Here is a 115,343-nt window from a genome sequence, read left to right on the forward strand (position 1 = left end):
CAGGTTTGACGCAGTCTAGAGTTCCTAACCCTAACCTTAAATGGGAAACTACAAATCAGCTTTCTATTGGAGTGGATTTAGGATTCTTTAATGACAAATTGAACATTACTGCGGACTATTTTGATAAGGTAACGAAAGACATTTTGGTTTATAACTCTGTGCCTTTGACCTATGGTGGAACAAACGATGGACAGTGGATTAATGATGGAAAAATGAGAAACCATGGTATTGAAATTGACTTGAACTATGCAGACCAAATAGACGACTTAGGTTATAGCGTTGGATTTAATTTGACAGGCTTGAAAAACGAATTGACAGAGCTTAACAATGTTACATATTTAGGAATTCCAAGTTCTACACTTCACTCTGTGAACTTCGACCAAGAGGTTACTAGAAGTACCGTAGGTCAGCCAATTGGTGCATTCTTTGGCTACCAAGCAGACGGTCTTTTCAAAAATACTGGAGAAGTAGAAAGCCATGGCATTCAGCCAAATGCTGTTCCTGGTGATATTCGTTTCAAAGACGTGAACAATGACGGTGTTTTAGACGACAAGGACAGAACCTACATTGGCACGCCTCATCCATCTGTATTATTGGGATTGAACTTAAACTTCGATTATAAAGACTTTGATTTGGGTCTTTTCTTCAACGCAAGTTTAGGTAACGATATCTATAATTTGACCAAGTTTAACGGAGAGTTTTTTAACCAAGCAGCTTATAACAAAGACGTGAGCGTTTTAGATGCATGGACAGAGAGTAATGTGGATGCTACTATTCCAAGACTTTCTTTAGATGACCCCAATAATAACATCAGACCTTCTTCTTATTTCATAGAGGATGGCTCTTATTTAAAATTGAATAACCTTCAATTAGGATACACGCTTCCTGCTGCGAAAATAAAAGGTGCAAGCCTTAGAATTTACACGCAAATGAGCAATGTATTCACTATTACAAAGTACACTGGCCTTAATCCTCAAATTGGACTTCAGAGCTATTCTTCTAGTAATAGAAACTTGGATATCGGAGTAGATAGAGGACTTTATCCTCCATCAAGAACCATCATGCTAGGTTGTAATTTGAACTTCTAACAAACAGAAAAAATGACTTTTAAGATAAAGAATTTAATAAAAACGGCTAGCCTTTTTTCTTTGGCAGCCCTAAGCATTTCGTGTAGCGAAGACTTCTTAACGGAGGTGCCTTATGGCGAAGTTTCTCCTTCTGAAATAACAAAAGCAGAGAATGTAGAGCGAGCAATAGTTTCTGCTTACAGCGTGCTAAATGGTCAAATAGACGGAGCAAGTAATGCTTATAACTCACCGGCTTCAAACTGGAGTTTTGGTGATGTAGTCTCTGACGATAGCTATAAAGGTGGTGGAGGTACTGGTGACCAAAACAACATTCACCAGATGGAAATTTTCAATACTACAGCTACCACTTTTGACATAAAACGCAAGTGGATGGCTCTGTACGAAGGAGTAAAACGTAGTAATGAGGCTCTGAAATTACTAAACAATTCAGAAAACTTTGATGCTACATTGAAAGCTCAGCGTACTGCCGAGTTGCACTTTCTTCGTGGTCACTATTATTTCGAATTAAAGAAGACGTTCAACCAAATTCCTTACATAGATGAGACTGCTGAAACGGCAGAAGACTATGCAAAGTCTAACGTGGAGTTTACTTCAGAACAGCTTTGGGAGAAAATTGAAAAGGATTTTGAATTAGCTATCAGCGGTTTGCCAGAAACGCAGTCTGAAGTAGGTAGGCCTACAAAAGCTGCAGCAAAAGCTTATTTAGCAAAGACGGCATTGTTTCAAAATGAATGGCAAAAAGTATATGATTTGACATCAGAAGTAATGGGAGGTAAATATGCTCTATTGCCAGATTTTCAAAATGTATTTCTTCCAGAGAATGATAACAGTGAAGAAGTTATTTTTGCGGTGCAATATTCTGTTTTAGATGGCCAGCCGAGTAATTATAATGGAAGCATTGGTGACCGTTTAACTGCTCCAGGTGGACCATTTTATTCGCAATATGGTTTTCACAGACCATCTCAGAATTTGGTGAATGCGTTTAAAGTAACTGCTACGGGTTTGCCAGTGGAGAATAACGTGAATTTGACCACGGAAGATGCAGTAGACCCAAGATTAGACATCACTATTGCTCGCCCGGGAATTCCTTACAAAGACCTAGGCGTAAATTATGAAGAAAACTGGGCGAGAGATTTGTCTACCTACGGTGAGTTTTCTCCTAAGAAGAGAATTGTTTCTGCTAAATCGCCTTTCCATACATTAGTTTGGCCTTATGTAAATGCCATGAATTACTACGTGATAAGATATGCGGAGGTGATTTTGTGGAGAGCAGAAGCTGCTGTAGAATTAGGTAAATTAGAAGAGGCTAGAACTTTAGTAAACCAAATTCGTACAAGAGCTAAAAACTCTACTTATGTCAAAACTTTAGACGGAACTGCCGATGCTGGTCAATATGCTATTTCTACCTATGAAGCTGCATGGACCAGTGCAGAAGCAGCAAGAGCAGCGGTAAGAACAGAAACTAGGTTAGAACTAGCCATGGAAGGCCACAGGTTCTTCAACCTGGTTCGTTGGGGCGTAGCAGATAAGGTTATGAACGACTACCTAGCGGTGGAGAAAACAAGAAGGACGCATTTAACTAATGCAAGCTTTACACAAGGGAAAAACGAGTATTTCCCTATTCCACAAGAGTATTTGGATAATACAAAAGACAAAGAAGTGGTTCAAAACGCCAATTACTAGTCTATATAAAGAAAAGGAGAAAGAGGTCAACTGCTTGTCGGTTGGCCTTTTTTGCTATAAGATTGTTACATTTAAGAAACAATTCAACCTTAAAGTAATATGCGTCTAGTTCAGCTTTTAAACCCAAACAATGATAGGAAAGTAGCCCAAGTAAAGGGAGACAAGCTTCTTCTTTTGACTAATTATATTACAATTTATGATCTTGTTATGGATACTGTTAAAAATCAAAAAGAACTTGCCGCTCTAGTCAAGGAGGGCATAGGTTCAGAATGGCTCGATTATCAAAAAGTTTGGGAGGGGAAATCACCTTGGAAGTGGCTTCCATGCTTTGACCATCCGAGAGATGTGAATAACTGCATGGTTTCTGGAACCGGTTTGACGCATAAGGCAAGTGCAGAGAATAGAGACAAAATGAATGCTGCTGGTGAAAGTCAGACCGATAGTATGAAAATTTACTTTATGGGTGAAGAGAAAGGGAAACCAGCAAAGGGGGAAATTGGCGTACAGCCAGAATGGTTTTATAAAGGAAATGGTACCGTTTTAAAAGGTCATTTAGACAAATTAGATGTTCCTCTTTACGCTCTAGATGGTGGAGAAGAACCTGAAATTGCAGGTGTTTACGTGATAAATGAAGAAGGAGTTCCAGTAAGAATTGGTTTTGCCACGGGCAATGAATACTCTGACCATGTGATGGAGAAAATCAATTACCTCTACTTGGCACCTTCTAAAATTCGCTCATGCAGCATTGGTCCAGAGCTAGTTATTGATGAAGTTATTTTTCAAGACATTTCTGGAAATGTGAAGATAAAAAGAGATAAAAAAACTTTATGGGAGAAAGCCGTAAAAACGGGTGAGGCTAATATGGCTCATAGTTTAGAGAATTTGGAATACCATCATTTCAAATACGCCAATCATAGAGTTCCTGGTCAAGCACATATTCACTTTTTTGGGACGGGAGCTTTTAGTTTTGGTGATGGCATCAAACTAAAAGACGGAGACGAAATGCTAGTGGATTGGCCTCAAATGGGCAAACCACTAGTCAATAAATTGGCAGAGCATAGTGCTCCTGAAACGCTCATTAAAGTTGTTCCGATAAAGTAGCTGCCAAATCTTCCAAACGGAAAATAGTGGTGTCAGACTTTAAGGTAGGAACCTGATAGTTTCCAGTGTCTAAAACCGTATTCGGGAAATTATTTTGAATGGTTTCCCATTTGTTTAAATCTATTTCCGTTCTGAAAAGATATAGGCTTCTTAGTTTTTCTAGTGACTTAAGATGCTCCAAATCTGCTTCCGTTATCTTGGTGTTGTTAAGGTTTAGCACACGTATTTCCGTTAGCTGAGCTATGCTTTTTAAAGCCTCCGTATCCACATTGGTTCCGCTAATATCTAAGGTTCTTAGGTTTTTAAAATTAGCTAAAGAACGCAATCTTTCAGGAGTGAAATTTGTCTCTGCAGCTTTCATAGAAACTATATTTTCAGAAACAGTTTCTAAGCTTTGCCAAACGCTATCTGCTAATGTTTTTCCTAATAAATTGACCGTAAGGTAATTTGAGTTTTGTGCTAGGGGCAAAATTGTAATACGGCTTTCTTTAACTTTTTCAAGTGTCGAGGCATTGGCAGCTTTGATTTCTATCTCAGGGAAATCGGAGACGCTGACTTCCGTTTCTTTATTTGCTAAACGTTTTAAAATGGATTTGATTTCTGGACTTTGTTCTAACTCCGCCACTTTTTTGTCAAACGAAACGCCAGCGTCTATCCACCAGGCAACTAGCTTCACTTCATCTTCGCTTAATTGTGGTTTTCTGGATGGTGGCATGTGTTCATCATCGCTAGTGTCGATCACTAATCTTTGATAAAGGTCACTGTCGGCACTTTTGTGAGGAATTAGCAAATCTCCCGTTTCTCCACCTTTAAGAATCCATTTTTCACCATCTAACCTAAGTTCTCCTTTTTGTTTTTTCGCCGAATGGCAAGCCCAGCATTTTTCTGCAAAAATGGGTTCTATAACGTCCGTATAAACTAAGGCATCATCTACGTTTTCTATGACGGGTTTTTCATAAACCTTATTGCTAAAACTAAGATAGTCTTCCCCGTGTGTAAGGCTTCCACCCCAGTGGCCTGTGACAAAAAGAATAGGAGCGGAGGCTATCCACAGCCCATTTCTGACTTTAATGGAGTGCTCATTTTTGATAAACCAATAAAGAACACCTGAGATAAGTGTAAGAGCTATTCCTGCCCATTTGTGATTATTGACCAGTTCTTCTTCATAAGCTCCGGAAAGAGATAAGAGGTAACCACTCAGCGAGGTAAAAAAAGAGCTTATAAAAATGACAATCAGTAAAACAGGCAGAGTTTTATCATAGATAGAATCTTGTTTTTTAAGAGAAAGCCATTTGAATAAAAAGGCCAAAGCCCAGATGCCAATAGGTAAATGAAGAATAAGCGGGTGAAACTGACCGAAAAACTGACTCATTCTTTACGCAATTATATCTTTAATAACATGCCCCTCCACATCTGTCAGTCGGAAAGGCCTGCCTTGAAAATCATATGTTAACTTTTCATGGTCAAAGCCCAGTTGATTCAGAATGGTGGCCTGAATATCAAATGGCGTGACTTTTCCACTTAATGCTCCATACCCTATCTCGTCTGTCTCACCAAAACTAGCTCCCTTTTTTATACCACCACCAGCCATCCACATCGTGAAAGCTTCTGCATGATGGTCACGGCCTTTGAAGGCATTAGGTTTTCCCTCTCTGTTTTCTGCCATAGGCGTTCTTCCAAATTCTCCGCCCCAAACCACCAAGGTATCTTCTAAAAGCCCTCGCTGTTTTAGATCTAATAGGAGTGCCGTAACGGCTTTATCTGACTGCCTACATTTGTTTACCAAACCTACGTCTATAGAGCCGCCTTCGCTGGTGCCGTGTGTATCCCAACCCCAGTCAAATAGCTGTACAAAACGAACCCCTTTTTCGACCAGTTTTCTAGCTAAAAGGGCATTATTGGCGAATGCCGCTTCCCCAGGCTTAGTGCCATACATTTCATGAATATAGGCCGGTTCGTCATTGATATTCATCACTTCAGGTACAGAGGTTTGCATTCTGAAAGCCATCTCATATTGACTTATCCTGCTGAGTGTTTCTGGGTCGCCATATTCATCATATTCGGTTTGGTTAACCTTATTAATAGCATCTATGGAGGCCTTTCTTAAATCGCTGCTCACGTTTTTAGGATTGTCCAAAAACAGAATGGGGTCACCTACGGAGCGGCATTGAACACCTTGATAAACAGACGGCAAAAAGCCGCTACCCCAAATACTCTTTCCTGCGTCAGGGTTGTTTCCTCCGGAGGTTAAAACCACATAAGCTGGTAAATCGGAATTTTCTGTCCCTAAGCCATAAGTTACCCAAGAGCCCATGCTTGGTCTGCCTAATCTTGCACTTCCGGTTTGCATCAATAATTGAGCAGGAGCATGATTAAACTGGTCGGTAGTTACGGCTTTCAAGAAACTGACCTCATCTACCACCGACTGAAAATGCGGTAAATAATTACTTACATAATGGCCACTTTCACCATATTTCTTAAAACTTGCTTGTGGTCCTAGCATTTTAGGCACCCCCCTTATAAATGCGAATTTTTTACCTTCCAAAAAGGAAGGAGGGCAGTCCTGACCATCCATTTTATGAAGCTCTGGCTTAAAATCAAAAAGCTCTAATTGTGATGGAGCACCCGCCATATGGAGGTATATGACGGACTTTGCTTTAGGTGCAAAATGTGGAGCTTTAGCTGCCAAAGGATTAGCAGGGTCAAAGATATTAGCCGAACTAGTTTTAATGGGGTTTCCACAAGCACCCAGCATAGAACCCATGGCCAAACCACCCAAGCCCATAAAAGATTCTTTTAGGAAATTTCTTCTGGTTTGGTTGAGCAGTTTTCGCTGAACCGCCTCATTAAAAATTCTATCTTTATTATGACTCATTAGCTTTTGGTTAGGACTTCGTCTAGGTTTAAAACGGCATTATATACCAATACCATGGCGTCTTTTTCTGGCTGATTAGCCTCGCTTTCTTGATAACTTTTTAGGGCAGTTTTATATAATTCTAAGAGAGCAGCGGTTCTTTCTGCATTGATGCTTCTTCCGGTTAGGTTTCTATAAACTATACCTATGTTTTCTTCTGGTTTTTCAAAGCCAATTTGCTCTGCCATTTGCTTGGCAATATCCACATAGGCTTCATCATTTAAGGTGGTCAATGCCTGCAGTGGCGTATTGGTTCTGATTCTTCTAGAAGAACAAACTTCACGGCCTACGGCATCAAAATTCAACATAGAAGGGTAAGCACTTGTCCTTTTCCAATAGGTATAAACAGCCCTTCTGTATTTTTCATCGCCTTCGCTTTCTACCCATTTGGCACCATTATATGGAGAAAGCCAAATACCATCTGGCTGCATAGGCATTACGGGCGGCCCATACATTTTTGGGTTTAATATGGTAGTGGCGGCCAAGGCTTGGTCACGAATTTGCTCCGCACTTAATCTTATTCTAGGACCTCTAGCCAGCCATCTGTTTTTAGGGTCTTTCTCTATTTTTTCAGGGGTGACTTTGGAGTCTTGCTGGTAGGCGGCACTCATAAGTATTTCTTTCAGTAAAGGCTTTAATTTCCAATCATACTCATGCATGAGTTTCCAGCTTAAATGGTCTAAAAGTGCTTGGTTTGATGGCGTTTCGCCTTGAGTTCCTAAATCTTCTAGCGTTTCTACTATGCCAAAACCCCAAACCTGCTCCCAAAGTCTATTGACTATAGTTCTAGCGGTTAATGGGTTTTCATTTGATGTCATCCATTTGGCTAAACCGAGCCTATTTTTAGGGTATTCTTCAGAGAAATCATTGAGTAAGTCTGGTGTACCAGGGTTTACTTTTTCACCCAAAGAAAGCCAACTACCTCTTTCAAAAACACGTGTTTCACGACTCATGGCAGGAGTGTTGTCCACCATAATTGGTGTGCTTTCTGTTTTAGCTTCAAGTAAATTCCAGAACAAGTTTTTACTGCCTTTATCAGGAAAGCTGTTTGTGAAATGAAAGAAATTGAAATTCACTCCACGAGCTGTAGGGTTCTTTATTGAGGGGTTAGAATAAGATAGATATAAGTCGTCTGAGGTATTAACTGGGTTCAATTTTACTTCTGCAAATTCCCAACCCTTCGTCTGGTGGTTTAAGGTCAATTGACCAATAACAGGTCCTTGCGGACTTCCCTGATGAAACAGTAATTTTCCTCCAGGTATTTTGGAAGAGTAGCTCATGATTAGATTATTTGTACCTGCCCATGGAACATTTGGGATTCTAGCCGAAGAATTGTTTCGCATGGACAGCCATTTGGTGTCATTTAGCTCGGCATTAATAAAATTATCAGACTCTAAAGAGGCTATGGATGGCTGAAGTGTTTTAATAAACGTTACTATTTTTTGAGTCTCAGCTTCGCTTGTTTTTTGTTTTAGCCGTGCGGCCAATTCGTTTAATTCGGTCTTCTGTTTTTGGTCAAAATGACGAATCAATGGATAATCTTCATAAGAATCTACATCACGGGTATTATTAAAGAAACCCATAAACTCATAATATTCTTCATGCTTAAAACCATCGTAAGGGTGGCTATGGCACTGCACACAGGCAAAGGTGGTGCCCATGACAGTTTCCCAAGTAGTGTTTACTCTGTCCATAACAGCTGCTACCCGAAACTCTTCATTATCTGTTCCACCCTCATCATTAGTCATGGTGTTTCTGTGAAAAGCCGTGGCAATGTATTGTTCCTCCTTTGGGTTTGGAAGTAAATCACCCGCTAGCTGTTCTGTCAGAAATTGGTCGTATGGCATATCGGCATTAAAGGCATTGATAAGCCAGTCTCTGTATCGCCAGATATTTCTACCTCCATCTCTTTCATAACCTTTAGTATCTGCATAGCGTGCTAAATCTAGCCACATGGAGGTCCATTTTTCACCGTAATGTGGCGATGCCAATAAGGTATCAACTAATTTTTCATAGTTAGCTGGTGTTGGATTTTCTAGATAGCCGTCTTTGGTAGCTGATTCTTTTTGAAAACCAATGATGTCTAAAGAAAGGCGTCTTGCCAATATTTCTGGTTTTGCCGCAGGTGATATTTCAAGTCCATTTTCACTGGCTTTATGAAGTACAAAATGGTCAATATCATTTTGAACCCAATCAGATTCAGTTTTCAGGACTGAAGTTTTTTCAACTTTTTGATAAGCCCAGTGTTCACCCCATTTGGCACCTTCTTTTATCCATTGGCTTAGTAATTCTATTTCTTCTTGTGGTAAAGCTTCATGCTCAAAAGGCATTCGTTCTTCTGGGTCGTCTAAGGTCAAACGGCGAATCATTTCGCTGGCTTTTACATCACCTGGAACTATCGCATATTTTCCTGACTTTAGTTTGGCTTTAGCCTCTTCTTCAAAAAGCAAAGACCAGCCACCTTGCTTTTTCACGCCTCCATGACAAGCAATGCATTTTTTGTTAAGAATAGGCTTTATCTGTGTGCTATAGTCTACGGTCTCTTGTGTTTTACAGGAAGTGACCCAGTACATGGTGAGGCACAATGCACCTGATGTAAACCAGAGCAAGGTTTTCTTAAGCATTTTCTAATTTCATAGGTTTGGAATATGAAATTAGCTTTTTTAAGTGGAGGTTCAAAAGGTGAGGGCAATTTCCAAAGCCTACAAATGAATATTGCCAGCCAAAAGTGGTGAAAAAAGGGTGGTTTTGGCTGCGGATATATTTATAAGAGTTGGAATAATCTGTTTTTGGTGTCAAAGGAAATCCAGCTTAGCGTGGAGGCTATGCTTATCATAATACAGATTTTACATTGTTTAAAGAATTAATGAAACGTAAAACACGAATGAAATGATCAAGCCTTTCTAGCTGTTTGATTTGTTCATTAAAAAAGGTATTTGTCAATGAGTAGCATGAGTTCAAATCTGGTACGCTTGAGTTTTACAACTAAATGCCCTACCAAATATGTGTGAATTTTAAAATTAATTTAATCCGTTTTATTATGACTTTATTTAGTTAAACCCTTAATTTAGAGTAAGATAAAAAATTGCACAATGAAATTAAGACTACTCTTTCTACTATCATTTATTTCGGTCTTTACTTTTGGCCAAATAAAAATTACAAACTTCACTAATACTTCAGAATCCCTATCATGGGATTTTGAAAATGTCAGTGTAGGCGAATACTTGTATTTAAAATCAAGAAAACCGGGTGATTCGCAATTTGAAATATGGAAATTTAAGAATAATAAGGTAGAAGAAATTATCAAGATGCAGGCGGAGAGTATAAGGCTATATGCTGGAGAACTCAATGAGGAAGAACTTTTTATTGGAACTGATAAGGGTTTGTTTGTGCTGAATGTGGCTGAAACTGATCCTGTTTATATAGGAGACTTGGAAAATGCGACAAATAAGCAGGCACATTTTACATTGGGGAATACCTATTTGACAGATAAAAATTCAATAACTACTATTTCTCGAAGTCATGAGCTTACAAAAAAAAGTGTAAGTGGTGTCAATTTAACGTTTCAAACCTTCAAAGAGCAGCTGTTTGTTTTAGATCAAGTTATCGGAAATGAATTGGACTTACTTTCAATTTACGATGGTCACACCATGACCCCATTTGCTACCGGAATGAATGTCTCTATAGTTTATAAAAGCGATAATAATTTGATTTATACCGATTATAAAGATTCAAAACAGGGGTATTATTTTTTAAATTCAAATTTTGAGTCATCCTATTTAGGAGATTCTTGGTTTAGAACTACCGACAGTTTTTTGTATACAAGAAATGCAGATAATATGGATTTGGTAGATATGTTAACAGGTGAAATTCTTTACCGACATCCAATTAATCAAAATTTACAGTATTCAACTACAGTAAACGGAAAGCACATTTTTTATGAATATGATGTAGAAAATGAAAGAACAACCAATTACCATATAATAGAAGGAGGCTCAGAGGAAGTTGTTGACATTCCTAAGCACTTTAATGCTCTAAATACAACTTACTTAAATGATAAGGGTATTCTAGGGAAATTAAGTTATCAACTAGACGGACAAAACCGTACAAAATTCTCTTTTTTTAACCTGGAGTCAAAAAGCTTTCAAGAAATATTAGATGTCTCAGGTTCAGCGTATTCAACAGGATTTGATGATGTCATTTTATTAGATGTGAACCAATTAGGAAAGGATAGGGAATGGCAATATTGGTCTCTAAGCATGGAGAAACCTTTAAAAGCATTTAAGTATGCAGGAGAGGGGCAATTTTCATATCCAATTTTCTCGAATGCCATTTATACTAAAAGTGCGGAAGGGGGCTATGGCATTTATAAAATAGAGGATGGAAAACTTAAGGAACCTTTCTTTTTTAAAGATTACCCTTTATTTAATCCTGAATGGATGCCGAAAAATCGTGACAAGCTTTTTTATAAAAAATTGAGCCCTGAAACAGGCTTCGAAATAGGTGGTTTTACTGTTGATGGGTTAGAGGACTACGATGAAATTGCCGAAGGCGAAGAGGGTATTTTTCATGATGGATATGAGCCACGTATTTTTAGGCATTTGAATGATTACTATATCTTGGCACATACAACCAATGATGGATGGCAAGTTTGGAATTTAGATGCTGAAGTCGAAGTTAGCTTGGGTTTATCAGAAACAGATTTAGTTGTTTTTCCAAACCCATCTACCGATAAATTAAATATTAAAATGGATAATGAGTTTGCTACTTACTCATTGTTTTCTTCTGATGGGAGAAAAGTGAAGAGTGCTAATTTTGAAAAGGGGGAGTCTGCAATAGATGTTTCATCCTTACAGCATGGTCTTTACTTTATTAAATTAAAGGTGGGAGATAAGACTGTAGTTAAAAGGTTTTTGAAAAAGTAAATGATTCCAAAAGCATGGTTTTTCTTTTTAACCGGATTTTAGTGTATAGTTTCCTGCTTTTAGCTAATAGGAGTTTGTCTTAAGTTCCGTGGGAAAAGCAAGTTCTATTCTACTCATTAAAATTATAAAAATCACACTTAAGATATTGGCGTATAAGCATTTCAAGAATTGCTTGTTATAAACAAATATTATTCAAGAGGAAAAGCTATTTATCTGTTTATTAGGTGAGTATATGAGGATAGTGCAGGATGGTGAGGGGCTATTTAGAAGATAGCTTTGAGGAATAATACCTAAATAACAAAACCAAATAAAGCAGGCTATGAATCTAAAGCACCAGACCTTAGGCGAATTTGTCATTGAAAACCAAACAGCTTTTCATAATTCTACCGGAGAATTTTCAAAATTATTAAATGGCATAGGCCTGGCAACAAAGCTAGTAAATCACGAAATTAATAAGGCTGGCCTAGTTGACATTCTTGGTGGCGTAGGTGATATTAATGTACAGGGAGAGGCACAGCAAAAGCTAGATTTAGTAGCTAATAATTTATTTATAGACACCCTTACTAAAAGGGAGATTGTGTGTGGAATTGCTTCTGAAGAAGAAGAGAGCTTTATCAGTATAAATAGCCTAGATTTTCAGAATAAGAACAAATATGTGCTTTTGATTGACCCACTGGATGGCTCTAGTAATATTGATGTAAACGTTTCTGTGGGTACTATTTTTTCTATTTACAAAAGAGTTACACCTGAGGGTTCACCGGTTCAGCTAGAAGATTTTTTGCAAAAAGGGAGCAAGCAAGTGGCAGCAGGTTATGTGATTTACGGAAGCTCTACCATGTTGGTTTTTTCCACGGGGCATGGAGTCAATGGTTTTACCTTGAACCCTGCTATTGGTACTTTTTACCTCTCGCATCCAAATATGCATCAACCCGAAGACGGAAATATTTATACCATTAATGAAGGAAATAGAGACTTCTTTTCAGAGGGCATGAAAAACTATATTCGTTACTGTCAAGCTGGAAATGATGATAAACCGCCTTATAAAGCTAGGTATGTAGGTTCGTTGGTAGCCGACTTCCATAGAAATCTAATAAAAGGGGGAATCTATATGTACCCATGTTCTGCAATGGACCCAAAAGGAAAATTAAGGTTACTTTACGAATGCAATCCAATAGCATTTCTTGCCAAACAAGCAGGAGGAGGCGAAAGCGATGGTAAGCAGTCTGTACTGGATATGAAGCCAACCGAACTACATCAAAGAGTACCATTTTTCACAGGAAGTAAGAATATGGTGAAGAAGCTAGAGTCTTTTTTAGAGGGCGAGTAATATAGGTTTGCTCACATTTTTGACAACTTAGCTCGCTTTAAAGTAAAGTTTGTTTTACTTTTAGTCTTACAAACAAGTCTAAAAAACATGAGCACCACAAAATCTCAAATCTTTTTTTATCCTTCATGGGTAAAATTTGCTGGCCTTGCATTGATAGTATTAGCAATCGGGATTTTTGTTTTCCGTATAGCCCAATACGGTATTACAGATGTGGTTGGTTTAAGTGCTCCGGTGGCTTTTGGTCTAATGATGGTTTTCTTTTCAAAAGAAAAAATCATGGATGAGCGATGCGTCTTTTTGAAATTCAAAGCATTGGCGGTTTCATTGCCCGTTACTGCTGTTTTAGTTTCGGCGTATAATTACAGTAAAAACTTCAATGGTTATTCTATAGAAACAGATTCTTGGTTTTCTGTATCTGCATTTGAGGCTTTAAGTGTGCTTTTGATAATTGCTATTGTCCATTTTTACTATTTTAACGCCAGAGACTAAGGCATGAAGAATACCATAAAAGTAGAAAGAGCAAAGAAGGATTACACTCAAGCCGACCTGGCAGAAAAAGTGGGCGTTTCGAGGCAGACGATAAATTCCATAGAAAAAGGGAAGTTTGTACCCTCCACATTGCTTTCTCTTAAAATTGCGGCTGTCTTTGAAGAGAGGGTTGATAATATTTTTACGTTGGAAGAGGGGGATTGGTAGATTATAAATTCATTCCAAGTTTTCTGTCTATTTTTGGGTTTTAATTCCACGTCTATTAACATGAAGTATGACTTTTAAAACGCTTAAGAATTTCTTATTTCTCTCAATAGTTTTTTCACTGAATCTTTCAGCCCAGACGACTACTTCTGAGTTTTTTCTAAAGTCTGATAATGGGAAAAAGACATATAATTTAACCGGGAAGAAATTAACAGTAGAATTTTTTGGAGAAAATAAGAACCCAGACCTGATAAATAGGACTAATATTGAGGGAACTGTTCTTAGTAAAACGGATAGTTCCATTTTTCTAGAACTTTCTCATTCTCATGTCAGAGTGTATGATGGAGAGGAAGCATTGGAGCAATATCTTATCTACCGTAATGGGGAAGACAATTTGATAAGGATGTCTGTACCACTTAATAAGATTGATTATATTAGGATTCCATACCCCAAATTGGAGCCGGTTGACAAATTTGGAACATTTCTTTTTGTCTCGGGCTTAATAGGCTTGGGGTCTTTTGGATTATTGGCTGCAATTAAGAATGAGAATGTCCCAAAATATGTAGGAAAAGGTCTTGGCTATTCTTTAATTGGAACAGGTGTGGGTATGAGTCTTGGTACTATAGTTATGAAGGGAAAAAAAATCTCCTTTAATAAAAGGGGACCTTGGCAGGTTTTTCAAAAGTGAATCACCCCACCCTAACAATATGATTCTTCTTCCCTTTACCTATCAAAAGGTATTTGTCGTTTAGTAATGCCAATTCGGATACAGCAAGTTTTTCGTCTTGTAGTTTTGTTTTATTGACGCTTACAGCGTTTCCTTTAAGAGCTCTTCTGGCTTCGCCTTTTGAGGCGTATATGTTTCCGTTGGTAGTAACTGAAATCAGATCTAAAAGCGATTCACAGGCATCAAAATCTGCTTTTGAAATATTCGTTTGCGGTACGCCATCAAAAATACTGGTGAACGTTTTTTCGTCCAGTTCTTGAAGCATTTCTAGTGTAGCTTTTCCGTAAAGCACCTGAGAGGCTTTTACTGCTAAGTCGTACTGCTCTTGACCATGAACTCTAACAGTCACGTCTTCTGCAATAGCTTTCTGCACCACTCTTAAATGTGGGGCTTCGGCTTGCTGAGCTTCTAGTTTTTCTATTTCTTCTTGAGAAAGAAGCGTGAAAACACGAATAAGTCTTTTGCAGTCTTCGTCAGCTTGGTTAATCCAAAACTGGTAAAACTGGTAAGGTGATGTCAATTCTGGATCTAACCATACATTTCCAGACTCAGACTTACCAAATTTGGCACCGTCTGCCTTGGTAACTAAAGGTGTGGTTAAGGCAAAAGCAGTATATTCTGCCTTTTCTGGGTCTTCAGCATCTGCATTTTCTTTTCTTCTGATAAGTTCAGTGCCCGTAGTGATGTTCCCCCACTGGTCTGAGCCACCCATTTGCAGGCGAATGTTCTTGTTTTTATACAAGTGGTAGAAGTCATACCCCTGTAATAATTGATAGGTAAACTCGGTATAAGAAATACCTGTTGTCAATCTAGTTTTGACAGAGTCTTTACTCATCATGTAGTTCACAGAGATGTATTTACCTACTTCTCTAAGAAAATCTAAGAAACCAAATTCTTTAAACCAGTCGTAATTATTGACCATTTCGGCAGAGTTTTCACCGCAGTCAAAATCTAAGAATCTTTCAAGCTGTGCTTTAACACCCGCCTGGTTTTCTTTTAGTACATTTTCATCTAAAAACTGTCTTTCGGCAGATTTTCCAGAAGGGTCTCCGACCATACCTGTGGCTCCGCCAACTAGTGCGTAAGGTTTATGACCAGCTCTTTGCAGATGCACCAAAAGCATTACGGTGGCTAGGTTTCCTATATGTAGTGATTTTGCCGTAGGGTCAAAACCTATATAAGCGGAGGTCATTTCTTTTTGAAGTTGCTCCTCTGTCCCTGGCATGGTCTGATGAAACATGCCTCTCCACTTTAATTCCTCTATAAAATTCATGATTGTAAAATAGCTATGAGTTTTGAGCAATATTAGCCCAAGCCAGTCAGATTATTTCTTCTTTTTTTTAACGCCGTGCTTTTTCCACCATTTATAATATTCAGAGAAATTATAAGTGATACCCAGCTGAACAGTTCTGTTTCTATAGGTGGTTGCACTGTTTAAGTCGGTTCCACTGGTGGTTACGTCGTCTAGGCCTTGTACATATCTTATGTTTACACTAAACATAGAAAACATATCAAGGAGGTCTATTCTAGTACCTAATACTAATGCTTTATCTGTTTTGGCGTCAGGTCCAAACTGTTGGATTCCTTCTTTCTTCCAGCCTTGATTAAGTGCCCAACTAAATTCTGGGCCTATTTCAAAAGTGAGTCCTTTAAGAGGCTGAATACCTAAAAGTATAGGTGTACTTATGTATCTGTAAGTGTGTTTTTCATCAGGGGTACTGAGTGAAGAACCCTTGATTTGAAAAATAACTTCTGGCTGTAAGCTTATTTTTCCCTTGCTAAACCTTCCGAAAACACCCGCATGGTATTGCATCTGTAGTTTATTGGAAGTGCCGTCTGTATTATTATATATCTTAAGGTTATTAGCCTGAAGTCCAATTTTTGGCCCAAAAACAAATGGCCCAGTCTTCATTTGAGAAAAGACTGCTTGAGAAACCAAAAGACTAATTAAGAGTAATTTATATTTCATTATTTTTTATTTCTAGAACGTAACCGAGAGCCGGTTAAGTTTAAAGAGGGGCAAAAATACAGAAAGGCTTAGTCAGGTCAAAAATTCCTTTAGACTCAGTTGGTTAAATTTACTTAATTAGACATTCCATCAAAGCCGTTTTGCTCTCTATTGCCAATTAATTTTGTACCCATAAGCCATCTAGCTATTCCTTTGCTGCGTTTTGGTAGTTGTCAATGCTGTTTCAGGAGCAACTTATTTTCCAGTTAATGCCGAACCTGTCAAGACAAATGCCGTAATAGGAGCCCCAGAACTGGTCAGAAAGCGGTAATGTTATTTTTCCTCCTTTTGATAAAGCACGGAATAATCTATCTGCTTCCTCTCTGTTATCGGTGCTCAGAAATAGCGAAAAGTTATTTTTTGTCTCTTTTTTGTTGGGTTCAATAATGTCGGCTCCTAGTAAAACCGTTTCTTTACTAATGGGCAAAGCCACGTGCATAATTTGCTCATCTGTACAGTTTGGGAAATTTATTCTAGCTGCTTCAGGAACATCTTTATAGCGACCTAAATATTGAAACTCCTTTTTAAATACGGCTTTGTAAAAGTTAAACGCCGACTCACAATCGCCATTAAAATACAAATAGGTATTAACTGTAGTCATAAAATTTATTCTCTAAGCTCCAATTTACGAGCTAATTACCTAATCTAAGTCCCAAATTCAAATTTCAGACTGGCATTTACACCAAAGTTCTTAGCAGGCGTAAAGTAATCAGCTTGTCTAAAGGCGAAATCAAAATAAGGGGTAAGCTGGCCTACAAAATTTCCGTATTTATACTGCACACCCATTCCGTAGAAGAGGTTATTGAATGTTTTTGGTTTTCTTTTAGCTTCAAACCTATTTTGAATTTGCTGCCCAAGTGGTCCACTAGCGTAATCAACGTTTTGATAAACAGACAAATCAAGCTTTGTGCCTGCCGAAATCATAAAATTAAACCTGCTCCAAGTATTGATATAATAGTTAAAATATAATGGGAGTTTTATGAATGACGTTTTAATAGAAATGTCTTCTATTAGCTCTGGTCTTTGATTGACAAAGCTGTTAAACTCTTTGTCAAACTCTTTGCCTGTGTTTTTGTTGAAATCCTTGGCAAAAGGGTGTTTGGTTTCTACCTGGCCAGAAAAAATAGCGGAAGCATTAAAACTTAGTTTGTCTGAAAGGAAAACTTCGGCTGTTGGGCCTGTGGCTAAAACCCTTAAACCCAAGTAGTCAGAATTTATTCCGAAACGCATTTTGGGCCAATTGATTTTTTTCTTCGCCTTTTCTGGGTCTGTTCTTTCTGTCGATACTATTTCTTCCTCATCGTCCTTAATTTTCTCTAAGGTTTCTGCAGATGATTCTTCGCTTTCTTTCTTAGAAACATCTGCGACCAAAGCTTCATCATCAGTAACGTTTAGATTACTTTCAGTTTCTATAGCGGCCTCGTTATTAGTGTCAATTGGAGTACTTTGCTTCTCTTTTAAGGTAGTTCCATTCTCTGCAATTATCTTATCTTGAGCCTTTGAAGAGTTTCTGTTTTCGATGAAATTGTTTTCGTCAACTGGAGACTGAACAATAGTTCCTTGAGAATCATCAATGTTACTGCCTGTCTTCAGGTTTGTTTCTTTTGGCCTTTGAGCGTTTAATGCAAGATTTTCTTTCCTCAGTTTTTCTAGCTCCGTTTGTAAGTAGGCTACATCTTTTGATGCGTTCGCATAGCCTTGGTTTAGCCCTTTTTGGAAAGACTCACTTTCTGATCTTTCCACACGAATATATTTATCTATTTCTCGGGTAATATAAACAGTGTCAGCTTTTTCTAGGCTATAGAGGTTTTGCTGCGGGACCTCTTTTTTTTGTAATTCTATTTGATTTGTAAGTGTAGAAATCTCGCCATTCAGTCTTTCGGTTTTAGTGTTAAATAGATATACTGTAAAGAGCAGTGCAGCGGTGCTTAGCCCACTTACTGTCCATCCTAAATTTGTGGTAAACACTGTGGTGTACCATGGAGCGGGTAGCAACTTGCTAAAGTTTTCCCAAGAGCCTGAATCATATTTCGGAATATGATTAACGAGTTTTTCTCGTATTTTTTTATCAAATGACATTTCTATAGTTATTTATGTCTGATGAATATCTTTTTACTAATTCCTGCATTTTTACTCTAGCCTTAGAAAGGTTTGAACGAGAAGTTCCTTCGTTTATTCCTAACATTTTTCCTATTTCGGCGTGGTTATAACCATCCACAATAAATAAAGAAAAAACGGCTCTATAAGAAGGCGGAAGATATTTCATTAAATCTAAAATTTCTTCAGCCGATAGTTTTTCAAGAAGATGGTCTTCATAGGAAAGATAGTGTAGATCATCAATATCAACCATACCAACCCTAGAATGGTTTTTCCGGTAATAGTCAATGCAGGTTCTGACCATGACAGTTTTAAACCAAGCCTCAAATGATTGATTTCTGTCGTATAACTCCAGTTTGGCAAAAATTTTCAAGAAACCATCATTCATCATTTCTTGAACCTCATCACTGCTGGAAGCATAACGCATAGCAATACTCTTGGCAAATCCGTAGAATTGCTCATAGAGTTGCTTTTGGGCAGAGGACCTCTTTTTGAGGCATCCGTCCAAGATCTCATCTAAGTTTAAATTTTTCTTCTTTCTGTGAAACACGAAAAGGGGTTTGGTTAAAAGAATTAAACGCCTTCCTGATTAATAATACGCAAAACTGTGCCACCAGCGTTGCCTCTTATTTTTTATTTTATTCTTAGGCAACGAAACGCAGCTGAGCCGACGTATTAAATAATTGAAAACACGAACAGGACGGTTAAGTCTATCAAACGCTTTTTTAGTTAAACCCTAATTAAAAACAAATTTGAAATAAATCTACTTGTAAGCTCTGCTTACTACTAATCTTTTCATAAAAATTAACATTTAAAAAAATGAGAAATTTAAAACTTACTTGGCTATTCGCACTTGGAATGGTGGCTTTCATGACTTCATGCGATAAAGAAAATGTGGCTATTTCATCAACAGATTCGGATCAAGCCTCCGCTTTAGTAGACATGATGTTTTTAGCTTCCGCCGACGACTCTACTGTTGCGTCAACGGAATATGGTTACAGAGGTAAATGTAGCGTAACCGAGGTATCGGTAGAAGACCTTTCTGTAACTATCACAGATTATATTACTGCAAACTATGCAGATGCTACCATAAATAGAGCGGGTACAAACGACAATACAGGAAATACTTATGTAAAAATTACGCTAAGTGATGGTACAGGAGCTGGTTTGGTTTTTGATGCCGACGGTACTTTTGTGGCGGAGAGAACTCGCCGTTCAAAAGGAACGAGTGTAGTAGAAGAAGATTTGCCGGTATCTATTACAGATTATATAGCGGCTAATTATGAAGGAGCCACAGTTAAAATGGCAATGCTTCAATCTGATGGCTCTTACGGTGTACTGCTTATTTTAGCCGATGAGACTTATCAGGGAGTTGGTTTTGATGCAGAAGGTGCTTTTGTAGCAGAATTTAGCATGAAAAATAAAGGTGGACATAAGCATGGCCCAGGTAAAAGAGGAGGCCACTAAGATTATAATTCTGGCGTTTAAAATGTTGTAATAGTTTAGCAAAAGGCCTCGATTTTTTTCGAGGTCTTTTTTTGTTATGCAATGAAATGAAAAAGCCCAAATCAATAAAGACTTGGGCTTTGGTATTCAGCAAGATGTAATTTGGCTTATAAATTCCCTTTCTTCATTTCTTTCACAGCGTAATCTACCGCACGGGCAGTAAAAGCCATGTATGTCAATGAGGGATTCTGCGTAGAGGTAGAGGTCATCATAGCTCCATCTGTCACAAAAACGTTTTTACATTCATGCAGTTGATTGTATTTATTAAGCAATGAGGTTTTAGGGTCTTTACCCATTCTTACACCACCCATTTCATGAATGTCAAGTCCTGGAGCTTGTTTAGAATCTGAGGTACGAATATTAGTGAAACCAGCTTTCTCAAACATGTCTACCGTGTTTTCCAAATAGTCTTTCACCATTTTCTCATCATTATCGTCATAGTCTAAATCAAAATGAATTAAGGGAATTCCCCACTCATCTGTTTTAGATTTATCAAGTGTTAGTTTACTGGAGGCCTTTGGAATAGTTTCACCCATCATGTGAGATCCTACATGCCATGCTCCACCGGTTTGGCGGTCTAGTAAATTGTTTTTTAAGTCAGCACCTACACCATCTCTTCCAAAATACTCACCTTTTCCTGTAGAAAAACCGGCCGCATAGCCACGGATAAAGTCGGTTTCTTGTTCGTAAAGGTTTCTCCATCTTGGCATATAACTACCGCCTACTCTACGGCCAGAGGTTGTTTTATCCGGGAAGCCTTCATAGGAACCGCTTACACGTGCTCGGTAATTATGGAAAGCAATGTGCGTTCCCATCAGTTCATTATCGTTTCCTATGCCATTAGGGAATCTGCTAGAGGTACTGTTCAGTAATAGTGCCGTAGTGTTCATAGCTGCTGCATTCACAAAAATGATATCAGCAAAGAAGTCTATCTCTTCCTTGCTTATTCTGTCAATCACTTTTACACCAACGGCCTTGCCTTTTTGCTCATCATAAATGATAGACTGTACCACAGAGTCTGCTCTTAAAGTACAGTTTCCAGTGTTTAAAGCCCAAGGAATGGTAGAGGCATTACTACTAAAATACCCACCATAAGGGCAACCTCTTTGGCAAAGGTTACGGTGCATACACCTAGCTCTTCCCTGCTGCGTATGAATATCTTGAGGGTCTGTTATATGTGCCTTGCGAGCAATAATAGCTCTACGGTTTTCATAGTTTTTTTGAAGAAACTTATCAAAGTATTCTTCTACACAGCTTTGCTCAAAAGGCTTCATAAACTCGCCATCAGGTAAGCTCTCAAGCCCGTCTTTATTTCCTGTAATACCAGCAAACTTCTCCACATAGCTATACCAAGGAGCTAGTTCATCATAGGTTACGGGCCATTCTACTGCGAATCCGTCACGTCCTGGTCCTTCAAAATCTAGGTGACTCCATCGCTGTGTTTCACGAGCCCAAAGCAATGATTTTCCACCTACTTGGTAGCCACGAATCCAGTCAAAAGGCTTGTCTTGTACATATGGGTGCTCTTTGTCTTTTACCACAAATTGTTTCGCATCTTCTTTGAAAATGTAACATTTAGAGGCAATTGGGTTTTCTTCTCTTTCTTTCAGAGGTAGATTAAGACCGTGTTCAAAGTCCCAAGGTTGCATGGTGGTAGTGGGGTAATCAATGATGTGTTTTACATCAGGACCACGCTCTAAAATTAAGGTTTTTAAACCTTTTTCTGCTAGCTCTTTTGCGGCCCATCCGCCACTAATTCCAGAACCTATGACTATGGCGTCATACTTTCTTTTCTTTGATGATTTATCTTTATTGGTCATTGTTTTTCTCTTAATTATTGTTCAACATCCACACAGCCATGGCCGTAGCCTGGGGCGTATTCATAGCCTGCTTTTTCGGTCATATACCATTCAGAACCGGTATAGCCTTGAATGCTGTAATTTTTTAATGTTTTAAAGAATTTTTGAAGTGTGGCATCTTCATTTTTCTCAATCATGCCCAAGCACTCCACCTTTTCATTGGTCGATAGGCTAGAAAAAGCCGAGCCTTGTTTTCTTTTTGCAAAAGCATCTACCACTGGAATTTGAGCATAAAAGACCCTTTGGTCATCCTCCGTATGCATGGTGTCTATCATAGCTTTGACAAATTTATCAACGCCAACTTCAATAGCACCCGGAGTATCTGTTTTAGGAATTAAGGTGTCAATGATGTCAATAAATAAAGCCTCATCTGAAGGTGCCAGTATTTTCCCGGTTGGGAGGTCGTTTGCCGACCAATTCTTTGCCCAAGCGGGTATGGCCACCATGGCAGCTGTACCGAGGGTCAAATTTTTTAATAAATCTCTTCTTTTCATAATGTTTATATTAAGTTCCCTGTCCATCGGGAGAGGGCGGAGGGTAAGGTCAATTTTGATGAAACGAGTCTGAAATAAATCTTAGTACCTCAGGCAAAGCAGAACGCCAGTAAGACCATCTGTGGCCGCCGTCTCTTACTCTGTATTCATGCGTAATATCCTTCTTTCTCATTTCAATATGCATCAGAGAGTTTCCTTCATAAAGAAAATCGTCATCACCACAGTCTATATACCATCTTACGCTTTTTACTTTTTCCACATCGGCATTTGCCAAAAGGTTTAAAGCATTATAGTTTTCAAAGTAAGACTTTACCTGAGCATCTGTAATGTTGGGGTTTCGTCTTTTCATGCTTTGGTCTGCTTGCTCTAAAGTCAATGGGCCTACATAAGCACTTAAAGGACAAGCCGAAGAAAACATATCAGGATGGCGTAGTGCATACATAAAGGAGCCGCCACCGCCCATAGAGAGTCCAGCTACCGCACGGAATCTCTTAGTGTTTCGGATTCTATATTTTTGCTCTACATGTGGGATGAATTCTTCAAAGAAAAAATCTTCATAATTATAGTCAGGAACATTAAAATAGCCCATCACTTTGGTGTCGGCGTCTGGCATAATGATAATCATAGGAGTGGCTATTCCTTCCTGAATGGCCTTATCTGTAATATGTAAAACCTCACCAAACTGTACCCAACCAGTATGATTATCTGTGGCACCATGTAACAAGTATAATACGGGATAAGAACGCTCAGAAGTTTCATAGCCTGGTGGCAAATAGACGGCATAATTTCGCTCCATTTTCAGGATTTTGCTGTCCATTTTTAAATTGTCCATCACTTTTCCAGACTGTGCATAAAGTAGCACAGGGAAAAGTAAAGCGATTAGAAAAGTTATTTTTTTCATAGGGTAGGTTGATGTAATTCTTGACAGCGAATCCGTCAAAATTGTTCTACCCAAATTTAAGAAGAAAACAGATGCATTAACTATTAAGTAGGCGAATGTAGTCTTTTGAGTGCATGAAGTGGATAAAATACGTCAGGAGTATAATAATTGCTATTGTCTCGGGTAAATAAACCTTCGCAAAAAGTTATTTGAAATCGTCTTTGCGAATAATGTTATTTTGTCTGAGCTCCGCTACTTTATTTTCAATTTGAGTATGGTCTACCTCCAAATCTTCAGAGAAGTATACCCAGTCTACTAACTCTTGGTAGCTTCTGGTGCTAGTGTCGTCAAGAAGGCGACCAGCAATAAACCAAAGGTTAAAAGTGATGCTCATATCTTGTTCGGGGTAATATTCTCCACCATGTGTGGCTCTCAATATGCCATCTACATAATAGTTAATTTCGCCATTTCCTACGGTAGCACTAACAGTGTGCCAACCTTCAAAGCTTTCGTCAATTTCATCGGTTTTAGAATCTTGAATATATGGAGATTCTTGATATGTTTCCCATGAGGTCATCCAAAAAGTAGGCTCACCAGAACCCCATCCGCCATTTGGAAGGTATTCTGCAAAATCTAGTTCACTATAATTACTGTCTAAAGGGTATTCTAAAGGGGAAATGGCAAAGAAAGTTTGATTCACCTCATCTCCATCTATACCTTCTGAAGGACTGTCAAAAAAATGAATCCTAGCTGCGTATGTTCCTTCAAGATAGGTTTGAGTATGGTAAATTTCGGCTTGATAGGTATTTCTTCCTTCTCCATTCGTAGTAGATGTGAGCCGGAGTAGTTTATTGTCAGGAATCACTTGGTCATCAATAAAATCAATATTTTCTTCAAGCCAGGTAGTTCCAGACTCTCCTGGTCCACCACGTCCTGTTCTTACGGTCCATCCAAAATTTTCTAAAACGGGGTCTGTACTGCTTTCATAGTTGAAATCATCAAACATTATTTTGGCCTGCTGAACAGTAATGCCATCTTTTTCAGTACAGCTGAATAATACAAGAATTAGGAATAATGGAAGTCTTGGCAATTTTTTGAATTTAGGTTGTCGAATAGAGTATACCTGATTTTAGGTAAGCAATAATTTAGCCAAGGATGGTTTAATGAAACCTGTAGTTGTGATGATTGACTTTCAAAATTGATTCAAGTTCAAACCAAAAAGGCAAGTAAAACGGTTTGGCTCCAAACCGTTTTACCCTAGACCTCCCTGCTGATTGTAACAAAATATGTCTTTGTGTTCGTGAAATTGCTTTATTTAAGTGAAATATATATTGTAAAGATAAGGTTGTTGAGTGCTTATAATAAGTAGTTTATGTTGTGCTTTTTGAATGCGTTCGGTTTTATTTTAGCATTTACCGCAAGTTTTTTTCAGGAAAGACCTCTAACTAAGAGAAGAATAATAATTAATAAAGAGAGAATGAGAAATTTAGTAATAACCACTGCTGTTGCCCTTACGGGTTTGTTTACCTTTTCAGGCTGTGATGATAATAGTGAAGATCCTGTAGCCGATGTCACAAGTAGCTTGAGTGCTGCTTTTGCTGAATTCGATGAAGACAATACGGACATTTATTTAGATGGTTCTAATGTAGTTATTGAAACCAATGGCTTGCCAAATCATACTACACCTTACTGGGGTGAAGGAAATGCTTTATATGTAGAACCTCAAGAGGGCTTTGTGTCTACGCCAAGTCTACTTACAGGATATGATGGCTATGCTACGCTAACAGTTTCAGCTAATCCTGCTAAAGCATCTAAAACCACAGCGACCAGTTTAGGGGCAATTGGGATTGCGGTAAGTGGTGCTGCCATTTTTAATGACCAAGAAGGAAATGGTGCTTTAAGCCAAGCGGCAGTAAGTTTGGACTATTCTGGTGCCCACATTGGTCCAGCCGAATACCATTATCATACGGAACCTGAAGCTTGGACAAAAGACGACGAAAACCTTGTTGGAATTATTGCCGACGGCTTTTTTATCTATGGAAGGAAATGTAACTCAACAGGCACTTACCCTACAGACTTAGATGAGTCGGGAGGTCATACTTCTACTACGCAGCACTCTACGGAAGCTCTTTATCATTACCACATAGAAAACGAGCTTTATATAAATAAGTACTATATAATTTTCCCAGGAGCTTATCAAGGAACACCAAGTTCAATAAGATGATTATGATTTCCATTTTCTCATTGTGGGTTCTTTTTGGATGGCAGAGTCTGTCTGCTGAAATTTCTGTTCCAAATATTGAAATTGAGGAGGATAAACTGCTATTGAATCAGAATAAAGGTCAATGGCTTTTAGATGGCAAAGCTTACAGTGGTTATGCGGTAAAGCTTTATCCAGACGGTTCATTGAAAGAAAAGAAATCTTTCTATAAGGGCAAAAAAGAGGGGTTAGTTCAGAAATGGGACACGGCAGGCACTTTAAGATATGAGGCGAAGTTTAGCTCAAATAAAAGAGAAGGTGTGTCAAAAGCATGGTCTAAAGACGGTGTTTTAGTGTCAGAATCTAATTTTCTTAATGGCGTGGTTCATGGAGTGCAAAGGAAATGGTACCCAAGTGGTAAGATTTTCAAGAAAATGAATATTGTCAATGGTCAGGAGGAAGGCTTACAGCAAGTTTGGTGGGAAAATGGGAAGCTTTATGTGAATTATGAAGCTAAAAACGGAAGGATTTTTGGCTTGAAACGTTCCGCTTTATGTTATGAATTGCAAAATGAAATTGTTCAGAAGTAAATATCTTGTTCTTATTCTCTTGGGTCTAGCTTCTTGTAAGGAAGAGGGGACGCAAAATGGAAGTAGGGTAGAAGAGCTTCCTTATTTTGAAGAGGCTTCCTTTACGCCTCAATGGATAAGTTTGGATGCCGATTCGCTGAATGACTTTCATGTTATTCCAGCGTTTTCATTAATAAATCAGGAAGGCGACTCCGTTAGTCAGGAATCATTGGAAGGGAAGGTTTATGTAGCCAATTTCTTCTTTACTAGCTGTCCGGGTATTTGTCCTCAGATGAACGACAATATGGGAATGCTTCAAGAAGAGTTTATAGATGATGACCAAGTTATGCTTATTTCTCATTCGGTCACGCCAGACAGAGACACAGTTGAAAAACTAAAGGCTTATGCGGCAAAAAGAAATATAAATAGCAAGAAGTGGTATTTGCTGACAGGAGAAAGGCATGAGATCTATAATTTAGGAAGGAACGCCTATTTTGTAGAAGAGAATATGGGCATAGAAAAGACCGTGGACGACTTCTTACATACGGAAAATTTTGTTCTCATTGATAAAAATAAGCACATCAGAGGAATTTACAACGGACTGAATAAGACGTCAGTTAACCAGCTGATTGCTGATATAAAAACACTAGAAGGAGAAATTTGATACGGTAAAGGTTTTTTAGGTCTTTACCGTATCTTTATTAAAGCATAATTTTCTTTCCGCCAGCTTCTGCCGACTCATAAATGGCGGTAATGATTTTCATATCTTTCAAACCTTCCACACCAGAGCAGTGGTCTGGCATAGGGTCTGAGCTTAGGAATAACTTACCCATTCCGTTCATTTGATATGTTTGGTGGTATACTACTGGCATATCCATTTTACCTTTTGAAGTGTTTCCTACAATAGGTCCATAGCTAAAAGCAGGGCCCATTTCTACCCAACCTTTATCACCATACGCCTGAAATTTTTCTACGTTGGTATTATAACTAGTGAAGCCCGTGAAAACAGTATCATCAGGAAACTCCATGTGCCATGAAACGGATTCTTCTACTTCGCTGAATCGAGCTTTATCGGTAACAGGGCCAAAGTGAGCTACTACAGAGCGAGGTTCCATTCCTTTGGTATATCTGGCGGCATTGATGCTGTAAATTCCTACATCCATCAGAGGGCCTCCTCCGCCTAATTCTTTGTTCAAACGCCACATTTTTGGATCGCCAGCAGTCCAGCCAAACATACTTTGGATATAATTTAACTTACCAAAAGTCTTTTCTCTGCCGTATCGCATAAGTTCTAGGTTGAAAGGCTCAAAATGACATCTATAACCTACCGCCAGTTTTACATTATTATCGGCACAAGCTTTTATCATATCCATACACTCTTTCACTGTATTTGCCATTGGCTTTTCGGTAATTACGTGTTTACCTGCATTGGCGGCCTTGATAGAGTATTCGGCGTGCATGCCATTTGGAAGGCAAACATATACTACGTCAATATCAGGGCAGTTTGATAGATTAGCATAGTTGTCATAGTTAAGTATATTTTCATCCTTAAGGTTATACTTTTCTTTTAATGCAGGAATTTTTGAGGGCGTTCCTGTTACTATACCTTTTAATTCCCAATACGGAGATTCGTCAATACCTGGAAGGATTTTATGTACGGCATAGTAACCAAGGCCCACTAAAGCTATGCCTAACTTTTTGCCATCATAAGTTTCACTAGGCTGTGTTTGTCCTTTGTTTGATAAGAAGGGAAGGGCTATAGCACCACCACCCATTTTCTTAATAAACGACCGTCTGTTTTCTTCAATACTCATTTCGAAGGGTTTGTTTAGGTTGAAATCTGTCACAAATTAGTAAAAATAATGGCCTATTTTTGGGCAAATGATGATAAAATAAAAAGAACAGCCATGAAATCAGTTTTGGTGTATTGCGGAGCAAACCCAGGTTTAAACCCAGTTTATAAAGAAACGGCAGTAGCCTTAGGTAAAGAGTTAGCAAAAAGAGGTATTAGGCTAATTTATGGTGGTGGTAGTTTAGGTTTAATGGGTACAATTGCCAACACGGTTTTAGAGAACGGGGGAGAGGTAGTTGGTATAATTCCTTCCTTTTTAGATAAAATGGAGGTCGGCCACCCAAACTTAACTGAAACTCATGTGGTGGAAACCATGCATGAGCGTAAGGCTCTTATGGAGAAGATGTGTGACGGAATTATCACGCTTCCAGGTGGCTTTGGAAGTATGGATGAACTTTTTGAGATTCTTTCTTGGGCACAGTTAGGCCTACATAAAAAGCCAGTAGGCCTTTTAAATATCAATGGCTTTTATGAGCCGCTAATAGCACAGTTGGATTTAATGGTTAGGGAAGGCTTTTTAAAACAAACGAACCGAGAAATTGTTCAAATCTCAGGTTCGATTGAAGGGGTTTTTGAATTAATGTATGCTTATACTCCCGAATTAAGTCCAAAATGGCTAGACAGGGAGAATATTTAGAATTGAGAACAGTCTAAATCTTCATAGGTAGAAGCGTCAACACCTAAACCTATTGTACAGCCTTTAACAGCAGCCTCTAACGTTGTTTTTACTGTTTCACAATTTGCTTGAGTTTGTGCACTTACAAAAACGGATATGGCATTACTATAATCCTCTGCTTTTTTATCACAATTGTTAGCAGGGTTTAAAACGGAAGCTTTTTTACAGCCCAAAGAAAAGCAGGCTAATAAGCCTAAAAGTAAAACGGGTTTCATGAAAAATAAAGTTTAGTCTGATAAGTTAGTTGTAATCGTTACAGTCAAAATCATTCTGAAACTCTTCATACGCTTCCCTGTCGGTTACAGCCAATGCGGTACAGCTTTTATATAGTTTATTTATTGAGCTTTTTACCGCTTCGCAGTTTCCTTTTGTTTGGTTATTTATAAAGGTGCTAATGTCTTCAGAATACCTTACAGTATCGGCAGCACAAGACAACGGACCTCCTTTTTTCTTGCAACTTGATAAAGCAAGGGTTAAGGTACCTATTAGAAGAAGCGAGAGAAATTTGGTTTTCATTTATTTGAATTGATTTGAAGCCAAATTTATCCTAAAATGAATCCCACCTCCAAATAAAATGTGAGTGTTTTATTTAACGGCTTTTAGGCTTAAGTCCAAACTTTTGATACTGTGGGTAAGATATCCCATAGAAGCATAGTCAATGCCGCAGTCGGCGTAAGAACGGATAGTTTCAGGAGTAATGCCGCCAGAGGACTCTACAGGAAAACGGCCATCAATAATAGCAATGGCCTTTCTAGTGTCTATATAGTTAAAGTTGTCAAGCATGATTCTTACCACGCCTCCTATTTCTAAAACCTCTTCTAACTCTTTAAAGTCTCTTACTTCTACTTCTATAGGCAAATCTCTTCCCGTGTCCTTTAAGTACTTTTGGGCAGAGAGCATGGCGTTTTTGATACCACCGGCATAATCCACATGATTGTCTTTTATAAGTATCATGTCATAAAGCCCAGTTCTGTGGTTTACACCACCACCTATTTTCACCGCCCATTTCTCTGGTAAGCGGAAGTTAGGCGTAGTTTTTCTGGTATCGAGCACTTTGCATTTAGTGCCTTCTAGCTTTTTGACAATAGCTTTTGTGGTAGTCGCTATCCCGCTCATGCGTTGCATGCAGTTTAATACTAACCTTTCAGCGGTAAGAATAGACTGATCTTTTCCGGTCACATAAAAAGCGATGTCGCCATATTTGATTTCATCACCATCATTAAGTAAAATTTCTAATTCAAGTTCAGGGTCTACTTCTTTAAAAATGGCTTTGGCTAGTTCTATTCCAGCTAAAATACCATCGTCTTTCACCAACAATTTTGCTTTGCCCTGTGCATTTGCCGGAACTGTAGATAGCGAGGTATGGTCTCCGTCGCCTACGTCTTCTCTCAATGCTGCTTGAATAAATGCTTTTACCTCTTCTGGTTTGATTTCCATTTTGTCTTTTTTATTGCTTCGCAATTTGTAGAAAAAAAACGATTTCTGTTAATTATTGATTTATGAAAAAATGACAAAGTCTTTGTCGGTAAATTGACTTAAAATACTTTTGAGTCATGAAACAATCTTACCCTCTTTTTTCCCACGAATATTTTATGTCAAAAGCCATGGACTTGGCTCATCAAGCTTTTGAAGAAAGGGAGGTACCCGTAGGGGCAATAGTGGTAACGGAGCAAAATCAGATTATAGGAAAAGGTTATAACCAAACGGAAAGGCTAAAAGATGTTACAGCTCACGCGGAGGTCTTAGCAATTACTGCAGCCGCAAATCATCTAGATGCAAAATATTTAAGAGAATGCAGGCTTTATGTAACCCTGGAGCCCTGTGTGATGTGTGCAGGAGCTTTGGCTTGGAGCCAGGTAGACCATATTATTTTTGGAGCAAACGATGTAAAAAGAGGCTACTCAAAATATTCTAAGGCTATCATAAATGCTAAAAAGGAAATCACCTCAGGAGTGCTGGCTACAGAGTCAGAACAGCTTATAAAGCAATTTTTTGAACAATTGCGAACATAATGAGCATTGATTCCGTTATCCTACTAGAACAGTAAATTAGAAAACTTAAAATAATAATAATATGGCTTTTGAACTTCCAGCATTACCATTTGCAAACGATGCATTAGAACCTCATTTTGATGCAATGACTATGGAGATACACCACGACCGTCATCATAACGGATATGTGAATAATCTTAATAACGCCATTGCAGGTACAGATTTAGAAGGAAAGACTATAGAAGAAATTTTAGCTGTAGCAGGTGCTAGTGGTGCAGCAGTGAGAAACAATGGAGGAGGTCACTATAACCACTCTCTATTCTGGTCAATCTTAGCTCCTCAGGGAGTAGGTGGAAACCTTTCTGGACCTTTAAAGGCTGCTATCATTGAAACATTTGGTTCTGTAGATGAGTTTAAAGCGGAATTCAAAAAAGCTGCTGGAACACGTTTTGGTTCTGGATGGGCTTGGTTAGGCGTTAAAGCTGACGGTTCTCTTTGTGTATGTTCTTCTCCAAACCAAGATAATCCTTTAATGGATGTAGCTGAGTGCCCATGTACTCCTATTTTAGGTCTTGATGTTTGGGAGCACGCATACTACTTAAAGTATCAAAACAAGCGTCCTGATTACATTGACGCGTTTTGGACTGTAGTAAACTGGAACGCAGTAGAAGAGCGTTATGCCGCTGCAAAGGGATAATAATAAGCCTTAAGATATATGAAAGCTCGGCCCTTGGTCGGGCTTTTTTTGTTGAAAAATGGTCAAAATTTTACTAGCTTTATTTTCATGGACATAGATTTGATAGACGTATTACGCTCTAAGTTGAAAGAACTTCCTGTCTTAGACAAAACGGGCAAGCGAGAGGAGATTGAACAATTTTTGAATGGCTTTAAAGAATTAACGAGAAAAGAAGCTTTCGATCTTTTAGACGAAGAAGAAAAGCTTGATTATGGTCTTTTGCTTAGTATGAGAGAAGTGGATAGAACTAACTTTGTTTCTAAGGAGGAGGTTTTCAAAGTACTTAATGCTTAATTCCATTTTTTTTAAATCTATAATTGATATTTCAATTTTCCTTTCTAGTTTTACGGCATGAACAATCAAAGCAGAACAAATTCTTGGTGGTGGCTTTCTACTCGAACGAGTTGAACAGAGTTTGCTATGCTTAAAAAATATTCGCGGCTTTCTGTTTGACAGAAGGCCGCTTTTTTTGTGTCAAAGCGTAGCCATTGACCAATTAAAAAACATTAGAAAAACAAAATGAGTAAGATATTTAATATAACCACCCGTTCTAAAAAACAACTGGCAGACACTTTGACACCGGTTGGAATTTTTATGCGACTTCGTGACCAGTACAAGTACTCTGTTATGCTAGAAAGTGCAGATTACCACGCCATGCAAAACAGTTTTAGCTATATAGGCTGTGACCCTGTGGCAAGTATTGTGATTGACAATGACGAAGTAAAACAAAGTTTCCCTGACGGAAGTACAGAAAACTTCAAACTAGAAAATAGAAAAGATGCCGTGGGCGTTTTGAAAAGTTTTGCGGCTAGGTTTGAAGCTCCAGAAGGTAAGAATGGCTCTATAAGCAATGGCCTTTTTGGGCACATGGCTTATGATGCCGTGCAGTATTTTGAAGATATCGAGATTCAAGAAAAAAACGAAGAGAATAAAATTCCATCTCTGATTTACAGGGTTTATAGGTATGTAATAGCCATAAATCACTTCAAAAACGAGCTGAATATTTTTGAACATACATACGGAGGAGAGAAAAACCCGGTTGAAAACGGATTAGAGACTATCGAGATATTTGTGAATAGTCCGAAGTTTAGTAGTAAGAAGTTTAAAGTTACTAGCGAAGAAGAAAGCAACGTGACTGATGAGCAAATGCGAGCAACTATCAATACTTGCATCAAACATTGTCACCGTGGAGACGTATTCCAAATAGTGCCTTCTAGGAGGTATTCTAAGAAATTTGAGGGCGATGATTTTAATGTTTACAGAGCATTGCGTAGCATCAATCCTTCACCATATCTGTTTTATTTTGATGGTGGAGATTATAGTATTTTTGGCTCATCGCCAGAGAAGCAAATTCATATTGACGGCGAGCGTGCGGAAATTCATCCTATAGCGGGTACTTTCAAAAGAACTGGCGACGATGTAAAAGATGCTGAATTAGCTAAGCAGCTTGATGCCGACCCAAAAGAATCTGCCGAGCACGTGATGCTGGTAGATTTGGCAAGAAACGATTTGAGTCGCAGCTCAGAACAAGTGAAAGTGGAGGTTTTTAAAGAGGTTCAATATTACTCCCACGTGCTCCATTTGGTGTCAAAAGTGACGGGCAAAATGATGAAGGGGACAAACCCACTTCAGCTAGTGGCTGATACTTTCCCGGCTGGTACGCTTTCAGGCTCGCCAAAACACATGGCCATGACTATTATCAATAAATTGGAAAACACCAATAGAGGTATCTATGGTGGAGCTATTGGTTTTATGGATTTCAAAGGTAATTTTAACCATGCTATTGCTATTAGAACATTTTTAAGCAAAGGCAATACGCTTTTTTATCAAGCAGGAATGGGCGTGGTAGCTAAGTCAAATGTTGACTTAGAAATGGCAGAAGTGGGTAATAAACTGGGGGCTTTAAGAGATGCCATGGAAATGGCGGAAGGGATATGAGGTTCTCGACTTCGTTCCCTGTCAGCCGGAGGCGGAGAACTGACAGTTGTATAGTTAGTCGCCATGGGGGTCGGGAACTGATATAAAGTAGAAGACAAAATGAACGTATTACTAAAAAAACTGAACTTCAAGACGCAAGAATCTATTTTGATTCTTAGTGCTCCTGCGGAGTTTAGGGAAACAATGGAGGATTTTGGTAAATACTTAGCCGTGGAAACCAGTCTGTCAGAAAAAACGATTGCCTTTTGTTTGACGTTTTGTACTAAGCTCTCAGAAATAAAGGAGCTGGCTCCAAAAATAGTAGAACCGTCAGAAGAAGACGCTTTGCTCTGGTTTGCCTACCCAAAGAAAAGCTCAAAGAAATATCAATGTGAATTTAATAGAGATAAGGGCTGGCAGGTTTTAGGAGATTTAGGTTTTGAAGGCATAAGAATGGTGGCAATAGATGAAGATTGGTCGGCAATTAGATTCAGAAAGGCCAAACATATAAAGACAATAACAAGAGACCCAAGTTGGATTATGTCTGAAGAGGGTAAAAAGAAAGCAAAGAAATGAAAATATTAGTACTAGATAATTATGATTCTTTTGTGTACAATTTGGTATACATTTTAAAAGAATTAGGTGGCGATGTAGATGTGTTTCGTAATGACAAAATATCGGTAGAAGATGTTATGAAATACGATAAAATCATGCTTTCACCAGGTCCAGGAATACCTGAAGAAGCGGGAATCATGATGGATTTATTGGCAGAATATAAAACCACAAAAAGTATTTTTGGTGTCTGTTTAGGGCATCAAGCCATTGGCGAGGCTTTTGGCAGTAAATTGGAAAACATGGGCGAAGTTCTCCACGGAGTTACCACACCATGTGAAGTGATAGACGAGAACGAACTACTTTTCAAAGGCATTCCAAACCGTTTTGATGTGTGTAGATACCATAGCTGGACGGTGTTGCCAGATTCTATGCCGAACGAACTAAAAATTACCGCCAAAGATGATAATGGCTACGTAATGGCAGAAGCACACCAGAAGTATGATGTGCGTGGCGTACAGTTTCACCCAGAAGCTTATCTTACTCAGCACGGTGTTAAGATGGTGGAGAATTGGATGAAGAATTAGTATATTGTAATAATTAAATTTTTTCGGTATGACATTTATTGCAAAGGAGAGACCAATTAATGAGTTACAGGAGAGTATCTTACGGTTAATAGATCGTGGTATTCCGGATGAAGACTTGTTGGAAATAAAAGATATCATCGTAAAGTACCTTTCTGAAAAACTTTTGGATAATGTAGACAAAGTGATTGAGGAAAAGGGAATTACTGAGCAAGACTTTAAAGAATTAGAAAATAGACACTACCGAACTAAGAAGTCTTGATGGGTCTACCAATTGTTGTTATAGATACAAATGTCCTTATAGCTTCTCTAAGTAAAAAGAGTATTTCTCATGGTATATATAAAGCTTTTATCGAACGGCAGTTCTCTTGGCTAGTGAGTTCTGAAATACTTAATGAGTATGAGGAACAACTTGCTCTATATTTTGACGAAGATACAGCTCGCTTTGTTTTAGAAATTCTTCTTACTGCGTCAAATACAATTCTTTCTGAACCATATTTCAGGTGGAGTTTAATTACCGAAGACCCTGACGATAATAAATTTTCTGATTTGGCAATTTCTGGAGGAGCCAACTGTTTAATAACCTTTGATAAACATTTCAATATTTTTAAAGAGATTCAATTTCCTAGTCTAAATATTATGACTCCTAAGGAATTCTTGAACTAAAAGAATACTTGCCACATTACCCAAAACCGTATATAAATTTTCTAAATGAAAACCTATCTAAACCAATTAATTCAACATCAATCACTTTCAAAAGAAGACGCTTTTCAGGCTTTGTCTAAAATAGCGGCTGGTGAAGTGAACACTTCGCAAACGGCTGCTTTTTTGATGGGAATTCAGCAAAAAGGAATTACACCAGAAGAACTGACAGGCTTCAGAGATGCTATGTTGGCGGTAGCTAATAAAATAGATCTAACCGACTTTGACGCTATGGATGTTTGTGGCACCGGAGGCGACGGAAAAGACACTTTTAATATTTCTACCACATCGGCTTTTGTGATTGCGGGAGCGGGACAAAAAGTCGCAAAACATGGTAACCATGGTGTGAGTAGTGCGGTAGGTAGCAGCACGGTTTTGGAGCATTTGGGGATAGAATTCACAAATGATGCTGACTACCTTAAAGATAAATTAGAAACGGCAGGTATGTGTTATTTACACGCTCCGCTTTTTCACCCAGCCATGCGTCATGTAGGACCTATCAGGAAAGAGTTAGGCATGAAAACCTTTTTTAACATGCTTGGGCCATTGCTAAATCCAGGTGAAGTAAAGAAACAATTGACAGGCGTTTACGACCTCTGTGTTTTTGAGCTATATGAGCAGGTCTTTCGCCAGACAGATAAACAGTTCGGTATTATTTTCGATTTGGCAGTTTATGACGAAATCTCATTGACTGGCGATTTTATGTTTTCTTCTCATTATCCTTCTGCTGATGAGGGAGAGCTATTCAGTCCTTCGGCTTTTGGCTTAAATACTTTTAAAGCAGAGCAGCTTTATGGCGGCGGAGGTTTAGAAGACTCTGCTAAAATGTTGCTTGATATTCTTGAAAATAAAGGTACAGAGGCTCAAACTTCGGTGGTTTTGGCGAATGCGGCAATTGGTCTTGGCGTAGCAAAAAACATAACGCTAGAGCAAGGTTTGGCAGAAGCAAAAGAGTCTTTAGAAAGTGGCAGAGCAAGAGAAGTTTTAAAGAAGATGGTTTCTTAATTTATTCTACTGTTTGATTTTTTATTAGACTTTGTCAGAGATTTGGGGTATTAAATATCTGATTATGATTCGTTTTTTATACTTCTTATTTGTCCTAGCTTTTGTGGCGGTTTCTTGTAGTGAGAAAAGTGATGTTATTACAGAGAAGAGCCCCTACATAAAGGTTATTACTGACGGAGATAAAACATGGTTTTTCGAATATGATGAAAATAATCAAATTTCGAATTTTAAGCACACCGCTGCTTCAGGTTCTTTTAGTACTTCGTTTGTTTATAATGAGAAAGGCTTAGTAAGTGGCACTACACTTTCTGCCACAGAGGTTCTTTCTACTCAAAACTATGAATACGATAGCAATGGATATATGACGGCGATATTCCAAAAATCGGAAGCGGGAGAGTACGCGAAAACGTCTGAATTACTTAATGAATCTGGTAGGATTTGGATAAAACCAACTAATGCTTCGGAAATTGCTGGTGACATTTATTATTTACAAGATGAAAATGTTGTTTCATCTTCATGTTTTGATTGCCCTTTATCTTCATTTAAGTTCGAATACTATCAAATCGAGTCTATTATTCCAAAAAACTTAAGAAAGTATTGGCATGTTTATAATCACAACATTAGCCCCAAAATTCCTTTTTTACATAGCTCTTTAAAAATTGGGTCAAAAAATCTTATTGAGCGTTACTATTTACTTGACAAAAGCTTACTGCCAATTGCGGTTAGGAATCAGGTTAACCTTGATGAGAATACAGGTTTACCGACTAAAATTGAAGTAATCGTGGAGGAAGGTTTGACGCTCCCTAAAGATTTGAAGGTTGGAGACCTCTTAAGTACCTATTTTATTGAATATGTTTATCTCTAATCTGTCCTCCTTGAAGCAGCCAATCCAAAGCACAATACACTGCAAGCGAGCAGGTAATGGTAAACGTCAATGGCGTTTTCTTGATTTGAAACAAAACTATCTCTGAAAGTAGCCATTGCGGCAAATAGAACACCCAATAGCAGCCAAGTTCCGAGTGTTCTCCGTCCTTTAAGCAAAGCAGCTACACCTGCTGCAGCCACTAAAATCATAGCTATTACTGGTATTATTGAAATAACTAAAGGAATTCCGATGGTTTGATGCAAGGCAAAAATGATAAAGCCAATAGCCAAAACTATGGAGCCAATTTTGCCATCAAGGGTGTCGTCTTCCCATATTTTAAACCAGGCTGCCACCACTAAGCCTAATGCCCCTACAGTTGCAGAAAGGTTTTGAAAGAAGCCAGAAACTAGTGCTGCCTTTTCAATTCCAGCAAACTTTGCCGCCCCAGCGAAGGCCGCCATAGAGACAGAAAGAATAAAAGCTTCCCAAAGCAATGTTTCAAAAAGGTCTAATTTCAAAAGGTATTTGAAGAATACAAATACGCCAACTAGTCCTAAGATGATATCCGAAATTATATGAGAGGTTTCCATTGTTTGTTAAGAGGGTTACTAAAACCAAATTAGATAATATTTACTTCGGCATGAAGATTAATGCCATATTTTTCAAGAATCGAGGCCTGTATGTCTTTAGAAAGTGCTTGAATATCAGCACCTTTTCCTTTACCATAATTGACCAAAACTAATGCCTGATTTTTATGCACACCTATCTCTCCTATGGTTTTACCTTTCCAGCCTGCTTGGTCTATCAGCCAGCCCGCAGGTACTTTTACAGAGTTTTCATCTACAGGATATGACGGTATCGCGGGGTACTTAACTTTTAGTTTTTCAAAGTCACTTTTGGCAATAACCGGATTTTTAAAGAAACTACCAGAATTTCCAATTTCGGCAGGGTCAGGAAGTTTTGACTGCCTAATTTTTATAACAGCTCGGCTTACATCATGTATGCTTGGTTCAGTCACTTCTAATTCATTTAATGTATCTTTTATAGCACCATATTCTAGATGCAATTGTGGGTTCTTTTGAAGCCTGAATGTAACATGCGTAATGAAATATTGATTTTTATAAATGTTTTTGAAAACACTTTCACGGTATCCAAAATCACAAGCTTCATTATCGAATTTTTTGATTTCCTGGGTGTTTCTATCAATAGCTTCTAAGTCTACAAAGACATCTTTTATCTCCACGCCATAGGCTCCAATGTTCTGCATAGGAGCGGCACCTACTGTGCCAGGAATCAAAGAAAGGTTTTCAATACCGCCATAATTTTTATCAACACAGTAAAGTACAAAAGCATGCCAAACCTCACCAGAACCCACTCTAATGGTTACCTCATCTTCGGTTTCTTCTATTAGCTCAATACCCTTAATGTTGTTTTTGATAACCAAGCCATCAAAATCTTGTGTCAATAGTACATTACTTCCGCCGCCTAAAATCAGAATTTCATTTTCTTTAAACTCATCGCTGTCAAGTAAATAGAGTAGTTCATTCGTAGAGTTTATCTCCACAAACAGCTTGGCATTGGCTTCTAAACCGAAGGTGTTATAGGCTTTTAGAGATGTATTTTTAAGTATATTTGGCATTGAGCATTGTAGTATTTCGATGCAATTTACCCAAGACTAATCATAAAGCATGAATATCGTTTTTTTAGATTCATTTACTAGCACTCCTGAGGAGCTAGACTTATCAGAACTAGAGCAAATTGGCAACCTGAAAATGTACGACAGAACACCTTATGAGCAAATACTGGAGCGAGCAAAAGATGCCGAAATAGTGCTGACAAATAAAGCGGTGCTTGACGAAAAGATAATTAGTCAATTATCTAAATTGAAATATATAGGTGTTACTGCCACGGGTTATAATGTGGTAGATTTAGATGCTGCCGCAAAACGCGGAATACCAGTGACCAATGCTAAAAACTATAGCTCTATGTCTGTAGCACAGCATGTTTTTGCCATGTTGTTAAGTTTTACAAACCGAATAGCAGAACACAATAATCCTGATAAATGGGTAGCGAGCCCAGATTTCTGTTACTATGATTATACATTGACAGAGCTCGCAGGAAAGACTTTGGGTTTGGTTGGGATAGGAGATATTGGAGAAAAGGTGGCTAAAGTAGCCGAAGCTTTTGAGATGAATGTTTTGGTTAATCGTAAATCGAATACACCTCATCTAAAATACAAGACCGTAGACTTAGACGAACTTTTAAGTCAATCGGATTTTGTTAGCCTTCACTGCCCATTGACAGAAGAGAATCAAGGTTTTATCAATACAGAAAGTCTGTCGAAAATGAAGAAAACGGCCATTCTGGTCAATACAGGAAGAGGGCCTTTGGTAAATGATGATGATTTAAGAAAAGCACTTGACAATGGCATTATAGCAGGAGCGGCCATTGACGTGGTTTCTCAAGAACCACCAACAAACGGTAACCCGCTCTTTGGAGCGAAGAATTTAATTGTTAGTCCACATGTGGCCTGGGCCACTTTAGAAGCCAGAAAAAAACTGTTCAAAATAGTAACAGATAATATCAAAGCTTGGCAGGCTGGTGAGGCTGTTAATGTGGTTAATGGCTTATAAACGCTTATGTAAAGAAAACGCCGTTTCCTTTACATATTGATTCCCTTATGTAAAGAAAATCGAAAAAGCTTTACATAAGGGAAGCTCCTTACAACCACTTCTTCCTTCTAAAATAAAGTAGCATCAAACCAGAGACAACCGCCATAACCCCTAAAAGCACAAAGTAGCCGTTCCTGTACTGTAGCTCAGGGATGTGTTGGAAATTCATGCCGTAAATGCCTGCCAAAAAGGTTATAGGGACAAAAATGGCTGTGATAATGGTTAAGAATTGCATGACTTTGTTCATTTTCATACTCATTTCGGAAATATGAATTTCTTGTACACCAGAAAGTATATCACGTAAAGTGTCGAGGCTATCTACTACCGAGATGGTATGGTCATAAACATCCCTTACATACAGTTTCGTCTTTTCCTCTATATCATCAGAGTCAGATTTTGAAAACATGTTTAATGCTTCTCTTAGGGGAGCTACCACTTTTCTAACTTTTAGCAAATCTTTTTTCAGTGGAAATACTTGTGACCTTTCAAAAGAGTCAATATCTGTCATTAGAGCTTCCTCTAATTTTTCTGTTTTGATTTCTATCTCGTCCAAAACATTGAAATAATTATCAACCACAAAGTCAATGATAGCGTAAGCCAAATAATCGGCTTTTTTAGCTCTGATTTTACCCTGAGCATTCTGAATTCTATGTCTTAGGAGTTCAAAAATATCATCTTCGTGTTCTTGGAAAGTTAGGACAAACCCTTGGTCAAAATAAACAGAGACGTTCTGAATATGAATTTCACCTTTTTGATACTGCAAGTACTTTAAGGAGATAAAATGTCCGTTTAAAAACTCGGTATATTCGGGTCTTTTATACACATCGGCTATATCTTCCAAGGCGAGAGAGTGTATCTCAAATACGTCACCAATTTGCTGAATAAAAGCCTCATCATGGAGCCCTCTGATGTCATACCACTGTGTGAAATTATCGTTTGCTTTATGAATAAAAGCCTTACGAACTTCCTCAAATGTTTCTGTGTGAAAAGTTTCTAAATTGAACTCTATATAGTTAAGTGTTAGCGGTGTCCCACCTTTTTTACCAGTATATTTTATGGTTCCAGGGGGTAGTCCAACTTTCGTTTTATGCTTCATATTAACAATTTATAGAATCAAATTTACTCAAGAATAATTGGAATGCTAATGCATAAAAAAAGACTTCGCCGTTTGACGAAGTCTCATTTATAATAATGTTATGGCCTTATTTTACAGCCACAGAAGCTTTTGTGTCGGCCCAGGCAATAACTAAATTACCACCTTCTACAGAGATTTTCATCTGTTCTACATTACTGGCAGTTTTAGAAGTTTTAGCCATTACGTGTGGCAAGTCTGCACCTTTAATTTCGCCATACTTATAAGCACCCCATTGTTTTAAAGTAGGGTTTAATATTACTGTCCAATCGCCATCTTTTTTAGGGATGGTAAATAAAGTGTAGGTTCCAGCTTTTACAGGCTGACCACCTATGCTACCGTCTTTTGCAAAAGTAATTTCAGTGGCATTGTTGGCTCCAGTTCTCCATACTTCGTTATAAGGAACTAAGTCGCCAAAAATGACACGACCTTTGACCGAAGGAGCACCATAAGTACCAGATATATTACCTTCAGAGAAAGTCATTTTAGGACTTTTTTGAGCGAAAGAATTCGATGTGCCGATAAAAAGTAGAGCGGCTGCTAAGAACAATAATTTTTTCATTTTAATAAATTTGAATTGTTAAGAGAACGATTTTAATAATGAGCTAGAATAAAAAACTATTCCAAATGCTTTCCATGGCTGAATTAACGTAGCTCCGAACGTTTTAGATTTTTCTACCTCCATTTTAAAGACACCACTATTCTTTCTCCGCTGCAAGCTTGGCCGCCATTTCTCTTGGGTTAGTAGGGTTTTCGTTCCTAATATCAGACTCTACCAGTCCATCTCTAAGCCTTATTATTCTATGGGCATATTGGGCAATGTCCTCTTCGTGCGTTACCATGATGATGGTGTTACCTTGGGCATGAATATCCTCAAAAAGCTCCATTATTTCATAAGAAGTCTTGGTGTCCAAGTTCCCAGTAGGTTCATCGGCTAGTAAGATAGAAGGATTGTTAACAAGAGCCCTTGCTACAGCCACACGCTGCCTTTGCCCACCAGAAAGTTCGTTTGGTTTATGATGAGAGCGGTCACCCAGTCCCACACTTTCTAAAACGCCTTGAGCTTTCTCTGTTCGGGCAGATTTACTAAAACCAGCATATATAAGTGGTAGAGCTACGTTTTCAAGGGAAGACTGACGAGGCAGTAGATTAAACGTTTGAAAAACGAAACCAATCTCTTTGTTTCTAATTTCTGCCAATTCGTTTTCTGTCATGTCAGAAACATCTTTGCCATTTAGTGTGTAGCTTCCGCCAGTAGGCGAATCTAGACAACCAATAATGTTCATCAAAGTTGACTTTCCGGAACCAGAAGGACCCATAAAAGCTACATATTCCCCTTTATTGATAGAAATAGAGATGGTTTTTAAGGCATCTACTATTTCAGTACCCATGATGTACCTTTTAGAGATATTGTCTGTTTCGATTATTTTCATGCTTCGCAATATGATTTTGAACCTATACAAAGGTAAGTTTTCACATCAGTTCCTTTTAAGTTTTTATACCAATGTGGCTGCTTCGTGATGGATGGTCAAGAAGCTTGCCTGAGTGGATTTTTAAAAAGTATCTCGTTCTCTTTCAAGCCTCGTTCTTTCCGCCATAAATGATTTTGAAAATGCGGTATAGTCTGCCTGAGACATTAACTTTTTTAACTTATTAAGTCCATTTTGGGCATAATCAGGGACACCATTTTTTAGGGCTAAAAGTGAATACTTTTTCCAAAGTTCAATATTACTGTCATTAAACTCAAGTGCATCAAAAACTAGCTGATACGCCTCAGAAACCTTTCCGTTTTCGGTTAAATAATCTGCAATATCTGAAAGCAAGTAGGGGTTAAATGGAGCTTCGTTATAAAGTTTTTGGTAAGTGTCTTGATTTAGCTCTATTTGTAATAATTCCTCGGCCTGCTGAAACTGCTTTAGCTGTAAATGAGTTTTGAAATTATTCTCTTCTAGAACTTGGGCAGAAGCACGGTCGCCAGAAGCGGCAAAGAATACTACTGACCTTTCATAAAGCCCTTCCTTTAGATACCATAAGCCTAGTTTTCTTCGGTACATTAAAGCCGTTTGGGTGCTATCTTGGGCTAAATAGGTAAGTTGTTTTAGGGCTTTTATTTTTTCTCCTTGCTTATAAAGTTGAAGTGTTTTTAGATATAGAAGGTCTTCTCTAACACCATAATTAGCAGGATTGTTAGCATAGATATCCCAAACAGTATCCGATTCAGTAATTTGGTTTTCAGGCAAACTAATTTGATTGTAGATCTCGGCAAATTGTGAAGTATTCAAGTCTCTTTCGCTCGGAAGAGATTGTAACTGGTTTTCTATATTCCCAGTCATTCGGCCTATGGCTAATTGATTCGCTAGATTGGAAGGGTTTGATGCATCAATTAGTTTGTTGCTAACCGAATCTAGTTTTGAAGGCAAAGCATTTTCAATCCAAAAAGCCTGAAGGTTTACCTTCTCTGTTTCACACTTACGGCAGTCTTGAAATGCGTTTTCTAAATATAAATAAACACTGTCTCTAGCGTTTGCTTTTTCTAAAAGGTGAGCGGAATTTGTTTTCAAAATGGCACTCTTTGGGAACTTGTCAAGACCCTCTCTCAATGTAAAAAGAGCATCAAAATAAAGGTCTTCGTTTTCTAAGTTTTGACTTAAACCCACATAAGCAAACTCGCTTGGATTTTTCTGGATGGCTTGTCTGAAGAAATAAGCAGCCGTTACCCCGTCACCTACCTTTTTGGCCATTGATGCTAGTGCGTAATTGGCTTTATGATTGAAAAAGTCATAATTGGTAGATTCTTTATAATAGGTTTCGGCAGCGGTGTTATCACCTTCGGTCAAATAAAAATCGGCGATAGCATTGTTTAGGCCTGCTCTAAGTTGATTATAGGCGTAAATGTCTTTTTGAATCAAGAAAAACCCCATGATAAAAACACCTAGTATTTTAGCCAAAATAAGGTTACTAAACTTTGGTTTATATAAAACTAAGCAGGCATTAAGGCCTTTCTGAAATACGCCAATAAAATTTAAAATAACATGTCCAAAGAAAGCTATGCCAAGAGAAAGATGGGCGATGGCTATGTAATCATTAATGAGTTCAATCAAAGGGTCATTTGCGGTAGCATAAACGTATGCTATGGTAGCTAGAGAAATGATTAACAATCCAAAGTAGAGCCAAACGCCAGTTCGCTGAAAACTGAAAAAACCAATGTCATCACATTGTTTTCTAAAACCCCAAATACCTAAAATACTGGACACCGCAAAGAGTAAAAGCGGACTAACTACCATCAAACTATCATCAATGAGCCTAATGTTCTCTAAATAAATTAGCAGGCAGTTTAGTAGGTAGATTAAGTCAATGCCTAAGTAGGTCTTAAAAGAGTTTTTTCCTTTTTCGGAAGAATTAACCACCGTAAATATAAGACCGACCACAATCTCATGAGCAATAAAAAAAACGAAAACAGCTAGGCATAGTAAAGCGAATAAAAGGCTGTAGCTACTAAGAGAAATTATTGGGAAGTTTAACTTAGAGTAAGAGATGGATAGGAAAAGGAGCCCAGTAAAGACGGATAAAAGCGAAATGAATCTAATCCAAAAGCCTGTCTTTTTCAGGAAGGAGTTAAATGTAAATATGGTTAAACTTACCAAGCTAAAGCCAATAAGAAAGGAAATGTTATTGGTAGCTTGGAAAATCACTTCTGTTCGTGCTAAAATAAAAAAAGCTGCAATAATCACTAAGCTTCCTAGAAACCAAAGGTTGTTTTGAAACGAAAGAGAGGAAGTTATAAGACTAAGCCCTAAAATAAGAGCAGAAACTAGAACAAAAGGAGCGTAAGTATTTAGCTTACCAGCTGATGGTAAATACCATTCTTTGAGGTAATAAATGAGTTCATTATTAGTAAAGCGTAAGCCCTTTTCTACAAAAGCCTCGGAGGCTATAAACTTTTTGTGAAGCTCGGTAGCTACGTCCCAAGCGTAAAAGTTGTCAATATCATTTAGGACCCAAAAGGAGGTTAAGCCAGCTAAACCAATGATTATTAATAAGAAAATGCCGAGGGCTATTTTTAAAGAGTTTGGCCAAATACGCCAAAATTGCACGTTTGAAATCATCAAAATCTGATAGTGTTTGCTCTGCAAATAACGCCAAAATATTGTTGGAACGTATAAATCGAAATTGCCCTATTATATTTGTCATATAAAAATTACCAACAAAACGATGACACTTCATAAAGAAGGCAAAGCCACTATACTTATTTCGCTATTCGGCACAGTAGCTATTTATCTTATAATAAGATTTTTACTGCCAGATAATGATTGGCTGCAAGTGCTTTGGTTGGCCTTTAGTTTGTTCATCATGGTAACGGTGCTTCAGTTTTTCAGGAAACCTACAAGGCATACTGTTTTGAATGCTAATCACATTATTGCCCCAGCAGATGGAAAAGTAGTGGTGATAGAAGAAGTAGTAGAAACAGAATATTTCAAAGGGCCAAGAAGGCAAGTTTCCATTTTTATGTCGCCTATTAATGTACACATAAACTTCTTCCCGCTTTCTGGTGTGGTGAGTTATTGTAAGTACCATGCAGGTAAATATTTGGTAGCATGGCATCCAAAATCAAGTACAGAAAACGAGCGTAGCACGGTAGTAGTAAAACATGAAAACGGCACAGAAATACTTTTTAGACAAATAGCTGGAGCTATGGCAAGACGTATAGTTACGTATGCTGAAGAAGGTCAGGTAGCCACACAAGGTTCTGAGTTTGGCTTTATAAAGTTTGGGTCAAGAGTAGATATTTTCTTGCCGCTTGACGCTAAAATCCTTTGCAAAATAGATGACAAGCCTGTGGGTGGCGAGACTGTTATTGCGGAGTTGGGGTAAGTAATTGTAAGTTATGTTTAGAAAACAAAGTGCTCTTCTAACGTTATTTTTATTCATAAGCCAAATAGGGCTTTCTCAAGAATGCCCAAAGTCCTTTTGGACACACGTCAGTCATAAAAACAAAACGTCTAAATTACATAGTCAAAACTATGGTACTTTCAGTGAGTGCATAGGGAAAGAGGTAACTTTTAGTATAGATACTAGTTCTATTTCTTTGGAAAATGCAAGCTTTAAATGGTATAAGAATGATACATTGTTGAATGAAACTCAATCCTCTATTAAAACTACTGAGGGAGGGAGTTATGTGGTAGAAATTTTATTTCCTAGCTGTTCAATAAAAAGTTTTGCGATCAGATTAAACTATATAGAAACCTTTGAGAAGAGTATTTATTCGGCCTATAAGAAAGGTTCCTTGACCATCTGCGACAGAATGGGTTTCGGATATTTGTATTTAAATTCTTTTAATGTGTTTGGTGCAGATAGCCTAGTACACCAATGGTACAAAAATGATGAGGCAATTGACGGAGCTAACGGAATGTCTCTAAAAGTGACAGAAAAAGGTAATTATCATGTTACTTCTGATTTTGATGGATGCGTGGTTAAGTCACCCCCTTATAGTGTGGAGGTTAGTAAAACTCCTGATTATACCTTTAAGTTTAACGGTTTCCCGGATAGTTTAAGAACACTGCGAATCTGTAATTTAGGCTCATTGAGCTCAACTTCTTTTTTTTCTCAGAATACTAGCATTCGGAGGTTTGTGGAAAATGAAAAAGGAGAAAGTTTTCCGAGTATTTTATTGGCCAGAGATATTAAAGAGGGAACTTACTACATGGAAGCTTTACAAGGAGAGTGTTTAATTCGTGATACACTTAAAGTTGTTGTTGCTGATACAGCAGACCTTGTCTTAAATTCTTATAGATATAGATTAAGTTCGTCGTGCACTTCTCTAACTAACCATTTCAGAGACGGTACTCCACTTCCGTTAAACAGGGATGATTTTTTTTATAAAGTAAAAAATGCCTCCAGGGAAATTATCTACAATGGTAGTTCCTTAGCTGACCCAAATAATTATCCTGCTAAATATCAGCTTTTTTACAAGGATAACACAAGCTCTTGCTTAGGTATGTCAAAGCCATATTTTTATGATGGCTCTGATCTAATGCAAAAATATAAATTTCAAGGGTCTTCAAAAGTTAGAATTGAAAAGGGTTCTTACTACACGCTTTATTTAGAAGATAGTCCAAGACTGATTAGCGATACTTTAATATGGAAAAGAGATGGGGTTGTTATTGGAAAAACTATTAGAGATGAATTAGCGGTTAATGAGCCTGGGAAATATTGGGTTGAACAGTTTGACGGCTCTCGTGACGAGTGCATTTTGTATTCAGATACTGTAGTCTTGAGTGTTTTTGAAACTCCTAAGCTAGAAGTGTCCACAAGATGTGATGTTTCTAATAATCGTACAAGTTTAAGTGTTTCTGTTTCAGGTGGCAGCATTTTGGGTTTAGAATGGCTTAAGGATGACGCCGTAATGCCGAACGAAGCTGGTACAACAATTAATATATCTAAACCTGGAAGCTATAAAGCTCAGGTAGAGTTTGAAGGTAAAATAATTCAATCAAATAATGTCTTTATAGGAGCTCAATTTAATAAATCGTTTGTTACTTCTCTTTGCAGAGGTGATTCCCTTTATTTAGAGCCTAGCGTATTTACTACAGGGGATGGTTACTCTTTCGAGTCTTGGGAGATGCCAAATGGTGAAACAATTAGAGAAACGGTCTTTGGGAATGATTTTGTTAGGCGTAAAGATTCTGGCATTTATAAATTACACGGCGAAAGTATCGATGGCTGTACGGTCGTAGACGAATTGCAAATTGATGTAAAGGATTATGTAAGTTTTAGCATTGATAATGAGATTAACGCCTGCCTTGGCTCAAGTGTGTATTTTGCACCAGAATCCAATCCATTAACAGACTCTACTGAAACATTAGATTATTTTTACATATCTAAAATAACATTAGCTGGCAAAGAGGGTATAGATAACCCTATGCTTATTGATTCTAATAGTTCAGGGCTTTATGAAGTAAGAGGTTACGGCAGGTTTGGGTGTACTTCCTCAAAAACAATAGTCTTAAATGTTTCCAGTGATTTGAATTGCGGAGCTTTAAGTATTAGTGAAGAAGAATTACAAAATACCTGTTTTTATAACGGGTTTAAAGTTCCAATAAAAAGGTCAAGTAATCTTATTGGAAAATTAGTATATGGGGAAGTTTCAAATCCCGAGAATAATGAAGTACTAACCGCCGAAACCTTTGGAGACACATTAACTTTCTTTTTTGATGATATAAGCTGGATAAGTCAAATAAAGGTAAAGTTGTCTCTTAAGGGGAGTGATAATGTTGTCTATTATTCTAAAGATATTAGGGTTTTAACACCAGTGTATAGTCCGATGAATATTATTACAGCTAGTTGTGATTCATCTATATTATCCTTACCATATTCTAATATCTCAAATATTCGGTGGTTTAGAGATAATCAACTAATTCCAGATCTGAAATCAAACAGAATTAAAGTAATGACTTCTGGAGTTTATGAAGCAAGTTATGATTTGGGTGATTCAAATAGTCAAGGAAGCTGTCAGAGTCGCACTAAAAAGGAAAAGGTGACGGTGGGTATAAACAAGCCTCTCATTCTAGACAGCCATTATGCCACTTGCTATTTAGATTCAACCACCTTATATGCCGCTTTCCCTTCAAACACTAAAATGAAATATCAATGGTACTATAATGATGAGAAATTGGTGGGTGACACACTTAGAACCTTAAGCGTTCGGGAGAAAGGAATATATAAGATAGAGTTGTTCAATGAGAACTGTGCCATAAAATCAGATGGATTTGAGTTAAAAGATAAATATGTAAAGAGGCAGTATCTTTCATCTGATGCCTTTTCTAAATTCGAATTAAAAGATAACCCTACGATAGAGGTCTGTAGAAATACCTCTTTCGATTTAAATGTTAATACTAATCTTAGATTTGATGATATTACTTGGTTTAAGAATGATAGTATTTTTTCTAGTTTAAAGGAAAGCAGCAAGACCTTTACTGAGGAAGGGGAGTTTTCCTTTAAAGGGACTTTAGGTAATTGTATTTATGTTAGTAATAAGGTGAACGTAGTGTATATAGATACGCTGAGCACCGAGCTTTATGCTTTTAGCTATATACTAGATGGAGTTGATAATGTAGGTCAGTTGGTCTTTTACCCTAACAATACCAGCATACCCTTATTTAATGGTTTAACTAATATGAAATGGTATTTGAACGGAGAGGAGGTTTTGGGTGATCCAGATCCCAATTTTTTTGTTTCTTCTATTATTACATCAGAGAGTGGGTCCTACTATGCCAATGGCACAATGTTTAGTACGTCTCAGGAGGAATGCATAATTCAAAGCCAAGAGCTTGAAATTCCACTATCTACGCTAAAGGAAGTGGAAAAGCTAAGTATAAATACTTGTCAAGAAACGCTTGTTATTAATGCAAATGTACCCAGAGGCTTGGAGTTTGCTTGGTTTAAAGATTCGGTCTTATTAGAGCTAGAAAAAGGAGAATCTTTAGTCGTGGAGCAGTCTGGAGAGTATTGGGCCTTAGTGAAAACAAAAGAAGGAGTAGAACAGAGTAGCGATATTTATAATGTCAATTTTAATGGCTCAATAGTATCTAAACAAGGAAACTCTATAGAGCAAAGTTTAAACCTTTGTGAAACAGATTTTGGCAATTTTGAATTATTTGCCCCAACAGGCTTTGAAAGCTATAATTGGTACAAAGATGGACTCATTATCGAAAATGAAACTTCGATTGGTTTGGTTGTGCAAGAAAAGGGGCTTTATGAAGTATGGTATGCAAATGAAGGCTGCAGTGGGAAAAGCAATGCTGTGCAAGTGGCCTTACAGGGAGCTAAAAGTAGAGATCTCTTTGGTGAAGACACGCTATATATTTGCAATGACATGGTGTTAGAAATAGAACCCAATACTGATAGTCTTAATAATTACTTTTGGATAATAGATGACAGAGCTACAGGCGAAAAAGCATTTACTTTTTCGGAAGAAACAAATGGCACAGGAAAATATGAAGCGATAATAGAGGAGAATGGATGTTATTATCATTCAGAGCCATTACATATATTTAAGGCTTCCGTTACATCAGATATATCTAGTTCGGCCATTGATAATTTAATCTGCCCAGGGAGTATTGTATCACTCGGAGGTAAGGAGTCAAGAGACTTAACCTACACTTTAATAAGAAATGGCGACGTTTTTAAAGTATCAAATTCACCAGACTTTTTAATTACGGAAGGCGGTACCTTTCAATTGGAAAGGAGAATTAAGAATTGTAAAACGCTCTCTGATTCACTAGTAATTAAAAACATAGTAAACGTTGCTCTTCTAAAATCCACGGAAACAATATGTGAAAATGAAGTGGTTTCTATAGGTTTGTTAGACAGTACCGCATCGAATATTTTGTGGTATCTTGATGGGGCTCTGTTGAGTAATAGCTCGTACAGAATAAATGTTTCTGAGACGGGTAATTATGCTATACAGATATCAGAAGGGGAATGTATTGCTCTTTCAGACACTATTCAAGTCAAAAACCACGAAGAGTCAATAGCTAAAATTACTGGAACATCAACGATTGCTTATGGCGACTCTTCCGAAATCGCGATTGAAATTAGTGGAGATGCCAGCCCTTGGAAATTAACTCTTTCAGACGGTACCGAGTTAAACATTGACAAAAGCCCGTATCAATATTTTGTATCCCCAACTCAAACAACAGAGTACACCATAAGCTCTTTAACAGATGAGTGCGGAGAAGGAGTTTTTGAAGGCTCTGCGGTGGTGAATCTAATCATCTTAGGTACAGAAGTTAATGAACTAGAAAATATCAAGATTTACCCAAACCCAAGTGATTCCTACATATTTGTAGATTATAGCTCTGAAGAAAACCCAATTCCTAGAATGACTTCCATGGAAGGAAAGACTGTTCCGTTTAGTTATGATTTTTCTAATGGAAAAATGCGGATTGACGTGAGCAGAGTAGCTAGTGGAACCTATTTGTTAAGTCTAGAGCAGGAAGGCGTTAGAACTATTAAGAAACTTATTAAGAGGTAAATAAATAGACCATTTCGAAATGAAAGGACTTTGTTATTTAGTAATTGCATTGATATATTCCAGTCAGTTACACGCTACTGAATTTTTGGATAGGCCTAATGCAGATAGAGAGGCTGTTTTAGGTTTGGAGGAGTCTGTTTTGGACTGTAGTGCTGTATTGAAGCTAGAGGCAATTACGCCTAATTATAGTAAGACGTTTGAAGAGTCGGGAGTTTTTGCCCTCTGTAAAGGTTCCAGTGCTGTTTTAAAGCTTGAAATTGATATACCAAAATATGATAGCATAAATTGGTATAAGGCAGAACATATAATTTTTAGCAATGTCGACTCTATAGTTGTCACAGGAGAAGGAAGGTTTTACGCAAAGGTTTTTAATGGTAATTGTGAATATGTTAGTCCGCCCATTGAAATAGATGAGAGAGAAACTTTAAATGTATCCTCTTTTTTATCGAATAGTCAAGATGAAATAACGATTTGCGATATAGGAGGGTATGCTAGTATTTCTGGAGTTCAATCTGGACTTGGCGGCTCACAGGCTGAATTTAGCTGGTTTCGTAATGAAGAAGAGATAATAGGAGCAAATGCACTAAGATATACTGCCAGAGAAGAGGGAGCCTACCAGCTAAAAATTGAGGTGGATGGCTGTCTTGGCTTATCTAGTAAAAAATTTGTAGAAAAAGGTGTAAAGCCAAGTTATAGGTTTGATTTTGCCACCTTAGAAGGGAAAAAGCAAATTACTGTGTGTGATTTTGAAGAAGGCTCAAATATTCCAATAGTAAAAGAAGGAGAGGGAGGCTTGTTTGTGAAAAAAGATGGAGTATCTCTCTATGGTGATTTTATATTGACCGATTCTCCAGGGATTTATACATTAGATTTTTACCAGGGTTCTTGTCGCGTTCTGGACACTCTTAAAGTGGTACAATCAAACAGCTATGATTTATCATCGCATAAAGTAGTTCATTCTTTATGTGAAGGGGTATATCCTTCCCTTTCTTCATCCCATTGGTATATACTTAATGATGGTGATTTTTATTGGACAAGAAACGACGAAAGAGTCTCGTCATCATACAGCCCTTTTCATACTCCTAAGGAAGCTGGGGTTTATCAATTGCATTTTAAAAGTAGAAAAAATAGCTGTATTGGAGAGTCGGATAGAATAGTTTTGAATGAAGATGACTTTGGTTATCCTATTCGAATTAGTAAAGAGAATAATGTAGAAATATGTTCGCAACAGGGTTTTCTAATGTCCCATGAAAACCGACAATCTTTTTCTGGGGCTTATCAATGGATGAAAGATGGCGAAACAATAGAAAACGGAACTAATTATTCTTATGTGGCAGAAGAGTCTGGAAGTTATCAACTGATTCTTTCAGAGGGTGGCTGTAGCAGGGGTTCAAACGTAGTTAATATAAAGGTTTTAGATAATCCAAAAATTCAATTAACTCACAGCTGCGATAGTTTAAGTAACTCAAAGCTAATTAGTTTAGAAGCAGAGGTTGAATTAAAAGGAGAAGTTAAATGGTTTGTTAATTCTAGAGAATTTGTAAATATGTCGTCTCCTGCTAATTCATTCCATGTAGATGTTCCGGGCACATATGTAGTGGAGCATACAGTAGGAAAATGTACTTACAAAACGAATGCTCTTCCAATTGGAGCTTCTATAGCGTATGAATTAGAGTATTGCAAAGGTGATTCTGTTTTACTTGACTCAAAGACAGAACGACTATATGGAGATGTTGACTTATTTAACTCTTCAAAACAGCTAATTGATAATGATATAATTGAGACTTTGGTCGGGTCGCATTTTGTTAGGCAACAGGAAGGGGGTTGTTTTTTTGAAAGTCCTATTTCTTTAAAGATTAAGGATGACGTTTCTTTTTCTCTGTCTGATACCACTGTTGGTTATACGGGGTATGATTTTACGTTTAAGCCCACTTACGGAATTCTTACTGATAGTACAGAAACCCCTAATAACTTTGCTTTAGTCTCCCAAAACGGGAATGATATAGAAGATACAGATGGTCTTTTTATAGGCAATTTAACCAGTGATTCTGAAGGTGAATATGTAATTGGAGCTTCAGGTCAATATGGCTGCCCCGTAGAAAAGAAGACCTATTTGAAGGTAGAGGATTCTTCGTTATTAGATACTGTTTATTATGAAGGTATGTCTATGCTTGACTTTTGTTATGGGAAGGCTGTAAAGTTAAAAGTTATAAAAAAGGGGCCAAGCTTTTCAAGAAATTCTCTCATTCGTGGCTTAATATTTACAAGGAAAGATGCTTTTTCTTTTCAAGGAGACACTGTTTTGGCTGAGACTTATGACGATGTCTTGGATTTTGGGCACTTGCCAAAGTCCTTTTACGGGAAAAAAATCTATGTTAAAATAGAGTCAGCAAATTTTAAGAATGTGTTTCATACGAGCGGCACATTTGAATTAGCCGAGGGTATTGTGGGCTCGATCGGTAAAGTTGTGTTTTGTGATTCCATGCATCTTTCTTCTGCAAATTATCGTGGGAGTGAGATCCAATGGTATTTTAATGGTAAACCTTTTGAGGAGAAAGGTTTATACGAAATCACAGCTAAGGAGTCGGGAGAATACCGTGTGGCGGAGTTCGGTGTTAATAGTGGAAGTAATAGGTGTCCATTATCTGCTGCCGAAATAGACGTTGAAATAGGAAAGATAAATAAACCTACCGTGTTTGAGCCTCCTTCAAACCATTGCTTTGGAGAAAAACCTACTTTGTTTGCAGATTTTTATGAAGATGCAGAATATAGTTGGAAAAGAGATGGCGAAATTATAGAAGGTGCTAATTCTGGATATCTGTCACGGGTGGAACCAGGGAAGTATATTGTTTCTGTAAAATCGGGGTCTTGCGAAGGTATTTCTGACGAGGTAGTTATTGCAGATATCGCTACAAAAGAAACTGCTTTTGGTCTTGGTCTTTCAATTCCAATTTCTGAGGATCTGGGTGAGCCTTATCCACTGTGTAAAAATCAGGAATTCATTCTTAAACATGATGTAGGAAGCCGTTTGTCTGGCAGAAGGACAATGTGGTTTAAAGATGGAAAGCTTCAGGAAGAATTCAAATCTAATGAAATTTCAATCACCGAGGACGGAGAGTATTTTGCAATTGTTGAATATGGCAATTGCCAATATATTACGAATAAAAGTTCATACTATTTTACGGATACCGTAAGGCAAAACCTGTCAATTATCCAAAACCTTTATAATGTCGGAGCCTGCAGGACTAATGTTAGTTTATATATAGATCCAAAGAATGGAATTCTTGATGTAGATGTCTCTAAGCCTGCTGATTGGTTCTTTAACAATAAGCCCTTAAAAAGAGACGTATTGAGTGTGTTAAATACAAGCGTTGACGAAGAAGGGAGTTACTATGCCGTAGGAACTACAACAAGTAAGTTTGGGCAGAGCTGCCCCTTTAAGACAAACAATGTTTCAGTGTCAAGTAAGGATTCTAGAAAGAATATTAGCCTCAATGGAATAAAAACAATTTCAGTTTGTTCCGATAGTGCATTTTTAGATGTAAGCGAATTGTCTTTAGAGGTACCAAGGGCAACTAATTATACCTGGCTCAGAAATGGCCAAATTATAGAAGCTAATAAGTCACAAATAGTGGTTAAAGAGGCCGGAGAGTATCGAGTTCAGGTAGATATAAAGGGAGGCTGTTCTGTAATGTCAGACATCTATGAGGTTTATTTAAACGAAATAGGAACTAGAATTAGTGGATTACCTGAAAATGTGGGAAAGGGCGATACTATTGAGATTTGTCGTAATAAATTAAATTTTTTACGTTTAGATTTATCAAATGAATTATCCAAAAGCGGATACGATGTTAAATGGTCTATAGACGATAACGTCATCAGTAATGATGAAATATTATGGGTTACCAGACCTGGAGCGTACAAGCTTAGTTTATCAAAGGAGGGTTGTCAGACTGTTTCTAACGCATTTAATTTTTTTGAAAGAAATGAAGAAGTAGAGTGGGTGACAAAAGAAGAACAAGTGCTATGCTTAGGGCAGGAGGCAAAATTAGAATTTATTGATTCCAGGAGTTTGGATTATATATGGCTTAAAGACTCAAAAGTTTATGCTATAAATCAAATGCCTAGTTTGTCAGTTAGCGAGTCAGGAGCATATTCCGTTGTTTCAAAGGGCCTAAATTGTGTTGGAACTTCTAAGGAGCGGGTTGTTTTTGTTGATACTCTTTCCACTTTTATAAAAGTGGCTGAAAACAATAGTTTGATATGTCCGAATGAGAGCTCTTTATTAATAGGTAAAGAGGAACTAGGGATGGAGTATGCCTTGGAATTTAATGGTACTGAACCTAAAAGCATTTCCAAGCCTAATATTGAAGTGAAAGATCAAGGAATTTATCGAATTGTTTATAAAAGAAACGGCTGTGTTTCAAAATCAGCCCCTAAATTAATAGAACACCTTTTAGATGTGTATGTTTTTGCCGAATCAGATGGCTTTTGTGAAGGAGAGGCAGTTGGATTAATGGCAGTAAACAATCCTGAAAATAGTTATCAATGGTACCGAAACAATGTTGAAATGACAGGAGCGAACACAGCTTCATTAAACGTTTCTGAAGAGGGGGCTTATTTTGTAAATATTATCTCTAATGAATGTAATTCCATTTCTGACACCTTAAGTATTAAGAAGAAGGAAGCTTCAAAAGCTTTAATTAGTGGTTTGGCTTCTATTTCTCCGGGAGACTCCGCAGAAATAAATATTGAACTAAGTTCTTCTGGCCCATGGCAAGTCACTCTTTCAGATGGCTCCGCATTAAGCATTGAAAACAGTCCATATCAGTATTACGTTTCCCCTGTTCAAACTACGGAGTATACCATTACTGCATTAACAGATGAATGCGGTGCGGGTACTTTTGAGGGAACCGCTACGGTGAGTTTAATAATTTTGGGCACAGAAATAAATGGCATAGAAAACCTTAATATTTACCCAAACCCGACTGATACTTACATTTTTGTTGAGTATAGTTCAGAAGAAAATCCCTTGCCTACTTTAACCTCTATGGATGGAAAGAATGTTCCGTTCAGTTACGATTTTTCCAATGGAAAAATGAGAATAGATTTGAGCAGTTTAACTGGCGGAACATATTTATTAAGTTTAGAACTAGAAGGAGTGAGAACAGTTAAGAAACTTATTAAGAGATAAACCAATTTGCTTTCCCATATTGCCTTAAGAAAATTGTTTTGGCAAAAGGTTGTAGCCTTTTCTTATTAGTTTTCTTTATGCTCCATTGTATTTGTTTTTAATTTAGAGAAGACCGCTTTGAAAGAAGAGGGATTTCATAATATTCGTTTTAATAGCTTTGCTGCATACTCTTTTTATAAACCACATATTTCTAATGAGAACACTGTTACTATCTGCCCTTTTTTTGCTTTGCCAAATTAGCTTTTCACAATCAATAAGTTCAAACAGTCCAATATGCAACTCAGGAGCTGACACCTTGAAACTAGCAGCCAGTGGAGGTAGTTCATATTTATGGATAGGGCCAAATGGTTTTTTTAGTAATGACCAAAATCCAATTATTCCTAACGTATCAAAGGATAACCAAGGAATATATAAAGTTGTGATAGATGGAGGTTTGTCGTTCACCACTTTTGTTGAGATAGGACGCGAAGAACTTGTATTTTCTAGACTAACTTATTTCGTTTCTGGAGCAACTATTAATTTAAATTCAAACTATTCTACGCCAACCTCTACATTTAAATGGGAAGGGCCAGAGGGTTTTGAGAGTACCGAAAAGAGTCCGAGAGTTACTAACTTCACTAAGGAAAATTTAGGTGAATATTCTCTAACCATCACTGATATGTTTGGCTGTCAGACTAAGTATAAGGAATTGGTTACTGTTGAAAACGAAGACTGTCCCTACAAGGTTTATGGTTATTTAAAAAGTATTAATGATAGTACAGCGTATTGGGGTGGCACAGATTCTCTTTCTTTTTGCAGTAACTCTTATGTTACCATTGGCATAAACAAATCTAGCTTGGTTTTGGATGAGGATGTTGAAATTTGGTGGTATAAAAATGATAGTTTAATATCTGAAAAGTCATGGGAGTTTAACAATTCATCTGCAGGGTCTTTTTCGTTTAAAATACGTTCTGGCGATTGTGAATATACCAGCAAGAAGGTAAAAGTAAGGCAGGCTTTACAAAATACAGTTTATGTACAATCAAGCACTTCTTCAAAAGGACAAACGACAATTTGTGAAAATGGTGGGAAAGGTTTTTTGTCATCAAGTAGGGGCACTTTTTTTGCAAATGCAAGGTCATATTTATGGAAGCGGAATGGGCAGGAGTTAGTAGGTGAAACAGGCAAAGCTATTGAAGTTAATGAACAAGGGAATTACTCTGTACTACTTAAAGAGGATGGTTGTGTGAGCGAAAGTGAACCATTTAATGTAAAGCTTGGGCTTACACCAGACTATTCTTATTATTTTAATAACTTTCAGGGTAAAAAGGTAGTGGAGGACTGTTTTGACGCAGATCAAGATTACGTTCTCTCATTGGCTGGTGCGTATAGTGATTATTCCATTACTGATAATAAAGGGAACAAGTATAAAACAGGTGAGCAAGTAAATAGTGGGAGCTATTTTTTAAAATTAACACAAGGGGCATGCACTGTTTATGATACGCTTATATTAAAAGAGTCTAGCACCTTTGACTTACCACTTGTTTTAGATAAAAGTGCAAATTGTGGTAATGGCATAGGTATTTCTAGTCCAATAAGCCCCATGCTGAAATACGCTAATTATTTTCTTTTATATGATGATAGAAAGTTAGTGAATACTAACGCTATCAATATTGCTGGAAATGGCAGATTCAGGATTTATTATGACGACCCAAGTAAGAGTTGTATTGGAAAAACAGAAGAAGTTACTTTTCCTTTTGAAAGTAATGATACACAGGAAATAGCTGGAGAAAAGGATGTTGAAATATGCTCAGGAGAGTATTACTCTCTCGCATTAGTTGAAAAAAACCATGATTTTTTTAAAAAGTGGAAAAAGGATGGAGTTATTATAAAGGAAACTAAATTACCTTATTTAACAGTAAATGAACCAGGCCTTTATTGGGCAGAAGTGGAGGGTCCGGGCAATTGTATACAATTTTCTGACACAATAAAAATTAGCTTAAAGCAAATGCCGAGTATCAGGCTTACAGAAACCTGCTTACCCGGAGGTCTTGGTAGTAATTTGGAAACAGTGCTTTCAGATTCAAATGTAGAAGTTAGTTATAGGTGGTATAGAGATGGGGAAAAGCTAAACCATGATGATGAAACCGCAATTGATGCCCTAAAATCTGGAAGTTATTCTTTGCTAGCAAAAGTAGATGAGTGTTATATACCAACTGAGTCGGTAGATATAGGTCCATCTTTACCAAGTTCGTTCAGTTATTGTAGAAATGAAACTGTTTCAATAAAACCTTTAGGGAGCATGGCTAGAAACATTCAATGGTTCTCGCCCTTAGGAGCTGTTATTGGAAGCGGAGATTCTTTAGTCATTTTTAATGCAACTAGTCAAGACAATGGTTACTATATACTTAAGTCAGAAAGTCCTGCAGGATGCCAATATGAAAGCGATTTCAGTATTGAAGTAAAAGACCCTATAACGTTTGATGTGCCGCCCGTTTTAGAAGTTGCTTTGGGGGATCTAATCATTCCTAACCCTACATATCCTCCGCTTTCGGATTCTACGGCGGTGCCTTCGTTCTTTTATTATAATAAAGTAGAATCGGCCGTTGGGCCATTATTTTTTAAGAGTTTAACAGCAACGGAATCTGTAATTACTGTACCTGCTGACAGTACATCTGTAGGTTTGTATAGAATAATGGCAGTTGGATCGTATGGATGTAGGACAGAGAAGTACTTCGAAGTAAAGCTGCAGGAGAGTAATTTTATGAGATTGGAAGAGCTCGCTCAAAGTGATTTGTGTCCAAATACAGAAATAAAGATCCCTATGACGAGTAATATGAATTTACCGACGGGTGAAAATTTTACGGTTAGGATGTATTCAGGAGACAGGAAAGATAGCTTGACCTCAATTGTAAGTAATGATACAGCTAGAATAGCTTACATTCCACCAAGTTTTTTTAAACAGTATAGCAGTGTAAAGGGAGTATTTTTTGAATTATCGGTTTCCGATGGTTCTGTCGAGCCCTATCAAAGCAAGCTATATAGATTTACAGGCCAGTATAATCAGTTTTTAGATTCTTTTGAAAAGTCGTTCTGTGACTCCATTAGATTTGAGGTGCTATCTAAACCTAAGGACCAAGATTTAAGTTTCAAATGGTATAAAAATAATGAATTAATAGAAGAGGCAAATTCCTCGTCCTTTACTACTTCTGATAAAGGAGCGTATGATGTTATAGCTGTTAATGCTTCTAGTAAAACGTGTGCAGCTGGCAATATTAGAAGCTTTAACGCCAATGATTTTTTAGGGGGAATAAATAAACCTATAATTTCACATGATCAAGAAGCAAGCTGTGATTCTGGAATTAGTAAACTGGAGGTGTCAAATTACTCTTCTGATGTTAAATATAGTTGGAGTAAAAATAGTTTAGTTTTACCCAATGAGAATAATCCCGTTCTAAATGTGCAAGAAGATGGGGTTTATAGTGTTCAGGCCAAATTAAGGGATTGTGAATCAATATCTGAACCCTTTAATTTTAAGCGAACTGAAATTATTTCCGCTCAATTAATAATAGATAATGAAAAAAGTAGTGAAGCGTCGAACAGCTACTTTGATTATTCAGAAGCTCTCCAGTTATGTCAGCAAACTTCTTTTAAACTAAGATTAGGCAGTGAAGATGATAATGCAGTTTACAGTGGTGTCAAATGGTATTTGGATAATACTTTAATTGAAGGCGAGAATCTTGTTCAAACATTTGAAGAAGAAGGAGTTTACAGAGCAACAGGAAAGAGAGGTTATTGTCGTGTAGTAAGTTCTGCTTTAGAGGTTAGTTATGTTGATACAATTAAAACTAAATTAAGACAGCTTGGGTCCGAAAAGGTAAGTTTCAATCTTAGTGGATATATTAACTTTAATACCAATGCTTTATTGAACAATAGTTTGTTTAGTAGAGTCTCGAGAATTGATTGGTATAAAAATATTGACCAACTCTATTTAGGGAGAGGTTTTAGCCCAAGCTCCTTTAATGGCGATATTTATCCTCAAAGTGGAGGAGCTTATTTTGTGAAGGGAGAAGTTATAACCCACGATGGCAAGGTTTGTCCTATAATTTCAGATACAGTTAAGCTTTTTAACTTAAGGTTGGACGATAATGAATTTGTAAGGGTAGATACTTCAAATATTAGTTTATGTGGGGATACGTTTTATGAAATTGACCTTTCTTTTTATAGAGTCTTAAACATTTTATGGTACAAAAACGGGGTTTTGCTATCGAATAATAAGTCCTCCTTGGAAGTTGTGGAATCTGCTAGTTATGAAGTGGTATATGATGTAAAAGACAAAGGCTTATATAAAAAGGTGTTTAATGTTGAAATAGCCGAAAATCCAGAGATAAAGTTTAGTTCTCAAAAATTACCGGAAGGGATTTTCCAAGAATGTATTCCAGATGACTTTTATTTAACTTTAGCGGAATCGTTCTTCACGCTAAATGATTACCAGTGGTATAAGGATGACGTACCTTTGGGTTTTCAAAATATGGCTTTTAAACCATCAGATAATGGTGTTTATAAATTAAAAGGTCTTCAAAATGGCTGTGAAGGATTTTCGAATAGTTTGACTGTCAATTTTAGAAACTCAGCCGATCTAAACTTAGGAGAAAGTAATCAGTACCTATGTAATGGAGAGTCGGTTGAACTGAAAAACTTAAATGATGACAATGAACTTTATTTATGGTTAAAAGAGGAGCAAGTATTATCCTTTTTAGCTACCAATACCCTTAAGGTGGAAACAGAAGGGAATTATGCCGCGTTATTCGAAGGAAACACTTGTTTGATAGCAAGTAATGAGGTCCATATAGAAAACCTAGATATAGTTGATTCGCTCTACTATAACTTGATAGATTCTATTTTTTGTCCAGGTGCTTCTGTAATGCTTACCGCTGAAGAACAGGATGGTTTAAATTATCGTTTTCTCAGAAATGATGAAACAGTTTACTCTGGTATAAACAATATTTACGAGGCTAAAGAAACGGGTTTTTATAGAGTCTTTTACGAAAAGGGAAATTGTAGCATCGGTTCCAATGAATTTTTTGCCAAAAGAGACTTTGAAACTGATATTCTTTTCGAGTATGACACCTTTTGTGAAGGAAGTTCAATTGATTTGAGTTTTGAAACCGCCGAAGACTTAAGTTATAAATGGTATAAGGATGATGTGCCCTTATCAAGTGCTTCTTCGTTTTTAAGAGTTGATGAAGCTGGAGCTTACTTTGCTCAGTTGAGTTCAAGTAATTGTTCTTCATTTTCAGACACTATCCAAGTCAAAAAGCATGAGGAGTCAGCAGCTAGCCTTACAGGAGCCGCCACTATCTCTTATGGCGATTCAACCGATATAAGCATTGAAATTAGTGGAGATGCCAGCCCTTGGAAATTAACTCTTTCAGACGGTACCGAGTTAAACATTGACAAAAGCCCGTATCAATATTTTGTATCCCCAACTCAAACAACAGAGTACACCATAAGCTCTTTAACAGATGAGTGCGGAGAAGGAGTTTTTGAAGGCTCTGCGGTGGTAAATCTAATCATCTTAGGTACAGAAGTTAATCAACTAGAAAACATCAAGATTTACCCAAACCCAAGCGATTCCTACATATTTGTAGATTATAGCCCTGAAGAAAACCCAATACCTACATTGACTTCCATGGAAGGAAAGGCTGTTCCGTTTAGTTATGATTTTTCTGATGGGAAAATGAGGATTGACGTGACCAGAGTAGCTAGTGGAACTTATTTATTAAGTTTAGAACTGGAAGGGGTTAGAACTATTAAGAAGCTTATTAAGAGGTAATGTTAATGTAATTTCTGCCTTTACCATTTTTTAACCTAAGGCTCATCAAGTTATATAAGGTATTTTAGTAGTTATTTTTGTAAAAAAACAGGAACAATTCATGATTCGATACTTTGGAGCAATACTTGCTAAGGAATTTAATACATTTAAAAATTATTCATTCCAAAAAAAACAAATTTAATGCTACGCAAAATTACCCCAATTCTTTTTTTATTTACTGTTGTATTTTCATCATGTTCAAAAGATGACAATGAGGAAGTTTCTCCTGCCGGATTAGAGGGAACATGGTCTAATGCTGGTATTGACTTAATTGTTGATGCTAAAGTTTATCCAGTTACCGTTCAGGCTTTAGAAGATAATTATTACACAAACTCGACTTACGAGTTTAAGTCAGATGGGACTTTTGTTTTTACAGATTTTGAAGGAGATGTTTTTGGTGGGAGTTACACCTATGACACTTCTGGAAACACTGTGAAATTAGATGTAGATGGCGAGTCAATTACCTACCTTGTTAAAATTGATGGCTCTAGTTTAGTGCTAAGTTCTCCAACTATTGATTTGAATAAAGAAGAGACTACTGACGAGGAAGACTTAGTCTTACTTTCGTTTTTCTTTCTTTCAATAGATCAAGAAGGAGATATTGAGGGTGAAGGAGATGCAATCTCAATAGACTACAAATTCACGAAGTAATCTTTTTTTAGAAAACATTACGCTCTAAAAACCAACACTGAATCTCAGGGTTGGTTTTTTTTATGCATAACTATTAGACTATAAAAGCTTGTTTAGATTTTTTCTAAATAAGGCTTGCTTCTTAAGGCTTTGGTTCATTTCTTTGCGACTCAATTTGTAATTAGTCCAAATAAGAAAGTTCTGTTAAGAATCAAAACTTAAAAGGGAGCATATTTCTATCCCAACAGGAGCTAATGCTTATTGAGTAAGCACTTTTAAAAGTGGAAATATTTTAAACAGAATATGCAATGATTTTAAAAAACAGACTAAAGGTTGGCTCCTCTTTAATAGCAATAGCAGCTTTGCTTTTTACGGGAAGCGTATTTGCTCAGAGCAAAAATGTATTTCATGACCGTGGCTTTTGGGCAAAGCAGCCAAGTATAGAAACCATTGAAGCTAAAATTGCGGAGGGAAATGATATCTTAGAAATGGGTCCTGGTGGCTGGGATGGTACCCTGTTGGCAATCATGGCGGATAATCCCTTTGAAACGGTAAAACACCTTGTAGATAAAGGACCAGATGTTAATCAAATGACACATCACTCCAATAATTACATCATGTGGACGGCCATGAAAGGGAATTTGCCGGTAATGGAATTGTTATTAGAAAAAGGTTCAAGAACAGACCTTATCAATAGCCACGGACAGTCTTTGCTAATGCATGTAGCACAAAGCGGCAAGGCAGATAAGGAGCTATATGAATTTTGCTTTGCCAATGGAGCTGACATCGTAAACGATAGAGATGAAAATGGCAGGAATGTAGCTCAGGTGGCTGTAGGTAGACTTAAAGATCTTTCTTTTCTAGATTATTTTGTTGAAAAAGGACTAAGCCTAGACACAAAAGATAAAAACGGTAATGGCTTATTTCATGCTGCGGTTTCTAGCGGTAAAGTTAGCACCCTAAAAGGTTTAGTGGCAAAAGGAATAAGCTATGAGCCTAATACTCAAACCGGCGAAAACGCTTTCAATTTTGTAGGAGGCGGTAGGTCTGCTTCTGTGAGTTTTGAGCTATTAGAATATCTTAAGAGCTTGGGTTTAAATCCTGCAAATGTAACGACAGAAGGACAGTCTGCGTTGCATAATTTGGCAGGAAGAGTAAAAGACACAGAAGTGTTTGACTTCTTTTTAGAAGCGGGTTTAGATGCAAATACTGCGAATGCAGACGGAGAAACGCCTTTGCTTTTGGCTGCTTCTAGAGGCAGTAAAGAAGTGGTAGCATATTGGTTGGCAAAGTCAAACGACGTGAATGCTAAAAATAATAAAGGGCAAACTGCTTTGGCTTTAGCCGTAGCAGGAAATAACAGCACCGAAGTGCTTGACCTATTAGTTGAAAAAGGTGGAAAGGTAAACTGGGAAAACGGACAAGGAAACAATTTGACCTATGTACTGACAAGCTCTTTTAGAGGAAATTTGAAAGACTATACGGAGAAGTTAGGTTATTTGAAAAGTAAAGGAGTAAGTACAAAAGGTCAAGCTCTTTTGCATATTGCAATAGAAAAAGGTGAGTTTGACCTATTGAGATATTTGTTAGAAACAGGGGCTGATATTAATCAAGTAAATGCTGATGGATATACGCCACTACACTTTGCAGCCATGAATTCTAAAGACACAGGTATGCTTAAGTTTTTGGTGAATAATGGAGGCGATACTGAGAAGAAGACGGAGTTTGAAGAGTCTGTTCATGATTTGGCAGCAGAAAACGAAGCTTTACAAAACACCGACATCAGTTTTTTAAAAGCGGGGAAATAAAATATTTAGAAAAATGAGAAAACAGTATTCAATATTAACCGTGGCATTTTTGGCAGTTGCTTTCTTTGTGTCAAGCGGTTTTTTATCAAAAGCCCCATCACATTACAAGTGCTTAGTGCAGCTCAGTAATTACACGGGAGAAGGAGCCTATGTGGTAGTTTCTCTTTTAAACCCAAAAGGAGAGTATCAAAGAACATTGCATGTTTTTGGGAAAGAAGAACGCTGGTATGATGATATACCTAGCTGGTGGGTGTTTTTCTCAAAGAAGAAAGAGAATCTTGACGGTATTTCAGGAGCGTCAATAACGGCAGGGAGTAGAAAAGTGGTTTCATTATCTTTTGATGAGTCAGAGATTGATAGTGGTTATAAACTTCGTTTTGAAACTTCTGTAGAAAATCAGAAATATGTAGAACAAGACCTTCAAATGGATTTGAAAGCTACTAATGTTGGTGTTAGTAAAAACGGAACTGGTTATATCAGATACGTCAAATTAATTAAGGTTTAAGTTGGGAAGAAACGGTTTAAAGTTCAGCTGGAGGAGTGTCCATTTTGTATTGGCCATTTTCTCCAGCATTTTTTTATTTATAGCGGCAGGCACAGGTATTGTGCTTTCTTTTGAGCCAATGCTTCACGCTAAAGCAGCTTCAGGAGCAGATGATATATTGCTAAGCGATTTGATTGCTACCCTTAATTCAATTTATCTTGAGGTTTTCAGCATTGCTCGTGATAACTACGGAAATATTAAAATTGAGGCCATAGGGGAGGTGTCAGATGGGACTTTTTATATTAATCCGATAGACGGTACTGAGTTAAAAATATTAGAAGGAGAGCATCCGGTTTTTGACTTTTGCAGAGACTTGCACCGTTCTCTCTTTTTAAAGCAAACGGGTAGGTTTTTTGTTGGTTTGGCCTCCTTAGCTCTTCTTTTTCTAGCAGGAAGCGGGGTTTTTCTTTTGGTAAAACGCGTTGGCAATTGGAAAGAATTTTTCGCTAAAATTATAGTATTAGACTTTTACAGAGATAATCATGCTCGTTTCGGAAGACTGTTCTTAATTCCGATAGTGGTCATTTCCTTGTCTGCTACCTGGCTTTTCATCGATAGATTTTTCCCAACGGAAGCGGTAGAGGCACAAGCGGTTTCTTACGAGGTTATTTCTGAAGAGAACCATTTTAAAAAAATACAGCTAGGAGAAATAAAAGAGGTTCTTTTCCCTATTTCGTCTGACCCCGAGGAGTTTTTTGAGCTAAAGCTTCATCAAAGAAACTTGTTGCTAAATCAAGAAACGGGTGCTTTGGTTTCTGAAATAAGACTGCCTACAGCGGCAATACTTCATGACGTCAGTTTTCAATGGCACACTGGCGAAGGTTTGGGTATTCCGTATGCCATCTTATTATTGTTAAGCTCTTTTGTAACCTTGTTCTTTATTTATTCAGGGGCAAAAATGAGTTGGTCTAAGCTTAAAAAGAGACCAAAAAATATGGTAAGCATAAAGGAAGCTACACATGTCATTTTAGTTGGCTCAGAAACAGGACATACTTTTAGGTTTGCGTCAGCTGTTCAAAATGCCCTTTTAGAGAAAGGCGTGAAAGCATTTTTATGTCCAATGAACGAGGTTACTGTGGCTTGTGAAATGAAACACTTGCTGGTTTTCACATCCACGTATGGTGATGGAGATGCTCCATCAAATGCAGATAGTTTCCTGAATAAATTATCAAAAGGCTTGTTTGCAGAGCATCCCTTTTCTTATACCGTGTTAGGTTTTGGCTCAAAAAGCTATGAGAATTTCTGTCAATTTGCTTTTGACACTGCCACTGCCTTAAAGGCTTTACCTTTTGCAAAGGAAGCCACAAAGGTCAAAACCGTCAATGACCTTTCTATTTCCGAGTTTTTGGATTGGTTGAAAGCCTGGAAAAAAGCAACGCAATCGGAGTTGGAAGTCGATTTGAATAAGCTAGAGCCATCAAGGGAGTCTAACACTTTGCCTTTTTGGGTGGTTAGTAAAACGGAGTCTGAAAATATTTTAGACGATACTTTTTTACTAGAAATAGCTATACCAGAAGAGGCAGGAAATGTTAATTCTGGTGATTTGTTAGGGGTTTATTTGCCCGATAGCAACATAGAGCGTTATTATTCCATAGCCTTTATTAAAAGCTTAAACAGGATAGTTTTAAGTATCAAAAGAACAGGACTATGCTCTAATTATTTAGGAGCTTTAAATACGGGTGACGAAATTCAAGCCTTCTTAAAACCAAACGAAAGTTTTTACCCTGATGCTAATGCTAGTAAGATTTTACTTATAGGAAACGGAACGGGCATTGCCCCATTTTTAGGTTTTGTAGAAAACAATAAGAATACCGAAATGTCATTGCTATGGGGAGGGCAAACGAAGGATTCTTTCGCATTATATGAGCCATTACTTAATGATTTTGGTGAACTAATAGCCTGTCATTTGGCTTTTTCCAGAGAAATGCCAAAAACCTATGTGCAAGACGTGGTGCGTCAAAACAAGGTGAGAGTAGCTAGTACTTTAAAAGCTGGTGGTCAAATAATGTTATGTGGCTCCTTAAAGATGCGAGAAGGTGTTTATCAAAATCTTGAACAAATCTTGCAGGAGTTTTCTTTGCCTTCTCTCAATGAATTGATAGCAGAAGGGAAGATATTGAGCGATTGTTATTGAAGAATATCTATAAGTTTAATTTCTAGTCAGGGGTGAAGTATAATAGATTAATAGACTGAGTGTTAGCTTTTGTTTTTAGAAATTGCTATTTTGAATTACATTAAAAGGCAAACTTCTAGAAACCATGAAAAAAATTCTTCTTTTGCTTCTGGCCTGCTCGTTTTTTACTCAAGCTCAAAATGTAACCATAAACCCAGGTGGCATTACGCCAGCTCTTACAGGTACTTATCCCAGAATAAGTTATGATGCTATTTTGGCATTGCCTTCTCCAGTTATAGGGGATATGGCTTTCGACACTACCTTTCTATGCATGCGAGTATATATTGGTACTACTTGGGTATGTATTCAGATGCCAGAACAGCCGTTTTTAGACAAGGTTTACATTGCTTCCGCTGGTAGTTCTTCTGAAGATTCTGGTAATTCTGTAGCTGTAGACGGCTCTGGGAATGTTTATATTGTTGGAACTTTTCAAGGAACTGCAAGTTTTAGTGGTGCTACCATAACTAGTGCAGGTAGTTTTGATGTTTTTATTGCTAAATACAGTTCGAGCGGAACATTACAATGGTTACGATCTGCTGGGGGCATTTCTCATGATTACGCTCATTCCATTGCCTTGGATGCTTCTGGGAATGTTTATATATCGGGTCATTTCTATGATATGGCCACATTCGGAGGTAGCAACATAAGTGGTGAAGGAGGGTACGACATTTTTATGGCAAAGTATAATTCGAGTGGTTCTTATCTCTGGGTTCAATCTGCTGGAGGGACTTCTAACGATTATTGTCGCTCATTGGCAGTGAATATATCAGGAGATGTGTGTGTGTCTGGTTATTTTTATGGTACCGCTAATTTCGCAGGCTCTAACATAAATAGTGAAGGTTCTGCAGATATCTATGTTGCTAAATATGATTCAAATGGTAACTTTTTGTGGGTTCGATCTGCTGGAGGGACTTCTAATGATTATAGCTTTTCTACAGCAATTGACGGAGCGGGGAATGTATATATTACAGGGAGGGTTCAAGGAACTGCTAACTTTGGAGGCGTATTTCTTGGTAGTGCAGGTAGTTACGATATATATATTGCTAAATATAATTCTGTAGGAGCACTACAATGGTTGCAGTCTACGGGCGGCAGCTATACAGACTATGGTTATTCCGTGGCGGTGGATGTGTCTGGGAATGTTTATCTTACAGGAAACTATAGTGGTACGACCAACTTCGGTTTTAGTAGTGTTACTAGTGTTGGGGGTACTGATATCTTTATAGCCAAGTATAATTCTAGTGGGGCCTCACAATGGGTTCAATCAGCCGGAAGCACTTCTTCTGACAACAGCCTTGCTTTAGCCTTGGATGGCTCAGGGAATGCATATATAACAGGCTCTTATTTAGGAACAGCGAACTTTGGAAGTAGTAATATAACTAGTGCTGGCGGTACTGATATCTTTATAGCGAAGTACAATTCTAGTGGGAACTTACAGTGGGTAGAATCTGCAGGTGGCTCATCTCACGATTCTGGTCAATCAGTCGCTGTAGATGGAGCAGCTAATGTGTACATAACAGGCTATTATTTAGGTACCAGTACTTTTGGCGTTTCAGTCATCACAAGTTCTGGAGATACCGATGTTTTTCTAGGAAGGATTTGTCAGCATTAATGCTGCGAACTATAGGGACTAAAAAATGCTCCTCAGCAAAGCCAAGGAGCATTCGAGGAATCTATTAAACTGAATTAAACCGGTATTGCCTCTAGTCTTAATTGCTCTTCTACAGCATTTTTCTCATCTACTTCAGAGAATTTGATGCTAAAGCCTACTAGTCCTATAACAGAGACTATTGCCCCAAAAATTAAGAAGCAATCTTCTAATGGTGTACCTGTTCTTAGCATGTATTGGGCATAGAAAACCGCTCCTACATTTCCACCAGCACCTACTATTCCTGCTACCGCACCCAAGCTTCTTTTATTTATGAATGGTACCACAGAGTATGTGGCTCCTTCCGCCATTTGAACAAAAAGGCTGAAGAATATCATCATACCTACGGCAGATGGTAATAGGCTCATTCTTGAGAAAATCATCAATAACATACCCTCTATCACCATAACCACTACCAGCCATCTAACTCGCCCAGTAAGGCCAGATTTTACCGAAAATTTATCACCTAGCCATCCCCCGGTGGACCTTGCAAAAAGATTCATCAAACCGAATAGCGAAGCTATTAATCCTGCGGAGGTTTCGTCCAAAGAAAATCTTGTTTGGTAATAGGTTGCAGCTTTTCCGTTTACAAAAAGTTCCATGCCGAAGCAGCCTGCATACATTAAGAAAAGTACCCAAACTCTATAGTCGCTGGCAGCATTTGCAAAAAGTCCTTTTTCGCCTTTTTTGACCTGTGGCCTGTCATTAGGTAAATCGTCATAGTTTCCTTTTGGGCAGTCTGTGGTGTATTTCCAGTAAAGAAAAGCTACCACGAGCATAATTATAGCTGGAATAAACATAGCCGAACGCCACTGTGCCCATTCAGAATTTGAAAAACCCCAAACAGCCATTCCAGAAGCTAGTAAAGGCATAACGGCTTGCGTAACTCCTCCACCTAGGTTTCCCCAGCCGGCGGTAGTGGCATTAGCCAAACCAACTATTTTAGGAGAAAACATAACAGAGGTATGGTACTGCGTAATAACAAAAGATGCCCCAATCACCCCTATGGCTAACCTTGAAATTAGGTAGGTAGTCCAGTCATAAGCAAAGGCCGAACTTGCTACTGCCATTGCTCCAAAAACTAGTAGGTAGACATAAGCTTTTCTTGGTCCAATTTTATCACACAGCGAGCCAATCATTAATCTAGCTATGATGGTGATACCTACCGAAGCGATAAAGGCTAAGGTTTTTTGTGCGGCGGTAAGGCCTAGGTCAGGCCCTATGGAGGCATTCATTAATGGTGCGTGAGAAAACCAACCAAAAAAGCATAAAAAGAAAGCAATCCATGTCAAATGGAAGGTTCTCATTTGAATAGTACCAAGACTAAATAAGTCTATTTTAACGGCTTTCTCTCCGGAGCTTAGTGTATTCATGATAGTATTGTTTATAGATTAGAAATTCGATTTTGAGATTATTTTTCAGATTGAAAAAGGGTAGGCTTAAAGGTTATCATAGCCCAAGCCCAGTTATTTGATTTTAGGTTTCCAGGTCTTAAAGCCAGCATGGTGTCTGTGCCAAAAAGCTGAGAAAAGCCAAGGTTAAAAGTGATGTCGGAGCCTATTTTTTGAGCATAAACCAAGTCTATTTCGGTGCCCATGGTAGCCTTTAAAATTCCCCCACCTTCTTTAGATTGTTCAGAGCCAGTGAGAAACTCATGCCCTTGAGCTATCAGGTTTCCTTTACCAAGTTTGAACTTAGTTTTGATATAAAAATCTTGAACGCCCACATTGCCATTTGCTGGACCTACATAGAAGTAATCCATAAAGCCATTGTGAGCGTGGTTGTTACCGTAGTCTGGGCTAAAGCTTGAGATTTTGCCTGATGCGTCATTGTTGTCTTGACCTGATACGTATTCGTATCCTATCGTAATTGGGGTAGCTTTTGTATTTATGGTAGCATTAATGCCTGCTAAAACTGCACTTATTTTGGAGGTGCCTATTTTTCCTGTTTGGTAATATAAATCTGTAGCGAAGGTTATTTTACCCGCTTTTTTAGAGCCAATAAAACCCAAGGTTTGCTTGTTTGAAAGCGTACTGTCGGGGTTTTGGCTTCCCGCATTTAAAGCGAGTAAAGAAAAAGCTGCACCATCAAGGTCTTTATGGTACCAGGCGTATTGTAGGGTTTTATACTGGCCGCCTAAAGAGTAAAAGTTGGCTCCATCTCTTTGCAGAAAGGCGGGCTCAGCTATATCATCATCTGTATTAAATGCAAAGCCGAGATGAAGTTTAGAATTTACCGAAGGGTCTTCAAATTTGAAAAGAAGTGCATCATGCCTTCTTCCTTGCTGTGCCCATTCTAAACCGCCAAGAAATCGTTGATTATCATAAGAGATAATTTGACGTCCTGCTTTCATAGATATTTTTTCTGTGAGTATGAGTTCTCCCCAAGCTTCGCTTAGAAAAGAATTACCTATGTCAGCTTTAAAAATCTGTGGAACTTCCCCCCAGTATCGCACGTCTTGAAGTGCCAATTTGAGCTTGTATTTGGGCTCTGTATATTCAAAATATACTCTACTTCTTTGTTCCACAAAAAAAGCAGGTTCAAAGCCTTCAGATGTAGGGGTTTTAAATCCATTTCTGAATTCAGACCGTGGTCTTATTTCAGCAGAAAGCTTAAACTGAGCTTGACCTTTAAAAGCAATTGAGCTTAGTATAAAAACGCAGAGAACTTTAACTCCTTGGTAGTTTATTCTTTTCATCAGTGTTTGATTAAAATTTGAATATCTGGCTATCTTAGTTGAGTATTAATACTTATTAGATACTCAAAAGTATAACTATCATACCTCTGCTAAAATTATTTGATGCTATTTTTTGGTTTTTATTAGAAATGTGCAATATTATTCCGAATAAAGTCAGGTTTAGCATTTAATATATGGTAAAAATCAGGAATTTGTAATAGAATACTCTTTCGGCAGGTGTGTTGTATGTGGTCTTTCTTGAAAGGTTAGGGCAAAAAAAATACTCATAAATGAAAAGTATTTATGAGTATTGATATTGTTTTGATTTTAGGCTGAAATCTCTTCTTCTGAGCTGGTAAGTGTGAAAGCTGATTTGGGGCTTTCACAAACCGAGCAGCTGTATTCCTTCGGAAGGTTTTCAAAGTTTATGCCGGGTGGTATGTCGTTCATTTCGTCACCATAGGCGGGGTCATAAATGGTTAGGCAGGCTGAGCATTGATGGAGTATGGGTTGCTCTTTTATTGCTTCTTCTTCGTCTTTCTTGGGTAGGTCTTTAAATCTCGATTCGTATGCTATGTGCTCGTTAAACTCTAAGACAGACTTTCTGAGTTTTTCAGGAAGACTGAATCCGAAAATGTTCTTGGCAAAAAAGGCTACTTTCCTTCCATTTGGGTCATAATCTGTAGTGTAAGTAATGTCATAAAGTTTAAGAAAGGGGAGTGGTTTGAGTTTTTTTTGTTTGACTAAAATAGAAGCGTAGACTTCCGTTTTTGGAAAAGTTTTTATGCCAAGGCAGATGCCAAAAGTTCTTAAGTCTTTTTTATTGAAGTGCCTTACCAGTTTATTTTTTAATTTAAGAGCCTCTGGTGAGGTGTCTTCTATTTGCCAGTTCAGCTCGTTGGCGGCATGTCTTACGTTTATATCATGTTTAGCTAGTAGCCCACTCCAGTCGTTTCGGTCTTCTTCTTGGATATTTTTGATAATAATTGACTTCCATGGCGTAAGGCATATTTCGCCAATTTTAGTTTTGAGGCAAAGCCTACAAAGGTCGTGTAAAAACGATGTTTCAAAGACTTCACCTCTTCTATAAATACCAAGCCAAGATTTTTTGCCATACCTGTTAAAGCCTTCATAGTAAGGAAGGGTAAATTTTGGTAGTTTTAGTTTTTTTTCTGCGGGTACAGATATGATATTCGGCAAGCCGTCAATACTTGTATTTCCTGTTGAGATGCGTTCATCTAGTACTTTAGATATTTTGGCTATTTCATTGCTGAAAACCAGTTTATCATAAGCTATAAGTTCATTAGATTTTGGCTCACGCAGGTATAGATGCCAAAAATTTGGTTGGTCAGACGATATGAAATTTATATGTCCAGAAAAGAACGGTGTGAAGCTCTGTTGGCTATCAGAGATGTTTATTTTTAAGCGGGGATTGTAATCAAAAGCATCAAGAATATCTTTATAGATTCCTTCACTTAGCCAGTTTCCTCTTTGAAATACTTCTTCAGATACATAGGAGCTTATTACATTTGGGTGAGGGTTGTCATCTATGTAAAAGTCTACTTCTGCTGCATTCATTTTGGAGATAAATGCCTTTTCATGGGTGTAGGAAAGGTACATGATCATTTGCTGGCGAAGCCCAAAACGAACCTTTTTGATGTCGCATTCTGTGGCAATGGCTAGAATCTTCTGAAGTTCACCTGGTGAAGCTATTCCTCCTATAAAGTTTACTCTGATGGTGTAATATCCTGTCATGATTTTGCTAGTCTAGTACTAAAATTTCTTGTTCTCTTAAGGTTGCTTCCAGTATTCCTCTGACCTCTGGTCGGCATGAGCCGCAACCTGTTCCTGCACCCGTGGTGTCGCATAAATTCTGAAATTTAGTGCAACCGCCTTTTATTTTCTCTTTGAGGTTTCCGTCTCCTACATTATTACAAGAGCAAATAAGTTTTCCCTTCACTGGTTCAGTTTTTTGACCTGAACGCAGAAGTTGGAGTCTTTTTTCTGATAGTTCAATGCCTTTTGATATCAGTTCGCGGTATTCTAAAAACTCCGATTTGTCACCTATTAAGATAGCTCCTACGAGCCTATCGTTTTTGACTAGACACTTTTTGTAATAGCGTTTCGCTTTATCAATAAATATGACCTCTTCGTAGTCTTTCGCTCCTTGCGGAATTTCTATTTCTCCTAAAGAGCATAGCTCTACACCCTCCATTTTTAAAATATTCATGGAAAGTGAGCCGGTGTAGTGAGCGGCAAGGTCGCCTGTCAAATATTTAGCCACCACTTCAGCTTGCTGTTCTGCAGCTGCTGTAATTCCCCACATCTGTCCTTCCCATTGGGCTATTTCGCCACAGGCAAATATGTCAGGGTCGGAGGTTTGAAGGTATTGGTTTACTTCTATTCCTCTGTTGCATTTTAGGCCAGCTTCTTTCGCAATTTCTATAGCTGGGCTGGTTCCTGCCGCTACCACCATAAGGCTGCAGTCAAGTTTTCTGCCTGATTTTAGTCTGACGCCTTCTATGGCATCGGTGCCATAAAATTGTTCTACTTCGTCGTTAAAGAAAGTTTCAACACCAAGAGCCTGAATTTCTTCATGAAGAATAGCACTACCCATTGGGTCTAATTGCCTATCCATAAATCTACCAATTCGCTGTACCACCGTTACGGGTACATTTATTTCTCTTAAAGAAGCAGCTAATTCAAGCCCTAAAAGACCGCCACCTACAATAATTGCTTTTCCGTTTTTAGCTAAAAATGGAGCAATAGAGTCGGCGTCAATTCGACTTCTCATGTTGAATATACCAGGAATTTTAGGGAAGTTCCTTGGCATAAAAGCTCTACTTCCCATTCCTAAAAAGAGTTTATCGTAGCTGTGCTCATTTCCTTTAGAGTCAATGACTATTTTATTCTTTTTGTCAATACTTTCAATGCTGATTCCTTTATTAACCTTGATTCTGTTTTCGCTAAACTGGTCTTCTCTTAATTTAACCAGTTGGTTCCAGTTTTGTGTACCACTAATATAGTCGGGTAGCATTACGCGGTTATAAAAAGGATATATCTCTTTTGAAAATACCTCTATTTCGTCTGTTTGGTTAAGTTGACGGTAGGCGGATATAAATCCTAAGCCAGCAGAGCCTGCACCTATAACGATAATTTTCTCTTTTGGTTTTTTGTATATTGAGACCTCAACCGCCGCATATTTAAAATCTGGTTCTTTTGAAATTGGGTCTACCAAATCACTCGTCAAGTTATTAGCCCTTGCGAAGGAATTGTTAACTATTTTGCCCCAATGCATAGGTAGAAAGCAGGTTCCTCTTCTGACAGTCTCTGTAAGTTTCGCTTTTACTTTTACTTCCCCTCTTTTTCCATTAACCATGACCACCTGTTGGTCTTTGATTTTTCTAGGTAACGCATCTTCAGGATGGATTTCTAGAAAAGGACTGTCAATGTGCTGATTGAGCTTGTTTACTTTCCCCGTTTTTGTTCTGGTGTGCCATTGGTCTCTTATTCTGCCTGTTAGTAGCACTAGCGGGTATTTTTCTGAAACTTGCTCGGAGGGGTTATTTCCGTCCACAGCATGTATTTGAGCCTTTTGGTTTGGCGTATAAAATATTTGGTCTTCAAAGAGGCGGCTGTTATTGCCGGAAAATGTTTTATCTGCTGGGTAAGGCCACTGTATCGTTCCTTTTTTTAGTAGTTTGTAATTTATTCCGGAGCAATCTATGTTGGTGCCAATGGTGCTTTTGGCGTATTCGTCATAAATGTCTGAACTCGAACTATATTTGAAATGGTTGCCCCAGCCCATTTGATTGGCAAACTTGCAAATGATTTCTGCGTCAGGTAGGCATTCGCCTGGTGCGTCTACTACTTTTTCTAAGTAAGATACTCTCCTTTCGGCATTGGTCATGGTGCCTTCTTTTTCAGCCCATGCCGCGGCAGGAAGTATAACGTCGGCAAATTTTATGGTGTCGGCGTTCTGTGAAATATCTTGAACCACCACAAATTTCGCTTTTTTTAAAGCGGCTTCCACTTTGTTGACATCAGGCATACTCACCAGTGGATTGGTACAAATAATCCAAATGGCTTTTAATTTACCGCTGTCTAATGCGTCAAACATTTCAGTGGCAGATAGTCCTGGTTTGTTAGATATGCCGGCTACACCCCAAAAATCTTCCATTTCTGCAATGTGGGCAGGGTTGCTTAATTCTTTGTGAGAAGCCAGCATGTTTGAAAGTCCTCCTACTTCTCGTCCTCCCATGGCGTTTGGTTGGCCAGTAAGTGAGAAAGGGCCGTTGCCGGGCTTGCCAATTTTTCCTGTAATAAGAGAAAGGTTAATGAGAGATAGGTTTTTATTGACACCTATGACGCTTTGGTTTAAACCCATAGTCCACATAGAAAGGAAGCCTTTAGTTTCGCCAATCCATTTAGCGGCTTCTATGATTTTTTCAGGTTCAATGCCGCATATTTCGGCGTATTCTTTTATGCTTTTTTCAAAAACTTTTTCTTTATAAGTTCCAAAACCATCAGAGTGGCTTTCAATGAATTTGCTATCTGTAAAGCCGTTTTCAATTAACAGTCGGCCAATCGCATTATTGAAATAAACATCTGTGCCAGGTATGAGTGGTACAAAAAGGTCTGAGCTGGTTGCTGTTTGAGTTTCTCTGGGGTCTACACATATTATTTTGACATTTGGGTTAGCGGCTTTATGAGCCTCTACTCTTCGCCATAATATGGGGTGGCACCATGCTGGGTTTGCACCTTCTACTAAAATTACGTCGCTTAGCTCTATGTCGTCATAGCAAACCGGGACGCTATCTTCTCCTAAAGTTTTTTTATAGCCTACCACCGCAGAGCTCATGCATAATCTTGAGTTGGTGTCAATATTATTAGAACCTATGAAGCCTTTCATGAGCTTGTTCCAGAGGTAGTATTCTTCTGTAAGGCACTGTCCAGAAACGTAGAATCCAACAGACTCTGGGCCATGCTTTTCTATTAAACTTTTAAAAACGGCTGCAGTTCTTTCTATGGCTTTATTCCAGCTTACTCGCTGAAGTGGCATGTTTCTATGCATTCTCATTTCAGGATAAAGTAACCTGTCGGAGGTGTCGTTAACCGTGTAATGTAGGTTCATTCCTTTTGAGCAAAGCATCCCTCTGTTTACAGGGTGGTCTTTGTCTCCGGCTAAAGTTATTTTTCCGTCTAGTCCTTTTGTGATTTCAACACCGCATCCTACGCCACAGTAACTACAAGTAGATTTATATTTCTTAACCATGCTTTGCTTGTTTTTCGTTTTCTACTAAGTGGTTTGTGGCCAAATAGCTGTTGATATAGTCAGGGCAAAGCCTTACGGTTTCTCCTATAACTATGATAGCTGGGCTCTGTATATTGTTCGTTTTTGCCTTTTCGGCAATGTTGAAAACCTCTCCTGTAATTGTTTTTTCTTCTGGAGTGGTGCCGTTTTGAATGATAGCCACAGGAGTTGCCTTTTTTCCATTGGCTGAAAAAATTTCCATGATTTCTTCTATTTTGCTTATTCCCATAAGGATGACAATGGTGGCGGACGATTGAGCCGCTAGTTTCATGTCTTTCGGAAGTTTGCGGTCTTTGGTATGGCCAGTGATTACCCAAAAGCTTTCGGCCATACCTCGTTTTGTAACTGGAATTCCTTTTAAAGAGGGTACTGCTACAGAGCTTGATATTCCCGGAATTATTTCAGTTTCTACACCATAAGCACTTACATAATCCATTTCTTCAAAACCTCTTCCAAAAATCACGGGGTCGCCGCCTTTTAGTCTAGCTACATGTTTTCCAGCAAGTGTGTTTTGAAGTATTATCCTATTGATTTCATCTTGTGATACGCTGTGCTGTCCTAGTCTTTTTCCTACATAAACCAGTTCGGCCTCTTTGGATGCGTAAGAGAGTAGGCAAGGGTTGGCAAGAGCGTCATATAATATTACATCAGCCGCGGCTAAGGTTTTAATAGCCTTAAGTGTAATTAAGTCTGGGTCTCCTGGGCCTGCTCCAATTAGTGATAGTTTCATATTGAGTATTAATACCTAATCATGTTCTTAAATATTACAATACAAATGAATGTATATATAGTATAAAAAGCAAACTGAAAGAACTATAATATTGATATAGGCTTAAAATAAAGAAGAAAAGTTTTTAAAATTGAAAAAATGCCATACATTTGAACTAGCGAAATATACTTAGGTATAACTAAATATTTGTTTCGTACTATTTAGTTAATTGTTGTATAAAATATTTTTAATTAATAATGGAAAAGTCCAAAATTGTAGTAATCGGAAATGGAATGGTAGGGTACAAGTTTTGTGAAAAGGCTATATCCTCTTCTTTAAGAACTCAATTAGAAATCGTGGTTTTTGGTGAAGAACCTAGACCTGCGTATGACAGAGTGCATTTGAGTTCTTATTTCGGTGAGAAAACTTTGGAAGAGCTTACCATGGCACCTTTAACTTGGTATGAGAAAAATAATATCAGGATTCATTTAGGAGACCCCGTTTTAGAGCTCGATAAAGAAAATAAGAAAGTTACCTCTCATAGAGGAGTGGTAGAGTCATATGATTACTTGGTTTTTGCTACGGGTTCGGGTGCATTTGTTCCGCCAATTAAAGGAGTAGAGCTTGATGGTGTTTTTGTTTACAGAACTATTGAGGATTTGGACATGATGAAATCTCATGCCAAAAAAGCAAAAACTGGTGTAGTGATAGGTGGTGGCCTATTGGGGCTAGAAGCTGCCAAAGCTTTGCTTGACTTAGGTGTATCTGATGCACATGTGGTGGAGTTTGCTCCTCGTTTGATGCCAAGGCAGATAGATGCTGCGGGTTCTGGTGTCTTAGAAAGCAAACTAGCAGAGCTAGGTATAAAAGTGCATGCTAATAAGAATACCGAAACATTTTTAGGAGACGATACCGTTAGCGGACTTAAATTTTATGATGGTGAAACGCTAAACGCAGAAATGGTGGTTATTTCTGCAGGAATTAAGCCCAGGGATGAGCTAGCAAAAGCAGCTGAATTGAAAACAGGTTTACGCGGAGGAATTGAAGTAAATGAATCAATGGAAACGTCGCAGGAAAGTATTTTTGCCATTGGTGAGTGTGCCCTTTACGACGGTATGATTTATGGTTTGGTGGCTCCTGGGTATGAAATGGCCGAAGTGGCATTAAATAGTATTGCGAAGAAAATCATAAATGATGTAGTTTCTAAAAGGTCTGAGTTTACTGGTTTTGATATGTCTACTAAGCTAAAGCTAATTGGCGTTGACGTAGCTAGTTTTGGGAATGCCTTTGCAGAAGCACCAGGTTGTAAAACTATCACTTTTGAAGACAGAGCTAAAGGAATATATAAGCGTGTTAATGTTTCTAATGATGGTAAAGAGCTTTTGGGTGGTATACTAATTGGGGATGCTGAACAGTATAATATGCTGTTGCAAACAGTAAATAATAAATTGCCTATTCCTCAAAATGCAGAAGAACTTATTATAGGCTCCAGAGGTGGAGAAGATGATGGTGCAGGCATCATGGCTATTTCAGATTTTGCTTTGATATGTTCTTGCGAAGCCGTTACCAAAGGAGATATTTTAGAAGAGGTAGAAAAAGGGTGTAGCACTTTAGACGGTTTAAAGAAAGCTACAAAAGCCTGTACAGGCTGCGGAGGCTGCACGCCAATGGTCAAAGATTTGCTTAACGCTGGCTTGGTCGCTCAAGGTGTGTTTGTCAGGAATGTCATTTGTGAGCATTTTGATCATACGCGTCAAGAGATTCTGAGTTTGACAAAAATGAAAAACCTTAAAACTTATGACGAGGTTTTAGATACTTTAGGTACAGGAGATGGTTGCGAAACTTGCAAGCCAGCTGTTGCTTCTATTTTAGCAAGTTTGTGGGGCGAAAATGTTTTAGAAAAAGGCAGAATTACTGCTCAAGATTCTAATGATAGGTTTTTGGCAAATATTCAGCGTGGAGGTACTTATTCCGTAGTACCAAGAATTCCGGCTGGAGAAATTACACCTGATAAACTAATAGTGATAGGTAAGGTGGCCAAGAAATATGGCCTTTATACCAAAATAACCGGTGGTCAGCGTATTGATATGTTTGGTGCCCACGTAAGCGACTTGCCAAATATATGGGAAGAGTTAATTGATGCTGGTTTTGAAACAGGCCAGGCTTACGGAAAATCTTTAAGAACAGTGAAAAGCTGTGTAGGAACTACCTGGTGCAGGTACGGTGTGCAAGATGCCGTTAGTTTTGCCATCGAGGTAGAAAACAGATACAAAGGTCTTCGCTCTCCGCACAAGTTAAAGGGGGGCGTTTCGGGTTGTGTTAGGGAATGTGCAGAAGCTAAAGGGAAAGATTTTGGAATTATAGCTACCGAAATAGGGTGGAATCTTTATGTAGGAGGAAATGGCGGAGCCACACCACGTCATGCGGAGCTTTTGGCTACCGACTTAAGTGACGAAAGATGTATCCAGCTAATTGATAGATTCTTGATGTTTTATATTCAAACAGCCGAGCCTCTTCAGCGAACAGCCGCATGGATGGACAAAATGGAAGGGGGTATAGCGTACCTAAAAACGGTCATTATGGATGATGTTTTAGGGATTTGTGAAGAACTAGACGAAGGCATGCAAAAATTGGTAGAAAATTATAAATGCGAGTGGACAGAAGCGGTGAATAATCCTGAAATCCGTAAGCAGTTTGCTCATTTTGTGAATGCTCCTGAAGAGAAAGACCCTACTGTGGAACTGGTTCCTTTTAGAGAGCAAGTAAAAGCAAAAGATTGGAATTGATATTTACCCAGAATAAACTTTAAAAAAATGGAAACAGTTTTAGAAACAAAAGCATGGGTAAAAGCATGCAAAGTAGAAGATATTCCTGCCAATGGTGGAGCATGTGTGATGATAGATGGAGAGCAAATTGCAATTTTCAATTTCGAAAGAAGAGGAGAATGGTATGCTACGCAAAATCTTTGTCCACATAAGCAGCAAATGGTACTTTCAAGAGGGATGATAGGTGCCACAAAAGATGAACCAAAGGTGGCTTGTCCTTTTCATAAAAAGAACTTCTCTTTAAAAACCGGAGCCTGTATGGGTGAAGAAGATTATCAGTTAAAAACTTACGAAATTAAAGTAGAAGGAGACGATGTTTTTGTAGGCATTTAAGTTACTGATAGCTAATAAGCTTGAGATTTTCCCTATCTTGAATTTTTAATTCATGAGGGTGTTTCTATAAATGAATTCCATAGATAAAACAGTAGCGGACAGACTTACTGGCCAGTATATAGTGGCTTTGGCCATAGTGGCTTTATTGACCATTTTTGGTCATACGCTTATTCAAATTTCCCTTTTTGATGTTTCTGATAATAGCCACGTGGTGAACCTCGCGGGGCGTCAAAGAATGCTTTCACAAAGGCTCACAAAACTCTTTTTACTTAAAAGGTATGACCCTCAAAAATGGAATGCAGAATACCAAGAAATTTTTAAATCTAGTTTTGACGACTGGCAAAGCACACACGAAGGTTTACGAGATAATGACCTGAGAGACACACAGAAGTATGAAGTCAATAATTCTCTATTGATAGACGACATGTTTAAGGAAATTGCTCCTTTTTATAAAAACATGCAGGTGGTTTTCAATGTGATTTTAGAAGATGGCTCTTTATCAGCATATGATGTATCTTCCCTGTTAGAAAGTGAGTCTGATTTCCTAAAAACTATGGATAAGATAGTTTTTCAATATGACCAAGAAGCCACACAAAGGGTCGCTATTTTGAGGGCGTTTGAGTTTCTTATTTTGTTTTTAACGCTTTTGACGCTTTTCGTAGAGTTTATTTTTATTTTTAATCCTCTGGCCGATTATGTTAAAGGGGTAATTAAAGAACTCAGTAGTTCTGAACAGAATTTGCTTTCTGCTAATAATCAGCTTTCGGTTTCTAATAAAATGCTTTTAAAAACGCAGGTTGACTTACAAAAAGCCACACAAGACAAGTATGAGAATAGGAGAAAACAAGACCAAGTACGGTCGGCATATTTATTAGAGGGACAGGAGGAAGAACGGAAGAGAATGTCGCGTGAAATCCATGATGGACTTGGGCAAATGTTGACAGGTATTAAGCTGAGTTTAGGAAGGCTGAATTCGCCTGATATGAACCCTAAGCTTAGAAAGGCTTATGAGCATATGAAGCAACTTACCAACGAAACCATAGAAGCCACTAGAGTCATTTCCTTTAATTTGATGCCAACGGCTCTAAATGATTTTGGGATTGCTTCGGCTCTAAAGATTTTTGCTCACCAAGCTCAAAATGAAACTGATTTGGAGGTTTTCATAGAGGCTTCCAGCCCCGAGAAGCGGTATACGCAAAACATGGAAATTAACATATATAGAATTGTTCAGGAAGCACTAAATAACATCATCAAGCATGCAGACGCTAAAATAGCAAAGGTGAAACTGCATGAAAATAATGGACTCCTAGAGCTAAGTATAACGGACAATGGCAAAGGCTTTGACCAAGAAAAACTGAAATCTACTCGACAGTCTTTGATTCATAATGGCCTTGAGAATATGAAAATGAGGGTAACACTGCTAAATGGCACTTTTAGACTTACCACATTAGAGGGAGAAGGAACTGATATTTTCATTAAATTGCCGTTTGAATCTATTGAATGATTAATGGCGGAGATTAAAGTTTTGCTGGTGGACGACCACGAAGTGGTACGTAAGGGAATGAGTTTCCTTTTAGAAGACGAACTAAGTTTAGAAATAGTAGGCGAGGCCAGTGGTGGAAGAGAGGCTTTGGAGAAAATTCCAGAATTAAATCCAAACTTAATCTTATTGGATATTAATATGCCTGAAATGAATGGCATAGAAACCGCAGCACACATTTCTAAAAGGTTTCCTAAAATCAAAGTTTTGATATTTTCCATGCATAACGACCCAGATTATATTCTAAAAAGCATTGAAAGTAAGGTGGATGGTTATATTCTTAAAGATGCTGAAAAAGAAGAAATAGTGAAAGCCATGCATGTGGTGCATAATGGCGAGAAGTATTTTCCACCAGAGGTGTCTGCCATATTGGTTTCTGCCATGCAAGGAAATTCTACCATGAAAAGCTTTAATGCTAATCAGAAAGTTTTAGGGGTTTTATCTAAAAAGGAGGTAGAGGTTCTGAAGTTTATTGCAGACGGAAAAAGCAGTAAAGACATTGCCGAAAAGTTGGGTCTTAGCATAAGAACCGTGAGTAATCACAGAGCGAATATGCTTAAAAAGACCAACCTGAATAATACTGCGGAGCTAGTAAGAATTGCCAGTACAGAAGGACTTTAATTTAGGCTTATGAATTACCCTATTTATCTTGACTACGCCGCCACCACGCCTTTAGATAAAAGGGTTTTAGAGACCATGTTACCTTATTTTACAGAGCATTTTGGTAATGCCGCTAGCAGGTTTCACGCTTATGGTTGGGAGGCAGAAGAGGCCATTGATATGGCCAAAGGAAAGATTGCCAAAAAGCTGAACTGGCGTACGGATGAAATAGTATTTACTAGCGGAGCTACAGAATCAATAAACTTAGCTTTAAAAGGAGTTTTTGAAGACTTTAAAGGTCACTTGATTACGGTTCAAACAGAACATAAAGCTACTTTAGACACCGCAGCGTATTTAGAAAGCAGAGGTGTCAAAGTTTCGCAATTAGCGGTCAATAGCGAGGGGCAAATTGACTTGAATGAATTAGAGAAAGCTATTCAGCCAGATACCAAACTTATCTCCATCATGCACGTTAACAATGAAACAGGTGTGATTATGCCAGTTTCGGAGGTGATAGCTTTAGCCCATAAAAAGGGAGTCTTGGTTCATGTGGATGCTTCGCAATCTTTGGGTAAATTAGACTTACCAAAGGATGCAGATTTGATAAGTTTTTCTGGACATAAAATATATGGGCCGAAGGGAGTTGGGGTATTGTTGGCAAAGAAAGAAGTAAAGCTTTCAGCACAAATTCATGGCGGTCGCCATCAAAGAAACAGAAGAAGCGGAACACTTAATGTGCCCGGAATTGTTGGTATAGGAGAGGCGGTGTCAAAGTGTAATTTGAAAGAAATTGAGGCTCAAGCCTTATTGAAAACTGACTTTGAAAATGAGCTTACCAAAGAGTTGCCTTGTGTGAAAATTAATGGGAGCAAAAACGACAGAATAGGAAACATCACAAACCTATGTTTTAAAGGTTTAGATGGAGAGGAGCTTTTGATGAAGTTAAGTAAAATTGCTATTTCAAATGGCTCGGCATGTAATTCGGCATCCACAGAGCCATCTTATGTTTTAAAAGCAATGGGACTTTCAGAACAAGATGCTTTTAGCTCTTTGCGTTTTAGTTTAGGGAGGTTTACCACAAAAGAAGACATGGAGAATGCAAAAGACCATGTGATAGAAACGGTTTACACAAAGGGTTGATATGAGTATAATAAATTCGAAGACCTTTTTCAATTTAAGATCGGTTACGGCTGTCCCACATTCTTTACATATTCAACTTATTCTTGACGGTAACCCGTATTTGCCAAGAGAATTTAACTCAAGAGATTTTAAAACTTACAAGTTGGAAGTACACTTACTGTCTCAGAATCCTAAAGTATTGGATCTACTAGAAAGACAGATAGGTGAATATATTGAAATTTCAAAAGAAGGTGGCTTTCTGCTCTTTTCAGATGAATGGTCTTTTGTTGGAAAATTAGAATTCGAAAAGTTTGAGGAGGTAATCCTAGAATATGGAATTGATGACTGGCAAAAGGAATATCAATCTTTAATTGAGATATATTATAAAGAGTATGATAGTAATATAAAAGAATCTAGAGATAATAGAGTTTTTATTGACAAGTTGAAGGTTTTCCTTGATAAAGAGATAAAGAACACCGAGCTCAAAAATACTTTTTTAAAGCATACAGATAAAAGCAATTCAAATCAGAAGAAAATGGATTTGGCTGTTAAAATTTTAAATTTGATTGAAATTTACCAAGCAAGTAGATAAAAATTATGCTAATAGATAATCACGGAAGACCAATAACTTACTTAAGATTGGCGGTTACAGACCGCTGTAATCTTCGGTGCTTCTATTGCATGCCAGAGGAAGGAATTTCTTTCTTGCCGAAACCGCATTTGCTGACTTTTGAGGAAATGCTAAGAATGGTCAGAATGATGGCAGAACTTGGAATCACAAAGGTCAGAATTACAGGTGGAGAGCCATTTGTTAGAAAAGAGTTGATGAGCTTTTTGAAAGCTTTGGTAGCTATTCCGGGCATTGAAAAAGTCAATATCACGACTAATGGCGTTTTGACGGAGCCGCTCATTCCTGAATTAAAGGCTTTGGGCATAAACTCTATCAACCTTAGTTTAGATACCCTAGACAGAGAGCGATTCAAAGAAATGACCCGTAGAGATGAGCTTCCAAATGTTTTAAGAACTTTGGACGCTTTACTGGAGCATAAAATTGACACTAAAATTAATGCGGTGGTGATGGCTGGTAAAAACGACCAAGACATTTTACCCTTGGTTGGTTTGACTAAGGAAATGCCGGTTTCGGTAAGGTTTATTGAAGAGATGCCCTTTAATGGCAGCGGGCTGAATGAAGCGGCATTTATGAGCTATCATAAAATCATTGATATTATTAAAGAGAAGCACCCTTCTTTGGCGAAACTAAAAGATGAAGCCAACTCTACATCTTATAATTATAGTATTGAAAATCATCAAGGAAATGTGGGGGTGATAGCGGCTTTTAGTAGAACATTTTGTGGAACGTGTAACAGAATTAGAGTAACGCCAACAGGTACCTTAAAAACATGCCTTTATGATGACGGCGTGCTGAACATTAGAGATTTATTAAGGACAAATACGGACGATGCGGAGATAAAAGAAATTCTCACAAAAGTATTTACCAACAGACATAAAGATGGTTTTGAGGCGGAAGCCAATAGGAAATCAATAGTAACAGAAAGTATGACCACCATCGGTGGCTAAATATTCAACCCATGATTAAGTTAGAAAATTTTGAAGTTTGGTTTATCACAGGAAGCCAGCATTTGTATGGAGAAGAAACGCTTCGTCAGGTAGACGAGCATTCTCAAGAAATAGTAGACTATTTTCAGGCCTCTAAAAATATAGCGGTTAATGTCATTTTTAAGCCAGTTGTAAAGTCGCCAGAAGAAATTTTGAGCACACTTAGTGCCGCCAATGCCAAAGAAAACTGCGTAGGTGTAATCACTTGGATGCATACATTTTCCCCAGCAAAAATGTGGATTAATGGCCTAAACGCCATTCAAAAGCCATTGCTACATCTTCATACGCAGTTTAATAGAGATATTCCTTACGCTGATATTGATATGGATTTTATGAATCTAAATCAGTCGGCTCATGGCGATAGAGAGTTTGGTCATATACTGACCAAAATGAAAATCAATAGAAAAACGGTGGTGGGGCATTGGCAAGATCCAGAAGTTTTAGAAAGCATTAATGTATGGTCAAGAGTAGCGGTAGCGGCCAAAGAAATGGCAAGCCTAAAAGTAGCTAGGTTTGGAGACAACATGAGAGAAGTGGCTGTGACGGATGGCGACAAAGTAGCCGCTCAAATGAAGTTTGGTTTTTCTGTCAATACTCATCCTGTAGGAGATTTGGTAGCGTACATTAATAAAGTGACTGATACCGAAATTAAGACACTTATAGAAGAATACAAATCGACGTATAAAATGATGCCTTCCCTAGCTGAGGGAGCAGAGAAATATGAATCTTTGGTAGAAGCTGCTAGAATAGAATTAGGCATAAAAACCTTTCTAGAAGAAGGTGGGTTTGGAGCTTACACCAATACTTTTGAAGACTTGCACGGCATGCGTCAGTTGCCAGGAATTGGCTCACAAAGAATGATGGCAGCTGGTTACGGCTATGGTGGCGAGGGAGATTGGAAAACATCTGCCATGGTAAGAATATTAAAAACGATGGCCACAGGGATGAAAGGAGGAAACTCTTTCATGGAAGATTATACGTACCATTTTAATCCTGAAAACCCTATGGTTTTAGGCTCTCACATGTTAGAAATTTGTCCTAGTATTTGTTCTGGTGAAGTTGCTTGTGAAATCCACCCCTTAGGAATAGGCGGTAAAGAAGACCCTGTAAGATTGGTTTTTAATGGCGATGCAGGTCCTGCTATGAATGTTTCTTTGGTGGATATGGGAGATGCTTTTAGGTTGATAGTAAATTTGGTGCAAGGTTTAGAGGTAACGGAGAAGTTTCCAAAACTACCAACGGCCAGAGTAATGTGGCGACCAGAGCCAAGCATGAAAGAAGGCTTAAAGCAATGGCTAGAAGCTGGCGGTGCACACCATACGGTTTATAGTCAAAACCTGTCTTTAGAATATATGGAAGATTTCGCGAGAATGTTTGACTTAGAGCTAGTTGTGATTAGTTAATTTTGGAGTTTGTTTCTATAAAGTAGCCTACTTAGTCGAGTGTCTTTGGTGTTTTAAATTAATAATGTCAATATAGATTATTATTTACCGACTTTTATAAATACCCAAAAAAATACACGACAATGAAGACGCTACAGTACATTAAGACCAAGAATTTGAAAAAGTATAAAAACTTAAAAGAAGAATGTTACGAAGCCAATCTAGAGCTTCCTAAATTAGGTTTGGTGTTATTTACCTTTGGTAATGTGAGTGCCGTAGATAGAAGAGAAGGCGTTTTTGCGATTAAGCCCAGTGGAGTACCTTATGAAAAATTGAAGGTGGAAGATATGGTAGTTATGGATTTTGATGCCAAGCTAGTGGAAGGCAGAATGAGACCATCTTCAGACACCAAAACACACGCATTACTTTATAAAACATGGAATGACATAGGTGGAATAACCCATACACATAGTACTTACGCTGTAGCATGGGCTCAGGCTGGAAAAGACATCCCTATTTTTGGTACAACACATGCTGATCATACCCACCAAGATATTCCTTGTGCTGCAGTGCTTTCTGATGAGATGATTCAGGGCGACTATGAGTTTGAAACAGGAAATCAGATACTAAATGTATTCAAAGAACGTGGGCTTTCACATTTAGAAATGGAAATGGTTTTACTTCAAAATCATGGACCTTTTTCTTGGGGGAAGGATGCCGCCAAATCTGTTTACAATGCCGCTGTTTTAGAAGAAGTGGCAAAAATGGCTCAGCTTACTTTGGCCATAAATCCAGAAACACCAAGGCTAAAAGAAACCCTTAAAAACAAACATTTTCAACGTAAGCACGGTAAAGATGCATACTACGGGCAGGGTTGTTAATTATCTGAGAAATAGCTCCAAAGGAGCGAAATGTTAATAGCAAGGGGTAAAACCCCTTGCAAATTGACATAAAGCCGATTTCGTTTGGCGTGATTTTTTAATAAAAATCGTGACAAACATTTCATTGATGACCTTTAATTAATATTCTTCACCTTCTTAGCCACAAAAATGCTAAGCAAAATCATACTGATGGCGTAATACCCCACCCAGTCGTAATGGTCAAGGTAGCCATCTTCTCTTTGGATAATTATCAATCCACCAATACTACTCGCTATAGCCTGAGCCATTAGCTGTACACTAGAATTGAACGCCATAAAGCCGCCTCTTTGTTTTGGTGTAACCACACCAGAAACCATTGCTTGTGTAGGTATCAGCCTCCCATTTGAAAAGATGAAAAACAAACCAGAAACAACCAAAACAGCATAAAGCGGTACGGGCACCAAATTGGTGATTAAAAATATTGGGATGCAGGAAAGTAACGCAAAAGTCACGAAAATGGGGTATTTCCCTCTTTTGTCGGCTATTCTCCCAATTATAGGAGCAGAGAAAATTGTCAACAAACCGCCTACTAAATAAATTAAGAATATCTGGTCTTCTTGATAGCCAATATTGGCAACTAAAGAAGGGGCTATGTAGGGGATTATACTAAAATGCCCCAGCATGATTACCACTGAAAGAGCTAAAGCCCAAAGCTGATTTGGTGTTTTAAGAATGTTGGTTAAGACCTCTAATTTCTTTTGTTTCGCACCTTTTTGTTCTAAGTGAGCGGTGACGTTGGGCACAAAAAGCCAAATCAAAATCATGACGATAATACCCAACCCACCTACAGTGAAAAACGGTGCATGCCAGTTAAATTTGGTAGCTAAATATAGCCCTCCAGGTACGCCAATAACAGATGCAAAAGAAAAAGCCATCATAATAATTCCCATGGCCGAGGCTCTTCTTTCGTAAGGGAAAGCATCTGCTACAATGGATAAAACCTGAGAGCCAATCATGCCGCCAAATAAGCCAGTAATGGTTCTGGCAGAAATAAGAATAGCGAAAGTAGGAGAGATGGCACAGGCAAAGGTGCCTACCACAAAGCCTATATAAGCGAAAAGAAGTACTTTCTTTCGGTCAAATCTATCTGCAAAAAAAGCTAAGGTAAATCCTGAAATAGCTGCAGAAACGCCATAAGTAGCTACCAAGAAACCAAACTGCTGTGTATTGATATCGAAAATGTCAATTAGCTGCGGGCCAAGAGGCATCAGAATCATGAAGTCCATGATATGGGTAAAGTTGACACAAGCTAAAACTAGCAGGAGGAGTTTTTCTTTGGAACTCATTATGTTGTTGTTGTACCTTTTAACTACAACAATCCTGGCACTTTAGTTTAGACTTATTCTTATTTCCGGAAGGCATTCTTATTCGGAAACTAGCAGTTCCATAAAACGTTCAAAACCTTCTGTGAATTGTGCATAGTACTCCCCTGTACCTGGGCCAGAAAAACCAGTGTGTATTTTCCTAACTTGATGTTTTTTGTCAAGGTATATGGTGGTGGGGTAGCTCATAATATGATTAAGCATCGGGAGTGATTTATTAGCTTCTGCCTTGTCGATATTTCCTGCCAAAAGCACTTCATATTCCATCCCGAAACGCTTTTTCATTTTGTCAATTTTAGGGTAAGCTATGCTCGGGTCGGTGCTTTTTTCAAATGCCAAGCCAACAATTTCCACATCTTTCTCTGGATTTTCTTTTAGCCATTTTACGTAGAATTTGCTCTCATCCATGCAGTTAGGGCACCAACTTCCTAGTATTTGAACCAAAACTACTTTGTCTTTATACTGAGCGTCAGAAAGTGAAACTGTTTCGCCTTTTGAGTTTTTGAAAGAGAAATCAAATTTATCATAGCCCTCTTTGATAAAGGTTAGGCTGTTTGGGTCGGGAAGTTTCGCATTATCGTCTTTTACGCCGTTCCATGTTTCTTGGTAAAGCAAGCTTGAAGAAAATCGGCCACCCTCTAATTTGTTTTCATTGATTTTAGCTTTGAATAAGAATATATGCGTGCCATCAAAACAAGAAACTTTAAGGCTATCGCCAATCACATTTCCATCCAAGTAACGGTAGTCGCCCGTGCTGGTCAAAAATGTACCTGTTACTTTATTTCCTTTTTGAGAAAAGACTCCCACCGCGGGGTAAACTTTTCCTTCAGGTTCTGTGAAAGAAACCTGCCATTTTCCAGAAACATCATGTTTAGCTGTTTCTGAATCGGGAGCAAATCTATAGGAGTCACCCAAAGAAGCAGAAAAGGCTCCTCTTCTGTCGGTGTTGTTATCTAATTTTTTGGTGTAAACTCCATTCATATTTCCACCTGAAACATGAGCCACTATTTCGGCGTCAAAAACCTCCATAGTAATATGGAGTGAATCGTTTTCGAAAAAGGCATTATCTAAAGCTAGTCTTTCATCACCATTTATAGCAAAAACGCTTATGGAGTCATTCTTTGTTTCTATTTCTAAGTTAAAAGGAATGTTCCCAATTACCGTTGGCACTTCAGCACGCCAAATGCCGTCAATACTTGGTTTGGTTTCACTTTGGCATTGCCATAATAAAACGGCAGTAAGTATTAAAAGAAGTTTTCTCATTGCTACAAAATGTAATTTCTATTCACTAAACGCTTCTCAGCGGACAATTAACTACTTTTGTAAATCAAAAAACTCGCTTTTAAGTTCATGTCAAATCTTGATTATCATGTTCCTGTAATGCTTCCTGAGTGTCTGGAAGGTTTAAATATTAACCCTGACGGTATTTATGTTGACATTACCTTTGGTGGCGGAGGGCACTCCAAGGCCATTGTGGATAAATTAGAAAATGGCAAGCTGTATAGTTTTGACCAGGATGAAGACGCAAAAAAGAATGCAGAGGGGTTTGACAAAAGTAAGTTCACTTTTATTCAGGCTAATTTTCGTCATATCAGAAAATTTCTTCGAGTACATGGTGTCAAAAAAGTAGATGGAATTTTGGCTGATTTAGGAGTATCGTCATACCAAATTGACACGCCAGAGCGTGGTTTTTCTACACGTTTTGACGCAGACCTTGACATGCGAATGAACAGAAAAACGGGGCCTACCGCTAAAGATGTTATAAACAACTACGAGGTAGCCGAATTGCATAAGATTTTGGGTATGTATGGTGAAATTAAAAACGCCAAAACTGCTGCTCAAACAATAGACATGGCGAGGTCAGGTGGCCCCATTGAAACCATAGAACAACTAAAGGATGTTTTAGACAGTTGTGCACCCAAATTTAAAGAATTCAAATATTACGCTCAGGTTTTTCAAGCACTAAGAATTGAGGTGAATGAAGAAATGAAAGCTCTAGAAGAGTTTTTGTTCCAAGTTCCTGATTTACTGAATCCTAGAGGTCGATTGGTAGTAATGTCATATCATTCTTTAGAAGACAGGATGGTGAAGAATTACATCAAGAGTGGCTACCTAGACGGGCATCTTGAAAAGGATTTTTTCGGGAATGTGCTTAAGCCATTAAATGGCGTCACACGTAAGCCTATTATCGCAAACGATATTGAACTTCAAACCAACCCAAGGTCGCGAAGTGCTAAGTTACGTATAGCAGAGAAACCCGAAAAATAGGCAGCGAAACACCCGATTTGTTTTAAGCTTTAAAAAGCTTCAAGTTTATCTCAGAAATGATTTTGGTTTTTTAGAATAGGATTACTTAACTTTGATTAAGTGCTTTAATATAATAATTCCTAATAATCATGTCTTTCAACGTACCTAAAGGTCAGCGGAAAGAGCCATTAATGTCCAGATTGGCCAATAAGTTCAATTTTGGAGAATGGATTTCTGACACCCTAAATATTTCCGAAGAACTCCCCACTTCCATGCTTAAGAAGGTTGGGTTTGCGTTTATGCTAGTTCTTACCTACATCTTTTTTCAGCATAATTTTGAAACGCTTATCAGAGGTTTGGATAAAGCCGAGAGAGAAATCAAAGAAAAAAGAGCAGAGTATATCTCTCACAAATCCTCTTACATGTTTAAAAGTAAACACTCTCAGGTTTCTACGGCCCTAGAGAGCAGAGGTCTTTTGAGGAACATTGAGCCGCCTGTCAAAATTGTAGTAGCCCAATAAAACCGAAAAAGAAAATGAGCAGTATAAAAGGTCAAATTCAGAGTCGGTCTTTGTGGATGTTTGCATTCATGGGCTTAATAGCCGTGACTATTGTTTGGGGAATTTTAAGTGTCCAAAACAATGAAAAATATAAGAACTCAACCGTAGAGAGGAATCTCATTTATGAGAAAGAAATACCAGCTATGCGAGGTAATATTTATGGTTCAGATGGGAAAAGTTTGTTGGCTACATCTGTTCCTTATTACTATGTTGGGCTTGATGTTAAACAGGCGTCAGACGCTGTTTTTAATGCAGGAATTGATGAACTAGCCAAGAAGCTTTCGGTCCATTTTCAAGACAAAACTTGGAATGAGTACAAGTCTCAAATAGTAAGCAAAAGAAAGTCGAAAAGAAGTCGCTATTTAAGGTTGACAGGGAGAAGAATCTCTCATCAAGAAAAGATGGAAATTTCAGAGTTTCCTCTTTTTAAAGAAGGGCCATATAGAGGAGGGGGAGTTTTTGAGAAAATTTCAACACGCTCTTTGCCATTTAATGATATGGCAAAAAGAACTATCGGGAGTTTGGATAGAGACACCAAAACCAGAGGTCTTTTCGGGATTGAGTTTAGCTATAATAATTATTTGGCAGGAAAGAATGGTAAATCTTTGTTTAAGAGATTGGCCGGAGGCGTAAATCAGCCACTAGATTCTGAAATTAATGAAGAGGCTATTCCTGGTCAAGATGTGGTTACTACTTTGGATGTTAATTTTCAAGACATTGTAGAACATGCTTTGAGAGAAAAAGTAACGCAAACAAATGCAAACTTTGGTACGGCTATAGTGATGGAAATAGCTACAGGAGAAATTAAAGCCTTAGCAAACCTTAGTCGAAGAACTAGAAATAATAATACGTCCTACATTGAAGATATGAACTATGCCGTTTTGGCCGCTACGGACCCAGGTTCTACCTTTAAACTGGCTTCTATGATGGCTATTTTAGAAAAAGGAAACCTGAGTGGAAATGATTGGGCGGCCAACTGTACCGGAACTATTATGCACCGTGGTAAAAAGTTTACTTGTGACCATGAACACGGAAACATTACGGTTAAAGAGGTCTTTGAGAAGTCGTGTAATATTGGTGTTTATAAATTAATAGAACGTGTTTTTGGCTCAAACGGCATTGATGATTATTTGACCTATATCTCAAAATACAGATTAGATAAGCCAATCGGCTTTCAGCTCAAAGGAGAGAAAAACCCTTACTTCAAAAATGGTTCAGATAAAACCTACAGTAAGTTTACTTTGCCTTGGATGAGTATCGGTTACGAAAGTCAAATCTCACCTATTCAGATGCTTGCGTTTTATAACGCAGTAGCAAATGACGGCTATTGGGTAGAGCCTTTTTTGGTAAGAGAAATCAAAGAAGGTAATAAGCAAATAGAGCAGTACAATAATGTCAAAATATCAAAGCGAATAGCTCCAGATGATGTTATTGAGTTAGCTCAGCAGATGATGAAAGGTGTGGTAAAAGACGGAACTGCAAAAGGAATTAGCAGTGGCTTCTGTAAAGTGGCCGGGAAAACCGGAACGGCTCAAAAGTTAGACGCCAAAGGTTATAATAAAGGGAGGTACTTTACGTCTTTCATAGGATATTTTCCTGCAGATAATCCTAAATATACCGCAGCGGTAGTTATTGATGAACCTAGGGGAGATTTGGTGTATGCATCGCAGGTATGTGCACCCGTTTTTAGAGATATTGCAGATAAGATTTTTGCTTATGATGTGGCTATTCACCCTGCTTCCATGAAGTTGCAGCAGAAGAATTTGATAGCCAAACAGCAAAAGACCGGAATGGCAGGAGATTTTCAAGAAATAGCAGATGAGCTTGCTATTGATATGGAGCCAATTGAAGTTGATGGGATGGTGAAATTTGGAGTTGCTGAAAATGATTCGGTGTATTGGAAACCTATTAGAACTACAGACGGGATACCAAATGTATCCGGAATGACGCTTAAAGATGCCTTGCCTATTTTAGAAAACAAAGGCTACGTGGTTCGGCACCAGGGTTTTGGAAAAGTGGCCGACTATGGCTTAGTTAATAGTGGAGTAGTTAATTTAATATTGAATTAGTATTGACAGAATCAGACCTTTTATTAACCTACGAACGTATTAAAGAACCTTTTTTTACAAAGAGAAGGTTCAAACATGCCGACCTAGTAAAACTGCTTGAAAAGTGTTCTTTTCAAAAAGAAGAAATAGGTGAATCCTTTGAAGGGAGAGCCATTTTTAAAATCAAGCTTGGAACAGGCAAAAAGCAAGTGCTCCTTTGGTCACAAATGCATGGTAATGAGGCTACGGCTACCATGGCTATTTTTGACATTTTAAACTTCTTTGCAGACTCTTCAAATAGTTTTGTAGAAGATATTTTGACTGGACTTACTTTGCACTTTGTTCCAATGCTTAATCCCGATGGGGCGGAAAGGTTTACCAGAAGAACGGCTCAGCAGATTGACATGAATAGGGATGCTCTTGCTTTGGTTTGTCCAGAAAGTAAGCTTTTAAAAAAGTTGCAAGACGAGATTAAGCCAGCTTTTTCTTTTAACCTTCATGATCAAAATGTGCGGTATTCTGCTGGTGCTACTAAAAACCAAGCAGCTATTTCGTTTCTAGCTACGGCCTATAATGAAGCCACAGATTGGAATGAAAACAGGACTAGGGCCATGCAGGTTATCTGTGAAATGAATGCCATTTTGCAGCAAATCATTCCTGACAAAGTAGGGCGTTTTTCAGACGAGTTTGAACCTAGAGCCTTTGGCGATAATATTCAAAAATGGGGTAGTAGTCTTATTTTGATAGAGTCTGGCGGTTATGGCACTGACCATGAAAAGATGTATTTGCGTAAGCTTAACTTCTTGATAATTTTAAAGGCTTTAGAAAGCATAAATAAGCAGACATATAAAAGAAGGGAGTTGGTAGACTATAATGCCATTCCTACAAATCAGAAATGCCTTTTTGATTTACTGATCAAAAATGTCAAAATGGATGGTGAAAAAGTAGACATTGGAATTAATAAAGACGAGGTTAATATTGATAACGCCACCAACTATGAATTCAAAAGTGTAGTGGAAGATATTGGTGACATGTCAACCTATTGGGGCATTGAAGAGTTTGATGCTACGGGTTTTGAATTGAGGCCTTTAGCCAAATTTTCAGAAATATTAACATCTTATAATGTCAAGAAAGAGGATATGGGGCGTTTAGAGTTTGAGAAAAAGGCTAATTTCGCATTGATGAAAAACGGTGAACTCTGCCATTTGGTTTTAAATGGTGAATTTGTTGCTGTGCCGTCCTGAAAATATTGACTGTCAAACTTAGAATTTTATTCGTTTTATTGATTTCTCTCATTGCTTCGCAAAGCAATGGGCAGAAACTGTGGTCGGTTTATGGCAAAGTTTTAAATAGCAAAAGTCAAAGCCCACTCTCTTCCCTAACAGTTACTAATCAAAGAACAGAGCACGTAGTGGTGACTAATAAGTCGGGTGACTTTTTCATCAGAGCCGCAGAAGGTGATTCGTTAATTATTAAGGGGATTGGTTTTGGAGAAACAGCCATTTATTGGGATAAATCTGTTGGACATCCTACCATTGGTTTGGAACAACAAGCCATTGCCCTGGAGGAGGTGGTGGTAAGAGATAAACGCACTGAAACCATAGAAAGAGAGATAAAAGCCTTTCTGGAAAACCCAAGAAATGCACAAAGCATGAAAAGGGATATAGTGGGTAATTTGGTTAAGACCACGGCAGCAGGAGGCCTTGGTGGTGGAGCAGGACTATCTATTGACGCTCTTTATGACTTATGGAGTAAAGAGGGGAAATCAAAGCGAAAAGCGGCAGAACTAGAGTATCAAGACCTGAGAAGATTTTATATAGAACTGCGTTATAACAAAGGTAAAGCAGCCACTATCACCAATCTGAAAGACCCAGACCTAACCGAGTTTATGGAGTATTGTAAGTTGGGTGACGAGTTTATTCTAAACGCCAGCGACTACGATTTAACCTACCAAATCATGGTATGCCTTAGAGAGTTTAATAACACCGCAAGTTTCCCTGTTTTGAAGTCTAATTAAGCATTAACTTTTCTATTTCTTCGGTGGTATTCTTCCCTAGAATTGGTGGGGTCTTCTTTCCGTAAATGTGATGTCCCTAAGGGACATTTTGGTTTACGACCTTAATCACTTTTACCAATGTTTTGTCCCGCTGGGACAACAGATTGTCGAAATATAACTCTATCTCTGTCAAGTTCTGTAAGGGGATTTTAATTGATATAGATGTCCCGTAGGGACAAAACCTAGTTAGAAGAAGAATGTTTTATTGGTTGAAAATGTCCCATTAGTACCTTGGTGGAGAAAAATCAATCAAAGAACAGGGTGCTCCAATAGGGATATTAGTCGGCATAGGTATTTGTACGATTGTCCCTTTAGGGACAGAACCTCGGTATAACGAGGTTTCTTGTGAGCGAAAGTCGCGTAGTGGCAAAACCTCGGTAGAAGAATGTCTTATGGGTTGAAAATGTCCCGTTAGGGACAATACACCGGTAGAAAGAATTTAGTAAGAGAAGAGCTTGTCCCTTAGGGACAAAACACTAATGAATTTTAGAATATGGTGTCCTTTAGTGGCAAAACCTCGGTAGAAAAATGTCTTATTGGTTGAAAATGTCCCGTTAGGGACGATACCTTGGTAGAAAAAAATCAAAGAGCAGAATGTCTCTTAGGGACAAAACATTAGGCGAATAATCAATAACCCCTCCCTAACCCCTTCCAAAAAGCTAGCCATTTCTTTACGTACAGCACTCACCGGTTTCATAAGGGTGAAACCTTTAGCACAATTCATTATTGGGCCGTATAATCAGTAGTATCTCTTCTAGACCAGTTGTCTTTTACTAAATACATTACATATTCCTCAAAGGTTTTGCATTCAAAACAAGACCCAAAACCATCTGCACTTAAATTCTTATTTTCCATTGACTCAAAAAACTTCTCATTGATCTCCAACTCGCCATTACTTTTACGCTTGAGGTAGTGGCGGAAAATGTTTTTGTAGGCTAGGTCACTTAGTTCTTCGAAAGTATGAGGTGTTTCAGGTGATTTTCTAAAAAGCACAATAGTAGGACCGCCAAAGAAGTACCAATTTCCTTCAATTTTTACCCCATACATATAAGTTAAATCGTCAGAAATATGCTTTTCTCCGATTCTTCTAAGTTCGGCAAATACAATTTTATCTTTTGCTTTGTTCATTGCTATTATTGAATCAACTCTTACTTCTACCGTAGGTTTATAATTATATCCTTCTAGTTGGTTTTTTTTCCAATTGTTTATGGTATCATTTATAGTAATCATCAATTCATCGGAATTGAATGTTTGATGCTGAAAATCTTTAACAATCTCTTTCCTAATAGTACTTACAGAGCCGTCTTTTACTCCACAGGACGAAGTCAATATTATCAAAATCAGAATTGCTTTACTTTTGGTCAATATATCCATTTCTATCTATTCCTTTAACTCTTTCAAACACCCACCAATAATTAGAAATTGAATGAGATTCTATAAAGTCTTTGGGTATGTCTTTACCATTGCCTGCTAATTTTTATTCAATAACCCTCCCTAACCCCTTCCAAAAAGCTAGCCATTTCTTTGCGTACAGCACTCACGGGTTTCATAAGGGTGAAACCTTTAGCACAATTCATTATTGGGTTGCATAATCAGTAGTATCTCTTCTAGACCAGTTTTTTTGCACTAAATACATTACATATTCCTCAAAAGTTTTACACTCATAGCAAGGGCCATATCCAGTAGATACTACTGGGTTGTTTTTGTTTTCCATAGAGTCAAAGAACTTCTCATTTATCTCCAACTCGCCATTTTCTTTACGTTTAAGGTAGTGGCGGAAAATGTTCTTGTAGGCTAGGTTGCTTAGTTCTTCGAAGGTGTTGGGAGTGTTTTGTTTCTTTCTGAATATCACTAAGGTCGGACCAGTAAAGAAATACCATTTCTCTTTAATTTTTGCCCCGTAGAGATATTCAATATCATCTTGTTTACATTCAGGTTTATTACATTGAATGAGAATGGCCCCAATAAGTTTATTCTTTTCTTCATTTAGACAAATTACACTATCCACTAAATATGGAAATGTATGAATAGACATAAATGATGTTAGTCTATTTTCACTATAGACGTTTAATGAGTCATTAATTAGTTTATATATTTCCTTAGTCTCAAAAGTTGAATTATGTGCAGAAAGTTTGTTTTCATCATGACTTGAATGACTATCATTCTTATTACAAGAAAATAATATAACAATAAGTAAAAGAAAGTTTATTCTATTTTTCATTTATAAAACCTTTTTGATCTTTAATTCTATCAAACACCCACCAATAATTAGAAATTGAATGAGATTCTATAAAGTCTTTGGGTACATTTTTACCATTGTCTACTAATTTTTATTCAATAACCCTCCCTAACCCCCTCCAAAAAGCTAGCCATTTCTTTGCGTACAGCACTCACGGGTTTGGTGAAATTATTATTCATTAGGGCAAAAGTTAGTGTTCGGCCTTTTTTAGTTTTTATAAAACCTGCCAAATTATAAACACCGCTCATTGAGCCAGATTTGGCCCAAATATAGATTTCTTGGTTTTGCCCAATTTTTGGCAGAATATAAAATGTTTGGCTTAAACCTATTTCGTTTTTGATTTTTTGAAGCAAGAAAACGAGGTCATTTGGTGTAAATATATTATATCTTGAAAGCCCAGAGCCATCTACCCATCTTGGTTTTTGAGGCAGGTCGGCCAATTTATTTTCTAGCATATAAGTTATGGCAGCTTTTACAGAGAGTGAGTCCGAAATTTGACCACTTGCCATGAGCATGAGTTGCTCTGCCAGCATGTTATCACTGTGCTCTAACATGGGTATAATAAGGCTATCTCTTGACTCAGAAAAGAGCGTAGTGGTTTGGTAATTATAAATATGCTTAGCCTGATAAATAACCGAAACTTTAAGGGTGTCAGAGAGTAAAGCGGCTATGGTTTCACCATCGGTTTTGAATGGGATTTTGAGATTATTAAGACGAGTGCTATCTGCATAAGTAAAATAGTTTTCAGCATCTGCTCTTAAAATCTTCGCTTTTTGATTCCCTACATTTTGAGTGAAAGTTTTAAAATAAGGTGGTTCGGTACTTCCCTGATCAAAAGTTACCAAGTTTCCGTACATCGGAAGTGCCGAAACTTCTGCTTGGTAAGCCTCTAAATAGTCGTCCCACATCCAGCCTTGGCCAAAGTGTTTATCTTGAAAATTGGCATTTGAGAAAACGAGCTTCTTATCAGTCTTACTCTCTAAAAATTCTAATGTCTTATTTTCTAAAAAGTCTTTGCGAAGAAAAGTAGGGTCACCGGTTCCCCAAAAGAAGAGGGTGTCTGGGGTCTCATAATATTTTAAGGCAGGTATTTGCTCTCCTAATAAACTAATGCTGCTATACCAAGTAAAGAGTTTGGTGGTGCTGGCCGGGCTAAAGTATTTGCCAGCGTTTTGTTGGAAAAGGGTGTCACCAGTAACGGTATCAATAAAAAGGTAGCCCAAATGATGACAAACATCATTTGGGCTAATAATATTATTAGTGATTTTCTGAACCTGACAAGCCCCCAATAAGGCTATTAACAAAAGCGAGACGAGGGTGTTTTTCATAAATTGCTGAATTGATGGCTCAATTTAGCAATTCGGGTCATTAATATCACATGATTCTGCTTCGGTAGCTTCCATTTTATTGCTGACATCCTTAATAGTGTCAATGAAAACCTGAGGCGGTTGAGCACCACTGAAGGCATATTTATTATTGAAAATAAAAAACGGAACGCCAGTTACACCCATTTGCTGGTAATTTCTAATCTCTTGCGTTACCCAGTAGGCTATCTCTTGGTCGTTAATTACAGAGAGGGTGTATTCTTCTTCCCAGTCAAATTCTTTCATGATTTTGACCAAAGTTGCGTCCTGAGTCAAATCTAATACCTCTTCAAAATTAGCCTTGAAGAACCTTTCTTTTAAGCTATCTGCAAAACCTTCTTTGCTGGCCATATGAAGCAGTTGATGCATTTTCATGGTATTTGGGATGGTCTTGGCAGACTTAAAATCAAAGTCAATTCCTACACCATCTCCAGCACTTATTAAATTCTCTGCTAGCATTTCATAGCGTTCCATGCTGCCAAATTTATTTGCCATGTATTCCTCTTTATTAGCCCCTTCTGCTGCAATGTTTGGGTCTAACTGGAAAGGATGCCAGTTTATATTAAGGTCGTATTCTTCTAATGATTTTGCCGCCTCTTCTAGTCGTTTTTTTCCTACGTAACACCACGGACAAGCTATGTCCGAAACGATGTCAATGTTGATTTTCTTTTTCATACCTCTTAAACATTTAAAGTTTTGAATAGTTCAAACCGTGGAGAGGTTCTATTTGAATCAATTTTTTGATATTTACGGTATGAGAAGTTACGATGTTGTAATAGTAGGCAGTGGTCATAACGGCCTAGTGGCTGCCTGTTATTTGGCTAGAGCGGGTAAAAAGGTATTGGTTTTAGAGAAGAATGATTACATCGGTGGAGCTACTACTTCTCAAAAAACTTTTCGAGACTTTGAAGCATATTTGTCCCGGTATTCTTATTTGATAAGCCTATTTCCTACTGAAATCCTGGATGATTTAGGTATTCAAATAGAACTTTTGACAAGGAAAACTGCTTCTTACACCCCTTATGGTGAAAATGATGGTTTGTTGCTTAGCAATGAGAGTGAGCATATTTCTAAAGCCTCTGTTTTGGCTTTAGGTTACGGAGAACAAGAGTGGGAAGGCTATCAAAAACTACTTCAGATGCAGGCGGAGTTTGCCGATTTGGTTTGGGACTCTCTTTTAGAGCCTTTGAAATCAAAAGAGGCATGGAGGGAAACCTTTGATGAAAAAGGGAAAATAGATATTTGGGAAGCTTTTGTAGAAAAACCAATAGGCGAACTCATAGAAAAGTATGTCAAATCTGATGTACTCCGCGGAGTTTTATTGACCGATGGTAAAATAGGAGCATACACCCATGCTTTTGATAAATCATTACTACAAAACAAAACTTTTATCTATCATATTATTGGCAATAAAACTGGGGAGTGGCGAGTGCCAAAAGGCGGAATGGGGGCTTTGGTAAGTCAGCTGCATCAAAAGGCGGTGGATTTAGGTGTGGAGTTTGAAACAAATACAGAAGTAGAGACTATCGAAAACAAAGCGGTGTATGTAAATGACGAAAGAATAGAAGCCGAAAATATATTGCTTAATGCCGCTCCGCAATTATTGGGAAAGTTGGTTTCAAATGACTTGAAAGTTAAATACGGGTTTTCAAACGAAAAATATGAAGGTTTAGATGGCACAGCTTTTAAGATAAATATACTGTTAGAGTGTTTGCCAAAATTAAAAGATAAGTCTGTGAGTTCGGAAGAGGCTTTTGCAGGAACATTCCATATCAATCAAAACTATGATCAGCAGGCTCACTCTTTTGAGCAAGCTAAAGAAGAGCAAATTCCAGAGGAGTTTCCGTGTGAAATGTATTGTCATACTTTGACAGATACTTCCATCATGTCAAAAGAATTGACCGATAAGGGCTTTCATACTATCACGGTTTTTGGCCTAGATATGCCTTATTCTCTTTTTTTGGAAGATAATGAAGGGGTAAAGACAATGGTTTGGAAGAAGTTTTTAACCGGAATTAATAAATATTTGGAAGAGCCTTTTGAATCATGTATTGCCGAAGACTCCAACGGCAATTTATGCTATGAGTGTAAAAGTGCCTTAGATTTAGAAAATGATTTGGGCTTGCCAAAAGGAAATATTTTTCATAATGACCTTAGTTGGTTTTTTGCGGAGCATCTAAGTGAAGAAGACACTTGGGGAGTGGAAACGGTGTTTCCTAACATTTTTATTTGCGGCTCAGGAGCCAAAAGGGGCGGAGCTGTAAGTGGCATAACAGGAATAAATGCCGCTATGAAGGTTTTGGAACAAAAAAACCTCTCTGAGCACTAGGCTAGAGAGGTTTCAAATATGAAATAGGTCTAAGTTTATTTTAACTCAGCACATACTTTCTTAATTCTGCCTATTGCTTCTTCCAATGCCTCGTCAGATGCAGCAGTAGAAATTCTAATACAATTAGGTGCACCAAAACTTTCGCCAGCTACAGTAGCTACGTGAGCGTTAAGGAGTAGGAACATGCTAAAATCATCACTATTGTTAATTTTAGTTTCACCATTTGACTTTCCGAAGAAATCGCTGATATCTGGGAATGCGTAAAATGCTCCATCAGGTGTATTAACTTTAAAACCTGGAATAGACTTTAAACCGTCTACTACTAATTTTCTTCTAACTAGATATGCTCTCTTCATAGTTTCAGAAGAAGTCATATCATCCCATGCTACCACAGATGCTCTTTGAGCTATATGATTCGTTCCAGAAGTGACCTGACCTTGAAGTTTAGTAATTCCTTTCGCAATCCATTCTGCTGCTCCTATGTAACCAATTCTCCAGCCAGTCATAGCAAAACCTTTTGCCATTCCGTTAACAGTAATAACTCTGTCTTTTATGGCAGGAATAGAACCAATACTGAAGTGACCTTCATCCATAAAATTGATATACTCATAAATCTCATCAGCTAGTACAAAAACGTTTTCGTGCTTTTCTACCACTTTAGCTATGGCTGTAAGCTCAGCTTTGCTAAATACTGCTCCTGTAGGGTTAGAAGGAGAAGAAAACATGATGACCTTAGTCTTATCTGTGATGGCAGCTTCAAGTTGCTCAGGAGTAACTTTAAAGCCATTTTCAAAAGAACCTTTAACTATCACTGGCGTTCCTTCTGCTAATTTTACCATTTCAGAGTAACTCACCCAGTAAGGTGCAAAAATTACTACTTCGTCACCTGTATTAACCATTACCTGAAGGGCATTGGCCAAAGAGTGCTTAGCACCAGTAGAGACTACAATATTAGCTGGAGCCCAGTCAATATTATTGTCACGTTTAAATTTGTCTGCAATTGCCTTTCGTAACTCAGGAATACCTGGTACAGGTGTATATGAGTGGAAACCTGCGTCAATAGCTTTTTTAGCTTCTTCACAGATGTGATCAGGTGTTTTAAAATCGGGCTCTCCGATTGAAAGGTTGATAACGTCATGTCCCTCATCGCGTAGTTCACGAGATTTTTGAGACATGGCAATGGTAGCTGATGCTTCCAAGTTTTGGATACGTTCAGATACTTGATGTGCTGCAGACATTTTGTTAAGTTTTGTTTACCGTAAAAATCGGGGCAAAAATAGGTTCTTATATCGCGATATGAAACCGAAAATTGAACTATTTTCTATTTGCCTCCTTTTGATGGGAATTATGCGTTGGGTTTTTCACTGTGGATTGATAATAAGCCATATAAAAAGCACTCCATTTCGTTTTAAAATGGAGTGTCTTTTATTTGTTATTGTATGGAAGTAATATTATTTGAATGTGTTTGTTGCAGCAGGGCAAAGTTTTTTTATCCTAATTATGAATAAAAACGCATCCACCATTTAGTCTATTTCTTTAAAGACTAGGCGGCGTCGCTGTCGTAAAAAGGTTTTAATGATATCGCTACACCTATGAGTTGATTTCTTCCTCTAAGGTTTAGTTTTTGCATTATGTTAGCTCTGTGGTTGTTAACGGTAGCAGGACTTATTAAAAACTGTTTAGCAATTTGTGGAGTAGTGTTAGAGTCTGATAAAGCTTGCATTATTTGAAGCTCTCTTGGAGTAAGAGATTTAAGCACAGAGGTGTCCATTTCTAGTTCACCTATTTCTTCTTTATAACTCTTATTTATTTCTTTTTTGACGCTTTGCGATGTGTATTGTCTTCCTGCTCTTATTTCTTGAAGAGCAAAAAACAGCTCGCTCATGCCGTCAAACGTGTGAATGTGGCCAGAAACATTAAGCTTTTGAAAAACCTGCCTTGCATCCTTAGCATTCTGAGATAAAAAGATAAAGGAGCCCTTGAAAGACTCTCTATTTAGTTTGTTAACAATCTCTAAACCACTATAATCTGTGATAGAGTTACTAACTATTATTACGTCTGGCTTATATTTGGTAGACTTTTTGAATGCATCCTCACCAGAGGTGGCGTAGGATACAACCTCGTATTCCCTCTGTTCTAATGATTCACGAAGAACTTCGCATATCAATGTACTTCTGTGAATCAATAGAACTTTGGGTAATGTTTGCATATTAATATTTCGTTGGAAACACTATTTTTCTTCTTATTCTAATATTCCTAAATTAAGGAAGAGGAATAGTAGAGCAAGGAAGAGGAATAGTAGAACATGGAAGAGGTATAGTAGAACAAGACTTAAAAGAATTCTTGGTAGAATTGTTCAATTTTGTTACTGTTGTTTTTCTGATTTCGAGATTGATTTTTCTCATGATTAAAATTGATTATTTGATTGATTAAAATTTACTATACAAATGTCGTGGACATCCTGATAGTAGAGAAATATAAAGTGCACATAACGTTATTTGCTATATAAAAAGCTTTTTTAAGTATAAGACCAGTATGAAAGACTCTTTTCCAGTTTCCTTTTTTGAACATATTAGAAGAAATAAGGCAGAAATTATGCTCCATGTTTTAGGATGGAGTATCTATTATTTGGTTGATTTTATCTTTGTTATAGGGTTTACCTCAGATTTAACCTCCAGTGCTGTAATGACTTATTTCAGTACAATCTTCATTTATACATTCTGCTTTTACTTCATAGTTGAGATTTACAAGAGGTTTTTTCCGAAGCAAATGATAAAGGGTATTTTGATTAGTCTTATCACTGTAGTGATCTTCTCTATACTTAATAGTTTGTGGGATATATATATTATACGATATGACAAATCAATTCTTAAGCTTGAATCAAATCCATGGCACGTATATCTTTTTGAAACTTGGCGTTTTTCCACTTCCGCTCTGTATGCTTTTGCTTATTGGATATATTTACAGCGTATTGATGACCAGCGATTAAGAAGGGAGGCTGAGAAGCAGTTGCACAGTGCAGAAATTGCCTTTTTAAGAGCTCAAATAAACCCTCATTTTTTGTTTAATACTTTAAATTTTGTTTACGGTAATGTGGCCGAGAAGAGCACAGAAGCGGGAAATGCTATTCTTTCGTTAACCAAACTTCTTCGCTATTCAGTGGAGAGCACAAAGACCGAAAATAGTAGTTTAAGAAGAGAGGTAGAAGCGGTTACCGAGTATCTCGTTCTTCAAAAACTAAGATTTGGAGGTCGGGCGTATGTCGACTTTGAGAAGTCCGGTTTGTTTATGCTTTTTGTTATTCCTCCTTTGGTATTACTGAGTCTTGTTGAGAATGCTTTTAAGTATGGAATTATTGATGATGAGGATAATCCAATAAAAATAAATTTAAACGTTGATAAAGATGGTCTGAAATTTGTATGCTTTAATACAAAACGTCTAGATTTTAAGGATCGAGAGACCACATCTGTGGGTATAAAGAACATAGAAAGGCGATTGGAATTAACTTATGGAAGTGATTACAATCTACTAGTAAATGAGGATGATGATACCTATGAAGTGATATTAACTATACTTTGGAAGAAGTAAGTTTCCCAATAGGAAATTACGTTTTATCTGATTACAATTGTGTATATTAAGGGGTAAGAGAGTTCTACTAAAAGAAAAAAAATGATATTAAGTGTAATTGTAGATGATGAATCTGCAGCAATTAAAGTGCTTGAAAACTACATCAAAAGGCTATCCTTTGTTGAAAACGTGGCATCTTTTTCAAATCCAGTGGAAGCTCTAACTTTTGTCAATGAAAACGATATTGACATGGTGTTTTTAGATATTAATATGCCGCACCTCACAGGTTTCAGCTTTATGGATATGCTCAAAGGCGACACCAAAATAGTTTTAACTACTGCATATTCTGAATATGCTATAGATGGCTATAAGTATGATGTGGTGGATTATTTAACTAAGCCAATTCCCTTTGATGACTTTTTAAGAGCTGTGCAAAGGGTTCAGAATAGGTTTTTAGCTGCTAGTACAGCAACAAAGCTTGAGTCGCTCAGCGATTATATTATGGTCAAAACGGAGCATAAAGGGAAGTATGTCAAAGTAAAATTTGAAAACATCCTTTACATAGAGTCTTTAAAAAACTATGTGGCTATTTATACACTTCAGAAAGAGCAAATAATTACTTTGCTAACCATGAAAGAGTTGGCCGAGAAGCTGCCTAAAGAACATTTTATCAGAACGCATAAATCTTTCATTGTCTCATTAAATCATCTTAAGTATGTAGATGGAGGGGAAATTGTACTTCAAACGGACAATGATAAAATCCCTTTAGGCATAACTTATAGAGATACTTTTTTTGAGCTTTTAGAGAGCAAAATGCTCCAGTAACAGTTTCTTTATTTCTTTTGCTGAGCTAATATTGATTTATAGCTTCTCATTAGAAAATCATAAATTACTAGTTCATGAAGCCTTGGCTGCGTTTTCATGATTCGGTTTATGCACATATGTGTAAGGCCAGCTAAAGCAGATTTTTCAAAACCAGCTTTCTTAGTCCAATCTTCTTCAAAAGGCATCACAGGTTTAAAACGTGAGATTTGGCTTAGCGTGTTGTTTACTTTTTGTCTTTGTTCACGATATAACTTATCAAGTTCCTTCTTTTTCTCTTGGTTTACTCCAAACTCTTCAGCAAAACCATTCCTTAAAGTGGTGATGAATCTAAGCTTGTTGGCAAGGTTGTATTCACAGTAGTTTAATAGATTGTCAATGCACTTTAGGCCGTATAGCCATCTAAGTTCTTCATTTTCGTTTTTTGTTATAAAATGTACGTAGGAGGAGCTTTCTTCATGAAAAATGCTTTCGGCATTCTCTATTCCTATGGCGGCATACCTTTCAAGCTCTCTTTCATATTTACCAAATTCCAGTTTCCAAATGTCCTTGTGATTAGATAAGTACTGGTTTAAAAGGGAAACAAGTTCTTGTCCTTTCTCTATATCTTTTAAGTGAAAGCGTATTCTTAAGTGAAGGTCAGGATCACGAAGCCTAATGAAAAACCATTTATCTATCAAGTTTCTATCAAAGGCTGTTTTTAAAACCTCCGATATTTGATTTGAAAGTATACTGTCAAAGGTAGATAAGGGAGCATAAAGCTTTATATAGAGCCAGTTATGTTCAATTAGGCTTTCTTTGGAATTTAACGTTTTTGTTGATGTAGCTTCGTCTAAGGTTTCATTTTGTGGAACAGCGTAGGTTTCCCCTGATTTAATTAAAGAGCCAATAAATTGATTAAGCATTGGTTCTCCTTCAAAATTCTTAACTGCCTGATTTTTATCAAAAAGAAACTCTTTTAGTGTAAGGCTTTTTTTGTTTTTGACAGAATTCATAAAGAGTTTGATTAAAAACTCGCTTTCGCTATTTATTAATAGGTCATTATCACCCTCTGAAATAACAAAAAGTTGGGGCATTTTTAGTTTTTTGTGCCATTCATTGAAGTCGTTTATAGATTTCAGTTTATGTATTTCTGACAAAGGGGAATGTTGAAATTTCCAAGTAGCTAAGCTCAAAACTATTCCTTTATAAGACACTCTGGGATAGAAAGATTGCTGTTGGTTCCAATTTAATTTTATGCTGCCATCTAAACCTTGAAACTGTAAATCGTAAAGGAACTTGTAAACGGGAAGATCTGCTTCACCTACATTATGCGTGCAGTTTAGTTTTGGTATAATTATCTCATTTGTCTTAAGGTTTTTAAGGAATAGTTTTTCTTCTTGAATGAGTATTGCCAAATCTTTAAGAGCAATGGTCTCTTGAGCTTTGCCAACTCCCCAAAAGGAAATTTCATGTTTAAAAACAGACCTTCGGGATAAAACATTTCCGAGTTTGCTATTTGGTAGATGAATTATTTCAGCAAAGCGAACGCTCGGATTATTCTTTCTTTCTTCCTTACTTATTTTGTCAACTAGGTTCCCTAAAGCTTCTGAGCTGTTGGCAAATCGACAAATGAGGTTTATAGCACTACTTCCGCCTGCGGCTTCTAAGTAAAGTTTATTTTCCGATATTAACCTAAACAGAACGGAGCAGCTTGCACTTAAGTTTAAGTCATAATTTAATTCTGGAAGGTTTTCATCTTCCAATTTTACTTCATATTGATTTCGTTTTATAGCTTTTTCAAGAAGATTATCTAAGAAGGTTTCTTTCTTCTTGTCGGTGTTGGATAGAGTTAAATTTTGAAAAGGGACAAAATTTAAATTTTCTATTAAAGGGGCAGGAGCAATGTCAAATTCTTGGTCATATCCCAGTCCTTTTTCGGTATCTAATGCAATCGGCAGAGCGACCTCCTGAGAACCAAATCGCCTTTTAAATCGAGCTTTGAATTCATTTAGTCTATTATTTTCTGTTCTTTCTTGTAATGTGTTTATTACCGCAAGGGCTTCTAGTATCTCTTTTTGAAGGTTTTGATCTAAAGAGGAATTAATCTTTAAATTAAAGAAGCATTCTGTATGAAATGTTTTCTGGTTTAGGGCGTTTGCTGAAATATCATATTTTTTAATGTTATTTTGCTTACAAGCGTCTAGCTGATTTAGTTTTTCTTTGATGCTTGTTAGTTCATGGCTTTTATTTGTGTCAAGTTTTCTATGCAGTGTAATTAAATCGCCAAGCTTATCTGGTGAGTTCAATGATGGTTCAGCTTTATTCACTAGTATCTGGCAATCAATCAAACTTGCTAAAAAATCAAGTGCGTCTTGTTCGTCTACACCTTCTTCTTTAAGGACTTTGGTAAGTTGATTTAAAGAAAGCCCATTTTCGGTTTTTTCTAATAGGAATAAAAGGAAATCGTTTTTTTCAAGAGCTGATATCTGAAAAGTAACTTGATCATTTTCAAAGGTTTTTTCTAAGTACCTTATTTCATCGTGTAAGATATAATAGCTTGAATTCGGGAAATATTTGACCTGCGAAATAAATTCAGGAGATTCACTAATGCCTTTATACAAATCATTAATGAAACCAAAGTCTAGTTGCGTTCTTCTTTGTACGCTATTTCCTATAACTATTCTTGTTTTATCTCCCCATTTTAAGGTCGAAGTTCCAGCAAAAAGGCCAAAAGGGGTGCTACGGGCATGGCTTCTTATTATATACTTAGCGGCACTCCTTAAAACGCCCTTTTGGCTTTTCTCAGAGAGTGTCCCTGTGTTAAAATCAAGTATAGCTTGATAAAGAGATGGGGAAGCTAAAAACACAGTTTCAAGAAACCCCTGATTTTTAAGTAAGGTAATTATTTCTAATTCAGTCAGTTGACTCCTGAAAGGTTTTGCAGGAGTTCTTAAAACGAGCTCTGGCAAAAAAGTATATTTGGACATTTTAAATAGGGCGTAGGGGATAAAATCAATTAAAGTTACACTTTCACAGATAACTTTTAACGATTTGCTCGCTTTCTCCACATTTTTATTCAAATCTTTTAATTTTGCAGATAGAATATTAAAAAAATATGGGAAGAGCATTTGAATTTAGGAAAGCCAGAAAAATGAAGCGTTGGAGCTCCATGGCAAAAACCTTTACACGAATAGGAAAGGATATAGTAATGGCCGTCAAAGAAGGTGGGCCAGATCCTGCTACTAACAGTAGGCTTAGGGCAATTATTCAAAATGCCAAAGCGGCTAATATGCCTAAGACAAACGTAGAGAGTGCCATTAAAAGGGCTTCTTCAAAAGATCAAGAGGACTATAAAGAGGTTATATTAGAGGGCTACGGTTTATACGGAGTAGCTGTTTTGGTAGAATGTACTACAGATAATAATAAACGAACTGTTGCCAATGTTCGAAGCTATTTCTCTAAAACTGGAGGAAGTTTAGGAACAAATGGAATGTTGGATTTCATTTTTGACAGAAAGTGTGTTTTCAAAACAGAGAACAAAGAAGGTTTGGACTTGGAAGAGTTAGAACTTGAGTTAATCGACTTTAGTGTAGATGATGTTTTCTTAGATGAAGAAACCGGACATATTAACATTTATGGCGAGTTCGCTTCTTTTGGTGATGTTCAGAAGTATTTAGAGGAGAATGAGTTTGAGGTAGTAAGTTCGGGTTTTGAACGAATTCCAACTGATACAAAAGCACTATCAGAAGAGCAGGGAGCTGAGATAGATAAGCTTTTAGAGAAGCTAGATGAAGATGACGATGTTCAAAACGTATACCACAATATGGTTTTGGAATAGCGATTAAAGCAATTTGTATATAGAAAGTCCGGTAAGTTATCTTGCTAGACTTTTGTGTTTAAAAACTATAAAAGGCAATGTTGGAATAATTAAGTTCATCGCGGGAGACGAGATGAACTTTGTTTCTTTAAGAACTTATAAAAGAGTGGTTTAAAGAGCTTTTGTTAGATGTGGATCTTGGACTAATTATTGCTTCTTCTTTAATTAATGCAATTTTTTGTTGCAGAATTCTAGTACTTTTGTGTAAACCATATCAACTAGACTTGCGGTTTATTTTAATCACTTTATTGCAGCTACCATTGTTGGCAGTTTCACAAACTGCTATTCACGATCCTTCAGAATATTTTCTGCAGGTTCATAGGGCTGTTGAAAAGATTGAAATAGATGGAGAAGCAAATGAGGCTGTTTGGGACAAAGGGGAGTCTGTGGGAGCTTTTTGGCAGTTATTTCCTAGAGCGGAAAATAGGTCAGAGACCAAAACGAATGTTAGGGCAGCTTTTGATGATGACTTCATTTACTTTCTTATTGAGGCTTATGACAGTACCAACACCTACGTTGCTCAATCTTTAAAAAGGGATGCAAGCCTTGGATTAAATGATGGTGTGGCTATAATTTTAGATCCCATTAATAGAAAAAGTAACGGTTTTGTGTTTAGCTGTACACCAAACAACGTGCAGTCTGAATATCAGTATGGGACAAATTATGCTGGAATAACATATGCTTGGGATAATAAATGGTATTCTGAAGTAAAAAGGTATGATGATAAGTATGTTATAGAAATGGCTATCCCATTTAAGACATTGAGGTATAACGCCGCAAACACAAAATGGGGAATTAATATTTTAAGAAGCGATTTAAAAAACAATCAAGTTTCTTCATGGACCAAAATACCAGTACAGTTTTCTGCAGTAGATTTAGGTTATTTGGGCACAATGCAATTTGATAGCCCTTTGGGCAAAAGCAAAAGTAATATTTCAATAATTCCATATGCTATAGCCAGTGCTCATCATGACTCAGAAGATTATGATGCCGTTGGTTGGAATGGTTTTGCACCTAAGACGGGCGAAAATGATGAGCACCCCTATCACTTCAATGCTGGTTTTGATGCTAAGGTGGCCATTAATGCCTCTCTTAATTTAGATTTGACATTAAACCCTGACTTCTCTCAGGTGGAAGTAGACCAGCAGGTTACTAATTTGACCCGTTATTCTATTCTTTATCCAGAAAGGAGAACCTTCTTTTTAGAAAATAACGATATTTTTTCAAATTTCGGGGCAAGTACTTTTAAGCCCTTTTTCTCAAGAAGGCTTGGGCTAGATGAAAATGCAAATCCAATCCCAATTTTATATGGAGCAAGGCTTAGTGGTAATGTGGCAAAGAAGGTAAGGGTAGGTGTAATGAATATGCAAACCCTTAGGAGGGGTGATTTTGCGGCTCAGAATTACACCGCTGCTTCAGTGCATCAGCGAGTAGGAGCACGCTCTTTAATAAAGGGCTATTTCTTAAACAGAACGGCCACTGATCAAGAGGATTCTGAAGTCAACGATAATTTAGGTAAATACGGGAGAAATTTAGGAGTAGAAGTTAACCTCATTGATAAAAATGGGGTCAATCAGTTTTGGGCTGGGTATAATAAATCGTTTAAAGAAGGAATCAATTCAAAGGATAACTTCTACCAAATTGGTTATGGGTATTTTGGGAAGGTTTATTCTGGTCAAATCGAGTATGCCGATATTGGTCAAAATTATTATGCGGACATGGGGTTTATTAACAGAATAGAGACCCGAGCTCAAATGGGGGCTAGTTATACAGACCCAGACACTCTAATTAGGGCAGGTTTCAAACATTTCTATAATAAAAATACTTTTACGTTTAGGCCAAAAGATAAAAAGATAGTTCAGCTGGTTTTTGGATTAACAAATTTCATGGCTTTTTTTGAAAACAATTCGCTCAGCGATAAGTATCATTCTTTAACAAGTGGGATATACTTTAATAATACTTCTGGCGTAAGTGCTGAGTTTAAAGTTCAAGAAGATAACCTTCTTTTCTATTTTCCACTACCGACTCAAAAACCCCTTGCCCCTGGCAATTATAAATACAGTAACTTCTCCCTTAATTACTATGGTGACGAAAGAAAGAACTTCGTTTTAAATGGAGGGGTAATGTTTGGGAAACTTTATAATGCTGACATTAGACAGTATAGTTTAAGTATGTTAGTAAGAAAGCAGCCATACTACAGCATGACCCTAAGTGCTCAGTTTAATGACCTTCTTTTTCCAATGGACTATGGGAGAACCAAGCTTTGGTTAGTGGGGCCAAAATTAGAAGCAACACTTACGAACAAGCTCTTCTGGACTACTTTTCTACAGTTTAACACGCAGGAGAACAATTTCAATATAAACAGTAGGATTCAATACAGGTATAGTCCTATGTCAGATTTCTTTTTGGTTTATTCTGACAATTATTACTCAGATTCTTTCGCTAATAAGAATAGGGCCATTGTGCTTAAATTCAATTATTGGTTTAGTTTGTAAACAAAAAAAGGAAGCCATTTGGCCTCCTTTCTTTAGTGTTTAATTAGTCTCTACTAATCTTCTTTGTTCATTCGCTTTCTGGGAGCATGCTTTCTTCGGCCTTCCCCTTTTCTGTCGTTTCTCATTTCTAAGAACTTGATGTATTGATCTTTAGTAAGAATTTCTTTCAAGTTAGCATTATATTCTTCTCGCTCGAGTTTCATTGCTTCCCTATTCTCTTTCATTTCTTCTTTTTTCGCTTCCTTTTTTTCTTCAAGCTTTTCGGCATTTGCTGTATTTAGAGCAAGTACTTGAGCGTATTGGTCTTCATCTAAAGAAAGGTCACTTTTAAGCCTTTGGCTCATTTTCTCCGCTCGCTCTTTAGGATCCATTTTTTTCATGTCTGGTCTTTGTGCGAAGGCACTCCCTGCAGCGGCAATAACCAATGCCGCCATTATTATCATCTTTTTCATAATATGTATGTTTTGTTTAATTACAGCTTTTAGACGCACAGCTTTGTGAAAGGTTTAATATCTTTGAGGAAAAGTTTATCAAAAAGAAATCTAATGAGAAAAAAGTACGCAGCAGGAAACTGGAAAATGAATTTAACTTTTGAAGAAGGTCAAATCCTTTTTTCTGAAGTAACTAACATGGTTAAAGATGAAGTGGTGAACCCTAACGTAAAAGTGGTAATGGGCGTACCTGCTCCTTATTTAAGTTCGTTTAGCAAACTTATCAATACCGAAAAAGTTAGTATAGCAGCACAAAACTGTCACCCTGAAGCTAAAGGAGCTTTTACTGGCGAAATGTCTGTAGGGATGTTGGCATCAGCGGGTGTAGATCATATTATTATAGGTCACTCAGAAAGAAGAGAGTATTTTGGAGAAGCGGATGAGTTTATTGCGGCTAAAGTAAATGCAATTTTAGCAGGTGGTTTAACGCCAATTTTCTGCTGTGGAGAGACTTTAGAGCAGCGTGAGTCTGGAGTTCACTTTGATTTTGTAAAAGGTCAATTAACAAACGGATTGTTCCAGCTGTCTGCTGAAGAAATTCAAAAAGTAGTTATAGCGTATGAGCCTATCTGGGCTATCGGAACTGGTGTAACAGCATCAAGCGACCAAGCTCAAGAAATGCACAAGGAATTAAGAGCTCATTTAGCTTCTAAATACGGAGCAGAAGTAGCGGATAATATTTCTATTCTTTATGGTGGAAGTGTTAAGCCAGGTAATGCAGGAGAGCTTTTCTCTCAGCCAGATATTGACGGTGGTTTAGTAGGTGGAGCTTCTCTAGACTCTAGAGGGTTCACGGATATTGCTAAGGCGTTTCCAGCTTAAAGAACCCTGAATGGTTATTATGTTGTAAAACTAAAACAAGGTTCATGAGTAGGGCAATACTATTACTTTTAGCTCTTTCTTCGAAGTTGGTTTTTGCACAAAAACCAACTTTAATCGAGGAAAGAGCTATTAACGGGTTAGGCTTCGATATAGAGTTTACATTGTTAGCCATGCCAGATAGTGGTTTCATGGCGGCTGGAGTTTCTAGTTCTAGGCATGGTTTAGATAAAAAACAAGATTCATTTACCGAAGACTTATGGCTACTTAAATTCGATAAGAACTTCAATGTAATTTGGGAAAAAATAATTGGAGGAAGCGGTCAAGATTGGCCTAGGGAAATGTGTTTCACAAATGATGGAAACATTGTAATTGCATGTCGCTCGAACTCTGGTATTTCTGGTGATAAAAGTGAGAGCTCAAGAGGAGGGGTTGACTTTTGGGTTATTAAAATTGATTTGTCCGGGAATATTATTTGGGATAAGACAATCGGAGGAGATAATTACGATGATGCTAGGTCAATTGCAGCTACTCCTGATGGTGGCGTGGTCTTGGCGGGATATTCTAATTCTAATCAATCTTTTGAAAAGTCCGAAAATCAATATGGCAATTACGATTATTGGGTTGTTAAGTTAAATAACAATGGTGTTCTAGTTTGGGAGAAAACCTTAGGAGGAGATGGATTTGATTTCGTTAACGACATTTTAGTAGATACTAATGGAGATGTATATGTTGGCGGGTATTCATGGTCTAATGCTGGAGGTACCAAATCTCAAAATCCAGTTTATAAGAGATATGCAGATTTTTGGGTTGTGAAACTAAACCTTTATGGCCAGATGGTATGGGATAGAACTATTGGAAGTTATACAAAAGATGACCTAACTTCTATGTGCTTTTCATCTGATAACAACCTTCTTCTTGCCGGTTATAGTGGGGCTTCAATAGCTTATGGGGATAAAAGTGACGTAGGAAGAGGAAAGGCGGATTTCTGGTTAATTAAAATCAATAAAAATGGCAACAAGCTTTGGGATAAGACGTACGGTGGTGGCCAGTCTGATTTTCTTAGAACTGTAGTTTCTAAAGGGGCTTATATTTATTTAGTTGGTTCTTCGGAGTCTGGCATTTCAGGTGAGAAAACAGAAGCATTGAAAGGACATGATGATCTTTGGCTTTTAAAATTGGATCAAAACGGAAGTGTTTTGTGGGATTTTTCTGCTGGGAGTAATTCTTATGATGAAGTTAGAAGCATGATTATTGATATGGAAGGAAATATAATAGTTTCGGCTAATATTCTAGACGAGGCTTCCGGAGATAGGTCACAAGATTCTTATGACTGGGATGGCTGGGTTACTAAAATTAAAGAATGTAATATTATTCCAGGACCTACTGATTTAGCTAAAAATTTAATTAAAGGAGAGGAGGTTGTCTCTTTCGAGAATTGTCATAATCG

Annotated in this window: 91 protein-coding genes (2 of these 91 running past the window's edge); 54 read left to right on the forward strand and 37 right to left on the reverse strand. The window is 37.7% G+C overall.

The window, feature by feature from the left end; all coding sequences use genetic code 11:
* The 3 genes from AADJ06_RS11760 to araD1 form a co-directional block, all read left to right on the forward strand.
* Positions 1-1,088 carry the final stretch of a TonB-dependent receptor gene (locus AADJ06_RS11760; RefSeq protein ID WP_341226647.1) on the forward strand. It extends 2,044 nt beyond the left edge of the window, so the window shows 1,088 of its 3,132 coding nt (coding positions 2,045-3,132); the start codon falls outside the window, past its left edge; the stop codon is at positions 1,086-1,088.
* A 12-nt stretch (positions 1,089-1,100) separates the two neighbouring features.
* Complete coding sequence (locus AADJ06_RS11765; protein WP_341226648.1) at positions 1,101-2,771, forward strand: RagB/SusD family nutrient uptake outer membrane protein; 1,671 nt, start codon at positions 1,101-1,103, stop codon at positions 2,769-2,771.
* Between the two features lie 99 nt (positions 2,772-2,870).
* Positions 2,871-3,872 (forward strand): AraD1 family protein, encoded by a 1,002-nt coding sequence (gene araD1 / locus AADJ06_RS11770; protein ID WP_341226649.1) that lies wholly within the window; start codon positions 2,871-2,873, stop codon positions 3,870-3,872.
* On the opposite strand, the gene AADJ06_RS11775 is transcribed toward araD1, so the two are convergent.
* From AADJ06_RS11775 to AADJ06_RS11785, 3 genes are read right to left on the reverse strand one after another with little or no spacing between them, the layout of a single operon-like run.
* Positions 3,850-5,244 (reverse strand): c-type cytochrome domain-containing protein, encoded by a 1,395-nt coding sequence (locus tag AADJ06_RS11775; protein ID WP_341226650.1) that lies wholly within the window; start codon positions 5,242-5,244, stop codon positions 3,850-3,852. The genes araD1 and AADJ06_RS11775 overlap by 23 nt on opposite strands.
* A 3-nt stretch (positions 5,245-5,247) precedes the next feature.
* Positions 5,248-6,747: a DUF1501 domain-containing protein gene (locus AADJ06_RS11780; RefSeq protein ID WP_341226651.1), complete on the reverse strand. Its 1,500-nt coding sequence runs from the start codon at positions 6,745-6,747 to the stop codon at positions 5,248-5,250.
* Positions 6,747-9,410 carry a DUF1553 domain-containing protein gene (locus AADJ06_RS11785; protein ID WP_341226652.1) on the reverse strand — a complete coding sequence of 888 codons (2,664 nt, stop codon included), beginning with the start codon at positions 9,408-9,410 and terminating at the stop codon, positions 6,747-6,749. The genes AADJ06_RS11780 and AADJ06_RS11785 overlap by 1 nt, the downstream gene beginning before the upstream one ends.
* A 468-nt stretch (positions 9,411-9,878) precedes the next feature.
* Between AADJ06_RS11785 and AADJ06_RS11790 the strand changes: the two genes are divergently transcribed.
* The 5 genes from AADJ06_RS11790 (at position 9,879) to AADJ06_RS11810 (ending at position 14,419) form a co-directional block, all read left to right on the forward strand.
* Positions 9,879-11,711 (forward strand): T9SS type A sorting domain-containing protein, encoded by a 1,833-nt coding sequence (locus AADJ06_RS11790; protein ID WP_341226653.1) that lies wholly within the window; start codon positions 9,879-9,881, stop codon positions 11,709-11,711.
* Between the two features lie 319 nt (positions 11,712-12,030).
* Positions 12,031-13,038 (forward strand): class 1 fructose-bisphosphatase, encoded by a 1,008-nt coding sequence (gene fbp / locus AADJ06_RS11795; RefSeq protein WP_341226654.1) that lies wholly within the window; start codon positions 12,031-12,033, stop codon positions 13,036-13,038.
* An 87-nt stretch (positions 13,039-13,125) separates the two neighbouring features.
* Positions 13,126-13,527 (forward strand): hypothetical protein, encoded by a 402-nt coding sequence (locus AADJ06_RS11800; protein WP_341226655.1) that lies wholly within the window; start codon positions 13,126-13,128, stop codon positions 13,525-13,527.
* Between the two features lie 3 nt (positions 13,528-13,530).
* Entirely contained in the window at positions 13,531-13,734 is a 204-nt protein-coding gene (locus tag AADJ06_RS11805; protein WP_341226656.1) for a helix-turn-helix transcriptional regulator, read from the forward strand.
* Between the two features lie 67 nt (positions 13,735-13,801).
* Positions 13,802-14,419, forward strand: a complete 618-nt coding sequence (locus tag AADJ06_RS11810; RefSeq protein WP_341226657.1) for a hypothetical protein — start codon at positions 13,802-13,804, stop codon at positions 14,417-14,419.
* Between the two features lies 1 nt (position 14,420).
* Here AADJ06_RS11810 and tyrS read toward each other — a convergent pair whose 3' ends face one another.
* The 5 genes from tyrS to AADJ06_RS11835 form a co-directional block, all read right to left on the reverse strand.
* The gene (tyrS, locus tag AADJ06_RS11815; protein ID WP_341226658.1) at positions 14,421-15,731 is read right to left on the reverse strand and encodes a tyrosine--tRNA ligase; all 1,311 of its coding nucleotides are present in this window, start codon (positions 15,729-15,731) and stop codon (positions 14,421-14,423) included.
* A gap of 51 nt (positions 15,732-15,782) precedes the next feature.
* A complete protein-coding gene (locus AADJ06_RS11820; RefSeq protein WP_341226659.1) occupies positions 15,783-16,427 on the reverse strand; it encodes an outer membrane beta-barrel protein in 645 nt (214 codons plus the stop codon).
* 223 nt (positions 16,428-16,650) lie between these two features.
* Positions 16,651-17,067, reverse strand: a complete 417-nt coding sequence (locus AADJ06_RS11825) for a VOC family protein (RefSeq protein ID WP_341226660.1) — start codon at positions 17,065-17,067, stop codon at positions 16,651-16,653.
* Between the two features lie 44 nt (positions 17,068-17,111).
* Entirely contained in the window at positions 17,112-18,545 is a 1,434-nt protein-coding gene (locus AADJ06_RS11830; RefSeq protein WP_341226661.1) for a hypothetical protein, read from the reverse strand.
* Complete coding sequence (locus AADJ06_RS11835) at positions 18,535-19,113, reverse strand: RNA polymerase sigma factor (protein ID WP_341226662.1); 579 nt, start codon at positions 19,111-19,113, stop codon at positions 18,535-18,537. Before AADJ06_RS11835 ends, AADJ06_RS11830 begins: the two co-directional genes overlap by 11 nt.
* 269 nt (positions 19,114-19,382) lie before the next feature.
* Here AADJ06_RS11835 and AADJ06_RS11840 point away from each other — a divergent pair, with 269 nt between their 5' ends.
* Entirely contained in the window at positions 19,383-20,030 is a 648-nt protein-coding gene (locus AADJ06_RS11840) for a hypothetical protein (protein ID WP_341226663.1), read from the forward strand.
* 146 nt (positions 20,031-20,176) lie between these two features.
* On the opposite strand, the gene AADJ06_RS11845 is transcribed toward AADJ06_RS11840, so the two are convergent.
* The 4 genes from AADJ06_RS11845 to AADJ06_RS11860 all read right to left on the reverse strand — a co-directional run bounded on the left by AADJ06_RS11845 (position 20,177) and on the right by AADJ06_RS11860 (position 24,392).
* Positions 20,177-21,889, reverse strand: coding sequence for a GMC family oxidoreductase (locus AADJ06_RS11845; RefSeq protein ID WP_341226664.1), 1,713 nt, complete (start codon positions 21,887-21,889; stop codon positions 20,177-20,179).
* A 14-nt stretch (positions 21,890-21,903) separates the two neighbouring features.
* The gene (locus tag AADJ06_RS11850; protein ID WP_341226665.1) at positions 21,904-22,422 is read right to left on the reverse strand and encodes a gluconate 2-dehydrogenase subunit 3 family protein; all 519 of its coding nucleotides are present in this window, start codon (positions 22,420-22,422) and stop codon (positions 21,904-21,906) included.
* A gap of 49 nt (positions 22,423-22,471) precedes the next feature.
* Positions 22,472-23,323: an alpha/beta hydrolase-fold protein gene (locus AADJ06_RS11855; protein WP_341226666.1), complete on the reverse strand. Its 852-nt coding sequence runs from the start codon at positions 23,321-23,323 to the stop codon at positions 22,472-22,474.
* A gap of 184 nt (positions 23,324-23,507) precedes the next feature.
* Positions 23,508-24,392 carry a glycoside hydrolase family 16 protein gene (locus tag AADJ06_RS11860; protein ID WP_341226667.1) on the reverse strand — a complete coding sequence of 295 codons (885 nt, stop codon included), beginning with the start codon at positions 24,390-24,392 and terminating at the stop codon, positions 23,508-23,510.
* 387 nt (positions 24,393-24,779) lie between these two features.
* Between AADJ06_RS11860 and AADJ06_RS11865 the strand changes: the two genes are divergently transcribed.
* From AADJ06_RS11865 to AADJ06_RS11875, 3 genes are read left to right on the forward strand one after another with little or no spacing between them, the layout of a single operon-like run.
* Entirely contained in the window at positions 24,780-25,526 is a 747-nt protein-coding gene (locus AADJ06_RS11865; RefSeq protein ID WP_341226668.1) for a YHYH protein, read from the forward strand.
* A 2-nt stretch (positions 25,527-25,528) separates the two neighbouring features.
* Complete coding sequence (locus AADJ06_RS11870) at positions 25,529-26,092, forward strand: toxin-antitoxin system YwqK family antitoxin (protein WP_341226669.1); 564 nt, start codon at positions 25,529-25,531, stop codon at positions 26,090-26,092.
* Positions 26,073-26,735 (forward strand): SCO family protein, encoded by a 663-nt coding sequence (locus AADJ06_RS11875; RefSeq protein WP_341226670.1) that lies wholly within the window; start codon positions 26,073-26,075, stop codon positions 26,733-26,735. Before AADJ06_RS11870 ends, AADJ06_RS11875 begins: the two co-directional genes overlap by 20 nt.
* A gap of 37 nt (positions 26,736-26,772) precedes the next feature.
* Here the strand turns inward: AADJ06_RS11875 and AADJ06_RS11880 are convergent, their stop codons facing one another.
* Complete coding sequence (locus tag AADJ06_RS11880) at positions 26,773-27,885, reverse strand: Gfo/Idh/MocA family oxidoreductase (RefSeq protein ID WP_341226671.1); 1,113 nt, start codon at positions 27,883-27,885, stop codon at positions 26,773-26,775.
* 93 nt (positions 27,886-27,978) lie between these two features.
* Here AADJ06_RS11880 and AADJ06_RS11885 point away from each other — a divergent pair, with 93 nt between their 5' ends.
* Entirely contained in the window at positions 27,979-28,560 is a 582-nt protein-coding gene (locus AADJ06_RS11885) for a TIGR00730 family Rossman fold protein (RefSeq protein ID WP_341226672.1), read from the forward strand.
* Here AADJ06_RS11885 and AADJ06_RS11890 read toward each other — a convergent pair.
* The 3 genes from AADJ06_RS11890 to nadC form a co-directional block, all read right to left on the reverse strand.
* Positions 28,557-28,814 (reverse strand): hypothetical protein, encoded by a 258-nt coding sequence (locus AADJ06_RS11890; protein WP_341226673.1) that lies wholly within the window; start codon positions 28,812-28,814, stop codon positions 28,557-28,559. The two genes, AADJ06_RS11885 and AADJ06_RS11890, sit on opposite strands and share 4 nt — an antisense overlap.
* Before the next feature lie 25 nt (positions 28,815-28,839).
* On the reverse strand, positions 28,840-29,115 hold the full coding sequence (locus AADJ06_RS11895) for a hypothetical protein (RefSeq protein WP_341226674.1): 276 nt from the start codon (positions 29,113-29,115) through the stop codon (positions 28,840-28,842).
* Between the two features lie 69 nt (positions 29,116-29,184).
* Entirely contained in the window at positions 29,185-30,036 is an 852-nt protein-coding gene (gene nadC / locus AADJ06_RS11900) for a carboxylating nicotinate-nucleotide diphosphorylase (protein ID WP_341226675.1), read from the reverse strand.
* A gap of 116 nt (positions 30,037-30,152) precedes the next feature.
* Between nadC and AADJ06_RS11905 the strand changes: the two genes are divergently transcribed.
* From AADJ06_RS11905 to AADJ06_RS11950, 10 genes are all read left to right on the forward strand, one after another.
* On the forward strand, positions 30,153-30,611 hold the full coding sequence (locus tag AADJ06_RS11905; protein ID WP_341226676.1) for a nucleoside deaminase: 459 nt from the start codon (positions 30,153-30,155) through the stop codon (positions 30,609-30,611).
* Between the two features lie 61 nt (positions 30,612-30,672).
* Entirely contained in the window at positions 30,673-31,287 is a 615-nt protein-coding gene (locus tag AADJ06_RS11910) for a superoxide dismutase (protein ID WP_341226677.1), read from the forward strand.
* Positions 31,288-31,374: 87 nt separating this feature from the next.
* Entirely contained in the window at positions 31,375-31,620 is a 246-nt protein-coding gene (locus tag AADJ06_RS11915) for a hypothetical protein (RefSeq protein ID WP_341226678.1), read from the forward strand.
* A gap of 225 nt (positions 31,621-31,845) precedes the next feature.
* Entirely contained in the window at positions 31,846-33,264 is a 1,419-nt protein-coding gene (locus AADJ06_RS11920; RefSeq protein WP_341226679.1) for an anthranilate synthase component I family protein, read from the forward strand.
* Between the two features lie 99 nt (positions 33,265-33,363).
* Positions 33,364-33,819 (forward strand): hypothetical protein, encoded by a 456-nt coding sequence (locus AADJ06_RS11925; protein ID WP_341226680.1) that lies wholly within the window; start codon positions 33,364-33,366, stop codon positions 33,817-33,819.
* Positions 33,816-34,382, forward strand: a complete 567-nt coding sequence (locus AADJ06_RS11930) for an aminodeoxychorismate/anthranilate synthase component II (RefSeq protein ID WP_341226681.1) — start codon at positions 33,816-33,818, stop codon at positions 34,380-34,382. Before AADJ06_RS11925 ends, AADJ06_RS11930 begins: the two co-directional genes overlap by 4 nt.
* 28 nt (positions 34,383-34,410) lie before the next feature.
* Positions 34,411-34,641, forward strand: a complete 231-nt coding sequence (locus AADJ06_RS11935; protein WP_341226682.1) for a hypothetical protein — start codon at positions 34,411-34,413, stop codon at positions 34,639-34,641.
* Entirely contained in the window at positions 34,641-35,045 is a 405-nt protein-coding gene (locus AADJ06_RS11940) for a putative toxin-antitoxin system toxin component, PIN family (RefSeq protein ID WP_341226683.1), read from the forward strand. Before AADJ06_RS11935 ends, AADJ06_RS11940 begins: the two co-directional genes overlap by 1 nt.
* A gap of 45 nt (positions 35,046-35,090) precedes the next feature.
* Entirely contained in the window at positions 35,091-36,086 is a 996-nt protein-coding gene (trpD, locus tag AADJ06_RS11945; protein WP_341226684.1) for an anthranilate phosphoribosyltransferase, read from the forward strand.
* A gap of 64 nt (positions 36,087-36,150) precedes the next feature.
* Positions 36,151-36,951 carry a hypothetical protein gene (locus tag AADJ06_RS11950; RefSeq protein WP_341226685.1) on the forward strand — a complete coding sequence of 267 codons (801 nt, stop codon included), beginning with the start codon at positions 36,151-36,153 and terminating at the stop codon, positions 36,949-36,951.
* Here the strand turns inward: AADJ06_RS11950 and AADJ06_RS11955 are convergent.
* Both AADJ06_RS11955 and murB read right to left on the reverse strand, forming a co-directional pair.
* Complete coding sequence (locus AADJ06_RS11955; RefSeq protein WP_341226686.1) at positions 36,948-37,541, reverse strand: hypothetical protein; 594 nt, start codon at positions 37,539-37,541, stop codon at positions 36,948-36,950. The genes AADJ06_RS11950 and AADJ06_RS11955 overlap by 4 nt on opposite strands.
* A gap of 29 nt (positions 37,542-37,570) precedes the next feature.
* The gene (gene murB, locus AADJ06_RS11960) at positions 37,571-38,590 is read right to left on the reverse strand and encodes a UDP-N-acetylmuramate dehydrogenase (protein ID WP_341226687.1); all 1,020 of its coding nucleotides are present in this window, start codon (positions 38,588-38,590) and stop codon (positions 37,571-37,573) included.
* Between the two features lie 49 nt (positions 38,591-38,639).
* Between murB and AADJ06_RS11965 the strand changes: the two genes are divergently transcribed.
* The gene (locus AADJ06_RS11965; RefSeq protein WP_341226688.1) at positions 38,640-39,584 is read left to right on the forward strand and encodes a D-2-hydroxyacid dehydrogenase; all 945 of its coding nucleotides are present in this window, start codon (positions 38,640-38,642) and stop codon (positions 39,582-39,584) included.
* 88 nt (positions 39,585-39,672) lie between these two features.
* On the opposite strand, the gene corA is transcribed toward AADJ06_RS11965, so the two are convergent.
* The 4 genes from corA to AADJ06_RS11985 form a co-directional block, all read right to left on the reverse strand.
* A complete protein-coding gene (corA, locus tag AADJ06_RS11970) occupies positions 39,673-40,719 on the reverse strand; it encodes a magnesium/cobalt transporter CorA (protein WP_341226689.1) in 1,047 nt (348 codons plus the stop codon).
* A gap of 106 nt (positions 40,720-40,825) precedes the next feature.
* Positions 40,826-41,317, reverse strand: a complete 492-nt coding sequence (locus AADJ06_RS11975) for a DUF2911 domain-containing protein (protein ID WP_341226690.1) — start codon at positions 41,315-41,317, stop codon at positions 40,826-40,828.
* 136 nt (positions 41,318-41,453) lie between these two features.
* Positions 41,454-42,188: an ABC transporter ATP-binding protein gene (locus tag AADJ06_RS11980; protein ID WP_341226691.1), complete on the reverse strand. Its 735-nt coding sequence runs from the start codon at positions 42,186-42,188 to the stop codon at positions 41,454-41,456.
* A 120-nt stretch (positions 42,189-42,308) separates the two neighbouring features.
* Positions 42,309-44,861 carry a hypothetical protein gene (locus AADJ06_RS11985; RefSeq protein WP_341226692.1) on the reverse strand — a complete coding sequence of 851 codons (2,553 nt, stop codon included), beginning with the start codon at positions 44,859-44,861 and terminating at the stop codon, positions 42,309-42,311.
* A gap of 106 nt (positions 44,862-44,967) precedes the next feature.
* Between AADJ06_RS11985 and AADJ06_RS11990 the strand changes: the two genes are divergently transcribed.
* The 9 genes from AADJ06_RS11990 to AADJ06_RS12030 all read left to right on the forward strand — a co-directional run bounded on the left by AADJ06_RS11990 (position 44,968) and on the right by AADJ06_RS12030 (position 68,603).
* On the forward strand, positions 44,968-45,627 hold the full coding sequence (locus AADJ06_RS11990) for a phosphatidylserine decarboxylase family protein (RefSeq protein ID WP_341226693.1): 660 nt from the start codon (positions 44,968-44,970) through the stop codon (positions 45,625-45,627).
* A gap of 13 nt (positions 45,628-45,640) precedes the next feature.
* Positions 45,641-50,788 carry a T9SS type A sorting domain-containing protein gene (locus AADJ06_RS11995; protein WP_341226694.1) on the forward strand — a complete coding sequence of 1,716 codons (5,148 nt, stop codon included), beginning with the start codon at positions 45,641-45,643 and terminating at the stop codon, positions 50,786-50,788.
* A 19-nt stretch (positions 50,789-50,807) separates the two neighbouring features.
* The gene (locus AADJ06_RS12000) at positions 50,808-55,982 is read left to right on the forward strand and encodes a T9SS type A sorting domain-containing protein (RefSeq protein WP_341226695.1); all 5,175 of its coding nucleotides are present in this window, start codon (positions 50,808-50,810) and stop codon (positions 55,980-55,982) included.
* A 193-nt stretch (positions 55,983-56,175) separates the two neighbouring features.
* The gene (locus AADJ06_RS12005) at positions 56,176-61,797 is read left to right on the forward strand and encodes a T9SS type A sorting domain-containing protein (RefSeq protein ID WP_341226696.1); all 5,622 of its coding nucleotides are present in this window, start codon (positions 56,176-56,178) and stop codon (positions 61,795-61,797) included.
* Between the two features lie 180 nt (positions 61,798-61,977).
* The gene (locus AADJ06_RS12010; protein WP_341226697.1) at positions 61,978-62,487 is read left to right on the forward strand and encodes a hypothetical protein; all 510 of its coding nucleotides are present in this window, start codon (positions 61,978-61,980) and stop codon (positions 62,485-62,487) included.
* A 287-nt stretch (positions 62,488-62,774) separates the two neighbouring features.
* Entirely contained in the window at positions 62,775-64,274 is a 1,500-nt protein-coding gene (locus tag AADJ06_RS12015; RefSeq protein WP_341226698.1) for an ankyrin repeat domain-containing protein, read from the forward strand.
* 13 nt (positions 64,275-64,287) lie between these two features.
* The gene (locus AADJ06_RS12020) at positions 64,288-64,779 is read left to right on the forward strand and encodes a DUF2271 domain-containing protein (protein ID WP_341226699.1); all 492 of its coding nucleotides are present in this window, start codon (positions 64,288-64,290) and stop codon (positions 64,777-64,779) included.
* A gap of 1 nt (position 64,780) precedes the next feature.
* Positions 64,781-66,952 (forward strand): PepSY domain-containing protein, encoded by a 2,172-nt coding sequence (locus tag AADJ06_RS12025; RefSeq protein WP_341226700.1) that lies wholly within the window; start codon positions 64,781-64,783, stop codon positions 66,950-66,952.
* A gap of 124 nt (positions 66,953-67,076) precedes the next feature.
* Positions 67,077-68,603, forward strand: coding sequence for an SBBP repeat-containing protein (locus AADJ06_RS12030; RefSeq protein WP_341226701.1), 1,527 nt, complete (start codon positions 67,077-67,079; stop codon positions 68,601-68,603).
* A gap of 74 nt (positions 68,604-68,677) precedes the next feature.
* Here the strand turns inward: AADJ06_RS12030 and AADJ06_RS12035 are convergent, their stop codons facing one another.
* The 5 genes from AADJ06_RS12035 to cobA all read right to left on the reverse strand — a co-directional run bounded on the left by AADJ06_RS12035 (position 68,678) and on the right by cobA (position 77,360).
* Positions 68,678-70,012, reverse strand: coding sequence for an MFS transporter (locus tag AADJ06_RS12035; protein ID WP_341226702.1), 1,335 nt, complete (start codon positions 70,010-70,012; stop codon positions 68,678-68,680).
* Between the two features lie 38 nt (positions 70,013-70,050).
* On the reverse strand, positions 70,051-71,337 hold the full coding sequence (locus AADJ06_RS12040) for an alginate export family protein (RefSeq protein WP_341226703.1): 1,287 nt from the start codon (positions 71,335-71,337) through the stop codon (positions 70,051-70,053).
* A 306-nt stretch (positions 71,338-71,643) separates the two neighbouring features.
* Entirely contained in the window at positions 71,644-73,071 is a 1,428-nt protein-coding gene (locus tag AADJ06_RS12045; RefSeq protein WP_341226704.1) for a rubredoxin domain-containing protein, read from the reverse strand.
* Positions 73,072-73,078: 7 nt separating this feature from the next.
* The gene (locus tag AADJ06_RS12050; RefSeq protein WP_341226705.1) at positions 73,079-76,591 is read right to left on the reverse strand and encodes a molybdopterin-dependent oxidoreductase; all 3,513 of its coding nucleotides are present in this window, start codon (positions 76,589-76,591) and stop codon (positions 73,079-73,081) included.
* A complete protein-coding gene (gene cobA, locus AADJ06_RS12055) occupies positions 76,584-77,360 on the reverse strand; it encodes a uroporphyrinogen-III C-methyltransferase (RefSeq protein ID WP_341226706.1) in 777 nt (258 codons plus the stop codon). The genes AADJ06_RS12050 and cobA overlap by 8 nt, the downstream gene beginning before the upstream one ends.
* A gap of 236 nt (positions 77,361-77,596) precedes the next feature.
* Between cobA and nirB the strand changes: the two genes are divergently transcribed.
* The 9 genes from nirB to AADJ06_RS12100 all read left to right on the forward strand — a co-directional run bounded on the left by nirB (position 77,597) and on the right by AADJ06_RS12100 (position 87,636).
* The gene (gene nirB / locus AADJ06_RS12060; RefSeq protein WP_341226707.1) at positions 77,597-80,125 is read left to right on the forward strand and encodes a nitrite reductase large subunit NirB; all 2,529 of its coding nucleotides are present in this window, start codon (positions 77,597-77,599) and stop codon (positions 80,123-80,125) included.
* A 27-nt stretch (positions 80,126-80,152) separates the two neighbouring features.
* Positions 80,153-80,497 carry a nitrite reductase small subunit NirD gene (gene nirD / locus AADJ06_RS12065; RefSeq protein WP_341226708.1) on the forward strand — a complete coding sequence of 115 codons (345 nt, stop codon included), beginning with the start codon at positions 80,153-80,155 and terminating at the stop codon, positions 80,495-80,497.
* Positions 80,498-80,567: 70 nt separating this feature from the next.
* On the forward strand, positions 80,568-82,001 hold the full coding sequence (locus tag AADJ06_RS12070) for an ATP-binding protein (protein ID WP_341226709.1): 1,434 nt from the start codon (positions 80,568-80,570) through the stop codon (positions 81,999-82,001).
* Positions 82,002-82,004: 3 nt separating this feature from the next.
* On the forward strand, positions 82,005-82,658 hold the full coding sequence (locus AADJ06_RS12075) for a response regulator transcription factor (RefSeq protein ID WP_341226710.1): 654 nt from the start codon (positions 82,005-82,007) through the stop codon (positions 82,656-82,658).
* A 9-nt stretch (positions 82,659-82,667) separates the two neighbouring features.
* Positions 82,668-83,777 (forward strand): cysteine desulfurase family protein, encoded by a 1,110-nt coding sequence (locus AADJ06_RS12080; protein WP_341226711.1) that lies wholly within the window; start codon positions 82,668-82,670, stop codon positions 83,775-83,777.
* Position 83,778: 1 nt separating this feature from the next.
* The gene (locus tag AADJ06_RS12085) at positions 83,779-84,348 is read left to right on the forward strand and encodes a hypothetical protein (protein ID WP_341226712.1); all 570 of its coding nucleotides are present in this window, start codon (positions 83,779-83,781) and stop codon (positions 84,346-84,348) included.
* A 5-nt stretch (positions 84,349-84,353) separates the two neighbouring features.
* Complete coding sequence (gene moaA / locus AADJ06_RS12090; RefSeq protein ID WP_341226713.1) at positions 84,354-85,334, forward strand: GTP 3',8-cyclase MoaA; 981 nt, start codon at positions 84,354-84,356, stop codon at positions 85,332-85,334.
* Positions 85,335-85,345: 11 nt separating this feature from the next.
* Positions 85,346-86,776 (forward strand): L-arabinose isomerase, encoded by a 1,431-nt coding sequence (gene araA / locus AADJ06_RS12095; RefSeq protein WP_341226714.1) that lies wholly within the window; start codon positions 85,346-85,348, stop codon positions 86,774-86,776.
* Between the two features lie 122 nt (positions 86,777-86,898).
* Positions 86,899-87,636: an L-ribulose-5-phosphate 4-epimerase gene (locus AADJ06_RS12100; protein ID WP_341226715.1), complete on the forward strand. Its 738-nt coding sequence runs from the start codon at positions 86,899-86,901 to the stop codon at positions 87,634-87,636.
* Between the two features lie 134 nt (positions 87,637-87,770).
* Here AADJ06_RS12100 and AADJ06_RS12105 read toward each other — a convergent pair whose 3' ends face one another.
* Both AADJ06_RS12105 and AADJ06_RS12110 read right to left on the reverse strand, forming a co-directional pair.
* Positions 87,771-88,961, reverse strand: a complete 1,191-nt coding sequence (locus AADJ06_RS12105; RefSeq protein WP_341226716.1) for an MFS transporter — start codon at positions 88,959-88,961, stop codon at positions 87,771-87,773.
* A 78-nt stretch (positions 88,962-89,039) separates the two neighbouring features.
* Complete coding sequence (locus AADJ06_RS12110) at positions 89,040-90,260, reverse strand: TlpA disulfide reductase family protein (RefSeq protein ID WP_341226717.1); 1,221 nt, start codon at positions 90,258-90,260, stop codon at positions 89,040-89,042.
* 87 nt (positions 90,261-90,347) lie between these two features.
* Between AADJ06_RS12110 and rsmH the strand changes: the two genes are divergently transcribed.
* From rsmH to AADJ06_RS12135, 5 genes are all read left to right on the forward strand, one after another.
* Entirely contained in the window at positions 90,348-91,265 is a 918-nt protein-coding gene (gene rsmH, locus AADJ06_RS12115) for a 16S rRNA (cytosine(1402)-N(4))-methyltransferase RsmH (protein WP_341226718.1), read from the forward strand.
* Positions 91,266-91,393: 128 nt separating this feature from the next.
* On the forward strand, positions 91,394-91,765 hold the full coding sequence (locus AADJ06_RS12120) for an FtsL-like putative cell division protein (RefSeq protein ID WP_341226719.1): 372 nt from the start codon (positions 91,394-91,396) through the stop codon (positions 91,763-91,765).
* Between the two features lie 14 nt (positions 91,766-91,779).
* On the forward strand, positions 91,780-93,873 hold the full coding sequence (locus AADJ06_RS12125) for a penicillin-binding protein 2 (protein WP_341226720.1): 2,094 nt from the start codon (positions 91,780-91,782) through the stop codon (positions 93,871-93,873).
* A gap of 2 nt (positions 93,874-93,875) precedes the next feature.
* On the forward strand, positions 93,876-95,096 hold the full coding sequence (locus AADJ06_RS12130) for a M14 family zinc carboxypeptidase (RefSeq protein WP_341226721.1): 1,221 nt from the start codon (positions 93,876-93,878) through the stop codon (positions 95,094-95,096).
* 5 nt (positions 95,097-95,101) lie between these two features.
* A complete protein-coding gene (locus tag AADJ06_RS12135; RefSeq protein ID WP_341226722.1) occupies positions 95,102-95,869 on the forward strand; it encodes a hypothetical protein in 768 nt (255 codons plus the stop codon).
* A gap of 762 nt (positions 95,870-96,631) precedes the next feature.
* On the opposite strand, the gene AADJ06_RS12140 is transcribed toward AADJ06_RS12135, so the two are convergent.
* From AADJ06_RS12140 to AADJ06_RS12155, 4 genes are all read right to left on the reverse strand, one after another.
* Positions 96,632-97,282, reverse strand: a complete 651-nt coding sequence (locus AADJ06_RS12140; protein WP_341226723.1) for a hypothetical protein — start codon at positions 97,280-97,282, stop codon at positions 96,632-96,634.
* A 202-nt stretch (positions 97,283-97,484) separates the two neighbouring features.
* A complete protein-coding gene (locus AADJ06_RS12145; protein WP_341226724.1) occupies positions 97,485-98,129 on the reverse strand; it encodes a hypothetical protein in 645 nt (214 codons plus the stop codon).
* 113 nt (positions 98,130-98,242) lie between these two features.
* Positions 98,243-99,475: a D-alanyl-D-alanine carboxypeptidase gene (locus AADJ06_RS12150; protein ID WP_341226725.1), complete on the reverse strand. Its 1,233-nt coding sequence runs from the start codon at positions 99,473-99,475 to the stop codon at positions 98,243-98,245.
* Positions 99,476-99,499: 24 nt separating this feature from the next.
* Entirely contained in the window at positions 99,500-100,186 is a 687-nt protein-coding gene (locus tag AADJ06_RS12155) for a DsbA family oxidoreductase (protein WP_341226726.1), read from the reverse strand.
* A 79-nt stretch (positions 100,187-100,265) separates the two neighbouring features.
* Between AADJ06_RS12155 and AADJ06_RS12160 the strand changes: the two genes are divergently transcribed.
* A complete protein-coding gene (locus tag AADJ06_RS12160; RefSeq protein ID WP_341226727.1) occupies positions 100,266-101,840 on the forward strand; it encodes an NAD(P)/FAD-dependent oxidoreductase in 1,575 nt (524 codons plus the stop codon).
* A 35-nt stretch (positions 101,841-101,875) separates the two neighbouring features.
* Here AADJ06_RS12160 and AADJ06_RS12165 read toward each other — a convergent pair whose 3' ends face one another.
* Together AADJ06_RS12165 and AADJ06_RS12170 are read right to left on the reverse strand one after the other, a co-directional pair.
* Positions 101,876-103,078: a pyridoxal phosphate-dependent aminotransferase gene (locus AADJ06_RS12165; protein ID WP_341226728.1), complete on the reverse strand. Its 1,203-nt coding sequence runs from the start codon at positions 103,076-103,078 to the stop codon at positions 101,876-101,878.
* Positions 103,079-103,383: 305 nt separating this feature from the next.
* Positions 103,384-104,049, reverse strand: a complete 666-nt coding sequence (locus AADJ06_RS12170; protein ID WP_341226729.1) for a response regulator transcription factor — start codon at positions 104,047-104,049, stop codon at positions 103,384-103,386.
* A gap of 326 nt (positions 104,050-104,375) precedes the next feature.
* Between AADJ06_RS12170 and AADJ06_RS12175 the strand changes: the two genes are divergently transcribed.
* Both AADJ06_RS12175 and AADJ06_RS12180 read left to right on the forward strand, forming a co-directional pair.
* The gene (locus AADJ06_RS12175) at positions 104,376-105,428 is read left to right on the forward strand and encodes a histidine kinase (RefSeq protein ID WP_341226730.1); all 1,053 of its coding nucleotides are present in this window, start codon (positions 104,376-104,378) and stop codon (positions 105,426-105,428) included.
* Positions 105,429-105,509: 81 nt separating this feature from the next.
* Positions 105,510-106,232: a LytTR family DNA-binding domain-containing protein gene (locus AADJ06_RS12180; RefSeq protein ID WP_341226731.1), complete on the forward strand. Its 723-nt coding sequence runs from the start codon at positions 105,510-105,512 to the stop codon at positions 106,230-106,232.
* 8 nt (positions 106,233-106,240) lie between these two features.
* Here the strand turns inward: AADJ06_RS12180 and AADJ06_RS12185 are convergent, their stop codons facing one another.
* The gene (locus tag AADJ06_RS12185; protein ID WP_341226732.1) at positions 106,241-109,198 is read right to left on the reverse strand and encodes a lantibiotic dehydratase; all 2,958 of its coding nucleotides are present in this window, start codon (positions 109,196-109,198) and stop codon (positions 106,241-106,243) included.
* 128 nt (positions 109,199-109,326) lie between these two features.
* Here AADJ06_RS12185 and AADJ06_RS12190 point away from each other — a divergent pair, with 128 nt between their 5' ends.
* Together AADJ06_RS12190 and AADJ06_RS12195 are read left to right on the forward strand one after the other, a co-directional pair.
* On the forward strand, positions 109,327-110,049 hold the full coding sequence (locus AADJ06_RS12190) for a YebC/PmpR family DNA-binding transcriptional regulator (RefSeq protein ID WP_341226733.1): 723 nt from the start codon (positions 109,327-109,329) through the stop codon (positions 110,047-110,049).
* Between the two features lie 263 nt (positions 110,050-110,312).
* On the forward strand, positions 110,313-112,583 hold the full coding sequence (locus AADJ06_RS12195) for a DUF5916 domain-containing protein (RefSeq protein ID WP_341226734.1): 2,271 nt from the start codon (positions 110,313-110,315) through the stop codon (positions 112,581-112,583).
* Positions 112,584-112,636: 53 nt separating this feature from the next.
* On the opposite strand, the gene AADJ06_RS12200 is transcribed toward AADJ06_RS12195, so the two are convergent.
* Positions 112,637-113,035 carry a hypothetical protein gene (locus AADJ06_RS12200; protein ID WP_341226735.1) on the reverse strand — a complete coding sequence of 133 codons (399 nt, stop codon included), beginning with the start codon at positions 113,033-113,035 and terminating at the stop codon, positions 112,637-112,639.
* 93 nt (positions 113,036-113,128) lie between these two features.
* Between AADJ06_RS12200 and tpiA the strand changes: the two genes are divergently transcribed.
* Together tpiA and AADJ06_RS12210 are read left to right on the forward strand one after the other, a co-directional pair.
* Positions 113,129-113,896, forward strand: coding sequence for a triose-phosphate isomerase (gene tpiA, locus AADJ06_RS12205; protein WP_341226736.1), 768 nt, complete (start codon positions 113,129-113,131; stop codon positions 113,894-113,896).
* Between the two features lie 44 nt (positions 113,897-113,940).
* Positions 113,941-115,343, forward strand: the 5' portion of a protein-coding gene (locus AADJ06_RS12210) for an SBBP repeat-containing protein (RefSeq protein WP_341226737.1). Its footprint extends 349 nt past the window's final position; 1,403 of the gene's 1,752 nt are visible here — the first part of the coding sequence; the start codon lies at positions 113,941-113,943; its stop codon lies off the right edge, out of view.

Source organism: uncultured Arcticibacterium sp. (assembly GCF_964021845.1).
Classification (GTDB): domain Bacteria; phylum Bacteroidota; class Bacteroidia; order Cytophagales; family Spirosomataceae; genus Arcticibacterium.

Bases quoted from the DNA above. Each gene is read 5' to 3' on its own strand.
- AADJ06_RS11765 (WP_341226648.1), top strand. From the start codon at position 1,101: ATGACTTTTAAGATAAAGAATTTAATAAAAACGGCTAGCCTTTTTTCT.
- araD1 (WP_341226649.1), top strand. From the start codon at position 2,871: ATGCGTCTAGTTCAGCTTTTAAACCCAAACAATGATAGGAAAGTAGCC.
- AADJ06_RS11775 (WP_341226650.1), bottom strand. From the start codon at position 5,244: ATGAGTCAGTTTTTCGGTCAGTTTCACCCGCTTATTCTTCATTTACCT.
- AADJ06_RS11780 (WP_341226651.1), bottom strand. From the start codon at position 6,747: ATGAGTCATAATAAAGATAGAATTTTTAATGAGGCGGTTCAGCGAAAA.
- AADJ06_RS11785 (WP_341226652.1), bottom strand. From the start codon at position 9,410: ATGCTTAAGAAAACCTTGCTCTGGTTTACATCAGGTGCATTGTGCCTC.
- AADJ06_RS11790 (WP_341226653.1), top strand. From the start codon at position 9,879: ATGAAATTAAGACTACTCTTTCTACTATCATTTATTTCGGTCTTTACT.
- fbp (WP_341226654.1), top strand. From the start codon at position 12,031: ATGAATCTAAAGCACCAGACCTTAGGCGAATTTGTCATTGAAAACCAA.
- AADJ06_RS11800 (WP_341226655.1), top strand. From the start codon at position 13,126: ATGAGCACCACAAAATCTCAAATCTTTTTTTATCCTTCATGGGTAAAA.
- AADJ06_RS11805 (WP_341226656.1), top strand. From the start codon at position 13,531: ATGAAGAATACCATAAAAGTAGAAAGAGCAAAGAAGGATTACACTCAA.
- AADJ06_RS11810 (WP_341226657.1), top strand. From the start codon at position 13,802: ATGACTTTTAAAACGCTTAAGAATTTCTTATTTCTCTCAATAGTTTTT.
- tyrS (WP_341226658.1), bottom strand. From the start codon at position 15,731: ATGAATTTTATAGAGGAATTAAAGTGGAGAGGCATGTTTCATCAGACC.
- AADJ06_RS11820 (WP_341226659.1), bottom strand. From the start codon at position 16,427: ATGAAATATAAATTACTCTTAATTAGTCTTTTGGTTTCTCAAGCAGTC.
- AADJ06_RS11825 (WP_341226660.1), bottom strand. From the start codon at position 17,067: ATGACTACAGTTAATACCTATTTGTATTTTAATGGCGATTGTGAGTCG.
- AADJ06_RS11830 (WP_341226661.1), bottom strand. From the start codon at position 18,545: ATGTCATTTGATAAAAAAATACGAGAAAAACTCGTTAATCATATTCCG.
- AADJ06_RS11840 (WP_341226663.1), top strand. From the start codon at position 19,383: ATGAGAAATTTAAAACTTACTTGGCTATTCGCACTTGGAATGGTGGCT.
- AADJ06_RS11845 (WP_341226664.1), bottom strand. From the start codon at position 21,889: ATGACCAATAAAGATAAATCATCAAAGAAAAGAAAGTATGACGCCATA.
- AADJ06_RS11850 (WP_341226665.1), bottom strand. From the start codon at position 22,422: ATGAAAAGAAGAGATTTATTAAAAAATTTGACCCTCGGTACAGCTGCC.
- AADJ06_RS11855 (WP_341226666.1), bottom strand. From the start codon at position 23,323: ATGAAAAAAATAACTTTTCTAATCGCTTTACTTTTCCCTGTGCTACTT.
- AADJ06_RS11865 (WP_341226668.1), top strand. From the start codon at position 24,780: ATGAGAAATTTAGTAATAACCACTGCTGTTGCCCTTACGGGTTTGTTT.
- AADJ06_RS11870 (WP_341226669.1), top strand. From the start codon at position 25,529: ATGATTTCCATTTTCTCATTGTGGGTTCTTTTTGGATGGCAGAGTCTG.
- AADJ06_RS11875 (WP_341226670.1), top strand. From the start codon at position 26,073: ATGAAATTGTTCAGAAGTAAATATCTTGTTCTTATTCTCTTGGGTCTA.
- AADJ06_RS11880 (WP_341226671.1), bottom strand. From the start codon at position 27,885: ATGAGTATTGAAGAAAACAGACGGTCGTTTATTAAGAAAATGGGTGGT.
- AADJ06_RS11885 (WP_341226672.1), top strand. From the start codon at position 27,979: ATGAAATCAGTTTTGGTGTATTGCGGAGCAAACCCAGGTTTAAACCCA.
- AADJ06_RS11890 (WP_341226673.1), bottom strand. From the start codon at position 28,814: ATGAAACCCGTTTTACTTTTAGGCTTATTAGCCTGCTTTTCTTTGGGC.
- AADJ06_RS11895 (WP_341226674.1), bottom strand. From the start codon at position 29,115: ATGAAAACCAAATTTCTCTCGCTTCTTCTAATAGGTACCTTAACCCTT.
- nadC (WP_341226675.1), bottom strand. From the start codon at position 30,036: ATGGAAATCAAACCAGAAGAGGTAAAAGCATTTATTCAAGCAGCATTG.
- AADJ06_RS11905 (WP_341226676.1), top strand. From the start codon at position 30,153: ATGAAACAATCTTACCCTCTTTTTTCCCACGAATATTTTATGTCAAAA.
- AADJ06_RS11910 (WP_341226677.1), top strand. From the start codon at position 30,673: ATGGCTTTTGAACTTCCAGCATTACCATTTGCAAACGATGCATTAGAA.
- AADJ06_RS11915 (WP_341226678.1), top strand. From the start codon at position 31,375: ATGGACATAGATTTGATAGACGTATTACGCTCTAAGTTGAAAGAACTT.
- AADJ06_RS11920 (WP_341226679.1), top strand. From the start codon at position 31,846: ATGAGTAAGATATTTAATATAACCACCCGTTCTAAAAAACAACTGGCA.
- AADJ06_RS11925 (WP_341226680.1), top strand. From the start codon at position 33,364: ATGAACGTATTACTAAAAAAACTGAACTTCAAGACGCAAGAATCTATT.
- AADJ06_RS11930 (WP_341226681.1), top strand. From the start codon at position 33,816: ATGAAAATATTAGTACTAGATAATTATGATTCTTTTGTGTACAATTTG.
- AADJ06_RS11935 (WP_341226682.1), top strand. From the start codon at position 34,411: ATGACATTTATTGCAAAGGAGAGACCAATTAATGAGTTACAGGAGAGT.
- AADJ06_RS11940 (WP_341226683.1), top strand. From the start codon at position 34,641: ATGGGTCTACCAATTGTTGTTATAGATACAAATGTCCTTATAGCTTCT.
- trpD (WP_341226684.1), top strand. From the start codon at position 35,091: ATGAAAACCTATCTAAACCAATTAATTCAACATCAATCACTTTCAAAA.
- AADJ06_RS11950 (WP_341226685.1), top strand. From the start codon at position 36,151: ATGATTCGTTTTTTATACTTCTTATTTGTCCTAGCTTTTGTGGCGGTT.
- AADJ06_RS11955 (WP_341226686.1), bottom strand. From the start codon at position 37,541: ATGGAAACCTCTCATATAATTTCGGATATCATCTTAGGACTAGTTGGC.
- murB (WP_341226687.1), bottom strand. From the start codon at position 38,590: ATGCCAAATATACTTAAAAATACATCTCTAAAAGCCTATAACACCTTC.
- AADJ06_RS11965 (WP_341226688.1), top strand. From the start codon at position 38,640: ATGAATATCGTTTTTTTAGATTCATTTACTAGCACTCCTGAGGAGCTA.
- corA (WP_341226689.1), bottom strand. From the start codon at position 40,719: ATGAAGCATAAAACGAAAGTTGGACTACCCCCTGGAACCATAAAATAT.
- AADJ06_RS11975 (WP_341226690.1), bottom strand. From the start codon at position 41,317: ATGAAAAAATTATTGTTCTTAGCAGCCGCTCTACTTTTTATCGGCACA.
- AADJ06_RS11980 (WP_341226691.1), bottom strand. From the start codon at position 42,188: ATGAAAATAATCGAAACAGACAATATCTCTAAAAGGTACATCATGGGT.
- AADJ06_RS11985 (WP_341226692.1), bottom strand. From the start codon at position 44,861: ATGATTTCAAACGTGCAATTTTGGCGTATTTGGCCAAACTCTTTAAAA.
- AADJ06_RS11990 (WP_341226693.1), top strand. From the start codon at position 44,968: ATGACACTTCATAAAGAAGGCAAAGCCACTATACTTATTTCGCTATTC.
- AADJ06_RS11995 (WP_341226694.1), top strand. From the start codon at position 45,641: ATGTTTAGAAAACAAAGTGCTCTTCTAACGTTATTTTTATTCATAAGC.
- AADJ06_RS12000 (WP_341226695.1), top strand. From the start codon at position 50,808: ATGAAAGGACTTTGTTATTTAGTAATTGCATTGATATATTCCAGTCAG.
- AADJ06_RS12005 (WP_341226696.1), top strand. From the start codon at position 56,176: ATGAGAACACTGTTACTATCTGCCCTTTTTTTGCTTTGCCAAATTAGC.
- AADJ06_RS12010 (WP_341226697.1), top strand. From the start codon at position 61,978: ATGCTACGCAAAATTACCCCAATTCTTTTTTTATTTACTGTTGTATTT.
- AADJ06_RS12015 (WP_341226698.1), top strand. From the start codon at position 62,775: ATGATTTTAAAAAACAGACTAAAGGTTGGCTCCTCTTTAATAGCAATA.
- AADJ06_RS12020 (WP_341226699.1), top strand. From the start codon at position 64,288: ATGAGAAAACAGTATTCAATATTAACCGTGGCATTTTTGGCAGTTGCT.
- AADJ06_RS12030 (WP_341226701.1), top strand. From the start codon at position 67,077: ATGAAAAAAATTCTTCTTTTGCTTCTGGCCTGCTCGTTTTTTACTCAA.
- AADJ06_RS12035 (WP_341226702.1), bottom strand. From the start codon at position 70,012: ATGAATACACTAAGCTCCGGAGAGAAAGCCGTTAAAATAGACTTATTT.
- AADJ06_RS12040 (WP_341226703.1), bottom strand. From the start codon at position 71,337: ATGAAAAGAATAAACTACCAAGGAGTTAAAGTTCTCTGCGTTTTTATA.
- AADJ06_RS12045 (WP_341226704.1), bottom strand. From the start codon at position 73,071: ATGACAGGATATTACACCATCAGAGTAAACTTTATAGGAGGAATAGCT.
- AADJ06_RS12050 (WP_341226705.1), bottom strand. From the start codon at position 76,591: ATGGTTAAGAAATATAAATCTACTTGTAGTTACTGTGGCGTAGGATGC.
- cobA (WP_341226706.1), bottom strand. From the start codon at position 77,360: ATGAAACTATCACTAATTGGAGCAGGCCCAGGAGACCCAGACTTAATT.
- nirB (WP_341226707.1), top strand. From the start codon at position 77,597: ATGGAAAAGTCCAAAATTGTAGTAATCGGAAATGGAATGGTAGGGTAC.
- nirD (WP_341226708.1), top strand. From the start codon at position 80,153: ATGGAAACAGTTTTAGAAACAAAAGCATGGGTAAAAGCATGCAAAGTA.
- AADJ06_RS12070 (WP_341226709.1), top strand. From the start codon at position 80,568: ATGAATTCCATAGATAAAACAGTAGCGGACAGACTTACTGGCCAGTAT.
- AADJ06_RS12075 (WP_341226710.1), top strand. From the start codon at position 82,005: ATGGCGGAGATTAAAGTTTTGCTGGTGGACGACCACGAAGTGGTACGT.
- AADJ06_RS12080 (WP_341226711.1), top strand. From the start codon at position 82,668: ATGAATTACCCTATTTATCTTGACTACGCCGCCACCACGCCTTTAGAT.
- AADJ06_RS12085 (WP_341226712.1), top strand. From the start codon at position 83,779: ATGAGTATAATAAATTCGAAGACCTTTTTCAATTTAAGATCGGTTACG.
- moaA (WP_341226713.1), top strand. From the start codon at position 84,354: ATGCTAATAGATAATCACGGAAGACCAATAACTTACTTAAGATTGGCG.
- araA (WP_341226714.1), top strand. From the start codon at position 85,346: ATGATTAAGTTAGAAAATTTTGAAGTTTGGTTTATCACAGGAAGCCAG.
- AADJ06_RS12100 (WP_341226715.1), top strand. From the start codon at position 86,899: ATGAAGACGCTACAGTACATTAAGACCAAGAATTTGAAAAAGTATAAA.
- AADJ06_RS12105 (WP_341226716.1), bottom strand. From the start codon at position 88,961: ATGAGTTCCAAAGAAAAACTCCTCCTGCTAGTTTTAGCTTGTGTCAAC.
- AADJ06_RS12110 (WP_341226717.1), bottom strand. From the start codon at position 90,260: ATGAGAAAACTTCTTTTAATACTTACTGCCGTTTTATTATGGCAATGC.
- rsmH (WP_341226718.1), top strand. From the start codon at position 90,348: ATGTCAAATCTTGATTATCATGTTCCTGTAATGCTTCCTGAGTGTCTG.
- AADJ06_RS12120 (WP_341226719.1), top strand. From the start codon at position 91,394: ATGTCTTTCAACGTACCTAAAGGTCAGCGGAAAGAGCCATTAATGTCC.
- AADJ06_RS12125 (WP_341226720.1), top strand. From the start codon at position 91,780: ATGAGCAGTATAAAAGGTCAAATTCAGAGTCGGTCTTTGTGGATGTTT.
- AADJ06_RS12140 (WP_341226723.1), bottom strand. From the start codon at position 97,282: ATGGATATATTGACCAAAAGTAAAGCAATTCTGATTTTGATAATATTG.
- AADJ06_RS12145 (WP_341226724.1), bottom strand. From the start codon at position 98,129: ATGAAAAATAGAATAAACTTTCTTTTACTTATTGTTATATTATTTTCT.
- AADJ06_RS12150 (WP_341226725.1), bottom strand. From the start codon at position 99,475: ATGAAAAACACCCTCGTCTCGCTTTTGTTAATAGCCTTATTGGGGGCT.
- AADJ06_RS12155 (WP_341226726.1), bottom strand. From the start codon at position 100,186: ATGAAAAAGAAAATCAACATTGACATCGTTTCGGACATAGCTTGTCCG.
- AADJ06_RS12160 (WP_341226727.1), top strand. From the start codon at position 100,266: ATGAGAAGTTACGATGTTGTAATAGTAGGCAGTGGTCATAACGGCCTA.
- AADJ06_RS12165 (WP_341226728.1), bottom strand. From the start codon at position 103,078: ATGTCTGCAGCACATCAAGTATCTGAACGTATCCAAAACTTGGAAGCA.
- AADJ06_RS12170 (WP_341226729.1), bottom strand. From the start codon at position 104,049: ATGCAAACATTACCCAAAGTTCTATTGATTCACAGAAGTACATTGATA.
- AADJ06_RS12175 (WP_341226730.1), top strand. From the start codon at position 104,376: ATGAAAGACTCTTTTCCAGTTTCCTTTTTTGAACATATTAGAAGAAAT.
- AADJ06_RS12180 (WP_341226731.1), top strand. From the start codon at position 105,510: ATGATATTAAGTGTAATTGTAGATGATGAATCTGCAGCAATTAAAGTG.
- AADJ06_RS12185 (WP_341226732.1), bottom strand. From the start codon at position 109,198: ATGTCCAAATATACTTTTTTGCCAGAGCTCGTTTTAAGAACTCCTGCA.
- AADJ06_RS12190 (WP_341226733.1), top strand. From the start codon at position 109,327: ATGGGAAGAGCATTTGAATTTAGGAAAGCCAGAAAAATGAAGCGTTGG.
- AADJ06_RS12200 (WP_341226735.1), bottom strand. From the start codon at position 113,035: ATGAAAAAGATGATAATAATGGCGGCATTGGTTATTGCCGCTGCAGGG.
- tpiA (WP_341226736.1), top strand. From the start codon at position 113,129: ATGAGAAAAAAGTACGCAGCAGGAAACTGGAAAATGAATTTAACTTTT.